The organism is Vibrio sp. R10-SG3-ISO10 (assembly GCF_059834185.1).
The window spans coordinates 1-115,343 of the sequence record NZ_JCBDHG010000015.1 but is presented as its reverse complement, the minus strand read 5'-3'; the positions used below and the strand labels follow the sequence as shown (position 1 = coordinate 115,343).

Annotated in this window: 90 protein-coding genes, 2 tRNA genes, 1 other RNA gene, 1 pseudogene and 1 other annotated feature (1 of these 95 running past the window's edge); of the genes and pseudogenes, 65 read left to right on the top strand and 29 right to left on the bottom strand. The window is 45.8% G+C overall.

All coding sequences use genetic code 11. From position 1 onward, the window contains the following. Positions 1-2,522 carry the 5' portion of a two-component sensor histidine kinase BarA gene (barA, locus tag AC6R16_RS07350; RefSeq protein ID WP_500674007.1) on the bottom strand. It extends 268 nt beyond the left edge of the window, so the window shows 2,522 of its 2,790 coding nt (coding positions 1-2,522); its start codon is at positions 2,520-2,522; its stop codon lies beyond the left edge, outside the window. A 374-nt stretch (positions 2,523-2,896) separates the two neighbouring features. On the opposite strand from barA, the gene rlmD reads away from it, so the two are divergent. The 5 genes from rlmD (at position 2,897) to eno (ending at position 10,804) form a co-directional block, all read left to right on the top strand. Next, the gene (rlmD, locus tag AC6R16_RS07345; RefSeq protein ID WP_500674006.1) at positions 2,897-4,216 is read left to right on the top strand and encodes a 23S rRNA (uracil(1939)-C(5))-methyltransferase RlmD; all 1,320 of its coding nucleotides are present in this window, start codon (positions 2,897-2,899) and stop codon (positions 4,214-4,216) included. Between the two features lie 72 nt (positions 4,217-4,288). Further along, a complete protein-coding gene (gene relA / locus AC6R16_RS07340; RefSeq protein WP_500641472.1) occupies positions 4,289-6,508 on the top strand; it encodes a GTP diphosphokinase in 2,220 nt (739 codons plus the stop codon). 320 nt (positions 6,509-6,828) lie between these two features. After that, positions 6,829-7,641, top strand: coding sequence for a nucleoside triphosphate pyrophosphohydrolase (gene mazG / locus AC6R16_RS07335; protein WP_004744748.1), 813 nt, complete (start codon positions 6,829-6,831; stop codon positions 7,639-7,641). A 146-nt stretch (positions 7,642-7,787) separates the two neighbouring features. After that, positions 7,788-9,428: a CTP synthase gene (pyrG, locus tag AC6R16_RS07330; protein ID WP_486787301.1), complete on the top strand. Its 1,641-nt coding sequence runs from the start codon at positions 7,788-7,790 to the stop codon at positions 9,426-9,428. 77 nt (positions 9,429-9,505) lie between these two features. Further along, positions 9,506-10,804: a phosphopyruvate hydratase gene (gene eno / locus AC6R16_RS07325; protein ID WP_004744746.1), complete on the top strand. Its 1,299-nt coding sequence runs from the start codon at positions 9,506-9,508 to the stop codon at positions 10,802-10,804. 429 nt (positions 10,805-11,233) lie between these two features. Here eno and AC6R16_RS07320 read toward each other — a convergent pair whose 3' ends face one another. Next, complete coding sequence (locus tag AC6R16_RS07320) at positions 11,234-12,463, bottom strand: multifunctional CCA addition/repair protein (protein WP_500674005.1); 1,230 nt, start codon at positions 12,461-12,463, stop codon at positions 11,234-11,236. 88 nt (positions 12,464-12,551) lie between these two features. On the opposite strand from AC6R16_RS07320, the gene AC6R16_RS07315 reads away from it, so the two are divergent. Both AC6R16_RS07315 and AC6R16_RS07310 read left to right on the top strand, forming a co-directional pair. Further along, a complete protein-coding gene (locus tag AC6R16_RS07315) occupies positions 12,552-14,174 on the top strand; it encodes an ExeA family protein (protein WP_500674004.1) in 1,623 nt (540 codons plus the stop codon). Beyond that, positions 14,167-14,970, top strand: a complete 804-nt coding sequence (locus tag AC6R16_RS07310; protein WP_500674003.1) for a general secretion pathway protein GspB — start codon at positions 14,167-14,169, stop codon at positions 14,968-14,970. Before AC6R16_RS07315 ends, AC6R16_RS07310 begins: the two co-directional genes overlap by 8 nt. A 65-nt stretch (positions 14,971-15,035) precedes the next feature. On the opposite strand, the gene AC6R16_RS07305 is transcribed toward AC6R16_RS07310, so the two are convergent. From AC6R16_RS07305 to AC6R16_RS07295, 3 genes are all read right to left on the bottom strand, one after another. After that, positions 15,036-15,647: a TIGR04211 family SH3 domain-containing protein gene (locus AC6R16_RS07305; protein WP_500641477.1), complete on the bottom strand. Its 612-nt coding sequence runs from the start codon at positions 15,645-15,647 to the stop codon at positions 15,036-15,038. A gap of 174 nt (positions 15,648-15,821) precedes the next feature. Then, positions 15,822-17,081: an inorganic phosphate transporter gene (locus AC6R16_RS07300; RefSeq protein ID WP_500642206.1), complete on the bottom strand. Its 1,260-nt coding sequence runs from the start codon at positions 17,079-17,081 to the stop codon at positions 15,822-15,824. A gap of 132 nt (positions 17,082-17,213) precedes the next feature. Continuing rightward, positions 17,214-17,894: a TIGR00153 family protein gene (locus AC6R16_RS07295; RefSeq protein ID WP_004744740.1), complete on the bottom strand. Its 681-nt coding sequence runs from the start codon at positions 17,892-17,894 to the stop codon at positions 17,214-17,216. Between the two features lie 206 nt (positions 17,895-18,100). On the opposite strand from AC6R16_RS07295, the gene AC6R16_RS07290 reads away from it, so the two are divergent. After that, positions 18,101-19,618: a CYTH and CHAD domain-containing protein gene (locus AC6R16_RS07290; protein ID WP_500674002.1), complete on the top strand. Its 1,518-nt coding sequence runs from the start codon at positions 18,101-18,103 to the stop codon at positions 19,616-19,618. A gap of 15 nt (positions 19,619-19,633) precedes the next feature. Here the strand turns inward: AC6R16_RS07290 and AC6R16_RS07285 are convergent, their stop codons facing one another. Next, positions 19,634-20,401, bottom strand: a complete 768-nt coding sequence (locus AC6R16_RS07285; protein ID WP_500674001.1) for a potassium channel family protein — start codon at positions 20,399-20,401, stop codon at positions 19,634-19,636. Between the two features lie 111 nt (positions 20,402-20,512). Between AC6R16_RS07285 and AC6R16_RS07280 the strand changes: the two genes are divergently transcribed. The 3 genes from AC6R16_RS07280 (at position 20,513) to hldE (ending at position 26,204) form a co-directional block, all read left to right on the top strand. Next, positions 20,513-21,769, top strand: a complete 1,257-nt coding sequence (locus AC6R16_RS07280; RefSeq protein WP_500674000.1) for a methyl-accepting chemotaxis protein — start codon at positions 20,513-20,515, stop codon at positions 21,767-21,769. 111 nt (positions 21,770-21,880) lie between these two features. Beyond that, positions 21,881-24,721, top strand: a complete 2,841-nt coding sequence (gene glnE, locus AC6R16_RS07275) for a bifunctional [glutamate--ammonia ligase]-adenylyl-L-tyrosine phosphorylase/[glutamate--ammonia-ligase] adenylyltransferase (protein WP_500673999.1) — start codon at positions 21,881-21,883, stop codon at positions 24,719-24,721. A 52-nt stretch (positions 24,722-24,773) separates the two neighbouring features. Next, a complete protein-coding gene (gene hldE / locus AC6R16_RS07270) occupies positions 24,774-26,204 on the top strand; it encodes a bifunctional D-glycero-beta-D-manno-heptose-7-phosphate kinase/D-glycero-beta-D-manno-heptose 1-phosphate adenylyltransferase HldE (protein WP_500673998.1) in 1,431 nt (476 codons plus the stop codon). A gap of 116 nt (positions 26,205-26,320) precedes the next feature. Here the strand turns inward: hldE and arcA are convergent, their stop codons facing one another. Then, the gene (arcA, locus tag AC6R16_RS07265; RefSeq protein WP_038202903.1) at positions 26,321-27,037 is read right to left on the bottom strand and encodes a two-component system response regulator ArcA; all 717 of its coding nucleotides are present in this window, start codon (positions 27,035-27,037) and stop codon (positions 26,321-26,323) included. Positions 27,038-27,363: 326 nt separating this feature from the next. On the opposite strand from arcA, the gene AC6R16_RS07260 reads away from it, so the two are divergent. Both AC6R16_RS07260 and AC6R16_RS07255 read left to right on the top strand, forming a co-directional pair. After that, positions 27,364-27,753 carry a DUF3293 domain-containing protein gene (locus tag AC6R16_RS07260; RefSeq protein WP_500673997.1) on the top strand — a complete coding sequence of 130 codons (390 nt, stop codon included), beginning with the start codon at positions 27,364-27,366 and terminating at the stop codon, positions 27,751-27,753. Between the two features lie 37 nt (positions 27,754-27,790). Continuing rightward, positions 27,791-28,276, top strand: a complete 486-nt coding sequence (locus AC6R16_RS07255) for a putative 4-hydroxy-4-methyl-2-oxoglutarate aldolase (RefSeq protein WP_004744732.1) — start codon at positions 27,791-27,793, stop codon at positions 28,274-28,276. Here the strand turns inward: AC6R16_RS07255 and AC6R16_RS07250 are convergent. After that, positions 28,273-28,734 carry a hypothetical protein gene (locus AC6R16_RS07250; protein ID WP_500641483.1) on the bottom strand — a complete coding sequence of 154 codons (462 nt, stop codon included), beginning with the start codon at positions 28,732-28,734 and terminating at the stop codon, positions 28,273-28,275. The two genes, AC6R16_RS07255 and AC6R16_RS07250, sit on opposite strands and share 4 nt — an antisense overlap. 284 nt (positions 28,735-29,018) lie before the next feature. Then, positions 29,019-29,138, top strand: a sequence feature (Thr leader region). Positions 29,139-29,168: 30 nt separating this feature from the next. On the opposite strand from AC6R16_RS07250, the gene thrA reads away from it, so the two are divergent. From thrA to thrC, 3 genes are read left to right on the top strand one after another with little or no spacing between them, the layout of a single operon-like run. Further along, positions 29,169-31,628, top strand: coding sequence for a bifunctional aspartate kinase/homoserine dehydrogenase I (gene thrA, locus AC6R16_RS07245; RefSeq protein ID WP_500673996.1), 2,460 nt, complete (start codon positions 29,169-29,171; stop codon positions 31,626-31,628). Between the two features lie 15 nt (positions 31,629-31,643). Then, the gene (gene thrB / locus AC6R16_RS07240) at positions 31,644-32,600 is read left to right on the top strand and encodes a homoserine kinase (RefSeq protein ID WP_004743205.1); all 957 of its coding nucleotides are present in this window, start codon (positions 31,644-31,646) and stop codon (positions 32,598-32,600) included. Beyond that, positions 32,597-33,880, top strand: coding sequence for a threonine synthase (gene thrC, locus AC6R16_RS07235; RefSeq protein WP_486787313.1), 1,284 nt, complete (start codon positions 32,597-32,599; stop codon positions 33,878-33,880). The genes thrB and thrC overlap by 4 nt, the downstream gene beginning before the upstream one ends. Before the next feature lie 301 nt (positions 33,881-34,181). On the opposite strand, the gene AC6R16_RS07230 is transcribed toward thrC, so the two are convergent. The 4 genes from AC6R16_RS07230 to mtnN form a co-directional block, all read right to left on the bottom strand. Beyond that, positions 34,182-34,802 carry a TRIC cation channel family protein gene (locus tag AC6R16_RS07230; RefSeq protein ID WP_239850900.1) on the bottom strand — a complete coding sequence of 207 codons (621 nt, stop codon included), beginning with the start codon at positions 34,800-34,802 and terminating at the stop codon, positions 34,182-34,184. 74 nt (positions 34,803-34,876) lie between these two features. Beyond that, positions 34,877-35,698, bottom strand: a complete 822-nt coding sequence (gene btuF / locus AC6R16_RS07225) for a vitamin B12 ABC transporter substrate-binding protein BtuF (RefSeq protein WP_500673995.1) — start codon at positions 35,696-35,698, stop codon at positions 34,877-34,879. Next, on the bottom strand, positions 35,699-36,652 hold the full coding sequence (locus AC6R16_RS07220) for a cobalamin biosynthesis family protein (protein ID WP_500673994.1): 954 nt from the start codon (positions 36,650-36,652) through the stop codon (positions 35,699-35,701). It abuts the gene before it with no gap. Positions 36,653-36,666: 14 nt separating this feature from the next. After that, entirely contained in the window at positions 36,667-37,362 is a 696-nt protein-coding gene (gene mtnN / locus AC6R16_RS07215; RefSeq protein WP_500673993.1) for a 5'-methylthioadenosine/S-adenosylhomocysteine nucleosidase, read from the bottom strand. Between the two features lie 345 nt (positions 37,363-37,707). On the opposite strand from mtnN, the gene rpsO reads away from it, so the two are divergent. The 5 genes from rpsO to AC6R16_RS07190 all read left to right on the top strand — a co-directional run bounded on the left by rpsO (position 37,708) and on the right by AC6R16_RS07190 (position 43,384). Then, on the top strand, positions 37,708-37,977 hold the full coding sequence (gene rpsO, locus AC6R16_RS07210) for a 30S ribosomal protein S15 (protein ID WP_005472830.1): 270 nt from the start codon (positions 37,708-37,710) through the stop codon (positions 37,975-37,977). A gap of 308 nt (positions 37,978-38,285) precedes the next feature. Beyond that, positions 38,286-40,418, top strand: a complete 2,133-nt coding sequence (pnp, locus tag AC6R16_RS07205) for a polyribonucleotide nucleotidyltransferase (protein ID WP_500641488.1) — start codon at positions 38,286-38,288, stop codon at positions 40,416-40,418. Between the two features lie 133 nt (positions 40,419-40,551). After that, positions 40,552-41,481 carry a lipoprotein NlpI gene (nlpI, locus tag AC6R16_RS07200; RefSeq protein ID WP_500641489.1) on the top strand — a complete coding sequence of 310 codons (930 nt, stop codon included), beginning with the start codon at positions 40,552-40,554 and terminating at the stop codon, positions 41,479-41,481. 109 nt (positions 41,482-41,590) lie between these two features. Continuing rightward, a complete protein-coding gene (locus AC6R16_RS07195; protein WP_500673992.1) occupies positions 41,591-42,001 on the top strand; it encodes a MarR family winged helix-turn-helix transcriptional regulator in 411 nt (136 codons plus the stop codon). Positions 42,002-42,046: 45 nt separating this feature from the next. Beyond that, complete coding sequence (locus AC6R16_RS07190; protein ID WP_500641491.1) at positions 42,047-43,384, top strand: MATE family efflux transporter; 1,338 nt, start codon at positions 42,047-42,049, stop codon at positions 43,382-43,384. 49 nt (positions 43,385-43,433) lie between these two features. Here AC6R16_RS07190 and AC6R16_RS07185 read toward each other — a convergent pair whose 3' ends face one another. From AC6R16_RS07185 to AC6R16_RS07175, 3 genes are all read right to left on the bottom strand, one after another. Next, positions 43,434-44,312 carry a U32 family peptidase gene (locus tag AC6R16_RS07185; RefSeq protein WP_500673991.1) on the bottom strand — a complete coding sequence of 293 codons (879 nt, stop codon included), beginning with the start codon at positions 44,310-44,312 and terminating at the stop codon, positions 43,434-43,436. A gap of 34 nt (positions 44,313-44,346) precedes the next feature. Then, entirely contained in the window at positions 44,347-45,360 is a 1,014-nt protein-coding gene (gene ubiU, locus AC6R16_RS07180; protein ID WP_500673990.1) for a ubiquinone anaerobic biosynthesis protein UbiU, read from the bottom strand. Positions 45,361-45,477: 117 nt separating this feature from the next. Next, positions 45,478-47,517, bottom strand: coding sequence for a sensor domain-containing protein (locus AC6R16_RS07175; RefSeq protein WP_500673989.1), 2,040 nt, complete (start codon positions 47,515-47,517; stop codon positions 45,478-45,480). A 196-nt stretch (positions 47,518-47,713) separates the two neighbouring features. Between AC6R16_RS07175 and ubiT the strand changes: the two genes are divergently transcribed. From ubiT to truB, 10 genes are all read left to right on the top strand, one after another. Then, complete coding sequence (ubiT, locus tag AC6R16_RS07170) at positions 47,714-48,241, top strand: ubiquinone anaerobic biosynthesis accessory factor UbiT (RefSeq protein WP_500641495.1); 528 nt, start codon at positions 47,714-47,716, stop codon at positions 48,239-48,241. Continuing rightward, the gene (locus tag AC6R16_RS07165) at positions 48,225-48,728 is read left to right on the top strand and encodes a GNAT family N-acetyltransferase (RefSeq protein WP_500673988.1); all 504 of its coding nucleotides are present in this window, start codon (positions 48,225-48,227) and stop codon (positions 48,726-48,728) included. Before ubiT ends, AC6R16_RS07165 begins: the two co-directional genes overlap by 17 nt. Before the next feature lie 223 nt (positions 48,729-48,951). Beyond that, positions 48,952-49,284, top strand: a complete 333-nt coding sequence (gene secG, locus AC6R16_RS07160; protein WP_004415521.1) for a preprotein translocase subunit SecG — start codon at positions 48,952-48,954, stop codon at positions 49,282-49,284. A gap of 31 nt (positions 49,285-49,315) precedes the next feature. Beyond that, positions 49,316-49,399: transfer RNA gene (locus AC6R16_RS07155), tRNA-Leu, on the top strand. Positions 49,400-49,455: 56 nt separating this feature from the next. Beyond that, a tRNA-Met gene (locus AC6R16_RS07150) sits at positions 49,456-49,532 on the top strand. A 222-nt stretch (positions 49,533-49,754) separates the two neighbouring features. Beyond that, positions 49,755-50,210 (top strand): ribosome maturation factor RimP, encoded by a 456-nt coding sequence (gene rimP, locus AC6R16_RS07145; RefSeq protein ID WP_004744998.1) that lies wholly within the window; start codon positions 49,755-49,757, stop codon positions 50,208-50,210. Between the two features lie 24 nt (positions 50,211-50,234). Continuing rightward, positions 50,235-51,722, top strand: coding sequence for a transcription termination factor NusA (gene nusA, locus AC6R16_RS07140; RefSeq protein ID WP_171323121.1), 1,488 nt, complete (start codon positions 50,235-50,237; stop codon positions 51,720-51,722). Between the two features lie 20 nt (positions 51,723-51,742). After that, positions 51,743-54,430, top strand: a complete 2,688-nt coding sequence (gene infB / locus AC6R16_RS07135) for a translation initiation factor IF-2 (protein WP_500673987.1) — start codon at positions 51,743-51,745, stop codon at positions 54,428-54,430. 114 nt (positions 54,431-54,544) lie between these two features. Continuing rightward, complete coding sequence (rbfA, locus tag AC6R16_RS07130; RefSeq protein ID WP_005472794.1) at positions 54,545-54,952, top strand: 30S ribosome-binding factor RbfA; 408 nt, start codon at positions 54,545-54,547, stop codon at positions 54,950-54,952. Further along, complete coding sequence (truB, locus tag AC6R16_RS07125; protein ID WP_500673986.1) at positions 54,952-55,899, top strand: tRNA pseudouridine(55) synthase TruB; 948 nt, start codon at positions 54,952-54,954, stop codon at positions 55,897-55,899. Before rbfA ends, truB begins: the two co-directional genes overlap by 1 nt. Before the next feature lie 197 nt (positions 55,900-56,096). On the opposite strand, the gene AC6R16_RS07120 is transcribed toward truB, so the two are convergent. The 5 genes from AC6R16_RS07120 to gltB (AC6R16_RS07100) all read right to left on the bottom strand — a co-directional run bounded on the left by AC6R16_RS07120 (position 56,097) and on the right by gltB (AC6R16_RS07100) (position 68,964). Beyond that, entirely contained in the window at positions 56,097-56,525 is a 429-nt protein-coding gene (locus tag AC6R16_RS07120; protein ID WP_500673985.1) for a DUF1499 domain-containing protein, read from the bottom strand. Positions 56,526-56,620: 95 nt separating this feature from the next. Continuing rightward, positions 56,621-58,033 (bottom strand): FAD-dependent oxidoreductase, encoded by a 1,413-nt coding sequence (locus AC6R16_RS07115; RefSeq protein WP_500673984.1) that lies wholly within the window; start codon positions 58,031-58,033, stop codon positions 56,621-56,623. Between the two features lie 21 nt (positions 58,034-58,054). Continuing rightward, a complete protein-coding gene (gene gltB, locus AC6R16_RS07110) occupies positions 58,055-62,518 on the bottom strand; it encodes a glutamate synthase large subunit (protein ID WP_500673983.1) in 4,464 nt (1,487 codons plus the stop codon). 429 nt (positions 62,519-62,947) lie between these two features. Further along, the gene (locus AC6R16_RS07105) at positions 62,948-64,417 is read right to left on the bottom strand and encodes a glutamate synthase subunit beta (RefSeq protein WP_486795311.1); all 1,470 of its coding nucleotides are present in this window, start codon (positions 64,415-64,417) and stop codon (positions 62,948-62,950) included. After that, positions 64,417-68,964: a glutamate synthase large subunit gene (gene gltB / locus AC6R16_RS07100; protein ID WP_500673982.1), complete on the bottom strand. Its 4,548-nt coding sequence runs from the start codon at positions 68,962-68,964 to the stop codon at positions 64,417-64,419. Before gltB (AC6R16_RS07100) ends, AC6R16_RS07105 begins: the two co-directional genes overlap by 1 nt. Positions 68,965-69,495: 531 nt before the next feature. Between gltB (AC6R16_RS07100) and mnmL the strand changes: the two genes are divergently transcribed. The 4 genes from mnmL (at position 69,496) to AC6R16_RS07080 (ending at position 75,166) form a co-directional block, all read left to right on the top strand. Then, complete coding sequence (gene mnmL, locus AC6R16_RS07095; protein ID WP_500673981.1) at positions 69,496-70,443, top strand: tRNA modification radical SAM protein MnmL/YtqA; 948 nt, start codon at positions 69,496-69,498, stop codon at positions 70,441-70,443. A gap of 65 nt (positions 70,444-70,508) precedes the next feature. Further along, the gene (locus tag AC6R16_RS07090) at positions 70,509-72,257 is read left to right on the top strand and encodes a sensor domain-containing diguanylate cyclase (RefSeq protein WP_500641504.1); all 1,749 of its coding nucleotides are present in this window, start codon (positions 70,509-70,511) and stop codon (positions 72,255-72,257) included. A 99-nt stretch (positions 72,258-72,356) separates the two neighbouring features. Next, positions 72,357-74,702, top strand: coding sequence for an aerobic respiration two-component sensor histidine kinase ArcB (arcB, locus tag AC6R16_RS07085; protein WP_500673980.1), 2,346 nt, complete (start codon positions 72,357-72,359; stop codon positions 74,700-74,702). A gap of 17 nt (positions 74,703-74,719) precedes the next feature. Further along, the gene (locus tag AC6R16_RS07080) at positions 74,720-75,166 is read left to right on the top strand and encodes a hypothetical protein (protein WP_500673979.1); all 447 of its coding nucleotides are present in this window, start codon (positions 74,720-74,722) and stop codon (positions 75,164-75,166) included. 76 nt (positions 75,167-75,242) lie between these two features. On the opposite strand, the gene tolC is transcribed toward AC6R16_RS07080, so the two are convergent. Next, positions 75,243-76,562 carry an outer membrane channel protein TolC gene (gene tolC, locus AC6R16_RS07075; RefSeq protein WP_500673978.1) on the bottom strand — a complete coding sequence of 440 codons (1,320 nt, stop codon included), beginning with the start codon at positions 76,560-76,562 and terminating at the stop codon, positions 75,243-75,245. A gap of 232 nt (positions 76,563-76,794) precedes the next feature. Between tolC and nudF the strand changes: the two genes are divergently transcribed. The 6 genes from nudF to parC all read left to right on the top strand — a co-directional run bounded on the left by nudF (position 76,795) and on the right by parC (position 83,669). Then, entirely contained in the window at positions 76,795-77,424 is a 630-nt protein-coding gene (nudF, locus tag AC6R16_RS07070; protein ID WP_500673977.1) for an ADP-ribose diphosphatase, read from the top strand. Next, entirely contained in the window at positions 77,412-77,852 is a 441-nt protein-coding gene (locus tag AC6R16_RS07065; RefSeq protein WP_004744981.1) for a DUF1249 family protein, read from the top strand. The genes nudF and AC6R16_RS07065 overlap by 13 nt, the downstream gene beginning before the upstream one ends. 11 nt (positions 77,853-77,863) lie before the next feature. After that, a complete protein-coding gene (gene cpdA, locus AC6R16_RS07060) occupies positions 77,864-78,685 on the top strand; it encodes a 3',5'-cyclic-AMP phosphodiesterase (RefSeq protein WP_500673976.1) in 822 nt (273 codons plus the stop codon). 9 nt (positions 78,686-78,694) lie between these two features. Next, positions 78,695-79,276, top strand: a complete 582-nt coding sequence (gene yqiA, locus AC6R16_RS07055; RefSeq protein WP_500673975.1) for an esterase YqiA — start codon at positions 78,695-78,697, stop codon at positions 79,274-79,276. Between the two features lie 226 nt (positions 79,277-79,502). Then, positions 79,503-81,383 carry a DNA topoisomerase IV subunit B gene (gene parE / locus AC6R16_RS07050; protein ID WP_004744978.1) on the top strand — a complete coding sequence of 627 codons (1,881 nt, stop codon included), beginning with the start codon at positions 79,503-79,505 and terminating at the stop codon, positions 81,381-81,383. 3 nt (positions 81,384-81,386) lie between these two features. After that, positions 81,387-83,669 carry a DNA topoisomerase IV subunit A gene (gene parC / locus AC6R16_RS07045; RefSeq protein WP_500673974.1) on the top strand — a complete coding sequence of 761 codons (2,283 nt, stop codon included), beginning with the start codon at positions 81,387-81,389 and terminating at the stop codon, positions 83,667-83,669. Positions 83,670-83,740: 71 nt separating this feature from the next. Here parC and degS read toward each other — a convergent pair whose 3' ends face one another. From degS to zapG, 3 genes are all read right to left on the bottom strand, one after another. Then, positions 83,741-84,805 carry an outer membrane-stress sensor serine endopeptidase DegS gene (gene degS, locus AC6R16_RS07040; protein WP_500641511.1) on the bottom strand — a complete coding sequence of 355 codons (1,065 nt, stop codon included), beginning with the start codon at positions 84,803-84,805 and terminating at the stop codon, positions 83,741-83,743. 128 nt (positions 84,806-84,933) lie between these two features. Then, positions 84,934-86,301 carry a DegQ family serine endoprotease gene (locus AC6R16_RS07035; RefSeq protein WP_500673973.1) on the bottom strand — a complete coding sequence of 456 codons (1,368 nt, stop codon included), beginning with the start codon at positions 86,299-86,301 and terminating at the stop codon, positions 84,934-84,936. 123 nt (positions 86,302-86,424) lie between these two features. Continuing rightward, a complete protein-coding gene (zapG, locus tag AC6R16_RS07030; protein WP_500673972.1) occupies positions 86,425-86,883 on the bottom strand; it encodes a Z-ring associated protein ZapG in 459 nt (152 codons plus the stop codon). A 152-nt stretch (positions 86,884-87,035) separates the two neighbouring features. Here zapG and zapE point away from each other — a divergent pair, with 152 nt between their 5' ends. The 8 genes from zapE to sspB all read left to right on the top strand — a co-directional run bounded on the left by zapE (position 87,036) and on the right by sspB (position 93,386). Next, entirely contained in the window at positions 87,036-88,142 is a 1,107-nt protein-coding gene (gene zapE / locus AC6R16_RS07025) for a cell division protein ZapE (protein ID WP_500641514.1), read from the top strand. 245 nt (positions 88,143-88,387) lie between these two features. Next, positions 88,388-88,816: a 50S ribosomal protein L13 gene (gene rplM / locus AC6R16_RS07020; RefSeq protein WP_004744972.1), complete on the top strand. Its 429-nt coding sequence runs from the start codon at positions 88,388-88,390 to the stop codon at positions 88,814-88,816. Between the two features lie 15 nt (positions 88,817-88,831). Beyond that, positions 88,832-89,224 carry a 30S ribosomal protein S9 gene (rpsI, locus tag AC6R16_RS07015; RefSeq protein ID WP_004415472.1) on the top strand — a complete coding sequence of 131 codons (393 nt, stop codon included), beginning with the start codon at positions 88,832-88,834 and terminating at the stop codon, positions 89,222-89,224. 330 nt (positions 89,225-89,554) lie between these two features. After that, entirely contained in the window at positions 89,555-90,148 is a 594-nt protein-coding gene (gene petA, locus AC6R16_RS07010; protein ID WP_004744971.1) for a ubiquinol-cytochrome c reductase iron-sulfur subunit, read from the top strand. Beyond that, positions 90,148-91,413 (top strand): cytochrome b, encoded by a 1,266-nt coding sequence (locus AC6R16_RS07005; protein WP_069667137.1) that lies wholly within the window; start codon positions 90,148-90,150, stop codon positions 91,411-91,413. The genes petA and AC6R16_RS07005 overlap by 1 nt, the downstream gene beginning before the upstream one ends. After that, complete coding sequence (locus tag AC6R16_RS07000; RefSeq protein ID WP_500641515.1) at positions 91,410-92,147, top strand: cytochrome c1; 738 nt, start codon at positions 91,410-91,412, stop codon at positions 92,145-92,147. The genes AC6R16_RS07005 and AC6R16_RS07000 overlap by 4 nt, the downstream gene beginning before the upstream one ends. A 97-nt stretch (positions 92,148-92,244) precedes the next feature. Next, on the top strand, positions 92,245-92,880 hold the full coding sequence (sspA, locus tag AC6R16_RS06995) for a stringent starvation protein SspA (protein ID WP_004744968.1): 636 nt from the start codon (positions 92,245-92,247) through the stop codon (positions 92,878-92,880). A gap of 11 nt (positions 92,881-92,891) precedes the next feature. Next, positions 92,892-93,386, top strand: coding sequence for a ClpXP protease specificity-enhancing factor (gene sspB / locus AC6R16_RS06990; RefSeq protein WP_500641516.1), 495 nt, complete (start codon positions 92,892-92,894; stop codon positions 93,384-93,386). A gap of 46 nt (positions 93,387-93,432) precedes the next feature. On the opposite strand, the gene AC6R16_RS06985 is transcribed toward sspB, so the two are convergent. The 4 genes from AC6R16_RS06985 to AC6R16_RS06970 are packed head-to-tail and all read right to left on the bottom strand — an operon-like array spanning position 93,433 to position 96,766. After that, the gene (locus tag AC6R16_RS06985) at positions 93,433-94,002 is read right to left on the bottom strand and encodes a BON domain-containing protein (RefSeq protein WP_500641517.1); all 570 of its coding nucleotides are present in this window, start codon (positions 94,000-94,002) and stop codon (positions 93,433-93,435) included. 3 nt (positions 94,003-94,005) lie between these two features. After that, positions 94,006-94,596 carry a phosphoheptose isomerase gene (locus AC6R16_RS06980; RefSeq protein WP_500673971.1) on the bottom strand — a complete coding sequence of 197 codons (591 nt, stop codon included), beginning with the start codon at positions 94,594-94,596 and terminating at the stop codon, positions 94,006-94,008. 3 nt (positions 94,597-94,599) lie between these two features. Beyond that, entirely contained in the window at positions 94,600-94,968 is a 369-nt protein-coding gene (locus AC6R16_RS06975; RefSeq protein ID WP_500642208.1) for a YraN family protein, read from the bottom strand. After that, positions 94,952-96,766, bottom strand: coding sequence for a penicillin-binding protein activator (locus AC6R16_RS06970; protein ID WP_500673970.1), 1,815 nt, complete (start codon positions 96,764-96,766; stop codon positions 94,952-94,954). Before AC6R16_RS06970 ends, AC6R16_RS06975 begins: the two co-directional genes overlap by 17 nt. Positions 96,767-96,829: 63 nt before the next feature. Here AC6R16_RS06970 and rsmI point away from each other — a divergent pair, with 63 nt between their 5' ends. The 16 genes from rsmI to lpxC all read left to right on the top strand — a co-directional run bounded on the left by rsmI (position 96,830) and on the right by lpxC (position 115,032). Continuing rightward, positions 96,830-97,693 carry a 16S rRNA (cytidine(1402)-2'-O)-methyltransferase gene (rsmI, locus tag AC6R16_RS06965; protein WP_500673969.1) on the top strand — a complete coding sequence of 288 codons (864 nt, stop codon included), beginning with the start codon at positions 96,830-96,832 and terminating at the stop codon, positions 97,691-97,693. Between the two features lie 229 nt (positions 97,694-97,922). Next, an RNA gene (gene rnpB / locus AC6R16_RS06960) (RNase P RNA component class A) lies at positions 97,923-98,353 on the top strand. Between the two features lie 183 nt (positions 98,354-98,536). Next, positions 98,537-99,487 carry a 16S rRNA (cytosine(1402)-N(4))-methyltransferase RsmH gene (gene rsmH, locus AC6R16_RS06955; RefSeq protein WP_500673968.1) on the top strand — a complete coding sequence of 317 codons (951 nt, stop codon included), beginning with the start codon at positions 98,537-98,539 and terminating at the stop codon, positions 99,485-99,487. 3 nt (positions 99,488-99,490) lie between these two features. Continuing rightward, positions 99,491-99,808, top strand: a complete 318-nt coding sequence (ftsL, locus tag AC6R16_RS06950) for a cell division protein FtsL (protein WP_004744960.1) — start codon at positions 99,491-99,493, stop codon at positions 99,806-99,808. Continuing rightward, entirely contained in the window at positions 99,805-101,529 is a 1,725-nt protein-coding gene (locus tag AC6R16_RS06945; protein ID WP_500673967.1) for a penicillin-binding transpeptidase domain-containing protein, read from the top strand. The genes ftsL and AC6R16_RS06945 overlap by 4 nt, the downstream gene beginning before the upstream one ends. An 11-nt stretch (positions 101,530-101,540) precedes the next feature. Then, positions 101,541-103,025 carry a UDP-N-acetylmuramoyl-L-alanyl-D-glutamate--2,6-diaminopimelate ligase gene (gene murE, locus AC6R16_RS06940; protein WP_500673966.1) on the top strand — a complete coding sequence of 495 codons (1,485 nt, stop codon included), beginning with the start codon at positions 101,541-101,543 and terminating at the stop codon, positions 103,023-103,025. Continuing rightward, entirely contained in the window at positions 103,022-104,380 is a 1,359-nt protein-coding gene (locus AC6R16_RS06935) for a UDP-N-acetylmuramoyl-tripeptide--D-alanyl-D-alanine ligase (RefSeq protein WP_500673965.1), read from the top strand. Before murE ends, AC6R16_RS06935 begins: the two co-directional genes overlap by 4 nt. After that, on the top strand, positions 104,377-105,459 hold the full coding sequence (gene mraY, locus AC6R16_RS06930; protein WP_069667126.1) for a phospho-N-acetylmuramoyl-pentapeptide-transferase: 1,083 nt from the start codon (positions 104,377-104,379) through the stop codon (positions 105,457-105,459). Before AC6R16_RS06935 ends, mraY begins: the two co-directional genes overlap by 4 nt. A gap of 14 nt (positions 105,460-105,473) precedes the next feature. Then, complete coding sequence (gene murD, locus AC6R16_RS06925; protein ID WP_500673964.1) at positions 105,474-106,796, top strand: UDP-N-acetylmuramoyl-L-alanine--D-glutamate ligase; 1,323 nt, start codon at positions 105,474-105,476, stop codon at positions 106,794-106,796. Positions 106,797-106,810: 14 nt separating this feature from the next. After that, the gene (ftsW, locus tag AC6R16_RS06920) at positions 106,811-108,007 is read left to right on the top strand and encodes a cell division protein FtsW (RefSeq protein ID WP_500673963.1); all 1,197 of its coding nucleotides are present in this window, start codon (positions 106,811-106,813) and stop codon (positions 108,005-108,007) included. After that, the gene (gene murG / locus AC6R16_RS06915; protein WP_500673962.1) at positions 107,994-109,055 is read left to right on the top strand and encodes an undecaprenyldiphospho-muramoylpentapeptide beta-N-acetylglucosaminyltransferase; all 1,062 of its coding nucleotides are present in this window, start codon (positions 107,994-107,996) and stop codon (positions 109,053-109,055) included. The genes ftsW and murG overlap by 14 nt, the downstream gene beginning before the upstream one ends. 11 nt (positions 109,056-109,066) lie before the next feature. Further along, the gene (murC, locus tag AC6R16_RS06910; protein ID WP_500673961.1) at positions 109,067-110,527 is read left to right on the top strand and encodes a UDP-N-acetylmuramate--L-alanine ligase; all 1,461 of its coding nucleotides are present in this window, start codon (positions 109,067-109,069) and stop codon (positions 110,525-110,527) included. A gap of 186 nt (positions 110,528-110,713) precedes the next feature. Next, complete coding sequence (locus AC6R16_RS06905) at positions 110,714-111,496, top strand: cell division protein FtsQ/DivIB (protein WP_494505395.1); 783 nt, start codon at positions 110,714-110,716, stop codon at positions 111,494-111,496. Then, a complete protein-coding gene (gene ftsA / locus AC6R16_RS06900) occupies positions 111,489-112,751 on the top strand; it encodes a cell division protein FtsA (RefSeq protein WP_069667120.1) in 1,263 nt (420 codons plus the stop codon). Before AC6R16_RS06905 ends, ftsA begins: the two co-directional genes overlap by 8 nt. Positions 112,752-112,781: 30 nt before the next feature. Then, the gene (gene ftsZ / locus AC6R16_RS06895) at positions 112,782-114,017 is read left to right on the top strand and encodes a cell division protein FtsZ (protein WP_004744949.1); all 1,236 of its coding nucleotides are present in this window, start codon (positions 112,782-112,784) and stop codon (positions 114,015-114,017) included. A 97-nt stretch (positions 114,018-114,114) separates the two neighbouring features. Further along, positions 114,115-115,032 (top strand): UDP-3-O-acyl-N-acetylglucosamine deacetylase, encoded by a 918-nt coding sequence (gene lpxC / locus AC6R16_RS06890; RefSeq protein ID WP_500641525.1) that lies wholly within the window; start codon positions 114,115-114,117, stop codon positions 115,030-115,032. 90 nt (positions 115,033-115,122) lie between these two features. On the opposite strand, the pseudogene AC6R16_RS06885 reads toward lpxC, so the two are convergent. Continuing rightward, positions 115,123-115,343 (bottom strand): annotated as a pseudogene (locus AC6R16_RS06885) (DUF721 domain-containing protein); the annotation flags it as partial.

Here is a 115,343-nt window from a genome sequence, read left to right as displayed (position 1 = left end):
AACATCTTGAGCATATCACGTGCTAAATCTTCTTTATTGGCGGACTGCTTAAGTGCGGCCTGCCAATCAATGATCATATTGCTGTGTTCAACTTGAGTTGCTTCTTCCGCATGAGCTTCGATAGTCACAGGGCTTGAAGTAATATCGAGTTTCTCTAGCTCTTGCTCGCTGGTGTGCGGGTTCCAATGCATCAAGACTTGTTGCAGCACGTGCTCTTCGATTGGTTTGGTGAGGTAATCATCCATACCTGCCTGAAGTAAGCGGTCGCGTTCGCCGCTCATCGCATGGGCGGTTACTGCTATGACCGGCGTATTCGCGTTGAGCTCAGTTTGTTTGATCTTGCCACACGCGGTCACACCGTCCATATGCGGCATTTGGATGTCCATCAAGATGATATCAAAGTGTTGAACTTCTGCTTGCTTGACGGCATCGACGCCATTAGTGCAAGTAATCACACTTTCCACTCGCTCTTGGAGTAGGGCGCTGATCAGCTTCAAGTTAGCTGGGTTATCGTCGACTGCCATCACTCGCAGTGGCAATGTTTCGCGGTTTTCTTGTGGGCTTTCAAGCAGAGGAATACTCTCTTGATTAGCCGCTAGGGTTTGCAGCAGTTTTCGACGCGATAACGGTTTGGTAATACAGTGAATGTGGTATTTCTGAATCAAATGATCTGACAGTGCAAGTGTGGTACTTGGTGTACCCACGACCACATGAGGTGCGCAGCGCATGGCTTGCTCAACCATCAACTGAACTGACGAAGTGTCGTTGTCTTTGCTTGGTGAAAGGTTGAGAAGCACATAGTCAAAGCTTTCCGCCTCTTCTGGCAAAGATGAGCGATAGGTCACTACCAAGCCTTCTTGTACCAGGGTTTGCTGAATAACAGACGCCGCTTGCATATTAGGCTCGACCAATAGCAAGGTGCGTTGGCGTAGCACTTGAGTTTCAATCAGGTCGCTGACTGGCATATCTGTAGAAGAGAGTCGTAGCGTAAACCAGAACGTCGAACCTTGGTGCAATCGGCTCGTTAGGCTGATTTCGCCCCCCATTTGGCTGACCAATTTCTGGGTGATAACAAGGCCTAGCCCTGTACCGCCATAGCGTCTTGAAATGCTGGCGTCAGCTTGGCTAAAGGCTTGGAATAGCTGCGATTGCTGGCGTTCTGAAATCCCGATACCTGTGTCGCGCACCATAAATTGCAGTTCAACCGAGTCATCTCTTTGTGAGCGTAGTTCGACGCTAATATCGATATTGCCGCGTTCAGTAAATTTAATCGAGTTACCGACAAGGTTAGTCAGAACTTGTTGAATACGTAATGGGTCGCCAACCAGTCCGGTTGGGATCTTAGGATCAACTTTCAGTGTCAGTTCGAGCCCTTTTTCATGGGCGCTGGTGGCTTGCAAGCTAACCACTTCTTCAAGCGAACCTTGGAAATCAAATGGAATATTTTCCAGAGCCAGTTTACCCGCCTCAAGCTTCGAAAAGTCGAGAATATCATTGATGATATTAAGCAGGTTATTGGCCGATTTTTCGATCGTTTGTAGGTAGTCCGTTTGGCTATTGGTCAAGGTCGTTTTCAGCATTTGACGAGTGAAACCAATCACCCCATTAAGTGGCGTGCGTAGCTCATGGGACATGTTAGCTAAGAACTCTGATTTAACCCGCGCCGCCTCTTGGGCGCGTTTTTTCGCGATATCTAGCTCGACGTTTTGAATTTCTAACTGCTCTAAGGTTTCTCGTAAATCAGAAGTCGCTTGGTCAATACTGTGCTGCATTTCCACATGGTACTCTGACAGTGACACTGCCATCGCGTTGATACCGTTTTTCAGCGAGTCTAGCTCCCCGTGCATCTTGCCTTCGATACGTACATCAAGGTGACCACGACGAATCCGGTCAACCATGTTTTTCATATGCGAAATTGGTCGTGTCACGTCGTACATCAAGCGATAAGCAAAGACGGCAGATAAACCTAAGCCAATCAACAAGACTAAAAACGCAGAGAAAATTTCTTGATACTGTTGTAAACGCAGCGAGGATAAATCGAGCTCAATAGCCACATAGCCGAGAGCTGGATTGGCGTTTGGCCCTTTCATCGTCGCGACAAGTCCAGATTCAGCAATGACAGGGGCGCGAAGAATGAGAGTGTTTTCTTGTAAATCTGAACTGACTAACAACGGAATAGGCGCATTGCGCGGAAACGTCAGTAATTCAAAGTTTGGATGGAAGTTAGAAGTAACAAACAGTTCGTGGTTGTAGTCAAACACCGCGATACTGCGAACAAATTTAGAATTCTTACGATGGGCGTAGCTGATGATGCGGCGTACCGATTCGCGGCTGTTATTCTTTAATCCATCTTCACTGGCGATCGCCAGCGGTTCGATAATACTTAATCCTGAATTGATAACCTGCTTTTCTAAGTCGTGATAGCGATTGAAAGAGAAAAAAGCACTCAGAAGCAGTCCGATAATTAACGTCGGCGCTAAGGTAAGAGTAATAACGCGGGCGCGTAAGCCATATCTTGTCATTATTGTCTAAACATCGTGGTGTGGATATGGGAAAATAACTTCCAAAATAAAAGAAGCCGTCGAATCGATAACCTTAGCTTGGGATAAGAAAGTCATAGAGATTTTCTTCCGTGAGCCCATGTTCTTACAGGCTAGTACGATAATTTTAGATGCATAACGAGGAAAAATCACAAGCCAATAGCTGGTCTATTGCGGTGATTTTGACAAAGTTAGGCGCTAAAAGGAGCGTGCTAGCAGGCTTAGGTTATTCCAAGCTAAGGTTACTAAGCATAATCAACTCAGTCGGCTCAGACAATGATTCAAGCGTAAAAGCTTGGGACACAAGCAGCAATTCGAGCAATAGGCCGTAAGGTCGTAAATAGTAGGCACAAAGCATGGCGCGTTTTTTCCAACCAAAGAAGAAAACTCAACTGAATACCAAACACCAATCGCTGACGATTGAAAAGTTGGATCATCACGGCGCAGGTATGGCCTACCAGAATAAAAAGCCCATTTTTATAGAAGGTGCTTTGCCCGGTGAACAAGTTCTTGCTCAGCTGACAGAAAGTAAGAGCAAGTTTGCCCGTGCCAAATTAATTAAGATTCAAAAAGCTAGCGAACAACGCATAGCGCCATTTTGCCAACATTACGCAGAGTGTGGCGGTTGTAATATGCAGCATTTATCTGTAGAGGCGCAGCAAGAGTACAAGCAGCAAACACTGAGTCAGTTGATGAGTAAATTTGCTGGGCAAAGCGTCGCACTAAGCGCGCCTGTTGTGGGAGATGAGCGTGGTTATCGCCGCCGTGCCCGCGTTAGCATCAAGCTGAACAAGAAAACTCGTCAGCTTGAGTTTGGCTTTCGCAAGAAACAAAGCAAAGACATCGTTACTGTGACCCATTGTCCCGTTTTAGATACCGAGCTGGATAATTTATTAGCGCCACTTTATGACCTGCTCAGTGGTTTCTCCAACCAAGAGAACCTTGGTCATGTGGAGCTAGTTAAAGGCGACAATACTAAAGTGATTGTTCTGCGCCATCTAAAAGCCCTCAAAGAGAGTGAGCAAAAACTGCTGGAGCAGTTCGCGGTAGAGAATCAGGCAAGCTTATATTTGATGCCGGAAAGCGATCAGCTTAATCGAGTGGTGGGGGAGTCGGCTCACTATCTAGAAGCGGGTGTGACAATACCGTTTGAGCCAAATAATTTTATTCAAGTTAACCAGAACGTTAATCAAGCCATGGTTGAGCAAGCGTTGATTTGGCTTGAGTTGAGTGAGCAAGACAGAGTATTAGATCTGTTTTGTGGTTTGGGTAATTTTAGTTTGCCAATGGCAAAACAAGTGGCAAGTGTTGTCGGGGTAGAAGGCGTTGATGTCATGGTTGAAAAAGCCACCAACAATGCCCAAGTTAACGGTATCAATAACACCGCTTTCTATCAGGCCAATTTGGAACAAGATGTGTCTGGTCAGCCCTGGGCAGCAGAAAAGTTTGATAAAATACTGCTTGATCCAGCAAGAGCAGGGGCAAGCGGTATCATCGAACAGATTTCCGTTTTGGGTGCGAGTCGAGTGGTATATGTGTCGTGTAATCCAGCGACGCTTGCCAGAGACTCTCAAAGCTTGCTTAACCAAGGCTACAAATTACAAAAATTAGGTATGCTCGATATGTTTCCGCATACAAGCCATTTAGAATCTATGGCGCTCTTTGCAAAGGATTAAAACGAACTTCCCTACTAGTCGGTAGTCTGAACATGGGCAGTTCGAAAATAGAAAAATAACAGGACGAAAACAATGGTTGCGGTAAGAAGCGCACATTTAAATCAAGACGAACAGTTTGAGCTAGATAAGTGGATTTCTAGCTTAGGGCAAGACCCTAAAGTGGCTAAGCGCTTAAAAGAAGTTTACCTCCAAGGGGAGGCGGTTTTACAAGATAACGATCAAGGTCAGTTACTTTTGTGGCGTGGGCGTGAAATGATCGAAATCCTTATCACTCTGTCGATGGATAAAGCGACCCTTGTCGCTGCATTGTTGTTTCCGCTGGTGTCGAGCGGCGCGTATAGCCGAGAGCAGTTCGAAGAAGATTTCGGTAAAGAGACCATTAAGCTGATTGATGGTGTTGAAGAGATGGCCGCACTTGGTCAACTGAACGTGACTCTTGAAGGCAGTGCTGCCTCGTCTCAGGTCGACAACGTACGTCGCATGCTACTTGCGATGGTGGATGATTTCCGCTGCGTCGTTATCAAACTTGCCGAGCGCATCTGTAACCTGATTGAAGTGAAGAAAGCGCCAGATGAGGTACGCCGAGCAGCTGCTCAAGAGTGTACCAACATCTATGCACCTCTAGCGAACCGCCTTGGTATCGGTCAGTTAAAGTGGGAAATCGAAGATTACGCTTTTCGTTACCAACAACCTGATACCTACAAACAGATCGCTAAGCAGCTGTCTGAGCGTCGCATTGTCCGAGAGCAGTACATCAAAGACTTTGTCGATGACCTGACATCTGAAATGAAAGGCTCTTCTATTAATGCTGAAGTAAGTGGGCGTCCTAAGCACATCTACAGCATCTGGCGCAAAATGCAAAAGAAAGGCCTCGCGTTTGATGAGCTATTCGATGTACGAGCGGTTCGCATTATCGCCGACAAACTGCAAGATTGTTACGCGGCACTCGGGACTGTGCATACCAAGTATAAGCACCTGCCGAGTGAATTTGATGACTACGTGGCTAACCCTAAACCTAACGGTTACCAGTCAATTCATACCGTGATTCTTGGCCCAGAAGGCAAGACGATTGAGATTCAGATTCGTACTAAAGACATGCACGAAGATTCTGAGTTAGGTGTTGCTGCGCACTGGAAATACAAAGAAGGTGGCGGTGGCCGCAGTGGTTACGACGAGAAAATCACTTGGCTGCGTAAGCTACTGGATTGGCAAGAAGAGATGTCTGACTCGGGTGAAATGCTTGATGAACTACGTAGTCAGGTGTTTGATGATCGTGTGTATGCCTTTACCCCGCGTGGCGATGTGGTCGACCTACCAATGGGAGCGACACCACTCGATTTTGCTTACCACATTCACTCTGAAGTCGGTCATCGCTGTATTGGTGCCAAGGTCGCTGGGCGTATTGTTCCATTTACCCACAAACTGGCAATGGGTGATCAAGTTGAGATCATCACCTCTAAAGAGCCCAATCCATCTCGTGACTGGCTAAACCCTTCGATGGGCTTTGTGACTTCAGGTCGAGCACGCGCGAAAATCAACGCGTGGTTCCGTAAACAAAGCCGCGAGAAAAACGTCGAAGCTGGGCGCGATATTCTCGAAGTAGAATTGCAGAAAATTGGTGCAACTTTAAAAGACGCCGAGCAGTATGCGTTGAAGCGCTTTAATGTCAACAGTACTGATGAGCTGTACGTTGGCATCGGAAGTGGTGATTTACGTATCAACCAAGTGATCAACCACATCAATGCCTTGGTCAATAAGCCAACTGCAGAAGAAGAAGATCAGCAAGCCCTAGAGAAGCTTCAAGAGGCAGAAAGCAAAGCTCCAGCGCAAAGCCGTCCGAAGAAAGATGCGGTTGTGGTGGAAGGGGTCGATAACTTAATGACCCACCTTGCTCGTTGTTGTCAGCCGATCCCAGGTGATGAGATCGCAGGTTACATCACGCAAGGTCGCGGTATTTCAGTACACCGAGCAGACTGTGAGCAGCTTGAAGAACTGCGCCACCACGCACCAGAGCGTATTATCGACACTGTGTGGGGCAGTGGCTTTGTTGGCTCTTACATCTTAACCGTTCGCGTTGAAGCGATGGAACGCGGTGGGCTGCTTAAAGACATCACGACTTTGTTTGCTAACGAGAAGATCAAAGTGACCAGTATGAAGAGTCGCGTTGATTATCGTACTCAAATGTCGATCATGGACTTTGACTTGGAAGTGACCAACGTTGAGATTTTGCAGCGCGTTTCTAAACGAGTGGAACAGATTAAAGATGTTATGTCGGTCAAGCGCCTAGGCTAATTTTTACGTTGTATTTGGCTTTCTAGCGGCGTTAGTTGCACTTATATCGCTCCATCACATAGGCAAGCTATGCTCAGGAGTCTCATAAGTTTACTGCCTTGCTAGAATAACCAACTACTTAGTAAAAAAACAAACATCGTCATTCCCTATAGAGAGGGACGAACGTGATAGGGAATCTCTTCAAGTGATTAGATACTCCCAACTTGTTCAGTTTCATTCGTGAGGATGACAGATAAAAATGAAAGGTGAGTGGTTTGTACTGCTCACCTTTTTATTTGAATGAAAGTTCTTTAGACAGAAGATTTAAAGGAAGAAGGAATATGAGTCACCCGATTGAACAGTTAGAACAGATTATGGCGCAGCTTCGTGACCCAGAAAGTGGTTGTCCTTGGGATCTAAAACAAAGTTTCGACACTATTGTTCCTCACACCATTGAAGAGACCTATGAAGTTGTTGATGCGATTCAAAATCGCGATTGGTCAAACCTAAAAGAAGAGCTTGGGGATCTGCTCTTTCAAGTTATCTTCTATAGTCAACTGGCTAAAGAGCAGCAGCTGTTTGATTTCTCGGAAGTGGTTGAAACCGTCAATGAGAAGCTGACTCGTCGTCATCCGCATGTTTTCTCTGATGTCGAGTTTGAGTCAGATGAGCAGATCAATGCCAACTGGGAAGCAGAAAAAGCAAAAGAAAAAGCTCAAGTAGGCAAAAAAGAACAAAGTATTCTAGACTCAATACCAAATTCTCTACCTGCGTTATCTCGTGCCACAAAGATGCAAAAGAAATGCGCTAAATATGGTTTTGATTGGGACTCGCTTGGCCCGGTAGTCGGTAAGGTTCAGGAAGAGATTGAAGAGGTAATGGAAGAGGCACTGCAAGTCGCTCCTGATGAAGAAAAAATTGAACTTGAGCTCGGAGACCTGCTGTTTGCAACGGTCAACTTATCGCGTCATTTAGGAAAAGACCCAGAGGTCGCGCTGAGTAAAGCCAACCTAAAGTTTGCTAAACGATTTAAAGGTGTCGAAGCCATGGTCGCAGAGCAAGGCAAACAGCTAACAGATTACGATTTAGATCAGTTAGATGCGTTTTGGGACAGAGTAAAAGCGCTAGAAGTAGATAAAGGTAGTGGCAACTAATCCGTTACTCGAATTTGATTTGAAGCAAAAAATAAAAAATTGCAGTGTGATAGATTTCACGTTGTGGCGGTTAAGGGCTTCTGGTATATTTATATCCCGTCCAGAAGAAATCCATTTTCCCTCATTCAACCAATTTCAGGTTAAACATGACGACAAATTACATTTTTGTTACTGGCGGGGTTGTATCCTCTCTAGGTAAAGGTATTGCAGCAGCATCGCTTGCAGCTATTTTAGAAGCTCGTGGTCTTAAAGTGACTATGATGAAGCTTGACCCTTACATCAACGTTGATCCAGGCACGATGAGCCCGACTCAACACGGTGAGGTGTTCGTCACTGAAGATGGCGCTGAAACTGACCTAGACCTTGGTCACTACGAGCGTTTCATCCGCACCAAAATGACTAAGCGTAACAACTTCACTGCAGGTCGTGTTTACTCAGACGTTCTAGCTAAAGAGCGTCGTGGTGATTACCTAGGTGCAACGATTCAGGTTATCCCTCACATCACTAACTCTATCAAAGACCGCGTAATCGCAGGTTCTGAAGGTCATGATGTTGCTATCGTTGAAGTGGGCGGTACGGTAGGTGATATCGAATCTCTGCCATTTATGGAAGCCATTCGTCAGCTAGCAGTAGAGCTAGGCCGTGAACGCGCAATGTTCATGCACCTAACACTGGTTCCTTACCTAGCAGCAGCGGGCGAAGTGAAAACTAAACCGACTCAGCACTCTGTAAAAGAACTGCTATCTATCGGTATCCAGCCAGATATTCTTGTTTGTCGCTCTGATCGCATGATCCCAGCGAATGAACGTAAGAAGATCGCTCTTTTCTGTAACGTACAAGAAAAAGCGGTTATCTCTATGAAGGACGTAGATTCAATCTACAAGATCCCTCAACTAATCAAATCTCAAGGTCTAGACGACCTAGTATGTTCTCGTTTCGGCATTACTGCTCCTGAAGCAGATCTGTCAGAATGGGAACAGGTAATCTACGAAGAAGCAAACCCAACGGGTGAAGTGACTATCGGTATGGTTGGTAAGTACATCGAACTACCAGATGCTTACAAATCAGTAAACGAAGCACTTAAGCACGCAGGTCTTAAGAACCGTCTAAGCGTTAAGATTAAGTACGTTGATTCACAAGACGTAGAAAGCAAAGGTAATGAAGCGCTAGAAGGTCTAGACGCGATCCTAGTACCAGGTGGCTTCGGTGACCGTGGTGTAGAAGGTAAGATCCTTGCGGCTAAATACGCGCGTGAAAACAAAGTACCTTACCTAGGTATTTGTCTAGGTATGCAAGTGGCACTGATCGAATACGCGCGTAACGTTGCGGGTATGGAAGGTGCACACTCAACAGAATTTAACAAAGAGACTAAATACCCTGTAGTTGGTCTGATTACTGAGTGGGTAGACGGCGATGGTAACGTTGAAGAGCGTACTGAGAAGTCTGACCTAGGCGGTACAATGCGTCTTGGTTCACAGCTATGTCACCTTGAGAAAGGGACGAAAGCGCGTGAACTATACGGTAGCGCGACAATCCACGAACGTCACCGTCACCGTTACGAAGTGAACAACAACCTACGTCCACAGATTGAAAAAGCAGGCCTGAAAGTTTCTGGTCTATCTGCTGACAAGAAACTGGTTGAAGTCATTGAGAACCCAGCTCACCCATGGTTTGTAGCGGCTCAATTCCACCCAGAGTTCACTTCAACACCTCGCGACGGTCACCCACTGTTTGCAGGTTTCGTGAAAGCGGCTGGTGAATACCAACGCGACGAATTAGAGAAGTAAAGGATACGGGCAGTAGCGTTAGTAGTGCTGCTGCCCTTAATTTTGACATTATATATTCAACGAGAAGGAAACATTCAATGTCTAAGATCGTTAAAGTTCTAGGTCGTGAAATCATCGATTCACGTGGTAACCCAACTGTAGAAGCTGAAGTACACCTAGAAGGCGGTTTCGTAGGTATGGCTGCTGCTCCATCTGGCGCATCAACTGGTTCACGTGAAGCTCTTGAGCTACGTGACGGCGACAAAGCTCGTTTCCTAGGTAAAGGTGTTCTTAAAGCTGTTGAAGCTGTAAACGGCGAAATCGCTGAAGCTCTAGTTGGTAAAGACGCTAAAGACCAAGCTGCAATCGACGCAGTAATGATCGAGCTAGACGGTACAGAAAACAAATCTAAGTTTGGTGCTAACGCAATCCTAGCTGTTTCTCTAGCTAACGCTAAAGCTGCTGCAGCGGCTAAAGGCATGCCTCTATACGAGCACATTGCAGAACTAAACGGTACTGCAGGTCAGTTCTCTATGCCTCTACCAATGATGAACATCATCAACGGTGGTGAGCACGCAGACAACAACGTTGACATCCAAGAGTTCATGATCCAACCAGTTGGTGCTAAGACTCTTAAAGAAGGTCTACGTATCGGTGCTGAAGTATTCCACAACCTAGCTAAAGTTCTTAAGTCTAAAGGCTACAGCACTGCAGTTGGTGACGAAGGTGGTTTCGCTCCTAACCTTAAGTCTAACGCTGAAGCTCTAGAAGTTATCGCAGAAGCTGTTGCTGCTGCAGGTTACGAACTAGGTAAAGACGTAACTCTAGCTATGGACTGTGCTGCATCTGAGTTCTTCGACAAAGAAGCAGGCATCTACAACATGAAGGGCGAAGGTAAAACTTTCTCTTCTGAAGAGTTCAACCACTACCTAGCTGAGCTAGCTAACCAGTTCCCAATCGTTTCTATCGAAGACGGTCTAGACGAGTCTGATTGGGCTGGCTTCAAGCACCAAACTGAACTACTAGGTGACAAGCTTCAACTAGTAGGTGACGATCTATTCGTTACTAACACTAAGATCCTTGCTGAAGGTATCGAGAAAGGCGTAGCTAACTCTATCCTTATCAAGTTCAACCAAATCGGTTCTCTAACTGAGACTCTAGCTGCAATTAAGATGGCTAAAGATGCAGGTTACACAGCAGTAATCTCTCACCGTTCTGGCGAAACTGAAGATGCAACTATCGCTGACCTAGCGGTAGGTACAGCAGCAGGTCAAATCAAGACTGGTTCTATGAGCCGTTCTGACCGTGTTGCTAAGTACAACCAGCTAATCCGTATCGAAGAAGCTCTAGGCGCTAAAGCTCCTTACAACGGTCTTAAAGAAGTTAAAGGTCAGTAATTCACTCTGAATTATTAGCTTATAGCTTTAATGAATGCCTCACTTTTTAGTGAGGCATTTTGCGTTTTAGGCTCTAAGAGCAATGAGCCGTTCTGACTGTGTTGCTGCTATACCTAAAAGAAAGCAACTAGCTAATCCGTATCGAAGAAGCTCTAGGCGCTAAAGCTCCTTACAACGGCCTAAAAGAAGTTAAAGGTCAGTAATTCATAGCAATTTGCTGAATTATTCGCTTTAAAGCTTTCGAAGCGCTCCACTTAGGTGGAGCGCTTTTTTTATGGGGCAGAGCGCTTTGCTCCGAGATCGGGCTTCGCCCTACGAGAGTCGGGAACGGACTTCGTCCTTCGAGAAGTTCTCGTGGTGAAATGGTCGAGACTTGTTGGCCGTATCTGTTCACGTTAGAGCTTAACTCTTTGAGCGTATCTCTATTCTCTATTCTCTATTCTCGCTTCTCAGCTCTCGAATCGCCTCAACCCGACGCTTTTCCATTTCTTCTTTGATTCCCGCCCCCTTAAACCCATCTTTAATAATGTCTTGCACGTTAACGGAAAGAGCGGTTTTGTAAGCCTGTTCAAAAATGGCTTTTTGCGGGTAGTCGATATCTTCAAATCCAGTGCGCCCACGGCTATCAGCCATACAACAAATCAGAATGTCTTGTAAGCTCTCCGGCTTACGCCATACATCAAACTTGTTCAGCACTTTAAGTTTTGTTTCTGGGCGAAGCTCACTAGCTCGATGAATATTGGAGTGCTGCTCACAGACCATCAATGCGAGGTCACGATATTCATTAGGAACTCTGACACGCTCGCACAGTGCTTTGATCAGTTTCAACCCAGTATGACAGTGCATTTTATGACTCGGCCATTCAGACTCTGGTGTAATGCCTTTGCCAAGATCATGAACTTGAGAGGCAAACCTTACTGGAAGAGACTCGCTAAGCAGTGCAGCTTGTTTAGCGACCATCAGCGTGTGGATACCTGTATCAATCTCGGGGTGCCACTTTTCGGGTTGCGGAACACCGAACAAAGCATCGAGCTCAGGCAAGACAACCTTGAGAGCATCACACTGCTTTAAGACGGAGAGAAATACTTGCGGGTCTTGGGTTGATAACGACTTATGCCACTCTTGCCAAACCCGTTCAGCGGTTAAGTGCTCTAGCTCACCAGAGTTGGCAATGTAGCGCATTAACTCAATAGTTTCATCGGCAACGCTAAAGCCTAAGTGGTGAAGTTTAGCGGCAAAGCGCGCGACTCGAAGTACACGGAGAGGATCTTCAGTAAACGCCTGAGAAACATGACGTAAGATCCGATCGTTGAGATCTCGCTGGCCATTAAAGGGATCGATAATATTGCCATCAGGGGCTTGCGCCATCGCATTGATGGTCAGATCGCGTCTGAGCAGATCTTCTTCTAAGGTGACATCAGCAGCAAAGTAACATTCAAACCCGGTATAGCCAGAGCCGACTTTACGTTCAGTTCTTGCAAGCGCATGTTCTTCTTTACTCTCCGGATGAAGAAATACTGGGAAGTCTTTACCAACGGCGGTATAGCCTTTTCTAAGTAGCTCTTCAGGGGTTGAACCGACAACAACCCAGTCTCTATCATAGACTTCAATATCTAGCAGTTGATCGCGAACTGCGCCGCCAACAAGGTATCTTTGCACCTAGCTCTCCCTTTTCATCAGTTTGGCATTGGCTAATCGTGCTAGCAATGGTACTTTTCTTAGCACTGAATTCCCAGAGAAGAGAGTTATGTATCAACAACATTTTGCACTGACAGAATTGCCATTTTCTATTGTGCCTAATTCTCGTTTCCTCTATCAGAGCCGACGTCATAAAGAAGCTATCTTCCAAATCCAAGCTGGGCTAGGTGAAGGAGGCGGCTTCGCTATGCTGACGGGTGAAGTGGGAACCGGTAAAACGACCATTGCAAAATCGATACTTAAAACTCTAGCAGACAACACGCGAGCAGGGCTGATCTTAAATCCGACTTTCTCAAATATTGAGTTGTTAGAAGCGGTGTGCGATGAGTTCGATATCCATTATCAGGAAAACGCTTCTCTAAAGCAGCTCAATCAGTTGATTCATCAATTTCTATTGGATAACCATGCGAATCGGGTTCAAACCCTATTGGTGATTGATGAAGCTCAGCATTTATCGGCAGATGTCCTTGAACAACTACGCTTACTGACCAACCTTGAAACGGAAAGCCAAAAGTTACTTAAGGTGCTGTTGATTGGTCAGCCCGAGTTACAGCAGAAACTACAAATGCCGCAACTAAGGCAGTTAGCGCAGCGAATTACCGGTCGATATCATTTGTTGCCCCTCAATCAAGAGGAAACCAGAGACTATATTAAGTTTCGTCTCGCTTTGGCTGGTGGTAATCCTGAATTGTTCTCTGTTCAATCGATTAAATATATAGCTCGGCAAACGCAGGGCATTCCTCGTCTTATTAACTTGGTGTGTGATGCGAGCCTTAAGCAAGCTTATAGCATTGGAGAAGCGCAGCCGACACACAATATCGTTGTGACGGCCTGCGATGATGTGATGAGCTTTCAAACTGGCTCAGTGCCGCCTGCTGCGAGTAAGGCTTCTAGCAAAAAAGTTTCCCTTTCTCCGAGCGTACTTTCTATTCTAGTCGGAACTATCTTGTCGATTAGCGCATACTACGCAACGCCGACACTTGTTACACCAGTTGTCGTTAATCAATTACAACAGCAATACCCAGCGGTTGAAAACGTACAGCAGAAAAAAAATGTCTTCCCCCAGGTTTTGAAAGAGCAACTTAATCAAGCCAACAATCAAGAAGTAGCGATTGCCGCTTTATACAAAGTGTGGGGATATCGAGCTTCAGTGTTGGACCAGTTGTGTCTTGATAATGGCGAAGCTCTGTTTCGCTGTGCGCTTGAGAGCGGCTCTCTGGAACAGCTTGCTGAGAAAAATGTGCCGGTTGTGCTGACATTGAATATTGATCAACAACCTCGTTTCGCTGTGTTGTTAGGGCTATCTGACACCCATGTTCAGCTGTTAGCTAACGATCAAGTATTCGAGTTTGAGCGTGAATGGCTAAGCAGTATATGGCGGGGCGAATATCGCGAGATATGGCAGGGCCATTGGAACCAAACCTTAAAACCGGGTATGAGCGGCGAGGCCATTGCGGTGTTAGATCAGCACCTTTCCCTAGTATTAGGGGAACAGCCTTCTGGAAAGAACCAGTTTAATGAACAGCTTAAACATAAAGTGGAGTTGTTCCAACGTTGGCAAGGGTTAACGGTGGATGGTATTGCGGGGCGTAAAACATTACGCCTTTTGGAAAAGCTTTCTCAGCCACAAGCGCCTACATTAACGTCTCGTGAGGTCAGTTCTAATGTCTAAAGTTATGCAAGCCTTAGAGCACTCTGAGCGCAGTCATCAAAATCTTTCGTCGTTTCATCAAACACCTGCTCATGCTGTCGCGCAGCAGAAAGAATCTCGCCAAGGACGCAACATCGTATTCGCGCTGCTTCCGCCTATATTGGTAGCAGGGGTAATGGCATTTCAAACCTATCAAGCAGAGAAACAGCGCTGGCTGGAGCATAATGTTGCCGAAACCGTTCTAGTTGAAGTCCCTTTTGAATACACGGCTAGTCAAGCTCCTGATTTTGGCCCTTTGGCTGTCACTTATCGTGACAACAGCAATTCGGCTCAGAGTGATTGGTTAAACCAAATTGAGCAGGATAACAGTTCGTTACCTCAAGAAGTTTTAGAGCAAGCGAGTACTGTTGATAGTCATGTTGATAGCAATGCAGCGGAGAGTCATGTCTCTGAAAGCAGTGATGACCTGCTATCTGGGCTTGATCTTTCGCAGCTGTCGCCAGAGTTAGCGCAACGGTTTGAGTCTGCGCTGAGTAGCAATCCGACACCTGAATCAAACAGACAAAACAGCGAAGCTTCGAACCTATCTCAACAGGCGCAGCGTTGGTATGGCAAGCTGCCAGCCTTAAATTTCCAAACCCACGTCTATTCGAGCAAACCAAGCAAGCGATGGGTCAAGATTAACGGTATTGAGTATAACCAAGGTGATTGGGTTAATGATAATATTGAACTGGTAGCCATTGAGCAGCAATCTTGTTTAATACGCTTTAAAGGCGAGTTAATAGAAGTGCCCGCTTTGTATGATTGGCAAGGATAGGGTTTCAAACGGATCAAAAAAGGTCACCGAGGTGACCTTTTTAGTATCTAACTTTGTAGCAGCGTTTACGCCCAACCAGACGGAGAACGCTTTCTGCGTGGAATGATATGAGGAAGAATCAAACCAAATAGTAGACCTAGACCTGCGACACCACCGCCGTACATAAAGTATTTAAGCAGTAGGTCATCTTTTTGCGTATCTAGTTTAGCGCGCAGCTTACGAACTTCTTCTTGTGATGCCGACAGCTGCTTACTCATGTCGCTGTAGCCTTGCTCTAGCTCATTTATCTGCGTGTTACGTGTTTCTAGAGAATCAATCAGGCCTGCTTTTTCTTGGTCTGCATTCGAGCGTGCATTGGCAAGCTTCTCTTTCACATCAGCCAACTCTTTTTCTAGCTTAGGTAAACGAAGGGCCATGCTCTCTTGACGAGTAACGAAGCGGCTCTCAACCCAACCTTTACGTCCTTTCGCATCTTCAATTTGTGTGTAGCCAGTATCACGATTTGTAGAAACTTGCTTCACCTTATCACCAGCGTCAACACTGCCGATGATGCGGAATTGGTTGCTAGGACCAGAGTGCATGTAGGTAAATAGCTTATCAGAAATGTAACGGTCTTGAGCCATTGCTGCCGGAACAGCAAGCATTGATGCCAGAACGAAGCAAACCAGTTTTTTCACGGTAAATCCTTTAACAGTCTAAGAGGGTCTGCAAACCCATAATCTATTTCTTTGCTAACGCCAAATAGTAAGTAGTTTCTAGGTTGACTGCAACAAAGAAGGGAGGCTGAGCCTCCCTTTATGCGGTTTTGAGTCAATAATGACAGTGAGTTAACAGATCACTGACCTTATTGATTAAATGAACATTGCTTGAATTGCGTAGAAGAACACAACAGCAAGTAGCGCACCTGCAGGTAGAGTTACAATCCATGAAGCGACAATGTTACGTACCACGCCTAGGTTTAGTGCTGCAATACCGCGGGCAAAACCCACACCAAGAACCGCACCAACTAGAGTTTGCGTGGTCGAGATAGGAAGACCAGTACCAGAAGCTAGAACCACAGTACACGCCGTGGCTAGCTGAGCTGCGAAACCGCGGCTTGGAGTTAGCTCAGTAATACCAGTACCTACGGTTGCCATTACTTTATGACCTAGAGTCGCAAGACCTACAACAATACCAAAACCACCTAGTGGTAGAATCCACCATGCGATCGTGCTTTTACCTGTGATTTCACCCATGTGTTCAACAGTTGACACCACCGCTGACAGTGGACCAATCGCATTTGCTACGTCGTTCGAACCGTGTGCAAAAGCCATTGCACACGCAGTGATAACCATAAGAACGCTGAAGATACCTTCTACACCAGCAAAGCCGTGATCATCTTCGCGGCTAGCGAATTTCTTCTGAATGTAGAAGTAACCACCTGCCATAACGAGCGCGGAAACACCTGCAGCCCACATCCAAGCTTCACCATCTGAAAGGTGAAGACCTACGTGCTTAAGACCTTTCTTGATGGTTACCAGAGCGATAACCATAGTGGTAATAAACATGTACACAGGCACAAAGCGCTTGGCATTAAATAGCGGTTTTTCGGTATCGAATATCAAACGCTGTGCGCTGACAAAGATTACGTAAGCAAAGAAGCCTGAGATAACCGGGGTAATAATCCAGCTACCGACGATACCTTGTACTGACCCCCAGTCGACAGCTTCCGTACCAACAGATACACACGCAAAACCGATGATCGCACCGATGATTGAGTGAGTCGTTGATACAGGCCACCCCATATATGAGGCAAGTAGTAGCCATGTACCAGCTGCAAGAAGAGCTGACATCATGCCGTAGACGAGGACGTCAGGCTGATGAGCAAATAGGGACGTTTCAATTACGCCTTTACGGATAGTGTCGGTTACTTCACCGCCTGCAAGATATGCACCCGCAAATTCAAAGATCATCGCGATAATGATCGCTTGTTTCACGGTTAATGCTTTTGAACCTACTGATGTACCCATCGCATTGGCAACGTCATTCGCACCAATACCAATCGCCATCAGAAAACCGAAAGCTGCTGCAATAATAATCAGGACAGTGCCGTAGTTCGCAAGGATATCCATCGTAATACCTAGTTGTTGATAACAAGCGGAGCAAAAATTCAGCACGACAAAACCCCTTCAGCGCGTCAGTATTTATCGCCTAATCGGGGTGTGAACTAGTTAGATGCTCTTCGTTATTTGGTTAACTTATGTTTATGAGCGAGACAGCATGACTTCCAGACGCGCACCAACACGTTGCGCCTGATCAGCAATACCACCTACCCACTCTAGAATTTTGTAAAGGAACATCACGTCAATCGGATTCAGATCCGCTTCAATCGCCATTAGGTCTTGGCGAAGTTGAATCTGCATCGCGTCGGTGTCGTCCTCAATCACATCCAGTTGGTGGATCATTTCAGCCACAAGTGTTACTTCACGGCCTTTAAATCCAGTTTCCAATAACTCATCAAGCTCATTGATAACTTTCTGCGCTTGCTCTGCTGCGTCTAAACAACGTTTTACATACGCAATGAAGTTTTCTTGAAGAGGTGCAGGGATAGTCAATTGACGGCCATAAACTCGGCCAGCAATGTCTTTTGCAAGGTTTGCGAGCTTGTCTTGCTGCGTAAGTAGTTCAAGCATATCGCTACGATCTACTGGCATAAACAAACCGCGAGGAAGTTTAAGACGAATTTCGCGCTTTAGTACGTCTGCTTCTTTCTCTAGGTGAGAAATCTGTGCACGAATTTCAGATGCTTTTTCCCAGTCTCCCGTTGAACTTACTTCAAAAAAGTTGACTAGGTGCGAGCAACATTCGTTTACACACACAACGTGGCGCTGCAAAGGTTTAATAGGGGACTTTGCAAATAACCCCATAATTGTATTTACTGGCATGGTCATTCAACCCAATTAATATAACCTAAAAACTAACATACACCATTTCATGGCGAAATGTTGAACGATGGCTATAAAGGCGCGCATGTTAACCCATTAAATCACTCATTAAAACTGTTTTAGATCATCATTAGCGCGATATTTCTTTCTTGCCGAGTAAGAAAATTGGCAATATCCTGTCTCTATCTGCTTTGAAAGGTATAGCTATGGAAACCGAGATAGAACTGAAGTTTTTTGTTTCTCCCGAATTTTCAGAGACTTTGCGTCAGAAAATATCAGAAACTAAGGTACTTCAGCACAGTTGTCGAGAGTTAGGGAACACCTATTTCGATACGCCTGACCAATGGTTGCGTCAACACGATATTGGCCTTCGTATTCGTCGTTTTGATGATGTCTATGTGCAAACGGTTAAAACCGCTGGACGCGTTGTTGCGGGTTTGCACCAAAGACCGGAATTCAACGCTGAACATGACAGCAACGACCCAGATCTTACCCTTCATCCACAAGATATTTGGCCAGCAGGCAAAGACATTGCGACGTTACAAGCTGAGTTAGAGCCACTGTTTGCTACTAACTTCACCCGCGAGCAATGGTTGATTGGTATGCCAGACGGCAGCCAAGTTGAAGTGGCCTTTGACCAAGGTAAAGTGGAAGCAAATGGCAAAGAAGATCCTATTTGTGAAGTGGAGCTTGAGTTGAAGTCGGGTCAAACCGATGCCTTGTTTACTTTGGCGAGAAGTTTCTCAGAGCAAGGTGGGATGCGCCTAGGTAACTTGAGTAAAGCGGCTAAGGGCTACCGTTTAGCGATGGATTATCAAGGTGACGAAGTTAAGTCTCTGCCTTTGGTTAAGACTGACAAAAGCGATACGGTTGAATCTTGTTTTATCAACTCTCTAGAGCATGCGCTATCTCATTGGCATTACCACGAGCAGATTTTTTCAGAGCGTAACTCCATTGAAGCGGTTCATGAAATCAAAAACTCGATCAGTTTTATTCGTCAAATCCTCACCGTTTATGGTGGCGTGGTACCTCGTCGAGCTAGCGCAATCTTACGTCAAGAATTGAAATGGTTAGAGCAAGATCTCGAATGGCTGCATGACTACGACTATTTAGATGATCTGTTAGATGACAAAGGCCATGCGCTGCGTAAATTGGACGCACGCAAATTCCTTGTTGGTGAGCTTAAGCTGTTACAGCAGCAGCTACCAACTCGCGAGCAGATTCTAGAGCTACTCAACTCTGCTCGCTACACTGGTCTTTTACTCGATTTGAGTCGCTGGATTCTTACTCGTGGTTGGCAGCCTTTCTTAGATGAAAAGTCACGTGAGAAGATGTCACTTAATATTGAGCATTTCTCCGTTCAGCAATTGGATCGTACTTGGGCTGAGTTGATGGAAGCGTTTCCGCCAGAAAGAAGTTTGACTAGCGCTGATTACATCGAGCAGCAATACCGCTTGATGCGTAACCTCTATACAGGGGTGAGCTTTGCGAGCCTGTTTGATTTTGATGAGCGGAATAGCTTCCGCTTGCCGTGGAGCGATTTGCTGCATGGTACTGACGATCTGCTTAAGCTAAAAACCTTAGAGCAACTGGTTGAGAAGCTGGAAGGTGAAGAGCGCGAACAATTAGAGCGTTGGTTAGCAAGACAAGAAAGTTCTATTTTACATGCGATGGAGCAGACGCGAGTCATCTGTATTGAAGCCGAGCCATACTGGCAAGATTAATTAATAACGGGAGCCTCAGGGTTCCCGTTTTTGTTTCTCTTGATGTCGTTCTAACCGATCTATCCGCTCAAGTATTTGGTTTTGTTTTTCGACTAACTCAAGCAGTAAGCGCTCTTTGTTTTCTGAACGAGTGGTTTGTACTTTCGAGGGGGAGGTTATCATTGAAGTCACTAAGCCTGAAATCATACCAAACAAGCCCACACCACAGATGATCAACCCCGCCGCTAAAATTCGTCCCGCATTGGTGACTGGGTAGTGATCCCCATAGCCGACCGTTGAAATCGTCACTAGCGCCCACCACATCGCATCACCACCATCATGAATATTGGCATCAGGTGAGTGGCCTTCAATAAACAACATCATGCTTGATCCTGCTGTCAGTAAGATCACCATAAGCAACAAGATCGAAGCCAATGTGGTTTCATGTTTGTTTTTCAGTAACTGTTTGATCACGCTACGACTTGAACGTATTACTAAGATCACTCGCAAAATTGAAAATAATCTTGCATAGCGCAAAGGCTCGATCATCGGAATACTGGCCACGAAATCTATCCAGTGGCGTTTCATAAATTGCACTCGATCTGTAGAGCGGATCAAATCTACACCGAGTTGTAGTAGGAATATGCTACAGATAATAAAGTCGAGGCCGATAAGAACTTGTCGAGTTTCAAGGTGCAGCGGAAAAAACAGTAAGCCAGAGATCACAAATAACGCCATAAAAGACAGGATTAGTGATAGCAAGCTCATCGGTTTTGTATCGTCTTTGATATTATCTCTATTCATACGAGGCTCGAAATAAATAAATTGCAGTGAAACCAGAGGATTGGGTCTCAGTTACGCTCACTCTAGTACAAAGCGCTGCAAAGATAAAATTGACGAAATGGAGAATGGACAATGACCAAGATGGCATTTAAGCCATGGGAACGAGTGATCACGGATATTCGCCTTGTTCCCAAGATGGTAATGCTGATGGTGTTCAGTACGATACTGATCATTGGCAAGCAGTTGTGGGATGCAAGCACATTTTATGATGCACTGCTTGCAGCGACACAAAATGCGCAAGTCGCACAGCAGCACTATGAAGCCTATTTAGTCCAAGTTGTGTGGCAAACCGTCATCATGATTGTGGTCTTCGTTGTTCTCCTGTTGTTTGCTGCACGTGTGATGCTGCGCCAGACTCAGTACCTAAGTGACTCGATTAAAACCATGGCCGAGAAAGATTTATCAGTGCCAATCGAAATGGAGTGTAAAGACGAGTACGGTGATGTTGCACGTGAGCTAGAAAAAACCCGAGTGCAGTTGCAAGAGATGATTAAGTTGCAGGTTGATTCTTCACAGGAGTTAGCTGGGTTGACGGAAGTGATGACGCTAAGCATGTCTGAAACCAAAGAGTCGGCACAGGAGGAGTTTAATGAGATCGATCAGCTTGCAACGGCGATGAGTGAAATGAGTTCGACAGTGCAAACTGTAGCGGATCACGCGCAGAATGCCTCTTCATTGACGGAAAACGCGTCAGGACAAGCGGCAACAGGTCAGCGTTTCGTTCAAGATACGGTGGTTAAGATTAGTGAGCTGTCACAAGACATTTCGGCTTCTGCCCAAGCGGTGAACCAAGTAGAAGAGAGCGTTGATTCTATTGGTAGTGTGGTCGGTACCATTCAAGGTATTTCCGAGCAGACTAACTTACTAGCACTAAATGCGGCGATTGAAGCTGCTCGTGCAGGTGAGGCCGGTCGTGGCTTTGCTGTGGTTGCCGATGAAGTGCGTAACCTTGCGCAGCGCACCCAACAAGCGACCGTTGAAATTCAAGAGATGATCACCCAGTTGCAATCAAGTGCCAACTCGGCGGTTGAATTGATGGAGAAGAGCGTTGTTGAAGCAGCAGAAGGGGTAGAGCTTGTTACTAATGCAGGTAGCGAGCTGGATGGTATTGTTGGTCAAGTCCACCAGATTAACGATATGAATTTCCAAATCGCAACTGCAGCCGGTCAACAAAGCAGCGTGGCAGAAGAGATGAATCAGAACCTAACTAACGTTCGTGAACTGGTTGAGGCCTCGGTTACTGTGGTTTCCGAGCTGCTTGAGACATCTGAAATAATGCAGCAAAACGCTGAAGAGTTAGACAAGAAGATCACTTCATTTAGAGTCTAGCTTCTCAACTTATTCCTTATAAACGCTCACTCGCTACTAGTGGGCGTTTTTTATTGGTATAAATAAGGGGTTACCCTTCTCTCGATTGGTATTTCTCTACAAGGAAGAATCATGCAACTGCCCGAAAGTCTTACTGCAATTTCTCACTCTGCTCTGGAATCACTTTCTACCTCTCAAGCGTTAAATAGCTGGTCAACTGAACAAAAACAACAACTTGGTTATGTGGCTGGCTTGAGTAAGTTTATTAGCCAGACTTTAAGTAGCGATGAAGAACTGCTTCAAGCTCTTCCAGCTATGTTGGCTGAGGAGTCACGTTGCGAACAGTACCGACAACGTTTATCACAGTTACTTGAATCGTGTAGTGATGAAATGCAAGGCCATCGCGTGTTAAGGCAGTTTCGCAACCGAGAGATGACTTATATTGCTTGGCGAGATTTTACTGCGTCGTGGCCACTAGAGCAGAGCTTAGAGCATTTGTCACAGCTTGCAGAAGCGATGATTTTCGAAACCTACCAATGGCAGTACAAAGCGTGTTGTGAGTTGTGGGGTACACCGACCAATGCACAAGGCGAAGCGCAACCTATGCTGATTATTGGAATGGGTAAGCTGGGTGGTGGTGAACTTAACTTCTCATCGGATATCGATCTGATCTTTACCTATCCAGAAAACGGTGAAACACAAGGTGCTCGTCGCAGTATTGCTAATGCTCAATTTTTTACTCGTTTAGGGCAACGGATCATTAAAGCACTTGATCAACAAACCTTTGATGGTTTCTGTTACCGAGTCGATATGCGTCTGCGTCCGTTTGGAGATAGCGGGCCACTGGTGATGAGTTACGCTGCATTAGAGGATTATTACCAAGAGCAAGGGCGTGATTGGGAACGTTACGCGATGATCAAAGCGCGTGTGATGGGACGAGAGATGTACCCCGAGTATCAAGAGTTGCGTCAAATGCTGCGTCCGTTCGTCTTCCGCCGCTATATCGATTTTAGTGCGATTCAATCATTGCGCCGCATGAAATCGATGATCAGTAGCGAAGTGCGTCGTCGCGGGCTAAGTAACAATATCAAGCTTGGCGCGGGTGGCATACGTGAAATTGAATTTATCGCTCAGGTGTTTCAGCTTATCCGCGGTGGCCGAGAACCAAGCTTACGCCAGCGTGGTTTGTTGCAAACACTTGATGCAATTGAAGAGCTAGAGCAGCTTAGTGCCAAAGAAACAGATCATTTACGCAATGCTTATAAGTTCTTACGTCGATTAGAAAACTTACTGCAGGCAATGGATGATAAGCAAACGCAGACCTTGCCAGAATCGGACACTGAACAGCTTCAGTTAGCGGTGGCGATGGGCTATCGCCAGTGGGCAGGTCTTATTGCTGATGTGCAACAGCATATGGCCAATGTTCATGCCGTGTTTGCCACTTTGATCGGTGAAGAAGAGGAAGAGCAGCAAGATATTGCTAAGCACTTTACCGAGCTATGGGACATGGCGGCCAAACAAGATGTGATTGAGCATATCTTAGAGCATGATATTCAAGCCGATGATCCGCAGCAAATGGCGCAAACCATTATCCAATTTAAGCAAGATTTGGCTAAGAAAACTCTCGGTCCACGTGGCCGTGAAGTGCTTAACAAGCTGATGCCGAAGATCTTCTCGGCTATCTATAGCCATCAAGATGCCAAGTTTGGCCTGCCGCGCGTGTTGCATTTACTGCATAAGATTGTCACTCGAACAACGTATTTGGAGCTACTCGATGAGCACCAGGCAGCTCTAGTCCAGCTTGTTCGTTTGTGTACCGCAAGCCCGATGATTTCAGAGCAACTGGGTCGTTATCCTATCTTGCTTGATGAGCTTATCGACCCGCAGCAGCTATACAACCCAATACCACTCGAAAGTTATCGCACTGAACTGCGCGACTTCCTTGCTCGTATCCCAGAAGATGATATGGAGCAGCAGATGGAGGAGCTGCGCCAGTTTAAGCAGATCTGTATCTTAAGAATTGCTGCCGCAGATATTGCGGGTGTTTTACCTGTAATGAAAGTAAGTGATCACTTAACTTATCTCGCAGAAGCGATCGTTGAGTCGGTAGTGAGCCAAGCTTGGCTCCAGATGACTGAGAAATATGGTGAGCCGACTCATATCAAAGAGCGCGAGGGTAAAGGCTTTGCAGTAGTGGGCTACGGTAAAGTGGGGGGCTGGGAGCTTGGCTATAACTCGGACTTAGATATCGTCTTTATACATGACTGCCCGGTACATGTTTATACCGATGGTAAAAAAGAGATTGATGGTCGCCAGTTCTACTTACGCTTAGCGCAACGCATAATTCATATCTTCTCTACGCGAACCGCGTCAGGGATATTGTATGAAGTCGACACGCGTTTACGTCCGTCAGGTGCTTCTGGCTTGTTGGTAAGCCCTACTGATGCATTTGATGAGTATCAGCGTGATGAGGCTTGGACTTGGGAGCATCAGGCGCTTGTTCGGGCGCGGATGATTTATGGTGATGCCCCGCTGCAGCATGCTTTTGCGCAAACCCGCCACGATATTCTCTGTTTGGAGCGTGATGAAGCTAAACTGGTTAAAGATGTCTCTGAAATGCGAGTCAAAATGCGTGATCACTTGGGAGGTAAGAAAGCAGGGCGCTTTATGCTTAAACAAGATCCGGGCGGTATCACTGACGTTGAATTTTTAGCTCAATATCTTGTCTTACGCTACAGCCATCAAAAGCCTAAGCTTACTCGTTGGAGTGACAATGTGCGTATATTTGAAAGCATGATGGCACAAGGCATTATGGATGAAGGAGCCGCCATTGCGCTCACTCATGCCTACACGACAATGCGAGATCAGATCCACCATCGCAACTTATTAAACCTTGATGCCGATGTGGCAGATGAAAAATTAGTCAAAGAGCGTGAGCTTGTGACTAGGCTATGGCACGAGTGGTTAGAATAACGTCGAGCCTTTATGTTAAACTCTTGCCCGAATTAGAATTTGGAGAACCACAATGAAGCCAATCCTACCGAACTACAGTGATTCTGGCGTGCTTATTATCGGCGACGTGATGTTAGATCGCTATTGGTATGGGCCGACGGGGCGTATTTCACCAGAAGCACCAGTACCTGTAGTAAAAGTAGAAAACAATGAAGAGCGTCCTGGTGGTGCTGCTAACGTTGCGATGAATATCGCCTCTCTTGGTGGTCATGCTCATATTGTTGGTTTAACAGGGATTGATGAACCCGCCAAAGTGCTTAACGAGACGCTTTCTGCTCTAAAAGTGAAGTGTGACTTTGTTGGACTGCCAAACTACCCAACAATTACTAAGCTGCGTGTATTAAGCCGCGGTCAGCAACTGATTCGTTTGGACTTTGAAGACAAATTTGAAAACGTTGATGCTGAGCTGATTCTAGATCGCATGGAACAAGCGTTACCAAAAGTGAAGTCAGTGGTGTTGTCTGATTACGCTAAAGGTGCACTAGAGCATGTTCAGCAGTTCATCCAAAAAGCACGCGCCGCTAAAGTACCGGTATTCATCGACCCTAAAGGTGCGGACTTTGAACGTTACCGTGGTGCGACGTTACTGACCCCAAACATGGCAGAATTTGAGCATGTGGTTGGTAAAGTAAAAACGGATGAAGAGCTAGTCGAGAAAGGCTTGGCATTGATCGAAGAATTTGACTTCGAAGCGCTACTGGTGACTCGAAGTGAACATGGCATGACACTTCTACGCCGTGGGCAAGAACCTTTCCACCTTCCTACTCAAGCGAAAGAAGTCTATGACGTCACGGGGGCGGGTGATACGGTTATTTCTGTACTGGCAGCCTCTGTCGCAGCAGGCAAGCCTCTCGATGAAGCTTGTGCACTTGCGAATGCAGCCGCGGGTGTCGTTGTTGGTAAACTAGGTACATCAACAGTTTCAACCATTGAGCTTGCTGAAGCGGTACATGGTAGCCAAGATACTGACTTTGGTGTGATTGCAGAGCAGGCGCTGATTGAAGCGGTTAAGAAAGCACAGTCAAAAGGCGAGAAGGTTGTCATGACTAATGGCTGTTTTGATATTCTTCACGCAGGCCATGTTTCTTACCTAAACCACGCTGCTGAGCTAGGCGATCGCTTGATTGTTGCTGTTAATACAGACGAATCAGTGAAACGCCTTAAAGGCCCAGGTCGCCCTGTGAACCCTACTGATCGTCGTATGGCGGTATTAGCAGGTCTTGGTGCGGTTGATTGGGTGGTACCTTTCAGTGAAGATACGCCACAGCGCTTGATCTCTGAAGTTTTACCTGACTTGCTAGTAAAAGGCGGAGACTACAAACCTGAAGAGATTGCTGGTGGTAAAGAAGTGATCGCTAATGGCGGTAAAGTTGAAGTACTTAACTTTGAAGACGGCTGTTCAACGACTGAGATCATTGATGCCATCAAAGGTGGCCGCGGCTAACCTAGGTCAACGACCCTAAAAACGGATGAAAAAATGCTCGCTAAATAGCGAGCATTTTTATATCTAATACATACAAAAATGGAGCCGATTGGCTCCATTTTTTGATAAAGAGTTGATTACTCTTCTAGATCACCACAAAAGCGGTAGCCTTCACCGTGAATCGTTGCAATGATTTCTGGTGTACCAGAAACTGATTCAAAGTGCTTACGAATACGACGAATCGTTACGTCAACAGTACGGTCGTGTGGCTTAAGTTCGCGACCTGTCATTTTCTTCAACAGGTCTGCACGTGTCTGAATCTTGCCAGGGTTTTCACAGAAGTGAAGTAGAGCACGGAACTCAGAACGTGGTAGCTTGTAGCCATCGCCGCTTGGGCTAACCAGTGAGCGACTGTTGATATCAAGTACCCAACCATTGAACTCATATTTCTCTACGCTGCGCTTCTCTTCGCTAACTGCGCTTGAATTCATCGAGCGATTCAGTAGGTTGCGAGCACGGATAGTCAGTTCACGTGGGTTAAACGGTTTAGTGATGTAATCGTCAGCACCAATTTCTAGACCAAGAATCTTATCAACTTCATTGTCACGGCCTGTTAAGAACATCAGTGCAACGTTAGCTTGCTCACGCAGTTCGCGAGCGAGCAGTAGACCATTCTTGCCTGGTAGGTTGATGTCCATAATGACCAAGTTTACTTGGTTATCAGACAGCACCTGGTGCATCTCTTCACCGTCACTGGCCTCAAAAACAGCGTATCCCTCTGCTTCAAAAATACTCTTTAGAGTGTTACGAGTTACTTGCTCATCTTCAACAATAAGAATGTGCGGGGTTTGCATTGGCGGTACCTAAACTTGTGAAAAATTTGTGCTAATAGATTAAATTCTAGGCAAAAACATAACATACAGGTAATGTGATGTTGATAATAAACCAAAGACTGTAAAAATACACTCTCTTTGATCGCCCGCCATCCTTGGTGTTGCCTTTCTACGCTTAAGAGGTCCCTTTTCCTCTGCATTCTATTAGTCTTTGAGGCGGATTCTATAATGTTAACAGCATGCTAACAACGTAGAAATGTTAATTCCAATCACTTTGTTGATTTATATCAAGAGTTAGAATGTAACAAATATTAATAGTATCTATTAAATGTATAAGTTGTGGTTTTATGGCAATTGATTCTGACCTCTGGCAAGCCTACTGCGATCCTTACTTTCGATTTGAGCGACAGATAATGTGCAGCCAGTTTGCTATTATTACAGCTTGGAACCCGAAAAGTGTTTGGCTGTCAAAAAGTGATAATGACAGAAATAATCAACACTTAGCTCAGGAAGTGAGCCATACTTGTTGGTGTAGTGTTCAAGTGGGCAATGAAGATTTTTCTTGGGTAGAAGAGAGTTTTGCGGTTCAAATTAGCCAACATGAGGCGCTAGAGTTAGGGCGAAAATACCAACAAAACGCCATCTATTATGTCGAAGGAGAAAGACTGATTCTTCTCTCCTGCTTAGAAGAACAAAGCAAGGTTGCGCTAGGCAATTGGCGCAGCCGCTGTCGATAGGATTCGATTTTTAATTTTGGAAGTTCATGGAGGAAAAATGAAAGATATAACCCCTGATATTTGTGATAAGCATGAAGATAAAGTTACTTTGCTAGAGTTACCTCTGCACAGCTTTGGTCAGAAGTTTGCCTTTTATGGCGAGATTGTCACGGTGCGCTGCTATCACGATAACTCAAAAGTAAGAGAAATGCTGAGCCAAGATGGGACTGGAAAAGTACTTGTTGTTGATGGGCATGGATCTTGTCAGAAAGCGTTGCTAGGCGATCAACTGGCTATCTTGGCTATTGATAACAACTGGGAAGGTGTGATCGTCAATGGTGCAGTTCGAGATGTCGGCATGATGGCCGAAATGGAGCTGGGTATTAAAGCCTTGGGGACTTGCCCATTTAAGACAGAGAAACGTGGAGCTGGCGAAGTGAATGTCACACTGACAATACACAATCAAATGATTCAACCGGGTGATTATATCTATGCGGATTGGAATGGCGTTTTGATGTCAACTGAACTGCTAGATTGGAGTTAGAATCTAAAGCCCAGTCCTACTTCAACTCCTTTTTGCCACTCTTGATAGTCGAGAGTGGCATGCACATCCAAGTTATCAGTTAACTTCATACGGCTTGATACTTCTGCCGCAATACTGGATTCTCTTCCTTCTGATAAGGTCTCATCACTGTAGGAATGTAAGGTACTTTGTACTGAGACTCTTGGTGTCAATTGATAGCTCACACCACTTAAAAAACCAGTCTCGTTAATCTTATCGCTGTTGTTAAGTCGCGCCCCGACATAAAGGTCGACTTTGTCGAACAGGTTGTAAGAGTAGCCACCATCAATTTTCCAAGAATCAAAATCATACTGATCGTTTTCAGTTGATAAAAAGATCTTATGTGGCGAAGTGGACTGCTGAGAAGGTAAGGGAGGCAGTTCTGTTGCAAACAACGGGCAGGCGCATAGTAGCGCTGATAGGCTTAGTATTATTTTCATATGCCACTCCTTTGCTATTGTCTGCTTTCCACTGCAAAACTAATTAAAGCATAAAACGAACGAACTAGTAGCAAGTTTTATATAGCAATTAGTTATTATGATATGTGCTAATGGTTTCATTGGTTGTTGAAATTAATGATTAACATGATGAGAGGTTGTGAATGCGAGTGAGCCTGAGTGTGAACAAAAAATAGTAACTTTTCGTTGACGAGAGCGGGAAAAATAAGGTAAACGTATAGGTAAGCAAACACACATCGTATAGATAATTAAGAATATGCAGCACCAAAGCCTAGTAATGACCACAACCATTATTATTACCGACATCGCTATTGTTGGGGCAGGCTGCTAAGCGAAAGAAATTTTAAAAAAAGGCCTGTATCCCACCAGATACAGGCCTTTTTTTATGCCAATTTATGACCTATTTGGAGGAAGGGATGCGAGTTTTAAAGTTTGGAGGTTCATCATTAGCAGATGCTGATCGTTTTTTAAGAGCGGCAGATATCATTGCTAATAATGCCCAGCAAGAAGAAGTGGCGGTTGTGCTTTCAGCACCGGGTAAAACCACCAACAAGTTAGTTTCTGTGATTGAAGGTGCGTTGAAAAATGGTGAGGCTGAGCTACAAATTGCCGAGCTAGAAGATTCTTTCCGCGACCTTTTCCAAGATATCAAACAAGTGCTGCCAAATATTGATGGTAGTGGTTACGACAACCAAGTTAAAACTTCTCTCACCCAGCTACGCCAATTCGTTCATGGCATCAACCTTTTAGGTATGTGCCCAGACAACGTTAATGCTCGCATTATCAGCAAAGGTGAGCGCGTTTCAATCCAGCTAATGAAAGCTGTTTTAGAAGCGAAAGGTCAAGCGGCAAGTCTGATAGACCCTGTTCAGTACTTATTTGCTCGTGGCGAACACTTAGAAGCTATGGTTGATGTTGAAGTTTCAACTCAGAACTTCCGCCAAAACCCTCTTCCTCAAGGACACGTCAACATCATGCCTGGGTTTACTGCGGGCAATGAAGATGGAGAGTTGGTCACGCTAGGTCGAAATGGCTCAGATTACTCAGCGGCAGTATTGGCTGCGTGTCTGCGCGCCGATTGCTGCGAGATTTGGACCGACGTAGATGGTGTCTACAACTGTGACCCTCGCCTAGTCGATGATGCGCGTCTACTTAAATCGCTCAGTTACCAAGAAGCAATGGAACTCTCTTACTTTGGTGCTTCCGTTCTGCACCCTAAAACCATTGCTCCTATCGCTCAGTTCCACATTCCTTGTTTGATTAAAAACAGCTTTAACCCACAAGGAGCGGGTACTTTAATCGGTCAAGATACAGGTGAAGATAATCTAGCAATTAAAGGCATCACGACGCTTAGCGACTTAACAATGGTTAACGTGTCTGGCCCGGGTATGAAAGGCATGGTTGGCATGGCGAGCCGAGTGTTCGGTGCAATGTCTTCGGCAGGTGTCTCTATCGTGCTGATTACTCAGTCTTCTTCTGAATACAGCATCAGTTTCTGTATTGAAGCGCAAGACAAAGAAATTGCTGAGCAAGCACTGAGTGAGACTTTCGAGCTTGAGCTTAAAGACGGTTTACTAGAACCTGTCGAATTTATCAGTGACGTGGCTATCGTAACGCTAGTGGGTGACGGTATGCGCACATCTCGCGGTGTGGCTTCACAATTCTTCTCTTCGTTAGCTGAAGTGAACGTCAACATTGTCGCTATCGCACAAGGTTCTTCGGAGCGCGCTATTTCAGCGGTGATTCCGGAAGATAAGATCTCTGAAGCGATCAAAGCGTGTCATGAGAATCTATTTAACTCGAAACACTTCCTCGATGTGTTTGTGGTTGGTGTCGGTGGTGTCGGTGGTGAGCTGGTGGATCAGATTCAGCGCCAGCAAGCTAAATTGGCAGAAAAAGGTATTGTCCTTCGAGTATGTGGCCTAGCAAACAGCAAAGGGCTATTGCTAGATAGTGAAGGCCTTCCACTCGATCATTGGCGCGATCGTATGAAAGATGCTTCTGAAGAGTTTACTTTGGCTCGTCTGATCTCTCTTGTTCAGCGTAACCACATTATCAACCCTGTGCTGGTGGATTGTACTTCGAGTGAATCTATCGCCAATCAATATGCCGATTTCTTGGCTGCTGGCTTCCACGTTGTCACACCAAACAAGAAAGCTAATACGTCAAGCATGGCTTACTACCATCAGCTTCGCGATGTTGCTCGTAGTTCACGCCGTAAACTAATGTACGAAACAACGGTCGGTGCGGGTCTGCCAGTTATCGAAAACCTACAGAACCTTATTTCTGCGGGTGATGAACTTGAACGTTTTAGCGGCATTTTATCTGGTTCACTCTCTTATATCTTCGGTAAGCTTGATGAAGGTATGACGCTTAGCCAAGCCACCAACATTGCCAAAGACAATGGCTTTACAGAGCCTGACCCACGTGATGACCTTTCAGGTATGGATGTCGCGCGTAAGCTACTTATTCTTGCGCGTGAAGCGGGGATGAACCTTGAACTTGAAGATGTGATCGTCGATCAAGCACTGCCACCTGGTTTTGATGATTCAGGCAGCGTAGAAGAGTTTATGGCTCGCCTTCCAGAAGCGGACGCTTACTTTAAACAGCAATCCGCTCAAGCCGCTGAAGAGGGCAAAGTACTGCGTTATGTGGGTGAAATTGCAGATGGCCAATGCCGCGTAAGCATCGCCGCTGTAGATGAAAACGATCCAATGTTTAAGATTAAAGATGGTGAGAACGCACTGGCATTCTACAGCCGCTACTACCAACCAATTCCGCTTGTATTACGCGGTTATGGTGCGGGTACTGAAGTAACAGCGGCCGGCGTTTTCTCAGATGTGATGCGTACATTAGGTTGGAAGCTAGGAGTTTAGGATATGAGCCGTGGTATGGATGTAGCAGTTTACGCTCCAGCATCAATTGGTAATGTTAGTGTCGGTTTCGATGTGTTGGGGGCGGCCGTGTCCCCTATTGATGGCACTCTGCTAGGTGATCGAGTTTTAGTTAAATCAGGTAGCGAGCCATTTAGTTTGAAAACAGCAGGTAACTTTGTTTCTAAGCTGCCTGCTGATCCAAAAGAAAATATTGTTTATGACTGCTGGCGAGTATTTGCCAGAGAGCTAGACAAAAAAGGTGAAGCGCTGCTGGCGTTGGAAATGACGTTAGAAAAGAACATGCCAATCGGCTCTGGATTAGGCTCTAGTGCATGTTCGATTGTTGCCGCGCTTGATGCGCTAAACCGTTTTCATGGTGAGCCGTTAAATGAGACTGAACTGCTCGCACTCATGGGTGAAATGGAAGGCCAAATTTCTGGTGGCATCCACTATGATAACGTTGCGCCATGCTACTTAGGTGGCGTGCAGCTTATGCTAGAAGAGCTTGGGATTATTAGCCAGGAAGTGCCATGCTTTGACGATTGGTATTGGGTAATGGCTTATCCAGGGATCAAGGTTTCAACCGCTGAAGCGCGTGAGATCTTACCTTCTCAATATCGCCGTCAAGATATCATTGCTCACGGTCGTCATCTTGCCGGCTTTATCCATGCGTGTCATTCAAATCAACCTGAATTGGCAGCGAAGATGATCAAAGACGTGATCGCTGAACCGTATCGTGAGAAACTGCTACCAGGCTTTGCTGATGCACGTAAATATGCAGCTACAGCCGGTGCTTTAGCTACTGGTATTTCTGGTAGTGGCCCAACACTATTTAGTATTTGTAAAGATAAAGATGTCGCTGAGCGAGTTGCTCGCTGGCTTGAACAGAACTACGTACAAAATGAAGAAGGATTCGTCCATGTTTGTCGCCTCAACAAGCAAGGTTCGAACGTAACAGGAAGTGAGCTATGAAGCTGTACAACATAAAAGAAAATGATGAACAAGTATCCTTTGGCCAAGCCGTTCGCCAAGGGTTAGGTCGTAACCAAGGCCTTTTTTTTCCACAAGAGTTGCCTAAGTTCGATGATATCGATGCCCTGTTAGCAGAAGATTTTGTTTCACGTAGTACAAAGATTCTTTCTGCGTTAATTGGTGATGAACTTGCGGAAGAGAAAGTGAACTCGCTAGTGGATGCTGCTTTCCAATTCCCAGCTCCAATTAACAAAGTTAAAGAGGGCGTATACGCGCTAGAGTTATTCCATGGTCCGACATTAGCGTTTAAAGACTTTGGTGGTCGTTTTATGGCGCAGTCACTCGCGGCTGTTTCTGATGGCGGTAAAATCACCATCCTAACCGCAACTTCGGGTGATACGGGTGCAGCAGTTGCTCATGCCTTCTATGGAATGGAAGACATCAATGTCGTTATCCTATATCCAAAAGGTAAGATCAGTCCGCTACAAGAAAAGCTGTTCTGTACGCTTGGTAAGAACATTCACACAGTAGCCATTGATGGCGACTTTGACGCTTGTCAGGCTTTGGTTAAGCAAGCATTTGATGATGCGGCACTGCGTGAAGAGATTGGCCTTAACTCAGCGAACTCCATCAACATCTCACGTCTAATGGCGCAAATCTGTTACTACTTTGAAGCGGCTTCACAGCTAAGCAAAGAGCAGCGTGAGAATCTTGTTGTTTCTGTACCAAGTGGCAACTTCGGTAACTTGACTGCAGGTCTATTGGCTAAAGCACTAGGTTTGCCAATCAAACGTTTCATTGCAGCGACTAACGCTAATGATACTGTGCCGCGCTACCTAGAAACAGGTAAGTGGGATCCTAAGCCAACAGTGGCGACAACTTCGAATGCTATGGATGTTAGTCAACCAAACAACTGGCCACGTATCGAAGAGCTATGCCGCGTAAAAGAGTGGGGCTTAGAGACGCTTGGTAAAGGTGCGGTCACTGATGCGCAGAGTGCTGAATCTGTCAAAGAACTGCATGAACAAGGCTACCTGTGTGAGCCGCACGGTGCGATCGCTTACCGCGTTTTAGATGAGCAACTTCAAGAAGGCGAGACGGGTCTGTTCCTGTGTACCGCTCACCCAGCTAAATTCAAAGAAGTGGTCGATGATATTCTCGGTTCAGATATCGAATTACCAGGACCACTCGCTAAGCACGCAGCAATGGAACTTCTATCTGAAGACCTAGCGAACGACTTTGACTTGCTAAAGCAAGTACTGCGTCGAGTGCAGAAATAATCTTAAACAATGGAAGATTAGAAAGGTCGCTTAGGCGACCTTTCTTTTTTTGAACGCTTTGCATTGAGATCGGGCTGCGCCCGCGAGAATCGGGAACGGACTTCGTCCTTTGAGAGTTTTTCGTTCCCACATCCCGAGCATAGCGAAGCGATCCTAAATAAAAAGGATTGACACTTAGTGCCAACCATTTCGAAATTTTCTCGCTTCTCGCTTCTCGCTTCTCGCTTCTCGCTTCTCGCTTCTCGCTTCTCGCTTCTCGCTTCTCGCTTCTCGCTTCTCGCTTCTCGCTTCTCGCTTCTCGCTATCGATTCAAAGCAAACGTCGGCAGTGACAAGTGCCAGCGAATGGCGCCAAGTCTAATGAGCAGAGTCGAGGCTACACCTGCGAGAAATGCGCTGTCGCTACTGTGACCCATGGCTAAGGCGGTAGTGTGGAATGCGCCACCAATGATACAAGCAGTTGCGTACACTTCACTCCTAAGAACCATAGGTACTTCTCGGGCGAGTACATCACGGATAATACCGCCACCGCAGCCTGTTATTACACCCATAATGATCGCTACAAGGGCAGAGTCTTGATAAGCCATGGTCTTTTCAACACCAATGCCGACAAATACCGCGAGACCAATTGCGTCACAGACAGGCAAAATCCACCATGCGAGACGCTTAGGTCTTCTGACGATGAGCATGGTAAGTAAGCAAGTAATTAGGATAGTCCACAAATAATTGGTATCGGTGATCCAAAATACCGGTGTCGCGCCTAAAGCCATATCACGTATGGTGCCTCCGCCAATCGCGGTGACACTACCTAGTACGGCTACACCAAAAGGGTCCATTTTTAATCGACCCGCTAATAGAACACCTGAAATTGCAAAAATAGCCGTACCGAACAAGTCGACGACATAAAGCAGCATGGAATCCATGACACTAAAATCTCTTACTTAAAAAAGGGAACCGAAAACGAACATGGATTGTACGAGATCTCATCGTTTAACCGTTAGCGATTTCGCCTAACTGTTTCGAAATGCTCACAAACTTGCTCGATAGCCTTGAGCGTTCTTGGCGTTGGGCGATTTATCCAGTCTGAATTTAATGACCAAATATAGTTGTTCTTGACTGCAGAAAGTTGCTCACTCCACTGCGCCCAAATATTGCCATTGGCGATAGCATGCTGAGAGGTAAACATCACTTCTGGATTTTGCAAGATGACTTGTTCTTTACCCACTTGCGGATAAGGCGCTGCGCTGTGCTCAAAGATATTTTCACCACCACAGAATGAAAAGACTTCGCTTGGCCACTTTCCTTGCGCCAAAGTGATAATAGGTTGTTCACTCAGTTGATAGAAGTAACGAACTTTGGATTCCGTATTGTAGCGGCTTTTTAGTTCTACTAATTGATTTCTAAAGCCTTGCGCGTTGTTTTTACCGATATTCGGATCTTCAGCGTATTCGCTTAGCTGTTCAATGTTAGCGGCAATATCTTCAAGTGAATGGGTTTGAGAGTAGTAAATATTGAGGCCAAATTGCTTAAGCTTGTCGAGTTCCCCGTTAGGATTACCTGAAGGCCACGCGATAATCAGATCTGGCTGAAGGGCGATAATACGTTCGATCTTTATCCCTTGATAGTTAGCGACTTTTTCTATTTTTTGCGCTTGTTCTGGGTAATCACTTCGTTCACTGACGGCGACGAGTTTGTCACCAAGCCCTGCGGCAAACGCAAGTTCAGTAGCATGTGGAGCTAAGCTGATAACGCGCTCGGCAGGAGCCGAAACAGCAAAGTGAGAAACAAAAGCCGTCAGGAGCAATATAGTGAAGCGCATTTAAATTCCTTGATAGATTAAGCCCGTAATAAGACTTTGGATGACAATCCAAGCGAACATTCGCCACGCAAGAGTTTTTTGTACCTGAGCAATATGAATGGCTGATGGTGCTATGCGACCACCAAGTTTAGCGCGTACCGCTTTGTGACCATCATAAATCGCCGGGCCACCGAGTGAGAGTTCAAGCTTAGCGCCTACGGAAACCAACAACCACGCGGGTCCGGGAAGAGGCCATGATTTGGCTTGTTGTCGAAGTAGTTGAGCGGTTGCTTGTGCTCTATGACCTAGGGTGATCATGATGGCAAACAGCCTCAGTGGGATAAAGTCTAACACTGCCACCGCACGAATAGCGGGAATACCAAATGGTGAAAAGCGTTGTCTGCTTGGTGACCATGCCCGAGCCAACTCTACACTCATGCGATACATGAAAGCTCCGATACCTCCGCCAATGGCATACCAGAAAAGCACGCCGACGACATTTCGGCCGTAAGACATGATCAGAGTTTCTGCCCCCGCTTTACCTAGCCCTAATATTGATAAAGGCGCGGTCGAGCGATTGATGATCGGTTTGATGAGCATTTTGGCATGCTCTTTATCTTCGCGTGCCATTGCTGCGACAAATTGGGCGGTAAATTTGTCAGTATTACGCCAATCAATCGCGAGCAGCAAAAAGGCCAATTCGAACAACTCTGGTTGCCAAACTAGCGGTTTTAGCGCAATCAAGACAGCGAGCATTGGAAATAGCATTAACAACCAAGCTAGAGTGCCAGAGATGATGCTTTGTGAATAATTGGAATTAACGTTGACTTTGTCCGCTAACTGCTCAGCAAACTTATGCCACAAGATGGCGGGATGCGCCTCACGTGGGAAGGGTAGGATTAGATGAAATAACAACGCGCCCCATAATACGAGGAGCGCGCCATTAGAATAAAATTGATTGAAAATATCTTCCATGATATCGCTTCAGCTTACTTCATCAGGTCAACCATTTTTATCACCATCTCAGATGAACTCTTAGCGGCTAGCGGTAGGAACTCATCAAAGCTCATGCCTGCTTCTTTGTCGGCTACGTCAGAGATTGCACGCACAACAACAAATGGGACTTTGAACTGATGACAGGTTTGAGCGATAGCCGAAGCTTCCATTTCAACAGCGATAACTGAAGGGAAGTGTGTGCGAATAAATGTTTGACGCTCTGCGGTGCACACGAACGTATCGCCAGTACAAATAAGCCCGCGAACCGCGTGTTTATCGCCCATTTGTGCCAGTGCTTTTTCAGCTACATCCATCAGTTTTTCATCAGCCAAGAAAGCCGCTGGTTGCTGTGCCATTTGCCCCATTTCGTAGCCAAATGCTGTGACGTCTGCATCGTGGTGACGAACTTCGGTTGAAATAACTACATCACCAAGGTTTAGGCTAGAGTCAAAGCCACCTGCAGAACCTGTGTTAATCACAACATCAGGCTGGTACTCGTCAAGTAGGATAGTCGTCCCAATTGCAGCAGCAACTTTACCTATGCCTGATTGAAGCAGTACTACCTCTACACCATTAAGCTGACCTGCGTAGAAAGTACAACCTGCTTTAGAGACTTCTTGGCAGTTTTCAATAGCTTGCTTAAGAATAGAGACTTCTTGCTCCATTGCACCGATGATGCCGATTTTCATAAGGAATCCTGTTAATTCAAATAGGTAGATTTGGATAGGCTAAGTGTAACAGAAAAGGGCAACAACGGAACGGACTTCGTCCTTCGGGAACGCTTCGCTTGAGAATCGAGATCGGACTTCGCCCTTCGAGAGGTGCGTACTTGGAGGTAGGTAGATGAGCCTTTGGTTTAGAAAGTGTTGATAGGAAACTCTCTCGATTCTCGCCTCTCTATTCTAGACTCTCGCTTCCTTTCAAATACCTATTGCTTAACCTGTGTTCATCCCCTATAATTCGCGCTCCTCGTGTCGGCTGAATCAGAGATCGGCTGGCACAAATATTAACCTACTCTTATTTAGGAGAGAATTATGTCTCTGAATGCAGAAACTAAAGCAGCAATCGTTGCAGAATACGCTCAAACTGAAGGCGATACTGGTTCACCAGAAGTTCAAGTAGCTCTACTTACAGCTTCTATCAACCACCTACAAGGTCACTTCAAAGCGCACAAAGGCGATCACCACAGCCGTCGTGGTCTTCTACGTATGGTTTCTCGCCGTCGTAAGCTTCTTGACTACCTGAAAGGCAAAAACCTTTCTCGTTACCAAGATCTAATCAAGCGTCTAGGCCTACGTCGCTAATCAGCGGCTGCATAGAACAGTTTGTCGAAAAAGGGGCTTTTAGCCCCTTTTTTGTTACCTAAATTTAGCCAAACCGAATTTATCCCGCTATACTACGGCGGCTGATATTTATTGGCATTTTCTATTTGCTCATTGCATTACAATTACATCGTATGCAGTTATAGAATTTAGTTTCTAGCTTCTCGTTTGATTCTGGTCGTAAGTGGTCGATTGGGAGCTAAAAACTAAACTCTAGACTGTTTAAACATGTAATGCCTTGGGCTAACTCCAATGCTCTTATTAAATAGGGCTACCCAAAAGGAATAACAATGTTCGAAAAACCAGTTGTTAAAACGTTTCAGTACGGTAACCACACGGTTACTCTAGAAACTGGCGTTATTGCACGTCAAGCTACTGCAGCAGTAATGGTCACTATGGACGATACGTCAGTATTCGTTTCTGTAGTTGGTAAAAAAGAAGCAGTAGAAGGCCAAGACTTCTTCCCTCTAACAGTAAACTACCAAGAGCGTACTTACGCTGCAGGTAAAATCCCTGGTGGTTTCTTCAAGCGTGAAGGTCGTCCTTCTGAAGGCGAAACGCTAACGGCTCGTCTAATCGACCGTCCAATCCGTCCTCTTTTCCCAGATGCATTCAAAAATGAAGTACAGGTTATCGCAACTGTAGTATCTGTGAACCCAGACGTTCAGCCAGATATCGTAACTATGATCGGTACTTCAGCAGCACTTGCTATCTCTGGTATCCCGTTCAACGGTCCTATCGGTGCAGCACGTGTTGGTCACATCGATGGTCAACTAGTTCTTAACCCAAGCAACACTGAGCTAGAAACGTCTAAGCTTGACCTAGTGGTAGCAGGTACTGAAGGCGCTGTTCTAATGGTTGAGTCAGAAGCTGACAACCTAACTGAAGAAGAGATGCTATCTGCGGTAGTTTACGGTCACGATCAACAGCAAGTTGTTATCAACGCGATTAACGAATTCGCGGCTGAAGTAGCGACTCCAGCATGGGATTGGGTTGCTCCAGAAGAGAACACTACGCTTGTAAACAAGATTGCTGAGCTAGCAGAGGCGAAACTTGTAGAAGCTTACCAAATCACTGAAAAGATGGCGCGTTACGACCGTATCCACGCTATTGCTGGTGAAGTAAACGAAGTTCTACTTGCTGAAGATCCTGAAGCAAACACCAAAGAAATTCACACTATCTTCCACGATCTAGAGAAGACAGTGGTACGTCGCAGCATCATCGCGGGTAACCCACGTATCGATGGTCGTGAGAAAGACATGGTTCGTGCACTAGATGTACGTACTGGCGTTCTTCCACGTACTCACGGTTCTTCACTATTCACACGTGGTGAGACTCAGGCGCTTGTAACTGCGACTCTAGGTACGCAGCGCGATGCTCAAATCATCGACGAGCTAACTGGTGAGCGTAAAGATCACTTCCTACTGCACTACAACTTCCCTCCATACTGTGTGGGCGAAACTGGTTTCGTAGGTTCTCCTAAGCGTCGTGAAATCGGCCACGGTAAACTTGCTAAGCGTGGTATTGCTGCAGTAATGCCATCTGTAGACGAGTTCCCATACACAGTACGTGTAGTATCAGAAATCACTGAATCTAACGGTTCTTCTTCAATGGCTTCTGTATGTGGTACGTCTCTAGCACTTATGGATGCTGGTGTGCCAATCAAATCTTCTGTTGCAGGTATTGCAATGGGTCTTGTGAAAGAAGGCGACGACTTCGTTGTTCTTTCTGACATCCTTGGTGACGAAGACCACCTAGGTGATATGGACTTTAAAGTAGCAGGTACTAACACTGGTATTACTGCACTTCAGATGGATATCAAGATCGAAGGTATCACTAAAGAGATCATGCAAATTGCTCTTAACCAAGCGCAAGGTGCACGTAAGCACATCCTATCTGTAATGGATGAAGCTATTTCTGGTGCTCGTGAAGATATCTCTGAATTCGCTCCTCGCATTCACACAATGAAGATCAGCGCTGAGAAGATCAAAGATGTTATCGGTAAAGGTGGTGCAGTTATCCGTGCTCTAACTGAAGAGACTGGTACAACTATCGAAATCGAAGACGACGGTACAATCAAGATTGCTGCAACTGAAGGTACAGCTGCGAAAGAAGCAATCCGTCGTATCGAAGAGATCACAGCAGAAGTTGAAGTTGGTCGCATCTACACAGGTAAAGTAGCGCGTCTAGCAGACTTCGGTGCATTCGTAACTATCCTGCCAGGTAAAGATGGTCTAGTACACATCTCGCAAATCGCTGACAAGCGTGTTGAGAAAGTGTCTGACTACCTAGCTGAAGGTCAAGAAGTTCAAGTAAAAGTTCTTGAAATTGACCGTCAAGGCCGTGTACGTCTAAGCATGAAAGAAGCAGTTGAAAAGACTGAAGAAGCGGCTACTGAAGAGAAGCCAGCAACTGACGCATAATGCGATTTAAGTGAATAGGCCGGATTTGTGAATTAGCCTATTTTACTAAAAGCATGTTATAAAGGGAGCACTAGGCTCCCTTTTTTTATGCGGAAGACACTAGGTTGAGGCTTAGCAACAGGAGTATTTATTTGTGAAATGGTTTCAAACCGCAACGCTTAGCCTTGCATTATTAGTGACAGCAGGCTGTGCATCAACATCGAACCACCAAGCTGAGTGGGTGCTGCCTCCAATGGTAGAAGCACTTCAGCCTAGCTTGCAGCAAGAAGTTCAGATCGCACGTTTAAGCCAACTACTTGGCAGAACGGATTTACCTAACGAAACACGCGCTAAAATACTCTACGAACGCGGCAACTACTACGACAGTGTCGGGTTACGCAATCTAGCCAGATTAGATTACGAACAGTCTCTTGCTATCTATCCGGCTCAAGCAGATCTGTTCAACTTGCTTGGTGTTTACTTCACTGAAAAAAGAAACTTCGATGCTGCCTACGATGCTTTTGATTCAGCTTTAGAGCTAGCACCAGACAATAGCTACGCGGCGCGCAACAGAGCGATTGCACTCTATTATGGTGGCCGTTTTGATCTCGCTTTAGAAGAGATGCAGCAGCATTACAATCAAGATTCTAGTGACCCATTCAGTGCATTGTGGCTCTACATTATTAAGTCAGAGATTACACCGGAAATCGCTAGGCAAGAACTTGAGCAGAGCTACCAAAATCGCAACGACAAGTGGGGCTGGATTATGGTCGCGATTACCTTGGGTGAAATTTCTGAAAAGCAAGCATTCAAAGCAATTGTAGAGAGCACACGCGATAAAGTTGTTCTTGCCCAGCACTTAACAGAAGCGTACTTCTATCTAGGTAAGCGCTACCAACAAAGTGACTCAGAGCAGGATATTGCCAAAGCGATTTCGTTCTACCGTCTTGCGATCTCATTCAATGTTTTTGAGTATGTAGAGCATAGATACGCAATATTAGAATTGACTAATATTTATGAAGATCTGCAAGCGCAAGTCATCGCTAGAGCGAAAGCACAGCAGGCGGCAAATCCAACGCAGTAGAGCCATTGGCTCTTAGAACAGAAAAACGCTGAACTCAGCGCTTTTTTATTGCGTCTTAGCCAATCTGTCGTTAACATTGTTAGCTTGGCTAACTAAATAAATTTCCCCCATGAGTTTAGAAACTAGCTTAATAGAATTAGAGCGCTTTTGCTCCAAAGCATGGCGCGTCTATGCGAAAGAAGATCCTTTGTCGCTATTGAGTTTTAATGAGTTCGACTATTTGCGTGTCGTTCAGACCTATCCTGAAGGGGTCCGAATTACAGATTTAGCTGATGAAATGAAAGTGACCAAGCCTTCTGCTTCAAATATGGTCGTGCGGCTAGAGAAAAAAGGGCTCGTTAAACGAATCATGTGCAATGAAGATGCTCGTTCAAAGAAAGTCGTCTTAACTGAAAACGCGATTAAAGCGATGTCGCTGGAAAAGGTCGTCTATAAAGAAGTTGCAGAAACGATGAACGCAAAGTTATCTGATCAAGAAGCGGCACAGCTAGTTAGCTTATTAAACAAAACATTGTTGTAACACATTTAACTATTTAGTTAGCCTTGCTAACTAGAGCAGAGAAGCATGCAAACATCCATTTATAAACAATTTTGGAAATACACAATCCCAACCGTGGCGGCAATGTTGGTCAACGGTTTGTACCAAGTGGTGGATGGGATCTTTATTGGTCGCTATGTTGCTGCAGATGGCCTTGCCGGCATTAACGTAGCTTGGCCTGTGATTGGTTCAATTCTAGGTATTGGCATGTTGGTGGGTGTCGGGACTGGCGCTTTGGTATCAATCCGTCAAGGTGAGGGAGACAATCAAGGTGCGAAAAAAATACTTGCGACTGGATTATTACTCCTGCTCGTTTTAGCTCCTATTGTTTCAGGCATATTGTACTTCTTTTCAGAGTACTTCTTACGCTGGCAGGGTGCTGACGGAAAAGTTTATGAACTTGGATTGCAATATTTGGATGTGTTAATCGGCGCTTGTATCTTTACTTTAGGCTCCATTGCGATGCCATTTTTGTTGCGTAATGATGACAACCCAAATTTAGCGACGATTTTGATGGTCATCGGTGCTGTCATTAATATTGCTCTTGATTACCTAATGATTGCCGTGTGGGATTGGGAGCTCGCGGGAGCGGCGTTGGCGACCGCTATTGCTCAGGCTGTGGTGACATTACTCGGTCTCGCCTACTTTTTCTCATCTAGAGCCAACTTAAGGCTTAAGTGGAGTGACGTTCGTTTGAGCTTACCCGTCATTCCACAAATATTTGCCATCGGTACGTCAAGCTTCTTTATGTATGCCTATGGTGCGGTGATGGTCGCGCTGCACAATAACTTGTTCGCCCAATATGGCGATGTGATGATGATTGGAGCCTATGCAATTCTTGGCTATATAGTGACCGTTTATTATCTTACTGTTGAAGGTGTGGCAAACGGTATGCAGCCATTGGTTAGCTATAACCATGGTGCGCGAAACAAAGATAACATCCGAGCACTACTTAAAATTGCCATGACAACAGCTATCGTGATTGGCGTTGCTTTTGTCGCAGTGATTAACTTATTTCCTAGAGAATTTGTTTCGGTGTTTAACTCAACCGATGAGAAACTAATAGAGAACACAATATTAGGCTTTAGACTGCATTTATTTGCTCTTTTCTTGGACGGTTTCCTAGTGGTTGCAGGGGCTTATTATCAGGCAATTAACAACGGCACTAAGGCGATGTTTGTTAATGTTGGTAATATTTTAGTTCAATTGCCTTTCTTATACTTAATGCCGAAATTGCTTGGTGTCTCGGGAGTTTGGCTTGCTTTCCCACTTTCAAATATTGCACTGAGTGCGGTAGTCATAGTGATTTTGATGAGAGACCTGCGTCGTTATCGGACTCACCAGACGGAACAAGCGATTGCTTAATAGAAAAAGGGCTCTGTTGAGCCCTTTTTGTATCTATGACGTTCGAGACTTAGAGTGTTTTAACTTCCAAACCGGCTAATTGGTGCCAGTAGCCATTACATTGCCTACTGTCTATTTGACTAGGACTGCCACCTTGCTCATTCGCTCGGAATTTATCTACTTGTGAGAAAGTATCAAGACCAAGTGGGCTTAAGCGAACCACGTCGACTAACCCTTGCATACTTGGTAAGTCATTGATGAGGTTGTAACAGTAGCCTGACTGAGTCTGGATACCATTGAGATTAAACACCTCTTGCCCTTCTTGGCTGCTTACCTGAATGCCCGTTGGATATTTGATACAGCAAGTCTCGCAATCATCCTTGGCTTTATTCTCTGCACGGGCAGTGAAGCAGCGTGCCGAGTAGGCTAGGGGAAGGTAACCGTGACTGAATACCTCGACTTCAAATTTGCCTTTAATACCGATCTCATCACATTGGTTAAGTACATTACCTAGCCACTCACGAGATAGCTCTACTGGCATGCACCAACGAGTCATGCCTTGTTTTAAGAACAAGTTCAAGGTGTGTGCATTGTAGGTATTAACGGCGGGGCCGACGACGAAAGGCACGTTACGCTCAGAGGCAAGTTGAATCGCAGAGACATCGTTGGCTTCAATGGCGAAGTCACCATTGTCGATGTACTTTTTCATCACGTTGACTTCGCTTGGTGCTTCGAGCAGTGCCATTGTCGACAACACGACTTGTTTACCAGTATTACTGAGTTCCTTCGCTATCTCAAACCAGTGTGCTGGTTTCATTTCACGGCGTTTTGAACAGACACTTTCACCCAGATAGATAATATCTGCAGAGCTGGTTTTCGCTTGCTCATAAAACGCTTCGACATCTTGCTTTGGCCAGAAGTAGAGTAGCGGGCCGAGTGCGTATTTCATGTTGTTTTCCATTGTTCTCTCTACAAGTAAAGCTCTACTGCCATTTACGGTGGTATGCGCCAAGTGTGGTTTGCGTCCCTTCTGATACATTAGCGAGTGTTGCATTCCAGCTTGGCTCTACTTGATAGCCTTCTGGGTTCGCCAAGTAACGATCGATTGCGGCTCGCCAAGTGCGGGTCACTTGCTCAACGTAAGCTGGGCTGCGTTGGCGACCTTCAATCTTGACCGAAGCAACATTCGCTGCAAAGAGCTCAGGTAGCATAGATAATGTATTTAAACTGGTTGGTTCTTCCAGGGCGTGATACGCCTTAGTTTGCTCGTTCAAGTCCGCTGTGAATCGACCTTTACACAAAGTAGGGTAGCCTGCATTTTCACCTTCACTGTAACGATCAATCAGGATGTCATTAAGACGAGATTCTAGGCCATTGTCAGTTTCTTGCCAGCGAACATATTTGGCTGGGGAGCAGGCACCGACGGTATTTGGCGATTCACCTGTCATGTATGACGATAGATAGCAGCGGCCTTCAGACATAATGCACAGGCTACCAAAAGCAAATACTTCTAGCTCAACGTCACTGGTGATGTTGCGTGATAGCTGCTTTACCTGATGAATGGAAAGAACACGTGGCAGCACAACACGCTTTACATTGAAGTTCTGCTTGTAGAAATCAATGGCGGCGACATTGGTTGCTGAGGCTTGTACTGATAAATGAAGTTCAAGTTGCGGGTATTTTCGTGCGGCATATTCAAGTACGGCAATATCGGCCACGATCAGAGCATCTACACCACTTTGCGCGGCTCGATCGACCGCATCGGTCCAGCGTTCAAACCCATTTGGATGAGCAAAGGTGTTTAGGGCAACATGAATTTTTTTGTTATTGTCGTGAACGTATTGAACGGCCTTTTCGAGTTTCTTACCCGTGAAGTTCAAACCTGCAAAGTGGCGGGCATTGGTGTCATCTTTAAATCCGATGTACACCGCATCAGCACCACAATCAATCGCCGTTTTTAAGGCAGGTAAGTTACCTGCTGGGCATAGGAGTTCCATTGCTCGCACCATGACTGTCTGTTCTAAATTTGCTGAGCATTTTATGAAGAAATATGAACGGCAAATTTGATGTACAGCAGGTTTGCGTGACTTTCTGGCTTAATTACTCAAATAGGGTTAGTTTTTGTGGCGGCGATTTTGCGCAAATAGCTCTTCAACCTCTTGTCTAGGCTGAGGACGGTAGAAATGGAAACCCTGAATAGAGTTACAGTTTAGGTTAGACAGCAGAGTGGCTTGCTGCTGAGTTTCGACACCTTCAGCGACCACAGTGAGATCGAGTGATTTACCAAGATTGATAATGTTCTCGATGACTGTGATTTGTTTAGGAAGCGTATCAATATCAGAGATAAACGCGCGGTCTATTTTCAGCTCATCGATAGGGAAACGTGCTAAGTAAGATAGCGAAGAGTAGCCTGTGCCGAAGTCATCAATTGACAGCGCAAAGCCGAGCTTCTTAATCGCATTAAGCATTTGCACAGTGTGTTCGCTGTCACTCATGACTGCACTTTCTGTCAGTTCGAAAGTGATACAACTTGGGTCAAGCTCAGTGGTGCGCAGCAGCTTTTCCATATAGTCGATAAGCTTTGGATTACCGAATTGTTCTGGAGACAAGTTGATCGCCACGCGTCCAGGTAAAATGCCCTGCAGCTTCCAGCGCTTAACCGTGCTAAACACATCACGCATTACTACGCGACCTAAGTGCTCAATCAAGCCTGCTCGTTCTGCGACTGGAATGAAAGCGCCAGGGCTGATATAGCCTTCGACTGGGTGCTTCCAACGGATTAGGGCTTCTGCGCCGTTGATACTGAAATCGCGAGCATTAACCTTTGGCTGATACCAAACCTCAAGCCCATTTTGCTGCAGTGCTTTTTGCAGTTCGATTTCAAGCCACAAACGCATGCGAGCTTCTTTATTCATCTGATCATTAAACTTGATCAGACGGTTACGGCCGCGATCTTTTGCTTCATACATGGCCGTGTCGGCATTTTGCAGCAAAATACGTGCGTCATTACCATCTCCTGGGTAAGCCACACTACCAATCGAACAGGCTAAACGCTTGCTAAAATGGTGTAGATCAAAGGGCTGGTTAATCAGGGAGATAATTCGTTCCGACAGCATTTCTGCCATGCGATTATTTTCAGGTTCAGGCAAGATAATGCCAAACTCGTCCCCACCTAAGTGCCCTAACACCGCTTGTTGTGGTAACAAACGCTTCAAGCGAGAAGAGACTTCTTTAATCACCTTGTCACCGATATGATGACCCAGCGAGTCATTGATGTTCTTGAAGTTATCAATGTCGAGGTAAAGCATGATCAAAGGCGTTTCGTTGTGGATCAGTTGTTCTAAGCGTTTGGTAAAGCCAAAACGATTGTATAAACCCGTCAGCGAATCGAGGTGGATATCTTCCTGTTTATTGGTTGTAAGCGCAGTAGGCGCAGCTTCCGCATCATGAATCAGTATCAGTTGCGAATCGCTACCCAGAATCATCGCTGCATCTGCTTGAAGTTGTACTTTACGTTCAAATCCGCAGCGAGGGCTCGTCAAACAGGTCAGTGGCGTTTCCCCAAGCATAGTGGCTAACGATTCTGAAAAAACGGTTTTGGTTTTCTCATCAACAAATAAGCGCGAAAGGCTTTCGCCTAGCACATCTTGAATTGAGTCAAAGCCTAACAAGCGTAGGGCGGCTGGGTTAGCTGACAGAATACAATCATCTTCTACAAGAAAGATACCTTCAGGTAGAAGCGTCGTGAGCGTGGAAAATTTGCCTTCCGATTCCTCAAGAGAACGAATCAGAATTTGTTTTTCGGAGGTATCAAGAGCGTGGAAAATAACATGCTCTATCTTGCCTTCGTTTTCGATAGGAGAGATATTGAAATGCAGGCTCGTCTCTAGGTCGAGATCGCCCATGGTCATTTCCGCTTCAATGGACTCGCCTTTGAAAGCTCTATCGTAGTATGGCTTTAGATGATCATAGAACTGCTGTCCCATTATCTGATTATCACACATACCAATAAGTTCAGTCGGAGTTAGCCCTGCGATATCGCAATAGCGGCCATTAACCATTGCATAGTTATGCTGGTTATCCAAAATGGCGAAAAAAAACGGACTATTAGCCGTGATTTTTGTAAACCAGTGCTGTAATTGTTGCGATAGCATCAAGTTTTTCCGACTCTCCAAAGAGCAATTTATCCACTAGTGGAGCGAATGTGAGTGATGTTATAACTATAACTGTCATTGCCTAGAGTTTAAAGAGTTAAGGCTTAGCGCAGATTCTTTGATAAATAACAGGAATCTCTAGTTAAACATACTCTATGATGAGTAATTCTAGCTAACAAAGTAACGGATATCTCGCGTGATTAACAAGATTCGCACTCAACTAGTTCAAAATGCCGCATCAATTTTGCGATCTCCAGTCCACTTCTTGCCTCAAACTGTACAAAAAAGAGCCTTGCTTGAAGGCCTTAAAACTGTTTTTAAAGAAGCACTTGAGGATGGTGACTTTGAATTTCTTGAAGATAAGTGGTTAAAAGTTGAGGTAAAAGATCTGCGTTTGAGTTGGCTGATAAGCTATCAGGATGAGCAAATTGTGGTTGCAGATAAACCAGTACGAGAAGATGTCTTGTTTAGCGGCAATCTTAATGACCTGGTGCTGATTGCTGGACGCAAAGAAGATCCAGACACTTTATTCTTTCAGCGCCGTTTGACCATCGAAGGGGATACCGAACTAGGCCTTGAAGTGAAGAACTTGATGGACAGTGTCGATCTGGAGTCTTTGCCAAAACCTCTTCAAACCTTGTTAAATCAACTAGCCGATTTTGTGCAAAAAGGATTACAATCGCCTGCAACACATAATGAGGTTGTAAATGCTTATTCGAACTGAAGCACCGGCAGACATACTTGCCATAGATCGATTACTTAAATCAACGTTTGAGACTGAAGCGGAAGCTGACTTGGTCATGAAGCTAAGAGAAAACGGACGTCGCACCTTATCTCTTGTTGCCTGCAATGACGAAGGAGAGGTAGTCGGTTACGTACTGTTTAGCCCAGTGATATTAGACGGTAGTGACTATAATTGGCAGGGACTTGCTCCGTTAGCTGTCGATGAAAAGTATCGCCGACAAGGTCTTGCGGCTGACATGGTAAAGGAAGGTTTGGCTTCTTTGCGCGAATTTGGCTACCCAGCCTGTGTTGTGTTGGGCGATCCAGCTTATTATGGCCGTTTTGGTTTTGTGGATAGTGCAAATCAGCAAATGCACTGTCAATGGGAAGTCCCACAAGGGGCATTTCAAGTCCTAGCACTAGAAGAAAGTGAGTTTGACGGACGCTCTGGTTTGATTGAGTACAGTCCTGAATTTTCAGAGCTTTAATTTCAATGCTGTGATTCTAAAGAGCTAAAACTGTGGTTTTGTCCTTTTTTTGACCGCTTAGCTCTCAAGGCGTACTTTTTTGAAAAAATCTACTTGTCAGCGTTATCGGCTTTCGCTAGTATTGCTCGGCCTTCGGTAAGGAGGTCGCTAGCCTTGTTCAAAAACATCATTAAAGAGTTTTCGAGCGGCGCTGGCTCAACAATTTGGAACATAGGTGGAAATCATGTTTACAGTTCTACTTGTGATTTACCTGTTGGCAGCGGTTGGTGTAATCGGCCTAGTGCTGATTCAACAAGGTAAAGGCGCAGATATGGGAGCCTCATTCGGTGCAGGCGCATCAAACACAGTGTTTGGCGCAAGCGGCTCAGGTAACTTCCTAACCCGAATGACTGCAATTTTTGCAACAGTATTTTTCATCCTTAGCTTAGTGCTTGGTAATATGTCTACACATAAAACTGAGTCACAATGGGTAGACCCGACTCAAGGTCAGGTTATCCAACAAGCTGACGATGCGAGCGAAATTCCAGCCCCTCAAGGCGACGAAATTCCTCAATAAGCTATTTTCTAGCTGATAAATAGAATTAGCTGCCGAGATGGTGAAATTGGTAGACACGCTAGCATGAGGTGCTAGTGCCTTAGGTGTGAGGGTTCGAGTCCCTCTCTCGGCACCATTGATTTACAAACTTGTAAAACACCTTGGAGAGCGTATAATGCTCGACAAGTCGGACGCGGGGTGGAGCAGCTTGGTAGCTCGTCGGGCTCATAACCCGAAGGTCGTCGGTTCAAATCCGGCCCCCGCAACCAAATCCCTTTTCTTTTATAGAAAGTGGATTGGGACAAGTTTGCGCAATAGCGATATTGCGAGTTAAGTGGCATCGATATCACTTAACGTATCAGGGTCCAGCAACAAAAAACCCCGACTTTTCGGGGTTTTTTGTTATCTAAATTTTCTCATTGAGAATTTAGAGCTTTGCTTGGAATTTAAATTGGGCTCTGAGCCCTTTTTTTGTTTCTGGAGTGGTTTAAATGACTGGTTTAGAAAGACAACTTACTGAAATGCTTGAAGCTCCTGTAGCGGCATCAGGTTATGAGTTAGTTGGATTAGAATTTGTTCGCGCAGGTGAACACTCAACATTACGTATTTTCATCGATCACGAGAACGGTATTAATGTTGAAGATTGTGCTGAAGTTAGCCGTCAGGTTAGCGCGGTAATGGACGTTGAAGATCCAATCACAGTGGCTTACAACCTTGAAGTGTCTTCACCAGGTTTAGAAAGACCACTATTCAAAGCTGCACACTATGAACAGTTTATTGGTCACGAGGTAAGCATCGTTTTGAAGATGGCTGTAGGCAACCGTCGTAAGTGGAAAGGTGTAATCCACTCTGTCGATGGTGAAACTATCTCAGTTACTGTTGAAGGTAACGAAGAAGAGTTTGCCCTAAGCAACATCTCAAAAGCTAACCTGATCCCTAAATTTTAATTAAAGTCTTAGAGGCTATTTAAAATGAGTAAAGAAATTTTAGCGGTAGTAGAAGCGGTATCGAACGAGAAAGCGGTACCTCGTGAGCGTATCTTTGAAGCCCTAGAAATTGCTCTGGCTACTTCTACTAAGAAGAAGCACGAAATGGAAATTGATGTTCGTGTTGAAATTGACCGTAAAACGGGCGAGTTTGAAACATTCCGCCGTTGGTTGATTGTTGAAGAAGTTGAGAGCCCAACCAAAGAAATCTCTCTAGAAGCAGCGAAATTCGAAAACGAAGAGCTTGAACTAGGTGATTACGTTGAAGACGACATCGAGTCAGTAACGTTTGACCGTATTACGACTCAAACGGCTAAGCAAGTTATCGTACAGAAAGTACGTGAAGCTGAGCGCGCGCAAATCGTAGAGCAGTTCATCGACAACGAAGGTGAGCTAGTGACTGGTGTGGTTAAGAAAGTTAACCGCGAAACTGTGGTACTAGACCTAGGTAACAATGCAGAAGCGGTTATCCTACGTGACGACCAACTTCCTCGTGAAAACTTCCGTCCAGGCGACCGTGTTCGTGGCCTACTTTACAAAGTGGCGCCAGAAGCTCGTGGCTTCCAGCTATTCGTGACTCGCTCTAAGCCTGAAATGCTAGCAGAGCTATTCCGTGTAGAAGTACCTGAAATCGCTGAAGAGATCATCGAACTTAAAGGTGCAGCACGCGATCCTGGTTCTCGCGCGAAAATTGCGGTTAAAACTAACGACAAGCGTATTGACCCAGTTGGTGCGTGTGTTGGTATGCGTGGTGCACGTGTACAAGCTGTTTCTGGCGAACTTGGTGGTGAGCGTATCGATATCGTTCTTTGGGACGATAACCCAGCGCAATTTGTTATCAACGCAATGGCACCTGCTGATGTTGCTTCTATCATCGTTGATGAAGATGCAAACGCAATGGACATCGCTGTTGAAGCAGACAACCTAGCACAAGCTATCGGCCGTAATGGTCAAAACGTACGTCTTGCATCTCAACTAACGGGTTGGGAACTAAACGTAATGACAGTTGAAGATCTTCACAAGAAACATGCTGAAGAGTCTCAAGCTGCAATCGAAAGCTTCATGAAGCACCTAGATATCGAAGAAGACTTTGCTCAACTGCTTGTTGAAGAAGGTTTCTCTACTCTAGAAGAAGTGGCTTACGTACCTGTAAACGAGCTTCTTGAAGTTGACGGTCTAGATGAAGATCTAGTCGAAGAACTACGTAATCGTGCTAAGAATGCACTAACGACTCTTGCTCTTGCTCAAGAAGAATCTTTCGAAGGTGTAGAGCCTGCTGAAGACCTACTTGGCTTAGAAGGTCTGGAGCGTGAGATGGCATTTAAACTGGCAGCTAAAGGTGTTGCAACACTAGAAGACTTAGCTGATCAGGGTATCGATGATATCGAAGGTATTGAAGGTCTAACCGAAGAACGTGCGGGTGAGCTAATCATGGCTGCTCGTAACATTTGTTGGTTCGGCGACGACGAATAATTTCAGCAAGGAGGAAGCGGATGACACAAATTACTGTTAAGGCACTGAGTGAAGAAATTGGTACACCAGTGGACCGCTTGATTGAACAACTTGCTGACGCTGGCATGAAGAAAGCGAGTAGTGATCAAGTTACTGATGAAGAAAAGCAGAAACTTTTGACTCACCTTAAGAAAGAGCACGGCGACACTTCAGGTGACGCGGAGCCAACTCGCTTAACATTACAGCGTAAAACTCGCAGCACACTAAGCGTTAATGCTGGTGGTGGCAAGAGTAAGGATGTTCAAGTAGAAGTGCGTAAGAAGCGTACTTATGTGAAGCGCAGCATTATCGAAGACGACGCGAAACGTGAGGCTGAGGAAGCAGCAAAGCGTGAAGCTGAAGAGCTTGCGAAGCGTGAGGCTGAAGAGCAAGCGAAACGTGAAGCTGCAGAGAAAGCAAAACGCGAGGCCGAAGAGAAAGCGAAGCAAGAAGCGGATGCAAAACGCGACGCTGAAGAAAAGGCTAAACGCGCCCAAGCTGATAAGGCTAATAAAGACATGAATGCAAAAAATGCGGAAGCTAATACGCAAGCGAAGAAAGAAGCTGACGAGCTGAAGCGTCGTCAGGAAGAAGAAGCCCAACGTAAAGCGGAACAAGAAGCGGCTAAGCTTGTTGAAGAAGCTCGTAAACTTGCTGAAGAAAATGAAGCTCGTTGGACTGAAGAAGAGAAGAAGAAGAAAGAGCTTGAAAACTCTGACTACCACGTAACCACTTCTACTTACGCTCGTGAAGCTGAAGATGCGGCTGACCGTAAAGAAGAAGGTGGCCGTCGTAAGAAGAAGAAAAAAGCTTCTAACAACGATGACCAAAATCGTGGCGGTCGTAACCAGCGTGGCGGCAGAAACCGCAACAAAGGTAAGCTAGCTAAACCAACTTCAATGCAGCAAGGTTTCGATAAGACAGCAACGGTTGCTAAAGCTGATGTTGTAATCGGTGAAACTATCGTAGTTTCTGAACTGGCAAGCAAAATGTCAGTGAAAGGCACGGAAGTTATCAAAGTAATGATGAAGATGGGCGCAATGGCGACTATCAACCAGGTTATCGACCAAGAAACAGCACAGCTTGTTGCTGAAGAAATGGGCCACAAGGTAATCCTGCGTAAAGAGAACGAGCTAGAAGAAGCGGTACTATCAGATCGTGATAATAATGCTGAATCAGTTCCTCGTGCTCCTGTTGTTACTATCATGGGTCACGTTGACCACGGTAAAACGTCTACGCTTGACTACATCCGTAAAGCACACGTTGCGTCGGGTGAAGCAGGTGGTATTACACAGCACATCGGTGCTTACCACGTTGAAACTGACAACGGCATGATCACTTTCCTTGATACTCCTGGACACGCGGCGTTTACTGCAATGCGTGCTCGTGGTGCTCAAGCGACAGATATCGTTGTTCTAGTTGTAGCGGCAGACGATGGTGTAATGCCACAAACAATCGAAGCGATCCAGCATGCGAAAGCGGCAGGTGTTCCTCTGATTGTTGCTGTGAACAAGATCGACAAAGAAGATGCAAACCCAGATAACGTTAAGAACGAGCTAGCTCAGTACGACGTTATTCCTGAAGAGTGGGGCGGTGAGAACATGTTCGTTCACATCTCTGCGAAACAGGGTACAAACATCGACGGTCTTCTAGAAACTATCCTTCTGCAATCTGAAGTTCTTGAACTAACTGCAGTTGAAGAAGGCATGGCGTCTGGTGTGGTTGTTGAATCTCGTCTAGATAAAGGTCGTGGTCCAGTTGCAACTGTACTTGTTCAGTCTGGTACGCTAAACAAAGGCGATATCGTTCTTTGTGGTCAAGAGTACGGCCGTGTTCGTGCTATGCGCGATGAGAACGGTAAAGAAGTAACGACTGCTGGTCCTTCTATCCCAGTAGAGATCCTAGGTCTTTCTGGTGTACCTGCTTCTGGTGATGAAGCAACAGTAGTACGTGATGAGCGTAAAGCGCGTGAAGTAGCGAACTACCGTCAAGGTAAATTCCGTGAAGTGAAACTGGCTCGTCAGCAGAAAGCGAAACTAGAGAACATGTTCTCTAACATGGCTGCTGGTGAAGTTGCTGAACTGAACGTTGTTCTTAAAGCTGACGTACAGGGCTCTGTGGAAGCAATCTCTGACTCACTAATCAAGCTTTCAACTGATGAAGTGAAAGTGAACATCGTAGGTTCTGGTGTTGGTGGTATTACTGAAACTGATGCCGTACTAGCAGCAGCTTCTAACGCTATCATCCTTGGCTTCAACGTACGTGCTGATGCAACAGCTCGCCGTACTGTTGAAAACGAAAACCTAGACCTTCGTTACTACTCAATCATTTACCAATTGATTGATGAAGTGAAACAAGCAATGGGCGGTATGCTTGCTCCAGAATTCAAGCAAGAGATCATTGGTCTTGCTGAAGTTCGTGACGTATTTAAGTCACCGAAACTGGGCGCAATCGCAGGTTGTATGGTTACTGAAGGTATCATCAAGCGTAACAACCCTATCCGCGTACTACGTGATAACGTTGTTATCTACGAAGGTGAACTAGAGTCACTACGTCGCTTTAAAGATGACGTACAAGAAGTTAAGAACGGCTACGAATGTGGTATCGGCGTTAAGAACTACAACGATGTTCGCGTTGGTGACCAAATCGAAGTCTTCGAAATCGTTGAAGTTAAACGTACTCTAGACTAATTGACTAACATTGCTGGCTTACTTATTGATAGATAAGCAGTAATTGGTTGTTGAATACGCCATGGGGGGCTGGAATTTATCCATCCCCCCATTCTTTCTAATAAGAGAAAAGATATGTCAAAAGAATTTAGCCGCACGCAGCGTGTTGCACAGCAGCTGCAAAAAGAACTCGCAATGATCCTTCAACGCGAAGTTCGAGATTCTCGCCTAGGCATGGTGACGATTTCTGATGTGGAAGTGTCACGTGATTTAGCATACGCGAAAGTTTTCGTTACTTTCCTATGTGTTGGTGAGCAAACTCCAGAGTCTTGCCTAGAAGCACTACGTGAGCATGAAGTTCATATCCGTATGATGCTAGGCAAACGCATTCGCCTACGTCTAACACCTGAAGTGCGTTTCCACTACGACAATACACTTGTCGAGGGTATGCGTATGTCAAACCTAGTGTCAGAAGTAGTTAACGAAGATAAGCGTAAACAGCATGACGCTGGCCGTGAAGAAGATCAGGCAGGTGAAGAGTAATGGCTCGTCGTCGTAAAGGTCGTCCAATTAATGGTGTTGTCCTTTTAGACAAGCCAACAGGCATTTCATCTAATGATGCACTGCAGAAAGTAAAACGCATTTACTTTGCAGAGAAAGCAGGTCATACCGGTGCTCTGGATCCCCTAGCGACAGGTATGCTGCCAATCTGTCTTGGTGAAGCAACCAAGTTCTCTCAGTTCTTGTTGGATTCTGATAAACGCTACCGAGTGATCGCCAAGTTAGGTGAGCGCACGGATACCTCGGATTCTGATGGTGAAGTGGTTGAGACTCGTCCGGTAGACGTTTCTCTAGAAAAACTAGAAGCATGCATCGATAAGTTCCGTGGTGAGTCAGACCAAGTGCCTTCGATGTTTTCGGCATTGAAATACCAAGGTAAGCCTTTGTATGAATATGCGCGCAAAGGTATTGAAGTGCCGCGTGAATCACGCAAAATTACGGTTTATGAAATCGTCCTGCATCGCTTTGAAGGTGATGAAGTCGAGATGGAAGTCCACTGTTCAAAAGGGACTTACATCCGCACTATCGTCGATGATCTCGGTGAAATGCTCGGCTGTGGTGCTCACGTCACTATGCTACGTCGTACAGGGGTTGCTAAATATCCATACGAGAAAATGGTTACTCTAGAGCAACTTAACGAGCTGTTAGAGCAAGCAGATCGTGATGAAATCGCACCAAAAGAGCTACTTGATCCTCTGTTGTTACCAATGGATACCGCGGTAGAAGATTTACCAGAAGTGAATCTAAACGCTGAGTTAACTAACTTGGTTCAACACGGTATGCCAGTACAGGTATTAGGTGCACCAGAAGGAACGCCTCTGCGTATGACTTCAGGTGAAGAGAAGCTCTTTATCGGTGTTGCTGAAGTCAATGCTGATGGCAAGGTTGCTCCTAAGCGCTTAGTGGTTTTCCGCGAAGAAGCTGAGTAACAGACTATCGTTACTGAATACATTAAACCGAAGCTCAATGCTTCGGTTTTTTTATACCAGTGTAGAGTAATGTCCGCGTATACATGGCCGCAATAGCAACAAAGTTCATCTCATCCAGTTGTTACCCTGTTGTAAGGTTTACCAAGGCGTCGAAATCTCAAGCCTTGGCAAAGGAGTCTGGATACTAGTGTAAGAGGCTACTTAACCAGCTTAGCCTCAGTCAGTGCTGCTCTCAGTGCGTCAGCGCGTTTACGGTTAACTCCGAAATCAGAGTGACCAGTGCGGGATTCAGAGCGAACAATCAGGTTACTCCCTTCTATTCTTAATTCCAAATCATCGACGAAACGCATGATCTTACTGGTAAATTCTACTCGTAAATAATCAGTGTTTTTTTCTGCAGTTTTGGTTCTTGGTTGTTCTAGTACCACAGCTTCGATCTGATCTAAGGTTACGCCATCATTGAGTTCAAACGGCGCGAGGTTATGCTCTGGTCGAGTATCTTGTGTTGAAACGCAGTTAGGTTTGTCACCGCAAGGTGAAGCTGTGCGATCTGACATATCTTGTACTCCTTGGCTACAAGCGGTTAAACCCAATAGGGTGATTGAAAGGAGAGCGGCGTTCTTCATTTTGAATACCTTGTCTTACTCTAATTGAATTCAATTATATGTTTTAAATGAAAAAAGGATCCAATTAATGGATCCTTTTGTGAGTTGAGTTAAGGCTATATCTCAAGGTAATCAAGTATACCTTCAGCAGCTTTACGCCCTTCATCAATCGCAGTAACAACAAGATCAGAACCGCGAACGGCATCTCCTCCGGCAAAGATCTTTTTGTTGCTCGTCTGGAACATAAACTCTTGATCAGATGGTGCTTTGATACGTCCCCATTGATCGAGTTCTACGCCATATGGTTCAAGCCAACTCATCTGGTGGGGTTGGAATCCAAATGCCATGATAACGGCATCGGCTTCCAATACATGTTCACTGCCTTCTACAGGTTCTGGGCGACGGCGCCCCGCTTCATCTGGTTCACCCAATGCCGTTTTGACCACTTTGACACCGCTGACTTTGCCTGAGCTGTCGACCTCAAGTCCTAGTGGCTGAAGGTTAAACATAAAGTTAACCCCTTCTTCTTTGGCATTTTTTACCTCACGACGAGAGCCCGGCATGTTGGCTTCATCACGGCGGTAAGCACAAATGACGTTATCAGCACCTTGGCGAATCGATGTACGTACACAGTCCATTGCGGTATCACCACCACCAAGGACGACGACTTTTTGCCCTGCCATATCAATAAACGGCTGGTCATCTTCTAAGCTCATTACCTTATAGGTATTTGACACTAAGAAAGGTAGAGCGTCATACACACCCGGAGCATCCTCGTTATCTAGACCCGCACGCATATTCTTGTAAGTGCCGACGCCAAGGAAGACTGCGTCATACTCATCGACAAGCTCCTGCATTTGGATGTCTTTCCCCACCTCAATGTTGAGCTGAAACTCGACGCCCATTTCGCTAAAGACTCGACGACGATTCTCCATGACCCCTTTTTCCAACTTAAACGATGGAATACCGAAAGTGAGTAGACCGCCGATTTCAGGGTAGCGATCGAAAACAACAGGCTTGACGCCGTTACGAACTAAGATATCTGCCGCTGCAAGGCCAGCAGGCCCTGCACCGATAATAGCAACCTTCTTATCTGTCCACTCGACTTTGGACATGTCTGGTTTCCAGCCCATCTCAAACGCTTTATCGGTAATGTACTTTTCAATATTACCAATTGTCACGGCACCAAAGTCGTCGCTTAAGGTACAAGAACCTTCACACAGCCTATCTTGAGGACATACTCGACCACACACTTCAGGCAAGCTGTTAGTTTGGTGAGAGAGCTCAACCGCTTCTAATATGCGTCCTTCATTGGCGAGCTTTAGCCATTGCGGGATATAGTTGTGAACCGGACATTTCCATTCACAGTAAGGGTTACCACAGTCTAAGCAGCGATCTGCTTGCGCAGTGGCTTGCTGCTTAGTAAAGGGTTCATAAATTTCGACGAACTCAATCTTACGAGTTTTAATCGGCTTTTTCGCAGGATCTACGCGTTGTACGTCGATAAATTGGTATACGTTCTGACTCATGATTCAAACATCCTCCATGAATTATTGGACTTGAACGCGCAGTTCTGCGGCACTGCGGCTTTGATGGCCTAGCAGGGTGTTTAAGTCTGCTGCTTGAGGTTTCACTAAGTAGAACTTTGGAATCCATTCATCAAAGTTCGCTAAGATGTTTTCTGCGTGAGCAGATCCTGTCTCTTCTAAGTGTTCTGCAATTAAGCCACGTAAATGTTCCTGATGAATATAGAGCTCAGAAAGGGCAACTGCCTCTACCGATTCTTGGTTCACGCGACCTTGGAAGTCGTCGTTTTCATCCAAGACGTAAGCGAAGCCGCCTGTCATACCAGCACCAAAGTTCACGCCAGTCGCACCAAGAATGGCAACAATACCGCCTGTCATGTATTCGCAAGCATTATCGCCAGCGCCTTCAATCACAGAGATGGTGCCAGAATTACGCACCCCGAAGCGCTCACCTGCAGTACCTGCCGCAAATAGCTTGCCGCCTGTTGCGCCATACAAACAGGTGTTGCCTATGATGGTCGCCTCATTACATCTAAAGGCGGTACCTTGGTGCGGCTTGATAACAATCTTACCGCCAGCCATGCCTTTACCGACATAGTCATTAGCATCACCCGTCAGGTACAGTTCAACACCGCCCGCATTCCAGACGCCAAATGACTGACCAGCAGTACCATCCAGATGGAGTTTAATCGGTGTTGCAGCCATACCTTGGTTACCGTAGCGTTTGGCTATTTCACCAGAAAGACGAGCGCCAATTGAACGGTCAGTGTTAATGACGTTATAGAAGAGGTCAGCACCTTGCTTAGCCTCTACAGCCGCTAAGGTATCTTCAACGATCTTTTGATTGAGTTCTGCCTTGTCAAATGGAGCGTTTGGCTCGGTCCAATAAAGCGGATGGTTTTGTGGTGACACTGGTGCTTCAAGAATACTAGATAGATCGAGCTTGCTCTGTTTGGCTGTCATACCTTCTACTGCTTCCAGTAGATCGGTACGACCAATGAGATCTGTTAGCTTTTCAACACCAAGTTCAGCTAACAGCTCGCGCACTTCATCAGCAAGACCGACAAAGTAGTTCATCACCATCTCAGGTAGGCCTTTGAAGTATTCTTTACGTAAGGTGTCATCTTGCGTAGCAACACCTGTCGCACAGTTGTTTAGGTGACAAATACGTAGGAACTTACAACCCATCGCGACCATTGGGGCGGTACCAAAACCGAAGCTTTCTGCACCAAGAATTGCCGCTTTGACCACGTCTAAGCCAGTTTTCAAGCCACCATCAACTTGGAGGCGAATCTTGTGGCGAAGACCATTGGCAACTAGAGCCTGCTGAGTTTCGGCAAGGCCGAGTTCCCAAGGGCTACCTGCATATTTTACTGAGGTGAGTGGGCTTGCTGCCGTACCGCCGTCATAACCAGAAATGGTAATCAGATCGGCGTAAGCCTTGGCAACCCCTGTTGCGATAGTGCCGACACCAGGTTCAGAAACCAACTTCACCGATACCAGAGCATTCGGATTGACCTGCTTAAGGTCGAAAATAAGCTGAGCCAAATCCTCAATCGAATAGATATCGTGATGAGGAGGAGGGGAGATAAGGGTTACCCCTTGCACTGAATAGCGCAGTTTAGCGATTTCAGCCGTGACCTTATGCCCCGGTAACTGACCGCCTTCACCAGGCTTCGCCCCTTGTGCAACCTTGATTTGCAAGACATCAGCATTAGTTAAGTAGTGCGGTGTTACACCAAAACGTCCTGAGGCAATCTGCTTGATACGAGAGTTACGTTCAGTACCAAAACGGCGTGGATCTTCACCACCCTCACCGGAGTTTGAGTAGCCACCCAGTCGGTTCATGGCGGCTGCCAGAGCTTCATGAGCCTCAGGGCTTAAAGCGCCGATAGACATCGCTGCGGAATCAAATCGTTTGAACAGTTCAGTGCTTGGTTCGATTTGTTCCAGTGGTAGCGGTGAGTCTGATTTCTTCAGTTGCATTAAGTCACGTAGCATAGCGACAGGGCGATCATTGACCTGTTTGGCAAAACTCTTATAGTCCGAAGAGTCGCCGGACTTAACTGCGGTTTGCAATGTTCCTACAACATCGGGGTTGTAGGCGTGGTATTCACCACCGTGGACATATTTGAGCAGTCCACCATGTTCGATAGGTTTGCGTTTCGCCCAAGCTTTGCGAGAAAGGTTGTATAGGTCTTGCTCAAAGTCTTCAAAGTTTGCACCTTGAATACGCGTTGTAACACCATTAAAGCACAGCTCGACAACTTCCTGACTTAGGCCGACAGCTTCAAATAATTGCGAACAACGGTATGAAGCGACCGTTGAAATGCCCATCTTAGACATAATCTTGTACAGGCCTTTGTTGATGCCGTACTGGTAGTTCTGCATCACTTCGCGATAGCTCTTATCGATCGCACCATCATCAATCACTTTGCCTAAGGCTTCATAGGCCAGGTACGGGTAGACCGCGGTTGCGCCAAAGCCAAGTAGAACCGCAAATTGATGCGGATCACGCACCGTTCCTGTTTCAGCAATGATGTTAGCGTCACAGCGCAAGTTAGCTTCTATTAGGCGGCTTTGCACTGCGCCTACTACCATCGCAGCTGGGATAGGTAACATGCCTTTGCGTAATGCTCGGTCAGAAAGAACCACGAGCACAGAGCCATCTTTTACCACCTGCTCGGCTTGTTCACAAAGATCTAAGATGGCTTTTTCGAGATCTTTCTCTTGAGGATCGTAGTTAATATCCAGTACTGAGTTGCCATAGTGTTGATCGTTTAGCTCGAGCAACTGCTTCATATCTGAGTAAAGCAGAACAGGCGAATCAAAGGTGACTCGATGGGCGTGACCATCGGTTTCACAGAAGACATTCATCTCCTGACCAATACTGGTTGCAAGCGACATAACGTGTTTTTCACGCAATGGATCGATCGGTGGGTTGGTTACTTGAGCGAATTTCTGACGGAAATAGTCAGTGACAAGGCGTTCTTTGGAAGAGAGCACTGCCATTGGCGTGTCATCACCCATTGAGCCAACGGCTTCTTGCCCCATATCACCCAGAACACGAAGGACCTGATCGACTTCCTCGTTGCTCATCGCAAACTGTTTTTGGTAGGTCTTAAGTTGGTCATCGTCAAAGCTACGTTCACCTACTTGATCTTCGGCTAACTGCGAGAATGGTGTAAGTTTATGAACATTGCTATCCATCCACTCTTTATATGGATGGCGACCTTTAAGATCATTATCAATTTCGCTTGATTGCCATAGCTTGCCTTGGCGAGTATCCACCACTAACAGTTCACCGGGGCCTACACGGCCTTTTTCCGCGACTTCATCCGGTGCGTAATCCCAAATACCGACTTCTGATGCGAGAGTGATCAGCTTGTCTTTAGTGATCACATAACGAGCAGGGCGCAGGCCATTTCTATCTAAGTTACATGCCGCATATCGACCATCGGAAAGTACGATACCAGCCGGGCCGTCCCACGGTTCCATATGTTTCGAGTTGAAGTCGTAGAAGGCGCGTAGATCTGGGTCCATATCCGGGTGGTTTTGCCACGCAGGTGGAACAAGCATTCGCATAGCGCGGAAGATATCCATGCCCCCGGCTAAGAACAGATCGAGCATGTTATCTAAGCTTGATGAATCTGATCCCGTTTCATTGACGAAAGGTGCCGCCGTTTGCAGGTCGGGTAGGAGCGGCGAAGCAAATTTATAAGCACGCGCTCGCGCCCACTGCCTATTGCCTTGAATCGTATTGATTTCACCGTTGTGGGCGAGATACCTGAATGGCTGTGCTAGTGGCCAACGCGGTTGAGTGTTAGTCGAAAAACGCTGGTGGAACAAGCAGATAGCTGATTCCATGCGTAGGTCGGCGAGGTCTAAGTAGAACCTAGGTAAGTCTGCTGGCATACACAGACCTTTGTACACCATGACTTGAGTCGACAAGCTACAAATATAAAACTCGTTATCGTCAACGATCTGTTTTTCAATTCGGCGGCGAGCGATATACAGGCGTCGTTCAATGTCGCGCTCACGCCATCCGGCAGGTGCTGAGATAAAAACTTGCTGAATATTGGGCAGTGAATCAGCCGCAATTGGGCCTAACACTGCCGAGTTGGTCGGCACTTCTCGCCAACCTGAGACGGTCAATGTCTCTTTTGCAAGCTCTTGATTAATAATGTCTTTAGCTTGTTGAGCTTTTAGAGGGTCTTGATTGAAAAAAATCATACCTACGGCATATTGTTTGCCGAGGTTGAAACCATTTTCTTCAGCGATAAGACGAAGATATGAGTCGGGCTTTTGTAATAAAAGACCACAGCCATCACCCGTTTTACCGTCTGCGGCGATACCACCACGGTGGGTCATGCGGTCAAGTGCTGAAATTGCGGTGCGTACCAGTTTATGGCTTGGCTCACCTTCCATATGTGCAATCAAGCCAAATCCACAGTTGTCTTTTTCAAGACGAGGATCATATAAAGCCATTGCAATTCTCCCTTTGCTTCTCTGTCATCCCGACAGAACTACCAACATCAAAAGGGTTGGTATGTATGACTAACTATGCGTTCTAATTGTTATATATCGGATAGATATGCAGTAAATATTCTTAAAATATTTAACAAAATTGGACGAATTCATTTTCATCGACTTCACAACGTATAGGTTATTGTAAAAAAGGTCAAGTTCTTGGTGGAATATCACGTCAATATGCGATTTACCACTGAATGCGCTGTAATAACCTATATAATTCAGAAGCTTAAGGTTTTTGTTGTTACAATTTTGCAACAAAGGGTGTTTTGGGAAAATAAAAAAGACCAGCACAATGTACTGGTCAATCGGAAAAGTTTGGAAGGAATGATTGTTTATGCTTAACCACCTAGAATCTACTAAATGAGTTTCTTAGGTGGTTAATCATTATGCTGAGAGCATCAGTGAGTCTGCTTTTGCTTCAAGATTCGAATTGCCCATTAGGTAATCATCAATCGCAATTGCACATTCACGTCCCTCATTGATACAACGTACCACTAGAGACTGGCCAGTACGCATATCACCGGCTGCAAAGACACCTTTTTGGTTGGTTGCAAAGCCTTCAGTTGCGACGTTACCGCGCTCATCAAGTTTGATATCAAGTTGAGCAAGTACACCTGTTGGTTCTGGATGTAAGAAGCCCATGGCTAGGAAGGCCATATCACATGGGATAACACGCTCCGAGTTTGCTACTTCTTCAAAAGTAGGGCGCTCGCCTGGCGCTGCATCTTTCCATACGATATCAGCGATGCGTAAACCTGTTACCTGACCTTGATCGTTACCGATGAACTCTTTAGTCAGAATGTTCCAGTGACGATCACAACCTTCTTCGTGAGAAGTGGTTGTTTTCATGATCATTGGGTATTGAGGCCAAGGCATGTTCGCTGGGCGTTTTTCTGGTGGGATCGGCATGATCTCAACCTGAGTAACGCTCGCCGCTTTATGGCGATTAGAGGTACCAACACAGTCAGAACCGGTATCACCACCACCGATAACCACAACATGTTTGTCTTTGGCATGAATTTCTTCACCTTTAAGATCCATGTCGTTGGCACGGCGGTTGTTTTGGCCTAGGAATTCCATTGCGAAATGAACGCCTTTCAGCTCACGCCCAGGAACTGGGAGATCGCGTGGAACCGTTGAACCACCTGTTAGTAGCACGACATCATATTCTTGGCGCAATTGCTGAGCATTTACGTCAACACCGATGTGTTGGTTTACTTTGAATTCAACGCCCGCTTCAGCCATTAGATTGATCTTACGATCAATCACATCCATGCCCAATTTGAAATCAGGAATACCGAAGCGTAGTAGACCACCGACTTTCTCGTCACGCTCAAATACTGTCACTGAGTGACCCGCACTATTGAGCTGCTCAGCAGCCGCAAGACCAGCTGGCCCAGAACCGATGATTGCAATAGTTTTACCTGTACGAGAACGAGGCGTTTTAGGTTTTGCGTACCCTTCACGGTACGCAGTTTCGACAATGGTTTTCTCGATGTTACAGATAGTGATTGGATCTTGGTTGATACCCAGTACACATGCACTTTCACACGGAGAAGGGCACACACGACCTGTAAACTCAGGGAAGTTATTGGTAGAACTTAGAATATTCCACGCTTCTTCCCAGCTATCACGATAAACGGCATCGTTAAATTCTGGAATGATGTTGCCAATCGGACACCCGCTGTGACAGAAAGGAACACCACAGTCCATACAACGAGAAGCCTGAGTATTGATCTTATCGCCAAACTCTTCGTTTAAAACGAACTCTTTGTTGTCTTCAATCCGAACCGATGGGTCGAGCTTCTTTGGAAGCTCGCGACCATGTTCTAAAAATCCAGTAGGCTTACCCATTATACTGCCTCCGCCTGTTCCGTTTGTGCTTGCTCTGCTTCAGCCTTACGCTTTTGAAGTACCGCTTTGTAGTCACGCGGCATGACCTTAACCATAGAGGCTAGGCTTGCTTCAAAGTTGTTTAGGAAAGACTGAGCAACTTCACTTCCTGTGAACTCAACATGCTTAGTAAGCATCTCTTTCAGTAATGCGCGATCTTCGGCTTCGATTGGATCGAGGTCGACAAGTTCTGGGTTGAGCTTAGTTTCAAAGTCTTCAGACTTGTCCCAAACGTAAGCGACACCGCCACTCATACCTGCTGCAAAGTTACGACCTGTTGAGCCAAGGATAACGGCGACACCACCTGTCATGTATTCACAGCCGTGGTCACCGACACCTTCAACAACCACTTTTGCACCCGAGTTACGAACACAGAAACGTTCACCCGCCATACCGCGAATGTAAGACTCGCCTGATGTTGCACCGTAGAAACAAACGTTACCCACTACGATGTTGTCTTCAGCAACGATGGTTGACTTCGCGTCAGGGTAAAGCACAAGCGTACCGCCAGATAAACCTTTACCCCAGTAGTCGTTCGCATCACCTTCCACTTCGAACTTCACGCCCTTAGCTAGGAATGCACCGAATGACTGACCTGCAGAACCTGTGAACTTGACGTTCATCGGTTGTGGTAGACCTGTGTCTTTGTAAACCTTAGAGATTTCGTTCGACAGCATGGTACCTGCAGAGCGATCCGTATTGATGATAGGGAACTCAGCGTTAACTGCTTCGCCTTTTTCAAGGGCTGGGATAGCCGCTTGAATCAACTTACGGTCTAGAACTTCTTCTAGGTTGTGGTTTTGCTCTGTTTGGTTGTAGATGCCATCGCCTTCACGTGCTTGCTCAATGTGAAGCACAGGAGATAGGTCTAGGTTCTTGTATTTCCAATGTTTGATGTCTTCGCGAACTTTCAGTTTGTGCGACTGACCAACCATCTCATCGATAGTGCGGTAGCCAAGTTCAGCCATAACTTCACGTAGACCTTCAGCCATGTATTGGAAGAATGTCACTACGTCTTCTACGCGGCCATCAAAGCGCTCACGTAGAGTCTTGTTCTGGGTTGCGATACCAACAGGACAGGTGTTCTTGTGACACTTACGCATCATGATACAACCTTCAACAACCAATGCTGCTGTTGCCACGCCCCACTCTTCAGCACCTAGTAGTGTTGCGACTGCAAGGTCACGAGGTGTTTTCATCTGACCATCAGACTGAACCACGATACGGTTACGTAGACCGTTCTTGATGAGAGTTTGGTGCGTTTCTGCTAGACCAAGCTCCCAAGGCAGACCTGTGTGACGGATAGACGACATTGGTGATGCACCTGTACCACCATCGAAACCTGCGATAAGGACAACGTCAGCTTTCGCTTTCGCTACACCTGATGCGATGGTACCAACGCCAGCTTCAGATACTAGTTTCACGTTGACGCGACCAGCACGGTTTGCGTTCTTCAAGTCGTAGATTAGCTGAGCCAAATCTTCGATTGAGTAGATATCGTGGTGTGGTGGTGGCGAGATTAGACCTACGCCCGGAGTTGAGTGACGTGTTGCACCGATCCAGTCATCAACCTTATCACCTGGTAGCTGACCACCTTCACCAGGTTTCGCGCCTTGAGCCATCTTGATCTGTAGCTCATCTGCGTTAGTGAGGTAGTAAGAAGTTACACCGAAGCGGCCTGAAGCAACCTGTTTGATTGCTGAGCGTTCCCAATCACCGTTCTCTTTGCGCTCGAAACGTGTTGGGTCTTCACCACCTTCACCTGAGTTTGATTTCGCGCCAATGCGGTTCATCGCAACAGCTAGCGTTGAGTGTGCTTCGTACGAGATAGAGCCGAATGACATCGCACCTGTTGCGAAACGCTTAAGGATGTTTTCGATTGGCTCGACTTCTTCAAGTGGGATTGAACCTGCTGGGTTTTTAACAAAGTCTAGCTGGCTACGCAGTGTTGCTGCGTTATCGCCTTGATCGTCTACCGCTTTCGCGTATTTCTTGAACTGAGAGTAGTCTTTGTTGCGCGTTGATTCTTGTAGCAGTGAGATAGTCTCAGGGTTAAACAGGTGTTTTTCACCACGCTGTTTCCACTGATAAACACCACCCACATCAAGCACTTGTACTGGGATTTCACGTGTAGGGAAACCAATGCGGTGACGCACTAGTACTTCTTTTGCGATATCGTCAATCGTTAGACCTTGAATGCGTGAAACCGTACCTGTGAAGTATTTATCGACAACGGACTTGCTGATACCTAGTGCTTCGAAGATCTGTGCACCGTGGTAAGACTGCAGCGTCGAGATACCCATCTTCGAGAAGATCTTCAGTAGACCACCGTTGATAGACTTACGGTAGTTCTCAAATAGGTCACGAATCTTGGTTTCAGGATCAAGCTTCTTAGTGCGCTGTAGCTCAACCATAGTTTCGATAACTAGGTATGGGTTAACTGCGTTAGCGCCATAACCAACGAGCGTTGCGAAGTGGTGCGTTTCACGTGCATCTCCTGTCTCAACTACGATGTCACACTTGGCACGTAGACCTTTACGGATCAGGTGGTGGTGAACAGCGCCAACCGCCAGCATAGCTGGAATTGCGGCGTGGTTAGAGTTAACGGCACGGTCAGTCAGAAGGATGATTGAGTAACCATCGATGACGGCATCTTCCGCATACTGACAGATACGCTTAAGTGCGCGCTCTAGCTTGCCTTCGTCTTCGCTTGCTTGGAAAACAATGTCTAGTGTCTTGGCTTGAAGGTGCTCGTTATCGATCGCACGTAGTTTCTCAAGTTCAGAGTTAGAGAGAACTGGAGACTCGAGCTCTACTTTTTGACAGTGCTCTGGTGACTCAGCAAGCAGGTTCTGATCTTTACCTAGGTAAGTGTTCAGAGACATAACCATACGCTCACGAATCGGGTCGATTGGCGGGTTAGTTACCTGAGCAAATAGCTGTTTAAAGTAGTTTGATAGATGTTGTGACTGGTGCGAAAGAATCGCTAGTGGCCAGTCGGCACCCATTGCAGAAAGTGGCTCTTTGCCATCTTTCGCCATCGGTACGATGATTTCGTTAACTTCTTCAGAACTTACGCCAAATGCTTGTTGCTTGTGCAGTAGCTTCTCTGGTGATGGTTGGTTGAATTCGTTGCTTGCATCAGGCAGCTTCTTCAAGCTCAGTAGGTTTTCTTCAACCCACTTTTCGTAAGGCTGTGCCGACGCAATACCATCTTTCACTTCTTCATCAGAAATGATGCGACCTTGTTCTAGGTCAGCAACGAAGATACGACCTGGCTGAAGACGACCACGGAACTCAACGTTTTCTGGCTCAATTTTAACCACGCCAGACTCAGAAGCCATTACTAGGAAGTCATCTTTAGTCACTGTGTAGCGAGATGGGCGCAGACCGTTACGATCAAGGGTTGCACCGACTTGCACACCATCGGTGAAACAGACTGAAGCTGGGCCATCCCAAGGTTCCATCACATTGGCGTGGTATTGGTAGAACGCGCGACGTGTTGGATCCATGTTTTTGTTTTCTTGCCATGCTTCAGGGATCATCATCATCAGCGCATGTGGCAGGCTGCGACCAGATAGAACTAGGAGCTCAAGTGCCATATCGAAGTTAGATGAGTCCGAGCTACCTTCCTGACAGATAGGCAGTAGCATGTCGATCTCGGCCTGAGTGAACAGGTCAGATTCAATGATTGCTTCACGAGCTTTCATCCAGTTCAGGTTACCGCGAACTGTATTGATTTCACCGTTGTGAGCAATGTAACGGAAAGGCTGTGCTAGACGCCATTTCGGGAATGTATTGGTAGAGAAACGAGAGTGAACCAGTGCCAGCGCACTGACCATCGTTGGGTTCTGTAGATCTAGGAAGTACTGAGGGACTTGTTCCGTAGTTAGCTGACCCTTGTACACTACTGTCTTGTAAGACATAGAGTTGATGTAGAAATCATCACCAATGTTAGAAACGCTTTCTAGACATACGCGAACTGTGTAGTTTCGCAGTACGTAAAGCTTACGTTCTAGTTCTTCAGGCGTGATTCCTGGGCCGCCTGAGACAAATACATGCTCAAATTGAGGCTCAGTGCTTAGAGGATCTGCGCCGATCATTGAGTTGTCAGTAGGTAGAACACGGTAGCCAATAACGTCTAGCTCAAGGCGCTTTGCATTACGTTCTAAAATATCGCGACATTGCGCGCGTTTGTGTTCATCTTTAGGGAAAAGTACAACACCGACACCGTATTTCTCAAAAGAGGGGAGCTTGATACCAAGCTTTACCGCTTCTTCTAACAGAAATTCATGGGGCTTTTGCAATAAGATACCTGCACCGTCACCACTACATGGGTCGCAACCTTGACCACCGCGGTGTTCCATACGGGCTAGCATATCAAGTGCCTGAGTAACTACTTCGTGTGATTTACGGTTTTTAAGGTGAGCAACAAAACCGATACCACAAGCGTCATGCTCCAGTTCGGGAGTATATAGACCTTGGGCATTTTGCTCTCTATCTACCATAGATACATCCTTCCAGTTCAGTAGGCGCAAATGTGCTAGTCGAAACTAGTTCTACGTCCTGTCCTTTATAGTTTTGATTCGAAGTCAGCCTAGGTTGGCGACTTTGATTCCTTTCCGTATCTCGCAGAAAAATATTGCGAGAAAAACAATCCTTGGTGGAATCCCGTTTTTTAGTATCACAATCTAGTGATTTATATAGGTGGGAGTGGGATAACACCGACGTTTCACCGAGTTTTTATGTAAGTAAAATCACAAAAAACAGCGAAATCTGTAAGTATCCTACAATTTAGTAAGGATGAAATGCAATCAAAACTCGATGCTGTTGCCCACTTTTTTTGGGTTATAAATGAATATTATGTTTAACTTTTGCGTAACAATCTGTCTGAGGCACGTTATTTTTGCATGTTTATTGATATTGGTTAATGCTTCGCCTGTTTGAAATCGCTACCTTTCCCCCTCCATTTTTTTCAGATTTGTAATTTAATTACATTGATCTTAATGAGATTTATTTCGATCTAGTAAGGGGTAGTCATGCAGCTTCATGAGTTGGTCAATACCATCGGACAAGACCTTCAGCGTCGTTACGGTGAAAAAGTCCATAAGCTAACGTTACATGGTGGATTTAGCTGCCCAAATAGAGACGGGACGATTGGTCGTGGCGGTTGTACTTTTTGCAATGTTGCTTCTTTTGCTGACGAAGAGGCGCAGATCAAAAGCATTCATGAACAACTGACCGATAGAGCGGGAGAAATTGTTCGAGCCAAGCGTTATCTCGCCTACTTCCAAGCCTACACCAGTACCTACGCTGAAGTTCAGGTGCTCAAGAACATGTATGAAGAAGCACTTAAAGCGGCTGATATCGTCGGACTTTGTGTAGGGACTCGACCTGACTGTGTGCCAGATGCCGTCTTAGATTTGCTATCAAGTTACGTAGAGCAAGGTTATGAAATCTGGCTTGAGCTCGGGCTGCAAACTGCCAACAACCAGACCTTAAAACGTATTAATCGTGGTCATGACTTTGAGTGTTATGCGGAGATTACTGAGCGCGCTCGTGCACTGGGGATCAAGGTCTGTACTCATCTTATTGTAGGACTGCCGAAAGAAGGCCGTGAAGACAATATCGAAACGTTGAACAAGGTGCTTGAAGTGGGGACTGATGGAATTAAGCTTCATGGGCTACACATCGTTGAAGGTAGCACCATGGCAAAAGCTTGGAAAGCGGGTAAATTGGAGGCACCGTCACTCGAAGAGTATGTCTCTATCGCGAGTAAAATGATCCGCATGACTCCCCCAGAGGTGGTTTATCATCGAGTATCTTCGGCAGCACGAAGGCCGACGTTACTAGCACCACTTTGGTGTGAGAACCGTTGGCTTGCAATGACAGAAATTGGCCGTGCACTTAATCGTGATGGCGCACAAGGTTCGTTAATAGATCAGTCATTTACATATACAAAACCAATATTAAAGGCTGATTATTAAGCAATAAGCTGATATCTTTTATACACTTACACAAAAGCGTAGCAAAGATAGGTATGAGAAGCTGAATGGAGCAAGTATTAGTTTGGTTATGGGATACTTCCCATGGGCATGGATTTGATCTTGTTATCATTCTGCTCTCTATTATTGCGGTCGTGCTTTTTTATACCCGCACTCAAACGCATATACTCCAGCTTTTAAAAGCCAACCCTACCGCGTTAATTATTGTCGACAGTAAAACTGGTGAACTCAAGTTAGCCAACATAGCGGCAAATCAAGTTTTGGGTGTACGTAAAGTCGGTAAGAGCTATATGTTGCCAGAAATGGTGACTCCACAATTTGTCCTCTCGATTTTTTCTTCTACTCCGGACAATGCTTTCAAAGAACAGAAGCTTAGTTGGCCGATTTCACAAAGTCGCGTGATTAAGTTAAAAGTCAGCGGTCAAAAAAACACTTACCGCCAACGAACAGTGTGGCTGCTTTACTTTACTCCTTATCAAGTGACTGACCTTGAATTGAAACGAGAAGTTGATTCTCTTTCAATGATCAAAAGTGCGTTTGATAATCTGTCTGAACTGGTGTTTATAAAAAACAATCAGGGTGAAATTATTTCAAGTAATCGCGCCTTTCAACGTTTCTGGAACAACAGAGAAGAGGAAGGCGCAGCCGATATTCAAAGCGTGATTAAGGGCAGGGCGAGTAAACGCCGTTGGACAACAAACCCTGATGGAAGAAGCTGTCTGTTGGAAAGCTACCAAAGGGTGTTGATCTCTTCAGACGGTGAAAAGGTTGGTACTTTGGGGATTAGCCATGATGTTACCGATTGGCACGACATGCAGCAGAATCTGCGTGACGAGATGGAAAAGCGCAAAGATACCGAAGTTGCTCTGGCGCAAAGAGATACCATATTGCAGAACATACTAGAATCGAGCCCAGACTCAATCGGTATCTTTAATGAAAACATGGTTTACCAAGCGTGTAACCCACCTTTTGTTAAGGCATTAGGCATCTCTGATGTCGATGAATTAATTGGAAAACGTCTGCAAGATGTTATTCCTGATGAGACTTATGCTCGATTATCTGAATCGGACAAGAAAGTACTCTATGAAGGCAAATCTCTGCGTTATATCGATCGCGTAATCAGTAGCAATGGGGAGTGTATTTGGTATGACGTTGTCAAATCGCCCTTTAGAGATCCCGCATCTGGAACCAATGGTGTACTGGTAATGGCGCGTGATGTTTCAGAACGATATCTTGCAGAGCAGAAACTTGAAGAAGCAAACCAAGAGCTAGAAAGGCTTAGCTTTATTGATGGACTGACTCAGATCTCCAATCGACGCCGATTTGATGAGCAATTGGAAACTCTTTGGTATTTGCATGTCCGTGAACAGCAGCCTCTAACCGTTATGCTGTGTGATATAGATTACTTTAAAGGTTACAACGACCAATATGGACATCAGCGAGGCGATGATGCTTTGATTAAAGTCGCGGAAGTATTCCGCAACGTGTTAACCCGTTCTAGTGATTGTGTTGCGCGTTATGGCGGTGAAGAATTTGGTTTTATACTCCCCAACACAACAATTGAAGGTGCTTTGATTATTGCGGACAAAATCCATGAGGAAGTGCAAAATCTAGCGCTTGAACATGAATCTTCAACCGTCTCTGACTTAGTTACTGTCAGCATTGGTTTGGTGTCCATCATTCCACAACGTTTGGATCACAGTGATTCTATTGTTGCTTTAGCTGACAGTGCTTTGTACCAAGCTAAAGCGGATGGTCGCAATCAAACCTGTGTGCATCACACATCAGAGAATTAAGCTTTTCTTATCTAAGGATTCTTTTAGCTGTCGTTTATGAAAACAGGTAATATTTAGGGGCTGTTGATCCTACTTATATGTTTTCGTGCGGAGCTCTCAATGAAGCCGATTAAAAATCTTGCCCAATACTATGTTGATCTACTGGTTAAGTTGGGCATCCTCCGTTTCTCTATTCTTCTTGCTCTGGCCTTAGTTGCTCTGGCCGTTGTGGTTCAGGTTGGTATAACCCTTGTTTTAAGCGGCCACGTAGATGATATTGATATTGTTCGTTCTGTTTTCTTCGGTCTACTAATTACTCCTTGGGCGGTCTATTTCTTATCTGTAGTGGTTGATCAGTTGGAAGAGTCGCGCCAGCGGCTTTCTAAATTGGTGTCTAAGCTGAAAGACATGCGCTCACGTGACCAAGAGCTCAACAATAAGCTGCAGCAAAACATCACTAAGCTCAATCAGGAAATTGAAGAAAGGATCAAGGCGGAAGAAGCTCGTGAAGAAGCGATGAAAGATCTTGAGAATGAGGTCTATCAGCGTGAAAAAACTCAAGTCGAGCTTGCAGAAAGAACCGCACTTCTACGCTCATTCATCGATGCTTCACCAGACCTTATCTATTACCGCAACGCGGACGGTGTGTTTTCTGGGTGTAACCGCGCAATGGAAGAGTTAACCGGCAAGAAAGAGAGCCAGCTGGTGGGCTTAACACCTTGGGATGTTTACAGCAAAGAGGTCGCGCAGCAAATTGTCGATACAGACCAAAAGGTATTCTCCGACAACCAAGCTCTGACGTATGAACAGTGGCTTGAATATCCAGATGGTCGCCGCAATTACTTCGAGCTACGTAAGGTGCCGTTTTACAGCAAAGATGGTCGACACTTAGGGCTGGTTGGTTTTGGTCGCGATATTACCGAGCGTAAGCGTCATGAGGAATCGCTCGAAAAAGCGAGTCGTGATAAAACCACCTTTATTTCTACAATCAGCCACGAACTAAGGACACCACTCAACGGTATTGTAGGTTTAAGCCGTATGCTACTGGATACTCAGTTGACTGCAGAGCAGCGCAATCATATGCAGACGATTAATGTCAGTGCGATTACTCTGGGCAATATCTTCAATGACATTATCGATATGGATAAATTCGACCGCCGTAAGCTAGAGCTTTTCCCTGCGGCGCTGAATTTCGAAGAGTTTGTCGCTGAAATGGAGAGTATTTCCGCACTTATGGCGTCGCAAAAAGGGCTGAGATTTGATCTTGAGCGCTTAAGCGAACTGCCGACCGCGATTGAAGTTGATGCGACCCGCTTGCGTCAGGTTCTGTGGAATTTGATTAGCAATGCGATGAAGTTCACTAAGGAAGGTGGTGTGGTGATGACGGTCAGCTCTGAAGTTGATGAAGAGTACGCACATATCACAATGGAAATCGAGGACAGTGGAATTGGTATCCCAGACGCTGAACTGGATAAGATCTTCGCGATGTATTATCAGGTGAAATCAGGTAAAGATAATCTTCATGCAGTAGGAACGGGTATTGGCTTAGCGGTTTCGAAACAGCTGATCAATATGATGGATGGTGACATTACCGTTTCAAGTGAAGAAGGTTTTGGCAGTACCTTCACTGTTACAATTCGAGTCCCGTTGGCAGAAGGCGAACAACCTACAGCGGAGGTCGTCAATCAGTCGCAAGAGCTGAATATCTTTATGGTTGAAGATATTGAACTCAATATTACCGTTGCTCGCTCATTACTTGAGAGTATGGGGCATGAAGTTTCCGTTGCGATGAATGGCGCCGAAGCGATGGAGATGTTCGACCCTGAAATTTATGACCTAGTGTTCCTCGATATTCAGCTACCAGACATGACAGGTTTCGATATTGCCGAGTACTTCAGACGTACTTATTCTGATTTACCACCATTGGTTGCTCTCACAGCTAACGTGCTGAAAAATAAACGAGAGTATCTTGATAAAGGAATGGATGATGCCATCAGTAAGCCACTTTCAGTGACTGCGGTTCAAGATGTGTTAGCCAAGTTTACTCAGCATGAAGTGGCTGATACCGCCACCGATGTTGTCATAGAAGAGCCGGTTGTCGAAGGAGGGGAGATATACTCACGTATACTCGACCTTGATATGCTTGAGTCTTATGTCAGCATTGTGGGTTCTCAGCCAGTACTCGATAGTATTACTATGTTTGAAGAGATGATGCCTGACTACCTGCAAGTTCTCGACTCAAATATGATCGCTAAGCATCAAGAAGGTATTGTGTCTGAAGCGCACAAGATTAAAGGAGCGGCAGGTTCTATTGGATTAAAGCACATTCAGAGCGTCGCCCAGAAAGCTCAATCGCCAGATTTACCAGCCTGGTGGGAAAATATTGATGATTGGGTTGAAGAAATGAAGAATGAATATAAAAATGATATTCAAATACTTAAAGAATGGTTAGGACAGCAGTCGTAACGTCAAAGGTGAAAGAGATGAAAAAATTAGCATTGGTATCATTAAGTGCCGCTCTACTAGCAGGTTGTGCAACAGAGCCAGTTGGTTGGCAACAAGATAATCAAGTTGTCATTTCTGAGGCTACTGTTTCGCTAAAAAGTAACCTTTGGCTGAATAAAATGCCAACCATCGGTGAGGTTCAAGACAATACCCTACATGGAGCTTTGTACCTTGAGTCAGATAAAACTCTCCCGGCGGAGCTTGATGTAGAAAGTATTTCTATTCAGCAGGGCGAAGAAACTTGGCAGATTGATGGTGACTTGCTTGAGCTGCGTACACACAATCAAAATCAGTGGGAAGTGGCGTTTGTATGGCAGTTCCCTATTGATGCTGCAAAGCCAGTGAATGTGGCGTTAATGCTCAACAATAACGGTCAAGTGGAATGGTTGGTAGAGAAGAACGTCAAGATTGATACGGTTTATTAGCGATTAACCTGTCCGCAGATAAATAAAAAGGCTTGCTCCAAATCGGAACAAGCCTTTTTTCATCCAATCAGCTAGATTAGTTGCTTGCTGTCTTTAGACCCGCATTCACATCTAGTACATCTTGCTCGCTCAGAGTACCGACAGCTTGACGTAGCTGCAGTACGCTTAGGATGTAATCGTAGCGAGCGTTCGATAGGTTCTTGTTCGCATCGTATAGACGACGAGTTGAGTCTAGAACGTCAACGATAGTACGAGTACCTACATCGAAACCAGCTTCCGTAGCTTCAAGAGCTGACTGCGCAGAAACTACAGTTTGCTCGTAAGCGCGAAGTGCACCGATTGAAGCACTGATGTTGTTGTTGAATGCGCGAACATCTTTAACAACGCTGCGGTAAGTTTTTTCTAGGTCTTGGCTTGCTGAGACATAGTTAAACTCAGCTTGCTTGGTTAGCGAGGTTGTTGCACCACCAGTGTATAGCGGAACATTTAGGTTCAGGCCAACATTGAGGTTGTCTGAATCAAAGTCGTTCGCAGCACTAGTGCTGTCGTTTTGCTCAGCAAGTGTGTAGCCACCATCAAGAGTTAATGTTGGTAAGTGACCAGAGCTCTGCAACGTGATTTTGTCTTTGGCGATATCTTGAGTGATTCGTGCAGAAAGTAAACTTAGGTTCTTTTCTTGAGCTTCGTTCACTAGCTCATCAATAGCAGCAGACGTTTTTTGTGCTGAGAAACGTGCAGTATCTAGAATATCTAGGTTAGAGTGCTCTTGACCTGTGATTTCGCGTAGACCTTCGTAGCTATTGACTAGGCTGTTTTGCGCTAGAACTTCATCGGCTAACACTGAATCATATTGAGCTTGCGCGTCATGTACGTCGGTAATTGCAGAAAGACCCACTTCGAAGCGCTGCTTAGTTTGCTCTAGCTGGCGACCTACGGCTGCTTTTTCTGCTTGAACGAATACAAGGTTATCTTGCGCTCGCAGCACGTCAAAGTATGCTGTCGAGACACGCAGAATTAGCGCTTGCTGCGCAGCTGCATAAGAAGCATCGCTCTGACGAGCACTCTTTTCCGCTGTATCTAGCGTTACCCAACTGGAGCGATTGTATAGCTCTTGAGTAAAGCCGACCCCAGCGTTCCAAGTATTGTAGTCGTTATCTGCACTATTTCGTTCACCGCGGTTGATGTCATAAGCTGCGGTTAAATTAATTTGTGGCAATAGAGCTGCACGACTAGAAGTCACTGCTTCAAAGGCTTCATCACGCTTTGCCGCAGCGCTAAGTAGCGTTGGATCGTTCTCTTTTGCTTGGTTATAAATGTCCGTGAGAGTATCGGCGATAGCGTTTGTGCTCAAGCTACCGAGTGCTGCACTGATAAATAGTGGAAGCAGTTTTTTCATAGTTCCTATTCCTGCCAAATGCGAAAAATATTTGTCTTCAAGAGTTTAACTCAATTGATTGCGAATCACTCAAAAACTTTGCAAAGTTTTACACTTAATTGTCCACCCGTGCAATAAAAATAATTCATCAATTTAACTTAAACTATAAAAATTGTATAAAAAGTTGAGCCATGTCCTTGGAAGTTAAGCTTTTGTCTGCGTAAACTATAAGATTCACTCAGAGAGGTGCCAAATGCAACAGTCTGACAACCAACATCAGCAGTTTACTCCCCAAGATGTGGAAATAATCTCAAAAGAAACACTGTTTCAGGGTTTTTTTAGAATGATTAAGTATCGCTTCAAACATAAATTGTTTGAAGGCGGCTGGAGTGAGCCGATTGAGCGCGAAATGTTTGAGCGTGGACATGCGGCGGCAATGCTACCGTATGACCCTGTAAGAGATCAGGTTGTTATTATTGAGCAAATTCGTGTTGGTGCGTTAGAGCAACGTAGTCCATGGCAGTTAGAAATCATCGCTGGCATGATAGACAAAGGCGAAGAAGCTAAAGATGTCGTCAGGCGAGAAGCTGAAGAAGAAGCGGGAATTGAAGTTGGGGCGCTGGAAAAAGTGACCTCTTACTACCCATCTTCAGGTGGCTGCTCTGAAAAATTAGATGTTTTTGTTGGTCAAGTGGATGCGAGTACAGCGTATGGCGTTCATGGTTTAGACTATGAAGGGGAAGATATTCGTGTACATGTCGTTTCCCGCCAACAAGCGTATCAATGGGTAGTAGAAGGAAAGTTTGAAAATGGGGCCTCTATCATTGCATTGCAGTGGCTAGAGCTAAACCATCGCAGACTACAGGAACAATGGCACAAGTAGCATTAAAGAAACCGTATCATGTTGATCTTGCTGATTTGATGCGGACATACGAAACAAATTACGCCAAGCTTAACGCTCTGTTGCCTAATCAACCGAGTGTCGGTGATGTGCGCTGCTACCAAGCTGCTTATTTGACCTATCAGATTCAAGTGGTAGAAGTCACAAAGTACACAACTTTGGTCGATATTTGTCAAAGTGATGACGTTCCAGTATTTCCATTACCGACAATGTCTGTCAGGCTCTACCACGATGCTCGTGTAGCTGAAGTCTCTGCTTGCGACCATTTGAAACGTGTCAATGCCCGATATGATTACCCAAACGATAAGATGCTACAACAAGATGAGAAGGTGCAACTTAACCGCTTTTTAGGCGATTGGCTTTCGTTTTGTTTAAAGCAGGGTATTAGCCGCACTCCATTGAATATTTAGGTTTTTTTGTTTTGAAAGTAACGTCAAGTTCATCAAATAGCGACAGTATTAAGCTACTCCAGATTACTGACACTCATTTGTTTGAGCCAGTTGATGGTAGTTTGCTCAGCGTAAATACATTAGACAGCTTTCATGCTGTGGTTGCGGCGATCGTTGAAGAAAATCAAAGCTTTGATGCCGTCATCTCAACCGGAGATATTTCTCAAGATCACACCGCCGAGTCTTACCAGCGTTTTGAGCGCGGAATCGCTCCGCTGAAAAATACCTGTTTCTGGCTACCAGGTAATCATGACTTTAAGCCGAGCATGAGTTCCGTGTTGCCATCGACTCAAATTAAGCAAGTAGAGCATGTTTTGCTTGGCGAACATTGGCAAATGGTACTGCTAGACTCTCAAGTGGTTGGTGTGCCGCATGGACGCTTAAGTGATCAGCAGTTAGCTCTACTTGAAGATAAACTTTCTCAATACCCTGAAAGAAATACCTTAGTGCTGCTTCATCACCACCCAATCTTGGTAGGCAGCCGATGGTTAGATCAGCATACGCTAAAAGATGCGCATCATTTCTGGGAGGTGGTTGAAAAGTACAGCAATGTTAAGGCGGTACTGTGTGGCCACGTTCATCAAGATATGAATGTGTTGCATCAGGGAGTACGTGTTATGGCGACCCCTTCTACCTGTGTGCAGTTTAAGCCAAATAGTGATGATTTTGCTCTTGATACCCTTTCCCCTGGCTGGAGAGAGTTAGAACTGCATAGTGATGGTCAGTTAACCACGCAAGTTAAACGTCTACCTTATGGCTGTTTTCAACCGGATTTCAATTCAGCAGGCTATTAAGGAAACATAATGAAACCGTCATTACTTCTTTATATTCATGGTTTTAACAGCTCACCTTTATCGCATAAAGCCAATGTGATGAAGGAGTATTGTCAAGTGAATCGACCTGATATTAAATTAGTGACGCCAGGTTTACCTTGCTTTCCACAGCAAGCCGCCCAGCACCTACTTGATATTGTTAATCAGTATAAAGATGACTATACCATTGGCTTGGTTGGCAGTTCTTTAGGTGGTTACATGTCAATGTGGCTCAATGCTCAGTTTGGCTTCAAAGCCGTGGTGGTTAACCCTGCTGTGAAGCCTTATGACCTGCTTGCGGACTATTTAGGTGAGCAAGAAAACCCATACACCAAAGAGCGCTATGTACTCGAGGCGAAACACATCGAGGAACTAAAAACACTCGATACGCCTAAAATAACAACGCCAACCGACTTCTGGTTGTTGCAGCAAACCGAAGACGAAGTGTTAGATTATAAGCAAGCGGTTGAGCACTTTTCCGGATCAAAGCAGAGCGTTGAACAAGGCGGTGATCATAGCTTTGTTGATTTCGAACGCTATCCTGCTCAAATCATAGAATTCTTACAACTCTGACCCTCATTGAGGGAAGAGTCATAATTTTGCTTGTTACTTAGTTATCTCTCTTGACATAATTGGGTCTGTTCCAGACTATGTCTCACCAGTACTTGTGTGGGTTTGACGCCATTAGATAGTTGCCGCATGGACGACTGCCAGCAGTCATTGCTTTCTTATGTGAGCTAACGCCTTAAACTTCACCCAACAAGTAACCCTTTTATTCTTTATAACGATATTCCGTATTATGACTGAACAATATAATGCTGGAGCCATTGAGGTTCTTAATGGTTTGGAGCCAGTACGTCGCCGACCAGGGATGTATACGGATACAGCGCGCCCAAACCATTTGGGCCAAGAAGTCATCGATAACAGTGTCGATGAAGCGCTCGCCGGACACGCTTCAAAGGTTCAAGTAATTTTGCATGCTGACCAATCACTCGAAGTGATCGATGATGGTCGTGGTATGCCTGTAGACATCCACCCAGAAGAGAAAGTCTCTGGTGTGGAGCTTATTTTATGTAAGCTTCACGCAGGTGGTAAGTTCTCGAATAAAAACTATCAATTCTCTGGTGGTCTACACGGGGTAGGTATCTCCGTGGTGAACGCCTTGTCTAAGCGTGTGGAAGTGACGGTGCGCCGTGATGGTCAGGTGTATGAAATTGCATTTGAACACGGTGACAAAGTGTCTGACTTAACGGTTACCGGGACATGCGGCCGCCGTAATAAAGGTACCAGTGTACATTTCTGGCCTGAGGCGAAGTACTTTGACTCGGCAAACTTCTCGGTTACTCGTTTAGTTAATAACTTACGCGCGAAAGCTGTCCTTTGTCCGGGCTTAGAAATCACCTTTACTGATAAGGTCAATGGCAATGACTACAAATGGCTGTATGAAGACGGTTTAAAAGATTACCTAGCGGAAGGTGTTAAAGGTTATACCGTTTTACCAGAAGAACCATTTACGGGTGAATTCTCAGCGGAAACCGAAGCGGCTAACTGGGCGGTAATCTGGCAGCCAGAAGGCGGTGAGATGATCACCGAAAGCTATGTTAACCTGATCCCAACCGCGCAAGGCGGTACCCATGTAAATGGTCTACGTCAGGGCTTACTTGATGCAATGCGTGAATTCTGTGAGTTCCGCAACCTGTTGCCACGCGGTGTTAAGCTCACCGGTGACGATGTCTTCGACCGCTGTTCTTACGTTTTATCGGTTAAGATGCAAGATCCGCAGTTTGCCGGTCAGACGAAAGAGCGTTTGTCTTCTCGCCAAACCGCAGCCTTTGTTTCTGGCGTGGTTAAAGATGCCTTCAGCCTCTGGTTGAATGAAAAACCGCAATTGGCTGAGCAGTTGGCTGAAGTGTGTATTGCCAACGCCCACCGCCGAATGCGTGCCAGCAAGAAGGTGGTGCGTAAAAAAGTGGCTTCAGGCCCAGCTCTACCAGGCAAACTGACGGACTGTTCGGTTCAAGATTTAAACCGTACTGAAATCTTCTTCGTCGAGGGTGACTCGGCAGGTGGCTCAGCCAAGCAAGCACGTGACCGTGAGTTCCAAGCGGTAATGCCATTGCGCGGTAAGATTCTCAATACATGGGAAGTCTCTCCTGATCAGGTACTCGCCTCTCAAGAAGTCCACGATATCTCAGTGGCGCTAGGTATTGACCCAGATAGCGAGAACCTTGAAGGCCTTCGCTACGGTAAGATCTGTATCCTTGCCGATGCGGACTCGGATGGTCTGCATATCGCAACGCTACTTTGTGCGCTATTTACGCGTCACTTCCGATCTCTGGTTGAAGCAGGTCATATCTATGTAGCCATGCCTCCACTCTATCGTATCGACTGTGGTAAGGAAGTATTCTATGCCCTTGATGACGATGAAAAAGAAGGCATTCTAGAGCGCTTGTCGAAGAAGAAAGCAAAAATCAACGTGCAACGATTTAAAGGTTTGGGTGAGATGAACCCACTGCAACTTCGTGAAACGACGATGGATCCAAATACTCGTCGCTTAGTTCAGCTAACCATTGATGACAACCAAGCCACCATGGAAATGATGGATATGCTGCTTGGTAAGAAGCGTGCTGATGATCGTCGCTCTTGGTTACAAAACAACGGCGACATGGCAGAGGTTTAACGAATGTCTACAGAAATTACATTTGATGGCGTTGAACAGTTGCCAATGCGCAAGTTCACCGAAGACGCTTATCTCAACTATTCGATGTACGTCATTATGGACCGTGCGTTGCCATATATTGGTGACGGCTTAAAACCGGTTCAGCGTCGTATTATCTACGCAATGTCGGAGCTTGGTCTTTCGGCAGCGGCAAAATACAAAAAATCGGCACGTACAGTTGGTGACGTGTTAGGTAAGTACCACCCACACGGGGACTCGGCTTGTTACGAAGCCATGGTATTGATGGCCCAGCCATTCTCTTACCGTTATCCACTCGTAGATGGCCAAGGTAACTGGGGTGCGCCTGATGATCCTAAATCATTTGCGGCAATGCGTTATACCGAAGCAAAACTCTCTAAGTTTGCCGAAGTTCTGCTTGGCGAACTAGGTCAAGGCACGGTTGAATGGCAGCCTAACTTTGACGGCACGATGAAAGAGCCGCAAATGTTGCCTGCGCGTTTACCTCACATCTTACTTAATGGTGTGACAGGTATCGCGGTAGGTATGGCAACGGACATTCCGCCACACAACGTACGTGAAGTGGCTGAAGCGACGATTCATCTTATCGACAATCCAAAGTCTGAACTTGCGGATGTAATGAACTTTGTTCAAGGGCCAGATTACCCAACAGAAGCAGAGATCATTTCACCTAAAGCAGATTTAGAGAAGATTTATCGTACTGGTCGTGGCAGCATCAAAATGCGTGCGGTATGGCACAAAGAAGGTTCAGAGATCGTCATTACCGCTCTGCCACACCAAGTGTCTGGCGCTAAGCTACTAGAGCAAATCGCTAACCAAATGCGCGCTAAAAAACTGCCTATGGTTGACGATCTGCGTGATGAATCCGATCACGAGAACCCAACTCGTATCGTGGTAGTGCCGCGTTCAAACCGCGTTGACTGTGACCAGTTGATGAATCACCTATTTGCCTCGACCGATCTTGAAAAGAATTTCCGTGTAAACCTAAACATGATTGGTTTGGACAACCGTCCTCAGGTGAAAGGACTCGTTCAAATTCTATCTGAATGGATCGAATTCCGTCGTGCGACAGTACGTCGTCGTTTGCAACACCGTTTAGATAAGGTCATGGCTCGCTTGCACATCTTGGAAGGTTTGTTGGTTGCATACCTTAACCTTGATGAGGTGATTGAGATCATTCGTACTGAAGACGAGCCTAAAGCTGTGCTTATGGAACGTTTTGGTATTACCGATATTCAAGCAGATGCGATTCTCGATACCAAACTTCGCCACTTAGCGAAATTGGAAGAGATGAAGATTCGCGGTGAGCAAGATGATTTAGAAAAAGAGCGTGAAAAACTAGAGCAACTATTAGGCTCTGAGCGTCGTCTTAACACTCTTCTGAAGAAAGAAATCAAAGCTGACGCAGACAAGTATGGTGATGACCGCCGTTCGCCAATGGTTGAGCGCGCAGAAGCTAAGGCGCTAACAGAGCGTGATTTAGTTCCTAGCGAACCAATTACGGTTGTGCTTTCTGAGAAAGGTTGGATTCGTCATGCTAAAGGGCATGATGTTGATGCTGATGGTTTGAACTATAAGTCGGGCGATAAATACCTTGCCCATGCTCGTGGTAAGAGTAATCAGCAAGCTGTGTTCCTTGGTAGTGATGGTCGAAGCTACTCTTTAGAGTCTCACTCATTGCCATCTGCGCGTAGCCAAGGTGAGCCAATTACAGGTCGCTTGAATATTAGCGCAGGGACCAATATCCGTCATGTTGTTATGGGTGAAGAAGAGCAACTGTGGCTAGTCGGTTCTGACGCGGGTTATGGTTTCGTTTGTAAGGGAAGTGACTTACTGTCGAAAAACCGCAGTGGTAAAGCTTTGGTGACACTGCCGCAGAATTCTGAAGTGCTTTCACCACAAACGGTGGGCAACTTAGACGCTGACGAAATCTTAGCGATTACTAACCAAGGTCGTATGTTGCTGTTCCCGATTAAGGATCTGCCGCAGCTTGGTAAAGGTAAAGGCAATAAGATTATTAACATTCCAGCTGCGAAAGCGAAAGAGCGCGAAGAACTTGTTTCTCACCTCATTGCTCTGCCTCAAGGGAGCTCGGTCACTCTGTATGCGGGTAAACGTAAGCTTGGATTAAAACCGGCTGACCTAGAGAATTTCCGCGGAGAGCGTGGACGTCGAGGTGGCTTGTTGCCTAGAGGTCTTCAGCGCGTAACTCGTATTGAGGTTGAGTCTGGTTCAACCCCACAGCCTGAAAACGAAGCGTCTGAATAGAACAAAAAAACCCATGCTTAGCATGGGTTTTTATTTTTCATCGTATTTGTTAGGTCAACACACTCTAAAGCTTATTCGCGCGTATCTTCTTCAATGGTGACTTTAAGAGTTTTCTCAACTCCTTTACGCAGTACTAGCACATCAACAATGGTACCTGGTCGTAACTCGGTGACTATGTCCATCACGCTTTGACGTCCATTGATCTTCTGACCATCAATTTTCAAGATAATATCTTGAGCTTCAAATCCCGCATCTGCGGCAGGGCCGTTAGGGTCGATACCTAATACTACGATGCCGCCTAGATGTTCGTTACCTAATAGTCGCGAGGTAACGGAGTTAATATCTTGACCATCGATTCCGATATAGCCGCGAATCACACGACCATCCGCAATGATTTTCTGCATAATTTTATTGGCCAGTGCATACGGAATAGCAAATGAAATACCATAAGTTTCCAGCTCAGTAGCTTGTTGGAATGAGGCGGTGTTGATTCCGACTAGCTCACCACGAGTATTGACCAAGGCACCACCAGAGTTACCTTCATTGATTGCGGCGTCCGTCTGGATAAACGCTTGGTGACCATCGGCGCTGATAGAAGAGCGGCCAGTGGCGGAGATAATGCCAAAAGTGGTGGTTTGACCAAGATTGTACGGGTTACCAATTGCCAGAACAATATCGCCGACTTTCGGTGAGTATTCCGGATTGAGCGGAATGACAGGTAAGTTATCGCCTTCAACTCTAAGGATGGCGATATCAGTTCTACGGTCTTTACCGACTAGTTGAGCGGCAGCGACTCGACCATCTTGCAGCGCGACAATAATCTGATCAGCCTGTGCGACGACATGATAGTTGGTAATAATATAACCTTTACTACTGACAATGACTCCTGATCCCAACCCTTGGGTAAGCAGCTTTGAGCGATCACTCTCTTGGTACTTACGGCTATAAATATTAACCACGGCGGGAGCCGCTTTACGTACAGCTTGATTAAATGACACCTGAACCTGAGAGTAGTCAGTTGTAGCGGATTGATTGGTTTGAGGAAGGATGTTGGACCGCAGAGACGGTACAGCGATTAATAACAGAGCAGCAGTTGCTAAGCCTAAGCCAATAGAACGCAACAAAAATTGCAGCATGCTTTCCTCGTCAAGGTCATAAAGTGGATAAGTTGGTGAAGAATAGCACTAGATGAGAAAATAATAAAAGGACAGTGAGTGTTCCCACTGTCCTTTCAAAGCGATATCGCGTTTTTTATAAATGGCGTTTATCGAATTACAAGGTAAATACTGCGTTCACCACGCTGGATATTAAGCGCAAGTACACCAGACTGCTTCTCTACCACTTTTCTAAACTCAGCGAGATTCTTAACTCGTTGGCGGTTTACGCCGATAATGATGTCATCTTTTTGTAGTTGATAAGCTTCGGCGTTAGAGCCTTTTTCTACCGATGTTACTTTCACACCTTGGACAGAGTCGCTCGCATTGGTGTTGGTCAGCTGAGCACCAGACAAACCTTCATGTAACTTGTCAGCGGTAGTCTTCATGTTAGTTTGCTCACCTAAGGTGACATCGAACGATTTCTTCTTGCCGTCACGCACAACGCCGAGTGAGATCTCTTTACCTGCACCTAAGGTGGCGACTTTTGCTCTCAGTTCGCTAAATGAATTAATCGCTTTACCGTTGACAGAAACGATAACATCGCCTGCTTCAAGCCCTGCTTTATCTGCAGCACTGTCAGGCACGACTTGGCTAACAAATGCGCCTTTGCTTGATTCGTATCCTAAAGCCTCTGCTAATTCAGAGGTGATTTCGCCACCTTGTACGCCTAACATGCCGCGTTTAACTTCACCAAACTCTAAGATTTGTGCGGTTAGGTTGGTCATCATGTTGGATGGAATCGCAAAGCCGATACCGACGTTACCGCCGTTGGGGCCTAAGATGGCGGTGTTAATACCAATCAGTTCACCGTTAAGATTAACTAGAGCTCCCCCCGAGTTACCGCTGTTGATAGCTGCGTCGGTTTGGATAAAGTTCTCAAAATTCTCTAGGTTAAGACCACTACGACCTAGTGCTGAAACAATACCTGAGGTCACTGTTTGCCCTAGACCAAATGGGTTACCAATTGCCACGGTGAAATCACCGACACGCAGTTTGTCTGAATCAGCGATCTTAATTTCGGTCAGGTTTTTCGCTTCTTCCAACTTGAGTAATGCGACATCTGACATCTGGTCGCCACCTACCAACTCAGCATCGTATTCACGACCATCACGCAGTTTAACGCGGATTTTTTCTGCGCCGTTGATTACGTGATAGTTAGTGACAATGTGGCCTTTCTTAGCGTCAATGATTACACCGGAGCCTAGGCCGCGGAATGGACGCTCTTGGAGTTGTTCGGTCGGGAAATCAGGTCCAAAGAAAAAGCGGAACTGATCAGGAATCTGTTGTTTGGAGACTTGTGTGCCTTCGACTGAAATGCTAACGACCGCAGGGGTCACTTTTTCAAGCATTGGAGCCAAGCTTGGTAACTGTTCGCCATCAACCGTAAAAGGCAAAGCGGCTGTAGCCTGCATTGGTGTGATGATTGAACTTAGGCTTAATGACAGGACGGTTAAAGCAAGCAAAGGTTTTTTCATCGGATACTCCTAGTTGGTTAAGGACCTAATACTGACATTTGTACGAAAAATCAGATTTCAATGGTCACTTGTAGGAGTTATGACTTAAAAACCTTTGCAAAGTTCATCAAAGATAGATTTCAGTTATGACGCTTTAGCTGAAACAACGTCTTGAGAATCTAAAATTTCTTTCTTCTGTTCTTTTAGTAAACCGGTTGAACCTGACGCATAATCTTTAGGCGCTTCGCTTAGCGGCTGAATACTAACATCATTGCCTTCATCCGATTCTGCATCAGACTGCTGGGCAATTTTTTTCACGAACGGGTTATCTTGTTCGGGAATGTTTGGTAAAAGCTCTGAAGATGTCTTTGCCATATGTTGATATAGCTTAGTGTACTCTTTACCTAGTGAATCCAACATTTCCGCTGTTTGAGCAAAGTGATCTGCAAGATCTTGTTTTTGCTGCTCTAATTCAAATTTTGCGTTGTCGAGATCTTTTTGAACGCTCTTTTGCTTCTTGTATCCTGGTGTTGTCAGGCGAGAAATCGCAACACCTAAAATCGTACCAACAAGCAAACCTACGAGGGCATAAATCCAAGGCATAATTGCTCCTTATCATTGTTATTTAACATGTTTTTTACTGGTTAGTTACACATGTTCAATTGACATGGTACTATGAGAACTTAAGCCAATAAAGAAAAATGCATGTGCTCTACATAGCAGTTTGACAGTCTTCTTGAGTAGGTAAAGAAGCAATGACACCACTAGAAATCTATAACAACGATATAAAACAACATGGTTTTCAAAAGGATGCTGCACAGCTTCAAGCGGTCACGGCCTTGGATAATCTTTACCATGAATTCATCGAGTACGTTAACACGCCGGTTGAAAAGCCGAGTGGATGGAAAGCTTGGTTTAGTAAAAAAGAGCCTGAGTTGCCTCAAGCGCCGCAAGGCCTTTATTTCTGGGGAGGAGTAGGGCGCGGTAAGACCTATTTGGTTGATACATTTTTTGAGGCTCTACCCACAGACAAGAAAATGCGTGTCCATTTTCATCGCTTTATGTATCGCGTCCACGATGAGTTAAATGCCTTAGGTGATGTGAATGACCCACTGGAGTTGGTTGCTGACAAATTTAAATCTGAAGCTGAAATTATCTGCTTCGATGAATTTTTTGTTTCAGACATCACTGATGCGATGATTCTTGGCACTCTATTTCAAGCGCTGTTCAAGCGTGGTGTTATCTTAGTCGCGACTTCGAATATTCCGCCGCAAGATTTGTATCGTAATGGGTTGCAGCGTGTCCGTTTTCTGCCAGCGATTGAACTGATCCAGAAAAACTGTCGGGTGTTGAATGTCGATAGCGGGATTGACTATCGCTTGCGTACTTTAGAACAAGCAGAGATCTATCACTCACCACTTGATGCACAAGCAGACAAAAATCTTCGTCACTATTATGAACAACTTGTTGGGGAAGGAAAGAAAGGGGCTCAGAGCATCGAAATTAATCATCGAGATATCAATGTCATTCAAGCTTCTGAAGATGTGTTGCATGCGAGCTTTGAACAGTTGTGCCAATCTGCGCGAAGTCAAAATGACTATATTGAGATTTCACGCATCTATCACACCGTATTGTTAGCGGATGTGCAGAAGATGGATCGCACTATAGATGATGCTGCGAGGCGTTTTATTGCTCTGGTTGATGAGTTCTATGAGCGTCATGTCAAACTGATTATATCTGCGGAAGTGCCATTGGAGGCGCTTTACGCGGGTGGTCAGTTAGAGTTTGAGTTTAAACGTTGTCAGTCGCGTTTGATTGAAATGCAAAGCCATGATTACTTGGCGAAAGAGCATTTAGCATAGCTGGTGGAAGCGAACTGTGCTCAATTGAAAAAAAATGAAATTTTCACGCGAAAAGAGGTGATTTTTTCTACTGACTTCTCTATAATCCTGCGACCCACCGTTACTGCAGACCTTATTATCGAAGGTATTTCGACATAACGGGTCGAGAGTGCCAATCACTCGAAGGGGTGTTAACTGGACTCTTAGTCAGTGGGAGCGAAAGCTCCTTAAGTGTAAATTTAATTATTGAACGGGTTATTATTAGCATGAAAACTTTCGTTGCTAAACCAGAAACTGTAAAACGCGACTGGTACGTTGTAGACGCTGAAGGTAAAACTCTTGGCCGTCTAGCAAGTGAAATTGCATCTCGCCTACGTGGCAAACACAAAGCTGAATACACTCCACACTGTGACACTGGTGATTACATCATCGTTGTTAACGCGGAGAAAGTTACTGTAACTGGTAACAAGGCTAAAGGTAAGATTTACTACCGTCACACTGAATTCCCTGGCGGCCTAAAATCAATCAGCTTCGAGAAGCTAATTGATCGCAAGCCAGAGATGGCTCTTGAGCTAGCAGTTAAAGGTATGCTACCACGTGGTCCTCTTGGCCGTGCTATGTACCGTAAGCTGAAAGTTTACGCTGGCGCTGAGCACAACCATGTTGCTCAACAACCTCAAGTACTAGACATCTAATCGGGGATTTCGAAAATGGCAGATAATCAATACTACGGTACTGGCCGTCGCAAAAGCTCAGCTGCACGTGTTTTTGTTAAACCAGGCAGCGGCAACATCGTAATCAACAAGCGTAGCCTTGATGAGTACTTCGGTCGTCCAACTTCTCGCATGGTTGTTAAACAGCCTCTAGAGCTAGTTGAACTAACTGAGAAACTAGACCTATACGTTACTGTTAAAGGTGGCGGTATTTCTGGTCAAGCAGGTGCTATCCGTCACGGTATCACTCGCGCTCTAATGGAATACGATGAGTCTCTACGTCCTACTCTACGTGCTGCGGGTTACGTTACTCGTGACGCTCGTTGCGTTGAACGTAAGAAAGTTGGTCTACGTAAAGCACGTCGTCGTCCACAGTTCTCTAAGCGTTAATCTTTTTTCGAAAAGATTCGCTTCCAATGTTTACATTGGAACGTGGTACCAAAAGCCTGGCTTCTTGCCAGGCTTTTTTGTTTTTGTCTGTTAAAAAAATCCTTTCCTAGCGTCACTTATCATTTGATTTCTCTTACTTATCCTTCTTTTGTGACCTCACTGGCGATTCGCCTCACAAATGTTACAAAAAGGTAGCTTTATCTTGTCAAAAAGTAGGGTTTTATTTATCATTTGCCATCAAATAAATACAACTAAATTCGTATTTTGTTAGCCATGCTCTTTAAGCGGAATAACAATAAATCCACAAGGAGCAAATGGGAGAATGTTTGGATGAGCAATGCGCCTTTAAATAACGGTCGCAGACGTTTCTTAACCGCTACAACAGCCGTTGTGGGTGGTTTGGGAGCTGCTGCTGTCGCCGTTCCTTTTATTAAATCTTGGAACCCAAGTGAAAAAGCCAAAGCTGCAGGTGCCCCTGTTGAAGTTGATATCGGTAAACTTGAAGAAGGGCAAATGGTACGTGTTGAATGGCGTGGTAAACCTGTATGGGTTGTCCGTCGTGCACAGTCTGTAGTCGAAGGATTAAAAGCTATCGATGGTCAGCTACGCGACCCGTCTTCAGCAGAAGAACAACAACCAACTTATGCTCAGAATGCTTATCGCTCAATTAAGCCAGAGTATTTTGTTGCGGTAGGTATCTGTACACACCTTGGTTGTTCTCCAACGTATTTGCCTGACAGTTTTAATGAGCAAGTTCAGGGTGTTAAATCAGGTTTCTTCTGTCCGTGTCACGGTTCTAAGTTCGACATGGCAGGTCGTGTTTTCCAAGGCGTACCAGCGCCATTAAACCTAGTTGTTCCAAAACACCAATACTTAAGTGATACCAAGATTATTATCGGTGTTGACGAAGAAGGGGAGGCATAATGCAAGCTCTACTTGATTGGGTAGAAAAACGCATACCCGCAATGAATGCGTACAAGAAGCACCTTTCTGAGTACCCGATGCCAAAGAACTTTAACTTCTGGTATCTATTTGGCTCGCTAGCGATGCTTGTCTTGGTTAACCAAATCCTAACGGGTATCTGGTTAACAATGAACTACGTGCCTTCTGGCGACGGAGCCTTCGCCTCAATCGAATACATCATGCGTGATGTTGAATACGGTTGGTTGCTGCGTTATATGCACTCTACAGGTGCGTCAGCCTTCTTCGTTGTTGTTTACCTGCACATGTTCCGCGGTCTTATCTACGGTTCATACCAGAAGCCTCGTGAACTACTGTGGATCTTCGGTATGCTTATCTTCTTAGTGTTGATGGCAGAAGCATTCATGGGCTACTTGCTACCTTGGGGACAGATGTCTTACTGGGGTGCTCAGGTAATCATTTCCCTCTTTGGTGCCATTCCTGTTATTGGTGATGACCTAACGCTATGGATTCGTGGTGACTACGTTATCTCTGGTGCTACGCTAAACCGCTTCTTTGCACTACACGTAATTGCACTTCCTATCGTCCTATTGCTACTGATCGTTCTTCACGTACTAGCACTGCACGAAGTAGGTTCAAATAACCCTGATGGTATCGAAACTAAGCTGCCAAAAGGTACAATGGGCGACGACTACAAAACTCAGTTCCCATTCCACAAGGATTACACTAAGAAATACGACATCATCGATTCTATTCCTTTCCATCCGTACGGGACTGTGAAAGATATGGTAGGTGTTGCTGGTTTCCTATTCTTCTTCTGTTATGTGCTGTTCTTTAACCCTGAGATGGGCGGTTACTTCCTTGAGCCACCTAACTTTGAAGCAGCAAACCCACTGAAAACACCTGAGCACATTGCTCCTGTATGGTACTTCACTCCGTTCTACGCGATTCTACGTGCGGTTCCAGACAAGCTACTAGGTGTTATCGCGATGGGTGCATCGATTGCGGTTCTTTTTGTACTACCTTGGTTAGACCGTTGTCGTGTACGTTCTTACCGCTACCGCAGTAAGTTCCATTTATTCAATATCATCCAGTTCACGATCAGCTTTATCGCTTTGGGTATTCTTGGTGCGCTACCAGCAACGCCAACATACACGCTATTAGCTCAGATCTTCAGCTTAGCTTACTTCATGTTCTTCGTACTGCTGTACTTCTACAGTAAGAACGAAGCGACTAAGCCACTACCAGAAAGGGTGACATTCAAATGAAAAAATGGATTGTAATTTTATTTGCAATGCTGCCTTCATTGGCGATGGCAGCGGGTGCGAACGTACCACTTGATAAAGCAAACAATGATCTGAGTGACCAAGCTTCACTGCAAAATGGCGCGAAACTGTTTATGAACTACTGTTTCGGTTGTCACTCAGCTCAATATCAACGTTATGAGCGTGTAGCGCGTGACATTGGTATCCCAGTTGAACTGCTTAAAGAAAACCTAATCTTTGACCCAGAAGCAAAAGTGGGTGACTTGATGGAAAACTCGATTCCTGAGAAGTCAGCAGCGAAATGGTTTGGTGCTCCACCGCCAGATCTAACACTGGTTGCTCGTGTTCGTGGTACCGATTGGCTATACACTTACCTACGTTCATTCTATGAGGACCCAAGCCGTCCGTTTGGCGTTAACAACATTGTTTTCCCAAGTGTTGGTATGCCGCACGTACTAGAAGAGCTGCAAGGCATTCCTAAGCCAGTTTTTGAAACTCATGTCGTAGATGGCAAAGAGGTTACAAAAGTGGTTGGCGTTGAATCCGATGGTACAGGCGAACTGAACAGTGAAGAGTATGACCAAGCGGTACGTGACCTAGTAAACTTCTTGGAGTACTCAGGTGACCCAGTGAAGCTAGAGCGTCACGCACTAGGTTGGTGGGTAATGGCTTTCCTAGTCATCTTCACGATTGTCGTAGTGCTACTGAAGAAAGAGTATTGGCGTGATGTGCACTAATTGTGCTATCATACCGTGCTAATTCCCAATTTTTGAACTTAACAATGGAGGCTTAGCCTCCATTGTTTTTATATTTGTAAGTGTGCTGGAGGGCTCCATGGCTGTAGCTGCCAATAAACGTTCTGTGATGACTCTATTTTCAAGTGCATCTGATATGTATAGCCATCAGGTACGTATTGTTCTAGCAGAGAAAGGTGTAAGTGTTGAAGTAGAACTTGTAGATGAAGCAAATCTACCTGCAGAGCTTATTGAACTTAACCCGTACAAGACAGTACCAACGTTAGTAGACCGTGAACTAGCGCTTTACGATTCAAAGATCATTATGGAATACCTAGATGAGCGATTCCCTCATCCACCATTGATGCCGGTGTACCCAGTAGCTCGTGGTAATAGTCGTCTAATGATCTTCCGTATTGAGAAAAACTGGTACACGCTTGCTGAGAAAATCGTAAAAGGCAACGCAGAAGAAGCAGAAGCAGCACGTAACAAACTACGTAATGACCTGCTAACTCTAGGCCCTGTTTTTGCTGAGTACGAATACTTCATGAGTGAAGAGTTCAGCCTAATCGACTGTTACTTAGCACCGTTACTATGGCGTCTACCTCAACTTGGTATCGAGTTAGTAGGCCCTGGTTCTAAAGAACTAAAAGTTTACATGAACCGCGTGTTTGAGCGTGATTCATTCCTAGCTTCTCTAACTGAAGCTGAACGTGAAATGCGTCTAGCTCGTTAATTGGCGAGAAGATGGATATAGCAAACATGACACCACGCCGACCATACATGCTTCGTGCATTCTATGATTGGCTGGTGGATAACGATTTAACTCCACACTTGGTCGTGGCAGCAGAGTTACCTGGTGTACGTGTACCTTTGGAGTTTGTTCAAGACGGTCAGATTATCCTTAATATCGCTCCAAGAGCGGTGGGTAATTTAGAGTTAGGCAACGAAGCGATTACCTTCAATGCTCGCTTTAGTGGTCGCCCTCACTCGGTGATTGTTCCTTTGTATGCCGTACAAGCTATCTACGCACGTGAAAACGGCGCTGGTACTATGTTTGAGCCTGAAGAGGCTTACATGGCTGAGTACGAGGAAGAAAGCATTGAAGAGGTGACTGATGAACCTCAACCATTGTCAGTAGCAACAGAAGTAGAACCAGAACCGGAAACTGCAGATGTTGGTGTTGATGAGGATGAGCCGCCAAGGCCAAAAGGTCGACCAAGCCTTAGAGTCGTTAAGTAATAAAAAAGCAGCGCCGAGCGCTGCTTTTTTTGTGCCTGCAGATGGTTTAGCTTCCTTGATGGAATGCTTTTACCACCTGTTTTACACCAGATATGTTACGTGCAACATCGGTCGCGATGTTGGCGTGCTCATCCGATACATATCCAAGAAGGAAGACTTCTTTATCTTCGGTGATGACCTTGATTTTGGTTCCACTCAACTCAGAGTTGGCGATTAAAGCCGATTTAACCTTAGTGGTAATCCAACTATCATGGCTGATCTCACCAACAGAGAGTGGTGCTTTAACGCGCAGCTGGTTGTAAATGTTCTCGACACCTTTTATGTCACGCGCACGGCTTTCAATTTCGCGCTTTAGCTGTTCGGTGTTCGCTTGCCCCATTAGGACAACGTTACCATTGTAAGAGCTCGCAGTAATACGTGCGTTGCCTCTGAAAGGCGCTTTGTTACCGATACCTGCAATTTCAAACTCAATGTTGTTGTCGTTCCAGATTTCTTGCGTTGTTCTTGGATCTATCACAATACTTGCAGTTGTTGCTGCCCCGGCGACAAATAAACCAGCGCAGCCGGTAATACTCAGGGCAAACAATGACAGCAATAGTCCTTTAAATATTTTCATAACTTACTCTTCGTGAGCTGGGAACAGTACTTGGTCGATAAGATCGCACAAGCAGTGTAGGGTCACCATATGAACTTCGTGAATTCTTGCTGTTCTGTGAGATGGGATACGGATCTCAACGTCATTCTCACCTAACAAACCCGCCATCTCGCCACCGTCTTTACCCGTTAAGGCAATAATGGTCATATCTCGAGTTACCGCGGCTTCCATCGCTTTGATGATATTTTTACTGTTACCACTGGTTGAGATAGCAAGTAAGATATCACCCGTTTGACCAAAAGCGCGTACCTGTTTGGAGAATATTTCTTCGTAGTGGTAGTCATTCGCCACTGCGGTTAAGGTGGTGTTATCCGCAGTCAGAGCCATAGCAGGTAAACTTGGTCGCTCGGTTTCAAAACGGTTGAGAAGACAAGAAACAAACTGTTGTGCGTTTGAAGAAGAACCACCGTTGCCGCAGCAAAGAATTTTGTTGCCGTTGAGTAGGCTCGCTACCATAGCTTGCGCTGAGTGAGTAATGGCGTCAGGAAGCGCTTCGGCTGCTGCGATTTGAATTTGAATACTTTCAGTAAAGCTGTCTTTAATGCTGTCTAGCATCGATTATCCTTGAGTAATTGCGTTTTTTATCCACTCGATTTGCTCGCCTTGCTGATGGATAGCCACTAAGTCAAAGCGAAAATCGGTTGAATAGACAGATAAGCCATTTTTGCTCAGCCACAGTGTTGCTGTTTTGATGAGCTTTTTCATTTTGCTAGCGGTGACTGTTTCCGCTGCATGGCCATAAGCTTGGCTTTTACGGTAGCGAACTTCAACGAAAACAATCGTCTCGCCATCTTTCATAATCAGGTCGAGTTCGCCTCCTTTGATAAGGAAGTTTCTCTCAATTGGCGATAAGCCGCAACTGATAAGATGCTTTTCAGCTGCAGCTTCGTAATGTTGTCCTTGCGCGCGCTTACTGAGTAGCACTATGCTCCGCCCAGCTTATTTCACGTTGGACAATACAATCATCATTGATGCTTAATACGCCCGTGTTGCCATCAACGGTATAGTCATGCACAACTTTCATTTGTGGCAGGTGCTCCATTAAGCGGTATGCATCCATTCCTAGTGCTTGAAGGCGTTTTTCTGCGTTGGAATCTTTTGGCCAAAGTTGATCCATTTGAGCTTTCAATGCTGCATCAGGCTGAATCAATAACGGGATATCGCTATACATTACACCAGAGAGATCTTCGTATTGCTGACGGCCGCTATTACTACGCGAATTAGAGTAGAGTTTAGGTGGAGTCGTATCTGGGTTAATTGCCACTTCGATAAAAGGCTTTATCAAAGTTAATTCCGAGCCACTTGCAACGATATATACCGCATCGATATCACGGCGGCTGCGCGGTTGACTCTCTAGAGGGATATTAAGCAGGGATTCCATTTGAGCGATATGCTGCTGGCTACTTTGCAGACCAAACACTTTGTTAATATCGCGTTGTAGCTGACGTTTATCACCAAAGAGATTGATGGCAACTTTGTTGTCGCTATGTTTTTGCCATTCTTGCTCAAATGCTTCAACGACTCTTGAGCCTAAACGACCTTGAGGTGCAAGAATGAGTGGATATTGATAGCCTTGTTTTGCAAGGTGCTTAGCTGCTTGTGCCACTTCTTGTTCTGGTGATAAGGCCAAATAGCAGGTGTTGTTACCAGCTTCAACTTCATCAGGAATGTTAAGTGCCAGCGTCGGTAGCGGGTTGGTGAAACTAGCTTGTGCTTGCTGTAGCTTTTCAATGTTGTCCTTGAGTAGTGGCCCAACAACTGAATCAATCTGCTTCTCAACCAAAGTTGCTTCAAGCTCTTCGATAGAAGTAGCGTTGGTGTCAATCACCGTCAGCGTTGCGTTTTCATCCCGCTCTCCGTCGTTCATCATTTCAAGGATAAATCCGTCGCGGATCAACTGAGCTTGCTTGGCAAATTTGCCAGAGAGTGGCAGTAGCAAGGCAGTGTTTACTGGTTTAGTGATTTCGAGCGCGAGAATATCAGTCACTGCTTGCGGTGTGTAGGTAGCGCCAGGGTGAGTTGGGTTGTCTAGCAGCCATTGTTCAAGGCCAGATTTTAGCTGTGGTAGATTGTTCGCCAAAGTCTTAGTTAGACCCGTTAATTCAAGCCAACCGGAGATTACCGGGTCAGACTCTTGGCGCTTCAGGGTTTCGATTTGCGAAGCGGAGTACTGAGTAAGGTTGTTCCAAATTCCTTGTGCAACAAAAGCTTGCTCACTTTCTGGAAGATATTGGCTACTCAACGAGAGCTCGCGTGTCGCGTTGAAGAAGTCACCCTGCTTGGTAAACAGTGAGGAGCGCAACTGGTGGTAGTTAAGCCATTGATCTTCGCCTAGCTGCCATGATGGTTTAAAGTTAAGTATTTGTAACGCTTCCGCATGGTTCCCTTGAGTGACTAGCAGTTCAGCACGGGCGAGTTGCCACTCAGCTTGTTGCATGTCGTTTAAAGACTGGCGAGCCAAACGCTTGATTAAAAGTTCAGATTGAACAAGGTCACCTGAGTCAATGGAGGCTTTTAGTGCCATGATTAACCAGTCATTTTGTAAGCTACCCTGGCTGCTGTCGGCGCGCATTAAGTAGGTTTGCACCGATTGATTCGGATCTAGGGTAATATCGACACTTCGCGGCGTCTTAGGAGCAGAAGAACACGCTGCCAATGTGACAGCAAGTGCTACAGGAGTCAGTAAGCGTGTTACACTTAGACGCTTGTGGTTATTCATGGCCATGAGTTCTTTATTAATTCCGTATAAGATTGTGTCTATATTAATCGTTGAAGTGATGGTAAACAAATGACAGATAACAAAACCTTACCAACTGAGGTTCCAACTCTCTATATCGTGCCTACGCCGATTGGTAATTTAGGCGATATAACTCAACGAGCGATTGAAGTTTTATCCAATGTAGACCTCGTTGCTGCTGAAGATACTCGTCATACTGGTAAACTATTGTCTCACTTCAGTATTCAAACTAAAACTTTTGCCCTTCATGATCATAATGAACAGCAAAAAGCGCAAGTGTTAGTCGATAAATTGTTAGCTGGGCACTCGATCGCATTAGTTTCTGATGCAGGTACACCATTAATTAGTGATCCAGGTTACCATCTTGTGACTCAATGTCGTCAGGCGGGAGTCAAAGTTGTTCCGTTACCAGGAGCTTGCGCGGTCATCACCGCATTAAGTGCGTCAGGTCTACCATCTGACCGCTTTAGCTTTGAAGGTTTCTTACCGGCTAAAAGTAAAGGCCGTAAGGATAAGTTTCTTGAGATCGCTAAAGTTGAGCGTACTTGTGTGTTCTATGAGTCTCCACACCGTATTTTAGACTCACTCGACGACATGCTTGAAATCTTGGGCCCAGACAGAGAAGTGGTATTAGCGCGAGAGCTGACTAAAACCTTCGAAACTATCCAAGGTATGCCGCTAGGTGAACTGGTTGAATGGGTCAAAGCGGACTCTAACCAGCAACGAGGTGAAATGGCGCTGCTGATCCATGGCTACTGCGCATCAGAAGATGACTCTATCCCTGAAGAAGTTAAGCGCACGGTGACCATTTTGACCAAAGAGTTGCCATTAAAGAAAGCGGCAGCGATGGCGGCAGAAATTTACAACCTAAAAAAGAATGCGCTGTATAAGTGGGGATTGGAGAACCTAGACTAAGGTTCGAGAAATTAGAGTCGAGAATCGAGAAGATGTGTTCTCGGCTCTAATATCTACTTCTCGACTCTCGAAGGACGAAGTCCGTTCCAGATTCTCACAGGGCGAAGCCCGATCCCGCTTTCTATAGCGCTAGCGTTCTCGTCTACTTTCTGACCACTTAACCCTCCGTTTGCAGCAAATCTGTGATCTCGCTAGACACTGCTCTCTGAACTCTATACAATCCGCCCTCGGAGTCGACTGGGTAGTCGCTGCTTTGTTGATGTCCTTCGGGAGACTGACGTTGAGGTCCTTTTAGGAGACTGACGTTGACGTCCTTCGGGAGACTGACAAAGGGGAGGAAAGTCCGGGCTTCATAGAGCAAGGTGCCAGGTAACGCCTGGGGGGCGCAAGCCCACGACAAGTGCAGCAGAGAGAAGACCGCCGATGGCCCGTAAGGGAACAGGTAAGGGTGAAAGGGTGCGGTAAGAGCGCACCGGACGACTAGCAATAGTTCGTAGCAGGGTAAACTCCACCTGAAGCAAGACCAAATAGGCCTCCACATTGCGTTGCTCGCGTAAGGAGGCGGGTAGGTTGCTCGAGCCAGTGAGTGATTGCTGGCCTAGACGAATGGCTACCGCCGCGCAAGCGGAACAGAACCCGGCTTATGTGTCGGCTCCACCTATTCGAGACCCATCGTAACTTTGTTATGATGGGTTTTTTGCTTTTTATTGACCAAATTTATTTTCTAACTATTAAACTTAGCGCAAAATCACGTGTTCTCACTCGCTAGTGGTGGCGATAAGCCATTAAATCAGTACACTGGAGAATCTGAATTCGTCAATGCGTCAGCCACATGAGATAACTATGACCGAAGCATTTAAACACATATCTGTACTCCTTCATGAATCGATCGATGGTTTAGCAATAAAACCAGACGGTATTTACATTGACGGTACATTCGGTCGCGGAGGTCACAGCCGTACAATTCTCTCAAAGCTCGGTGAAAACGGTCGCCTATACAGTATTGATCGCGACCCACAAGCTATCGCCGAAGCGAACAAGATTGACGATCCGCGTTTTACTATTATTCATGGTCCATTTTCGGGTATGGCTGAATATGCCGTTGAGTACGATCTGGTCGGTAAAGTTGATGGTGTATTGCTTGATCTTGGTGTGTCGTCACCCCAGTTGGACGACGCAGAGCGTGGCTTTAGTTTTATGAAAGACGGGCCGCTAGATATGCGCATGGACCCGACCTCAGGCATTCCAGTTTCTCAATGGCTATTGGAAGCTGACCTTGATGACATTACTTGGGTGATTCGTGAGTTTGGTGAAGATAAACATGCTCGCCGCATTGCTAAAGCGATTGTTGCTTACCGTGAAAACGAAGAGAACGAACCGTTAACTCGCACAGGTCAACTGGCTAAACTAATTTCTGAAGCTGCACCAAAGAGCTTTAAAGAGAAGAAACACCCAGCAACTCGTGCATTCCAAGCGTTCCGAATCTACATCAATAGTGAGTTAGAAGAGATTGATACGGCACTTAAAGGTGCTGCAAGTATATTGGCTCCTCAAGGTCGCCTATCAGTAATTAGCTTCCACTCGTTAGAAGATCGTATGGTTAAGCGCTTTATTCGCAAAGAGAGTAAAGGGCCTGAAGTACCTCATGGCATTCCTATGACGGAAGATCAAATTAAAGCGTTAGGCAGTGCCAACCTGAAACCTGTAGGCAAAGCGATTAAGCCTTCTAAACAAGAAGTGGAAATGAATGCTCGCTCACGTAGTTCAGTGCTTCGCTTGGCTGAAAAGCTATAAACCATGAGTAAGCCTGCTCCTAATCTCGCAAAACTGATAGCACTCGATCTTTTGAGTGTTGGTCGAGTGCCACTGATTTTATTGGTACTGATTTTTAGTAGCGCGATGGGGGTGGTTTTTACTACCCATCACACTCGTCAGGCAATTACCGAAAAGGATCAGGCACTGGTTGAGCGTGAAAGATTGGACAATGAGTGGCGTAATCTGCTTATCGAAGAAACAGCCTTAGCGGAGCATAGCCGCGTACAAGCTGTTGCTAAGAAGGAGCTAGAAATGAAGCGCCCAGATTCAGACAAAGAAGTCATTATCAACCTTCCATGAGCAAAAAAGTTAAACCTGTCGAGTCTAAAACCGAGCAGCCGCCAGCGACGTTAATCCGTTGGCGCTTCTACTTGGTGCTATTTTTCGTATTCTGTGCTTTCGCGGCGCTTGCTGGCCGTATTGCTTACATCCAAATAGTTGAACCAGACAACTTAATCAAGCAGGGTGATCTGCGCTCAATCCGAGCAAAGACACTCCATTCGGCACGAGGCATCATTTCAGATCGCAATGGCGAGCCTTTGGCAGTAAGTGTTCCGGTTGAAGCCGTTTGGGCTGATCCGGTTGCCATTTTTAAAGCTGGCGGGTTAGTAGATGTCGACCGCTGGCATGCTCTCGCAGATGTTCTTGGTCTAAAGCGCCAAGGCTTAATCGACAAAATAAACCGTAACAAGAGCAAGCGATTTATCTATCTGCAGCGTCAAGTAAGCCCTGCTATGGCGCACTACATTCGTGAGTTAAAGCTATCTGGCGTAGGTCTGAAAGCCGAATCGAGACGCTACTATCCAGCAGGTGAAGTTAGTGCTCACTTAGTTGGTGTGACAGGGATTGATGGCCATGGCCTTGAAGGCGTTGAGCGCAGTTACGATAAGTGGCTCACGGGCGAAGCGGGTAAGCGAATTATACGTAAAGATCGCTATGGTCGCGTGGTGGAGAACATCTCTCTTGAAGAACGTGAAGAAGGCAAGCCGTTAGAGTTGACCATTGATCAGCGTATTCAGGCGATTGCTTACCGTGCGATAAAGCAAGCGGTGGCTGACTATCGAGCGACGTCTGGCTCTGCGGTAATTCTTGATGTAAAAACAGGTGCAGTGTTGGCGATGGTCAATGCTCCTTCATATAACCCAAACAACCGCGCAGACCTTCAGTCAGCAAAAATGCGTAACCGAGTGATTACCGATGCGTTTGAGCCGGGTTCAACGGTGAAACCTTTTGTTGTTTTAGCTGCGTTAGAAAATGGCGTTGCTGATGATGATACGGTGATTGATACTGGCAACGGTATTATGCAAATTGGCGGAAGCCGTGTACGTGACACGTCCAAAGTCGGCAAAGCTGACCTAACCACCATTTTAAAGAGGTCGAGTAACATTGGTGTGGCGAAACTTGCCTTAGAGATGCCGCTTGAAGCTTTGTTAGGTATGTATAGCTCTGTCGGCTTTGGTGAAGTTTCTGGTCTGAACTTGGTCGGTGAAACGCAAGGTATTTTCCCTAATCGTCGCCGCTGGTCGAAGTTTGAAATTGCGACACTGTCGTTCGGCTACGGGTTGACCATTACTCCTCTTCAGCTTGCTCACGCCTATGCGACGTTAGGTAACCTTGGTGAGTATCAGCCAATTCATATCATCGAAAACAATCAGCAAGATTTATCTAAGCAGGTTATAGACCACGACAACGCGCAAAAAGTACTCAACATGCTTGAGACAGTAACGCAGCCGGGTGGTACTGCGACTAAGGCTGCGGTACCTGGCTACCGCGTTGCGGCGAAAACAGGTACTTCACGTAAAGCAATTGCTGGTGGCTATGGTGACGAGTACTTCGCCTATACCGCTGGTGTCGCTCCAGCGAGTGACCCGAGGGTAGCGCTAGTGGTGGTAGTCAATGAACCACAAGGTGATAACTACTATGGTGGTTCAGTGGCAGGCCCTGTCTTTGCTGAAATTTTGAAGGGCACGTTGCAAATTCTCAACGTGGCCCCTGATGAGAATAGATTTAAACAAGATTAAGTGAGTTTACTATGTCGAAGGAACTGACCTTAGCCGTGTTACTTTCTCCGTGGGTGGATATTTCTAACCGCCCAGGGGCAAGTGTGATTGTTCAGAGCCTAGAACTTGATAGCCGAAATGTCTCGCAAGGTTCAACCTTTGTGGCGGTAAAAGGGCATGCAGTCGATGGACGACGTTTTATTCCAATCGCTATCGAGCAAGGCGCAAATGCAATTATTGCTGAGGCGTGTGAGTCTCACCCACATGGTCAGGTTGAACTGCAAGGTGATGTTCCTGTGATCTATCTTGGCAACTTAGGGCAGCATTTATCTGCGCTTGCCAAGCGTCTGTATCCGTTGACTAACAATAAGCTCATTGGTGTCACTGGCACCAATGGTAAAACCACCATTACTCAGTTAATTGCTCAGTGGCTTGATCTTGTAGAGAAAAAAGCGGCAGTGATGGGAACCACAGGCAACGGTTTTCTTGCCGATCTTCAAGTGGCGAAAAACACCACAGGTAGCGCGATTGAGATTCTTCAAACCTTACATGCGTTGGAGCAACAAGGCGCTGACTATACCGCTTTAGAAGTCTCTTCCCATGGTTTGGTCCAAGGGCGTGTTAGAGCCGTGGAGTTTGAGGTTGGTGCTTTTTCCAACTTAAGCCGTGATCACTTAGATTATCACGGTACGATGGAAGAGTACGCAGAAGCTAAGTTCTCGCTATTTAGCCAACATATCTGCAATAAAGCGGTGATCAATATTGATGATCCGGTTGGGGCAGAGTGGTTCAATCGCCTAGATAACGCCATTGCTGTTACCCTAAAGCCGAGTGAGCACTCACGTGCAGTGTGGGCAGAGCAGGTGAGTTACTCTGAATCGGGCATTACCTTCGATTTTGCAGGCGTATTTGGCCCGGGTACGATTAGCGTCCCTTTAATTGGTGAATTCAATGCCAATAATGTCTTACTCGCTATGGTGACTTTGCTTTGTCTTGGTATTGATAAGCAAGATTTGATTGCAACGGCAAGTTCGCTAAAACCTGTAATTGGTCGTATGGAACTGTTTGCTGCCAAAGAAAAAGCCAAGGTTGTCGTTGACTACGCTCACACACCAGATGCACTAGAAAAAGCCCTGCAAGCACTCCGAGTTCACTGCCAAGGTAAGCTTTGGGCTATTTTTGGTTGTGGCGGTGATCGCGATACAGGTAAGCGTCCGATGATGGCGGGTATAGGTGAGCGCTTGGCGGATCATATCATTCTTACCGATGACAACCCTCGCAGTGAATCACCGCAACAGATCGTCCAAGATATGCTCGCAGGCATGGCCAATCCTGACAGCGCAATCGTACAGCACAGCCGTTTTGATGCGTTGAAACATGCTTTAGAGAATAGTCAGTCAGATGACATCATTTTACTTGCGGGTAAAGGTCATGAAGATTATCAAGTGATGGCTAATGAGACGGTTCACTACTCGGATCGTGAGTCAGCGCAGCAACTGTTGGAGAACAATGCATGATTTCTTTGATGTTAAGCCAGATTGCTGAATCGCTAGACGCTGAACTGATCGGTAATGATTTAGTGATAAATTCAGTATCAACCGATACGCGCGCCATTGAAACTGGCGCATTGTTTATTGCTTTAGTTGGCGAGCGATTTGATGCGCACGATTTTGCCGCTCAGGCCGTTGAGTCAGGAGCAGGAGCTCTATTGGTGAGCCGCATTGTTGAAGCTGATGTCCCTCAATTACTCGTTAAAGATACTAAGCTTGCTCTTGGTCAACTTGGTTCTCTGGTGCACCACACTTGCTCAACGCCTACCGTGGCTATTACGGGGAGCTGCGGTAAGACCACAGTAAAAGAAATGGTTGCCAGTATTATGGAGCAGAAAGGCCGCGTGTTATTCACGGCTGGAAACTTCAATAACGACATTGGTGTTCCGCTGACCTTGCTACGTTCAACGCCAGATGATGACTTTGCTGTGATTGAGATGGGGGCAAATCATATTGGTGAAATTGCCTACACCACTCAACTGGTTCAGCCTGATGTCGCACTGGTCAATAATGTCGCCGCTGCTCACCTAGAAGGCTTTGGCTCGATGGATGGGGTAAAGCAAGCTAAAGGTGAAATCTACCAAGGCTTAAAAGCGGGTTCTGTTGCGATTGTTAACCTTGATAGTCACGGTGGTGACTATTGGCAAGCTGTATTAGCAGACAAAACTATTAAGACTTTCTCGGTAAATGACGCTTCTGCGGACTACTTTGCTAGCAACATCTTACTCAATGAAATGGGTGAAGCGAAGTTTACGCTTGTGGCACCGATTGGCAGTGTTGAAGTTAAGTTGGGCATCATTGGTCAGCACAATGTGTCGAATGCGCTATCTGCAACCGCACTAGCGTTAGAACTTGGTGCATCGCTTGAATTGGTTAAGACCGGATTGGCTCAACTCGGCAAAGTAAAAGGCCGTGTCGAGTTGGTTGAGTTAAGTGAGACGGTCAAGCTTATCGATGATAGCTACAATGCCAGCGTACCTGCTATGAAAGCGGCTGCTGATCTCCTTTCTGGCTTTAGCGGAGAACGCTGGTTAATTTTGGGTAATATGGCCGAGTTAGGTGATGAAAGTCTTGCACTTCATCGTCAAGTCGGGGAACATGCTGCCCCATTCAAATTTGAACACGTGCTTACTTATGGCGCTGATGCAAAAGCGATCAGTGAAGAGTGTGGTGGGATTCATTTTGAAGATCACCAAAGCATGATTGATTATATAAAACAGCAGATTGAACAGAGTCAACAAGCTCAAACACTGTTAGTCAAAGGGGCTAATAGTGCAGGAATGAGCAAAATTGCTACTGCTGTCAAGGAGATGTATACATGATTATTTGGCTTGCTGAGCTGCTACAGCCATATTTTTCATTCTTCCGATTATTCGAGTACCTGTCCTTCCGTGCGATTGTCAGTGTGTTAACCGCACTCGGCATTTCACTCTGGATGGGCCCGATTATGATCAGACGTTTGCAACTGCTGCAAATTGGTCAGGTTGTGCGTAACGAAGGACCAGAGTCTCACTTTAGTAAACGTGGTACGCCGACCATGGGCGGTATCATGATTTTGACCGCCATCGTGACCACGGTACTGCTTTGGGCTGATTTGTCGAACCCTTATGTTTGGGCTGTGCTTGCGGTACTGCTTGGCTATGGGGCGATTGGTTTCGTTGATGATTATCGCAAAGTGGTGCGCAAGAATACCGATGGATTGATTGCCCGTTGGAAGTACTTTTGGCAATCGGCGATTGCACTAGTGGTAGCCTTTGCTCTATACGCTCACGGTAAAGATACCGCAGCGACTCAGTTAGTGGTGCCTTTCTTTAAAGAAGTGATGCCTCAACTTGGACTGATGTACATCGTTCTTACTTATTTTGTTATCGTGGGTACCAGTAACGCAGTGAACTTAACCGATGGTCTCGACGGGCTCGCGATTATGCCGACCGTACTGGTTTCTGCTGGTTTCGCCGCTATTGCTTGGGCGACAGGTAACGTGAACTTTGCTAACTATCTGCATATTCCACACATTCCGCAAGCCTCTGAATTGGTGGTCGTTTGTACCGCAATTGTTGGCGCCGGATTAGGATTCTTATGGTTTAACACCTACCCAGCTCAAGTGTTTATGGGCGATGTAGGTTCACTAGCCTTAGGCGGTGCACTAGGTACTATTGCGGTGCTAGTTCGCCAAGAGTTTGTCTTGGTGATTATGGGCGGTGTTTTCGTTATGGAGACTCTGTCTGTGATTCTTCAGGTTGGTTCATACAAACTACGTGGTCAACGTATCTTCCGTATGGCTCCGATCCATCACCACTATGAGCTAAAAGGCTGGCCGGAACCACGAGTGATTGTACGTTTTTGGATCATCTCTATTGTTCTCGTTCTTATTGGTCTAGCGACTCTTAAAGTTCGATAAGGAAATCATACACAATGACCATTGACCGCTGGCAAGGTATTGAGAAAGTGGTGGTTGTAGGGCTCGGTATTACCGGGCTCTCTGTCGTTAAACACTTGCAAGAATTACCTAAAGCACTTGATATTCGCGTTATCGATACCCGAGACAATCCGCCGGGCAGTGACGCTCTGCCTGAAGGTGTTGAACTGCACTCAGGGGGCTGGAATCAAGCGTGGTTGATGGCCGCAGATTTAGTCGTGACTAATCCAGGTATAGCGCTTGCGCTGCCAGAGATTGAGCAAGTCATTAATGCCAAGATTCCTGTCGTTGGTGATATCGAACTGTTTGCTTGGCAAGTCAACAAGCCAGTCATCGCGATTACTGGATCAAATGGTAAAAGCACTGTGACTGACTGGACTGGTCAAGTTGCTCAAGCGACAGGTTTAAAGGTTGGGGTTGGCGGCAACATTGGTGTGCCTGCTTTAGATTTGCTAAGGCAAGACGCTGACCTTTATGTATTGGAGCTTTCGAGCTTCCAACTTGAAACCACCTCATCTCTCGCTCCAAAAGCGGTGGCTTTCCTTAATCTTTCCGAAGATCACATGGATCGCTACCAAGGGATGGAGGATTACCGTCAAGCTAAGCTGCGTATTTTCAATCATGCTAGCGCTTGTATTGTGAATGCTGATGACCGAGCAACCTACCCTGAACAGGCCAATAATTTAGTCGAGTTTAGTCTTAACCAAGTGACGCGCTTCTCGCTACTTGAACACGACAAGACAGAATATCTAGCCATTGATGGCAAGCCTATTTGTGCGAGCAGTGATCTTTCCTTAGTTGGTCGACATAACGTCGCCAACGCTTTAGTCGTTTTAGCTCTGCTGACCGAAGCGGGAGTCGATGTGGCGAAAGGGCTATCCGCACTTAAGTCTTACAACGGTTTGACACACAGATGCCAGGTTGTTGCCGATAATCAAGGTGTTAAGTGGGTCAATGATTCTAAGGCGACCAATGTTGCTAGCACTATGGCAGCGTTAGCAGGATTAGAGCTTGAAGGTAAACTCTACTTGCTGGTTGGTGGTGTCGGTAAAGGTGCTGATTTCTCTGAACTTGCACCAATTTTGCAGTCGCTCAACGTACAGCTGTGCTGCTTTGGTGAAGATGGTGATCAGTTTATGCCGCTACATAGTAGTGCGAAACGTTTTGATACCATGCACGAAATCATTAAATGGGTTGCCACTCAAGTTTCATCCGGTGATATGGTGCTATTATCACCTGCTTGTGCGAGCTTTGATCAGTTTAATAACTTTATGGCTCGCGGCGATGCCTTTACCGAGCTTGCAAAAGCTTACGCTTAAATTCACCGAGATATATGCAGATTCAAAACGTCTTTGGCAGTATTAAACGTTGGGTGACTTCAGCTTCACCCGAGGCTTTGTATGACCGTCAATTGGTATGGATTTCATTAGGCCTAATGCTAACAGGCTTAGTGATGGTGACTTCTGCTTCTTTCCCAATTAGCTCACGCCTAACGGATCAACCGTTCCACTTTATGTTCCGCCACGCCATCTTTCTGGTTCTGGCATTGTCGACGTCTGCGGTAATCCTACAAGTTCCCACTAAGCGGTGGGCGCAATACAGCACTTGGTTGTTGCTGCTATCGATATTTCTGCTCTTCGTAGTGCTGGTGGCGGGTAAGTCAGTAAATGGGGCATCACGTTGGATACCCCTTGGCTTGTTTAACTTACAACCCGCTGAAGTGGCCAAGCTATCGCTGTTTATCTTTATGTCCGGTTATCTGGTACGTAAAAATGAAGAAGTGAGGTCGAGCTTTTTTGGTGGTTTTATTAAACCTATTATTGTTTTTGCCACCTTAGCCAGTTTACTGCTGTTACAACCAGACTTAGGTACAGTGGTCGTGATGTTGGTGACTTTATTCGGCATGCTGTTTATTGCTGGCGCTAAACTCACTCAGTTCCTGGCCTTGATGGTGGTGGGACTGCTCTCGGTTGCCACTCTGATTTACATCGAGCCTTATCGTATGCGCCGCGTCACCTCATTCCTCGACCCGTGGGAAGATCCGTTTGGTAGTGGCTACCAGCTAACCCAGTCGTTAATGGCGTTTGGTCGTGGTGAGTGGTTTGGTCAAGGTCTAGGTAACTCAATCCAAAAACTAGAGTACCTTCCTGAAGCACATACTGACTTTGTATTCGCTGTTTTAGCCGAAGAGTTGGGCTATGTGGGTGTGTTTTTAGTCTTGATGCTGATTTTTAGCTTGGTGCTGAAAGCGATATTTATTGGTCGCAAAGCTTTTGACAACAATCAGTTGTTTGGCGGTTACTTGGCATTTGGTATAGGTATTTGGTTCGCTTTTCAAACCTTAGTGAATGTTGGCGCTGCGGCAGGTATGGTGCCAACCAAAGGTTTAACACTACCACTAATCAGTTATGGTGGTTCGAGTTTGATCATTATGTCAGTCGCTGTATCGATATTGCTGCGCATTGATTATGAATGCCGTTTAGCTAGCGCAGAAACACAACAAAACACAGATAACGATGAAAAAGAATAAACGATTAATGGTGATGGCTGGTGGAACTGGCGGTCACGTATTCCCAGGCCTTGCCGTTGCTAAACAACTTCAATCTCAAGGGTGGGAGATCCGCTGGTTAGGCACCGCAGATAGAATGGAAGCCGACCTAGTGCCCAAACATGGCATTGAGATCGACTTTATCAAGGTAAAAGGTCTACGAGGTCAAGGTATTGCTCGCTTGATTAAAGCCCCCTTTCAGATCCTAAATGCAATTATGCAAGCTCGGGCGCATATGAAGCGTTGGAAGCCAGATGCTGTGCTAGGAATGGGCGGCTACGTCAGCGGGCCTGGTGGAATTGCGGCTTGGCTACAAGGTATTCCTGTGGTGTTACATGAGCAGAATGCCGTCGCGGGTTTAACTAACCAGTGGTTGTCTAAGATAGCTAAAAAGGTTTTTCAAGCTTTCCCAGGCGCATTTCCAAAAGCAGAGGTTGTTGGTAACCCAGTGAGGGAAGATGTGGTTGCGATTCGCGAGCCTGAGCAACGCATGGCTGAGCGTGATGGCAAAGTACGTATTCTAGTCATGGGGGGGAGCCAAGGCGCGCAAATACTTAACCGCACCTTACCTGATGTAATGGCTAAGCTAGGCGATGAATTTGAGATTCGCCACCAAGCAGGTAAGAACAACCGCGATGAAGTGACCCAAGCATATCAAACAAATAATGTACAAAATGCACAAGTAACCGAGTTTATTGACGATGTCGCCAAGGCGTATGACTGGGCAGATTTACTGGTTTGCCGCTCTGGGGCGTTAACGGTATCGGAGGTCTCTGCAGCCGGGGTAGGAGCAATCTTTATCCCATTTATGCATAAAGACCGACAACAAGCTTTAAATGCTGACCACTTGGTAGAATGTGGCGCAGCAAAAATGATTGAGCAGCCTGAACTGACGGTTGACAAGCTGGTGTCAGAGATTGAGGCACTAGATCGAAGTAAACTAATGGCTATGGCGAGCGAGGCTCGTAGGGCTGCCAAGTTAGATGCAGATAAAGTGGTGGCTGAAGCCATTGTTGCACTGACGAAATAACGAGAAGATTCATGACAATTCAACATACTCAAGATTTAGCTCAAATTCGCGCTATGGTGCCAGAGATGCGCCGCGTGAAATGTATTCACTTTATCGGCATTGGTGGTGCAGGGATGAGTGGCATTGCAGAAGTGCTGCTTAACGAAGGCTACCAAATCTCAGGTTCAGATATTGCTGAAAACCCGGTGACAGAGCGTTTAACGCAAAAAGGTGCCACCGTCTATATCGGCCATGCAGAAGAGAACGTTGCTAAAGCAAGCGTTGTTGTCGTCTCAACAGCGATAAACGAAGAGAACCCAGAGATTATTGCCGCGCGAGCAGCGCGTATTCCGGTGGTTCGCCGTGCGGAGATGTTGGCAGAGCTGATGCGATTCCGCCACGGTATTGCAGTGGCGGGTACACATGGTAAAACAACTACTACAGCGCTAGTCACGCAGATCTACTATGAAGCAGGCCTTGATCCAACTTTTGTTAACGGTGGTTTGGTTAAGAGTGCGGGTACTAATGCGCGCTTAGGTTCTAGCCGTATATTGATAGCGGAAGCAGACGAGAGCGATGCATCCTTCTTACACCTTCAACCTATGGTGAGCATCGTAACTAATATCGAAGCGGATCATATGGACACCTATGGTGGGGATTTCGAGACCTTAAAGCAAACTTTCATCGATTTCTTACATAATCTGCCATTTTACGGTCAAGCGATTGTTTGTATTGACGATCCTGTTGTACGAGAATTAGTGCCGAAGATCAGTCGCCAAGTGATTACCTATGGTTTCTCGGAAGACGCGGATGTTCGCATTGATAATTACCGTCAAGAAGGTCAGCAAGGTAAGTTCACGGTAATCCGTCAAGGCAAAGCTGACCTCGATATTACGCTCAATATTCCAGGTCGCCATAATGCCTTGAATGCTTCAGCTGCTATTGCGGTTGCAACGGAAGATGACATTGCCGACGAAGCGATCTTGAATGCGATGGCTGGCACACAAGGCACAGGCCGTCGATTCGATCATCTGGGCGAGTTTGACACTGGTAATGGTCAGGCGATGTTGGTTGATGACTATGGGCACCACCCAACAGAAGTCGATGTGACTATTCAAGCTGCACGCAATGGTTGGAAAGAGAAGCGTCTAGTGATGATCTTCCAACCTCACCGCTATAGCCGAACACGTGATCTCTATGATGATTTCGCTAATGTCCTAGAACAAGTTGATGTTTTGATCATGCTGGATGTTTACTCTGCGGGTGAAAAACCAATTGCAGGCGCGGATGGTCGAGCGCTATGTCGCACAATTCGCAGTCGCGGTAAGCTTGACCCAATTTTTGTCCCAGAAAGCAAGGCGTTACCTTCAGTTCTCGCTAATGTTTTACAAGATGGTGACTTAGTACTAACTCAGGGCGCGGGTGATGTCGGTAAAGTAGCTAAACAGCTTGCTGCTTTTGAGTTAAATATCGATAAGATGACTCAGGCCTAGTTTAAAACATCGAATTTTGGGTATTTGCGTCACTTATTGCATTTTAAGTAGCGATTTATCACTTTCAGTGTTTGATACTTTCTAGGACGCCAGTATAATCCGAAGGTTAAAGTAAGTGCTTTTGCCTCTATTATACGAATTGGGATAGGGAAAGAATAAGCGAGCTAATGGCAAGGACTATGGACTTTGATTAAAAGTGCTTTTAATGAAGGCCGTCGTTTAACCGCTATGCCACTGGTAAAAGAACATGCCTTCGGTGGCAGTTTTTTGCTGGTGGTCTTGTTGTTAATTGGCTCTCTCCTCTACTCAACGATTACTTGGATGTGGGACGACCAGCGTCTACCCCTTTCAAAAATCGTGCTTCAGGGCGAATTACACTATGTATCTGCTTTAGATGTTCAACGAGCTTTTGCTCGGCTTGAGCATGTCGGTACATTCATGTCTCAGGATGTGGATGTGTTGCAGAACATGGCGGAGTCGATCCCTTGGGTTTCTCATGCCTCTATTCGTAAGCAGTGGCCAGACACGGTTAAAGTTTTTCTGACAGAGCACCATGCGGAGGCGATCTGGAATGGTAATGCTTTGCTCAATGATTACGGTCAGATTTTTGATGGTGATATTGGCAAATTGGAAGAAGAGCGGGTCAAGCTATACGGGCCACAAGGCACCAGTGAAGAAGTTCTTCAGGTATGGCGAGACATAAGCCCGAGATTTGAAGCACTTAACCTAATGATCACATCGCTAGTTTTAAATGATCGTCGAGCTTGGCAAATCATCCTCGATAATGGAATTCGTTTAGAGCTAGGTAAAGAGTCGTTAGAAGAGCGAATAGAGCGCTTTATCTCGCTTTATAAGAATTTGGGTAGTGACACTCAGCGAGTGAGCTACATAGACCTCAGGTATGATACGGGAGCGTCAATAGGATGGTTCCCAGAACAAGAGTTAGCACAAGAGACTACAGATGACTAAGACCGCTGATGACAACATTATTGTTGGTCTTGATATAGGCACTGCTACCGTATCGGCTCTCGTAGGCGAAGTATTGCCTGATGGTCAAATTAACATTATTGGCGCAGGCAGTAGTCCGTCTCGCGGGATGGATAAGGGCGGCGTTAACGACCTTGAATCGGTGGTAAAATCGGTTCAGCGTGCCGTTGACCAAGCTGAATTGATGGCCGAGTGCCAAATTAGCAATGTTTTTATTTCGCTTTCAGGGCGCCACATTGCGAGCCGTATTGAAAAAGGCATGGGAACTATCTCTGATGAAGAGGTTTCTCAGGAAGATATGGATCGTGCAATCCATACGGCAAAATCGATCAAAATTGGTGACGAACAGCGCATTCTGCATGTAATTCCTCAAGAATTTACGATTGATTACCAAGAAGGGATTAAAAATCCGCTAGGTTTATCAGGAGTGCGCATGGAAGTCAGCGTACACCTAATTTCTTGTCACAATGATATGGCAAGAAACATTATTAAGGCGGTTGAGCGCTGCGGGCTTAAAGTTGAACACCTTGTTTATTCCGGTTTAGCAGCAAGTAATGCTGTGATTACCGAAGATGAGCGTGAGCTCGGTGTATGTGTGGTAGATATTGGCGCTGGTACTATGGATGTTTCCATTTGGACTGGCGGCGCACTACGTCATACTGAAGTGTTCTCTTATGCCGGTAACGCAGTGACAAGCGATATCGCTTTTGCTTTCGGTACACCAGTGAGTGATGCGGAAGAGATAAAAGTAAAATATGGCTGTGCTCTTAGTGAGCTAGTCAGTAAAGATGACACGGTTAACGTTCCAAGCGTTGGCGGGCGCCCATCACGCAGTTTGCAAAGACAGACACTGTCTGAAGTGATTGAGCCTCGTTATACTGAGCTTATGGGGCTGGTTAATCAAACCATCGATACAGTTCAAGAAAAGCTGCGCGAAGAAGGGATTAAACATCACCTAGCAGCAGGTGTGGTGCTCACTGGTGGAGCAGCACAGATAGAAGGACTGGTCGAGTGTGCGGAACGTGTATTCCGCAACCAAGTCAGAGTCGGCAAACCTCTAGAGGTAAGCGGCTTAACGGATTATGTAAAAGAGCCGTATCATTCTACGGCAGTTGGTTTACTTCATTATGCGAGAGACAGTCAAATTAACGACGATACTGAGTACAACGAGCCAGCGCGTTCGTCAGTAACGGGGTTGTTTGGTCGTTTGCGTAATTGGATACAAAAAGAGTTTTAACCTGAGCGGCAGGAAAAACGGAGATAACACATGTTTGAACCGATGATGGAAATGTCTGACGACGCAGTTATTAAGGTCGTTGGGGTTGGTGGCGGTGGCGGTAACGCCGTTGAACACATGGTACGTGAATCCATCGAAGGTGTTGAGTTCATTAGTATTAATACTGATGCTCAGGCGCTTCGTAAAACCAGTGTGAATAGTGTTATTCAGATTGGTGGTGATATGACCAAAGGTCTTGGTGCTGGTGCGAATCCTCAAGTAGGACGTGACGCAGCTCTCGAAGATCGCGATCGCATTAAAGAAGAGCTAAACGGTGCCGATATGGTATTTATCGCAGCTGGTATGGGCGGTGGTACTGGTACAGGCGCAGCTCCTGTTATTGCAGAAGTGGCAAAAGAGTTAGGTATCCTAACGGTTGCAGTAGTAACTAAGCCATTTAGCTTCGAAGGCAAAAAGCGTTTAGCTTTTGCTGAGCAAGGTATCGAAGAGCTTTCTAAGCACGTGGACTCGTTAATTACGATTCCTAACGAGAAGCTTCTTAAGGTACTTGGCCGTGGTATTACACTACTTGAAGCCTTTGCTAGCGCGAACGATGTATTAAAGAATGCAGTACAAGGTATTGCGGAACTGATTACTCGTCCAGGCATGATTAACGTCGACTTTGCTGACGTAAGAACAGTGATGTCAGAAATGGGTCATGCCATGATGGGTAGCGGTGTTGCTAAAGGCGAAGATCGCGCTGAAGAAGCGGCAGAAATGGCAATTTCTAGCCCACTTCTAGAAGACATTGATCTTGCTGGAGCACGCGGTGTGTTGGTCAACATCACGGCAGGTCTAGACATGCGTCTAGATGAGTTCGAGACCGTAGGTAACACAGTTAAAGCGTTTGCTTCAGATAATGCAACCGTTGTAATCGGTACTTCGTTAGATCCTGATATGGCTGATGAAATCCGTGTGACAGTTGTTGCTACTGGTATTGGCAATGAGAAGAAACCTGATATTACGTTAGTTGCGGGTGGCAAAGCGAAAGTCGCTCCTGTTGCTCAACCGCAGACTCAACCACAAACAGCGCCTGCTCAGCAGACTGTCAATAAAGTGGAAGAAAAAGCGGCACCAACTTTGCAGGAAAAACCTCAGGTAACTCCTCAGCCAACGACATCAACACCGTCTGGTTCGGGTGCGGGTCAAAGTGCAGCAGCGCCTAAGGCAGATAAAGAAAGCGGCTATCTTGATATCCCTGCGTTCTTACGTCGTCAAGCTGACTAAAATAACTACAATTTGACACTGTTCAATTTTGTGGTAGCATGCACGGTCAATGTCACAATTGACCGTGATTTGTAGCATTTTTACTGAGGCAAAGTAGATGATCAGACAACGTACTCTGAAAGAAATAGTGAAAACAACTGGTGTGGGGCTCCACTCTGGTCGTAAAGTCACGCTTACTCTGCGCCCTGCTGCTGCAAATACTGGCATCGTTTATCGCCGTACCGATGTGAATCCTCCAGTTGATTTTCCTGCGGATCCTGCTTCTGTTCGCGATACTATGCTATGTACAGCACTGGTTAATGACGAAGGTGTACGTATCTCTACTGTTGAGCACTTAAACGCAGCTCTAGCGGGAATGGGAATCGATAACATCGTCGTAGAAGTTGACGCACCAGAAATTCCAATCATGGATGGCAGCGCTAGCCCATTCGTATTCTTGCTTCAGCAAGCAGGCATCGAAGAGCAAAATGCACCAAAACGCTTTATTCGAATCAAAAAGCCAGTGCGCTTTGAAGATGACGATAAATGGGCAGAATTTGTGCCATTCGACGGCTTCCGTATGGATTTCGAAATTGAATTCAACCACCCAGCGATTGAATCTGATGAACAGCATTTACTGTTTGATTTCTCATCGCAAGGTTTTGTTAAAGACATCTCTCGTGCACGTACTTTCGGCTTCATGCGCGATATTGAGTACTTACAGTCACAAAACCTATGTCTAGGTGGTAGCTTCGATTGTGCAATCGTACTGGATGAATACCGTATTCTTAACGAAGAAGGCCTGCGCTTTGACAATGAGTTTGTTACTCACAAAGTGTTGGATGCAATCGGTGACCTTTACATGTGTGGCCACCCAATCATTGGTGAATTCCGTGCATTTAAATCAGGTCACGGCTTGAACAACCAATTACTTCGTTCAGTGCTTGCAGACCAAGAAGCATGGGAATGGGTAACCTTCGAGGAAGAAGCAACCTCTCCAGTTGCATTTGCAGAACCAAACATGGTTATGGCATAACAAAATTGATTAAAAAAGCCAGACGAAAGTCTGGCTTTTTTGTTTTCTGGTCTTTCCTAAATAGCTTTAGGTTTTGGCAGCCTGCCTCGGCTACTCTTGATCTTTTTTAGCCAATTTTGCCAAGCTCTCTAATCTCGCTTTGACTTTAGGCGAGGCGCCTGTTGCGATCATTTCTAGATACTGCGCTGCCGTGCCGGATATTGGGTCACGAGGTTTCGGCTTATCTTCACTGCGGTTCTTACTTCGATACAGTTCAGGGTTGATCTGAACACTCACCGCAATCAAGCGAGCAAACCCTTTTGATCGTAGCT

Bases quoted from the DNA above. Each gene is read 5' to 3' on its own strand.
- rlmD (WP_500674006.1), top strand. From the start codon at position 2,897: ATGGCGCGTTTTTTCCAACCAAAGAAGAAAACTCAACTGAATACCAAA.
- relA (WP_500641472.1), top strand. From the start codon at position 4,289: ATGGTTGCGGTAAGAAGCGCACATTTAAATCAAGACGAACAGTTTGAG.
- mazG (WP_004744748.1), top strand. From the start codon at position 6,829: ATGAGTCACCCGATTGAACAGTTAGAACAGATTATGGCGCAGCTTCGT.
- pyrG (WP_486787301.1), top strand. From the start codon at position 7,788: ATGACGACAAATTACATTTTTGTTACTGGCGGGGTTGTATCCTCTCTA.
- eno (WP_004744746.1), top strand. From the start codon at position 9,506: ATGTCTAAGATCGTTAAAGTTCTAGGTCGTGAAATCATCGATTCACGT.
- AC6R16_RS07315 (WP_500674004.1), top strand. From the start codon at position 12,552: ATGTATCAACAACATTTTGCACTGACAGAATTGCCATTTTCTATTGTG.
- AC6R16_RS07310 (WP_500674003.1), top strand. From the start codon at position 14,167: ATGTCTAAAGTTATGCAAGCCTTAGAGCACTCTGAGCGCAGTCATCAA.
- AC6R16_RS07300 (WP_500642206.1), bottom strand. From the start codon at position 17,081: ATGGATATCCTTGCGAACTACGGCACTGTCCTGATTATTATTGCAGCA.
- AC6R16_RS07295 (WP_004744740.1), bottom strand. From the start codon at position 17,894: ATGCCAGTAAATACAATTATGGGGTTATTTGCAAAGTCCCCTATTAAA.
- AC6R16_RS07290 (WP_500674002.1), top strand. From the start codon at position 18,101: ATGGAAACCGAGATAGAACTGAAGTTTTTTGTTTCTCCCGAATTTTCA.
- AC6R16_RS07285 (WP_500674001.1), bottom strand. From the start codon at position 20,401: ATGAATAGAGATAATATCAAAGACGATACAAAACCGATGAGCTTGCTA.
- AC6R16_RS07280 (WP_500674000.1), top strand. From the start codon at position 20,513: ATGACCAAGATGGCATTTAAGCCATGGGAACGAGTGATCACGGATATT.
- glnE (WP_500673999.1), top strand. From the start codon at position 21,881: ATGCAACTGCCCGAAAGTCTTACTGCAATTTCTCACTCTGCTCTGGAA.
- hldE (WP_500673998.1), top strand. From the start codon at position 24,774: ATGAAGCCAATCCTACCGAACTACAGTGATTCTGGCGTGCTTATTATC.
- arcA (WP_038202903.1), bottom strand. From the start codon at position 27,037: ATGCAAACCCCGCACATTCTTATTGTTGAAGATGAGCAAGTAACTCGT.
- AC6R16_RS07260 (WP_500673997.1), top strand. From the start codon at position 27,364: ATGGCAATTGATTCTGACCTCTGGCAAGCCTACTGCGATCCTTACTTT.
- AC6R16_RS07255 (WP_004744732.1), top strand. From the start codon at position 27,791: ATGAAAGATATAACCCCTGATATTTGTGATAAGCATGAAGATAAAGTT.
- AC6R16_RS07250 (WP_500641483.1), bottom strand. From the start codon at position 28,734: ATGAAAATAATACTAAGCCTATCAGCGCTACTATGCGCCTGCCCGTTG.
- thrA (WP_500673996.1), top strand. From the start codon at position 29,169: ATGCGAGTTTTAAAGTTTGGAGGTTCATCATTAGCAGATGCTGATCGT.
- thrB (WP_004743205.1), top strand. From the start codon at position 31,644: ATGGATGTAGCAGTTTACGCTCCAGCATCAATTGGTAATGTTAGTGTC.
- thrC (WP_486787313.1), top strand. From the start codon at position 32,597: ATGAAGCTGTACAACATAAAAGAAAATGATGAACAAGTATCCTTTGGC.
- AC6R16_RS07230 (WP_239850900.1), bottom strand. From the start codon at position 34,802: ATGGATTCCATGCTGCTTTATGTCGTCGACTTGTTCGGTACGGCTATT.
- btuF (WP_500673995.1), bottom strand. From the start codon at position 35,698: ATGCGCTTCACTATATTGCTCCTGACGGCTTTTGTTTCTCACTTTGCT.
- AC6R16_RS07220 (WP_500673994.1), bottom strand. From the start codon at position 36,652: ATGGAAGATATTTTCAATCAATTTTATTCTAATGGCGCGCTCCTCGTA.
- mtnN (WP_500673993.1), bottom strand. From the start codon at position 37,362: ATGAAAATCGGCATCATCGGTGCAATGGAGCAAGAAGTCTCTATTCTT.
- rpsO (WP_005472830.1), top strand. From the start codon at position 37,708: ATGTCTCTGAATGCAGAAACTAAAGCAGCAATCGTTGCAGAATACGCT.
- pnp (WP_500641488.1), top strand. From the start codon at position 38,286: ATGTTCGAAAAACCAGTTGTTAAAACGTTTCAGTACGGTAACCACACG.
- AC6R16_RS07195 (WP_500673992.1), top strand. From the start codon at position 41,591: ATGAGTTTAGAAACTAGCTTAATAGAATTAGAGCGCTTTTGCTCCAAA.
- AC6R16_RS07190 (WP_500641491.1), top strand. From the start codon at position 42,047: ATGCAAACATCCATTTATAAACAATTTTGGAAATACACAATCCCAACC.
- AC6R16_RS07185 (WP_500673991.1), bottom strand. From the start codon at position 44,312: ATGAAATACGCACTCGGCCCGCTACTCTACTTCTGGCCAAAGCAAGAT.
- ubiU (WP_500673990.1), bottom strand. From the start codon at position 45,360: ATGGAACTCCTATGCCCAGCAGGTAACTTACCTGCCTTAAAAACGGCG.
- AC6R16_RS07175 (WP_500673989.1), bottom strand. From the start codon at position 47,517: ATGCTATCGCAACAATTACAGCACTGGTTTACAAAAATCACGGCTAAT.
- AC6R16_RS07165 (WP_500673988.1), top strand. From the start codon at position 48,225: ATGCTTATTCGAACTGAAGCACCGGCAGACATACTTGCCATAGATCGA.
- secG (WP_004415521.1), top strand. From the start codon at position 48,952: ATGTTTACAGTTCTACTTGTGATTTACCTGTTGGCAGCGGTTGGTGTA.
- rimP (WP_004744998.1), top strand. From the start codon at position 49,755: ATGACTGGTTTAGAAAGACAACTTACTGAAATGCTTGAAGCTCCTGTA.
- nusA (WP_171323121.1), top strand. From the start codon at position 50,235: ATGAGTAAAGAAATTTTAGCGGTAGTAGAAGCGGTATCGAACGAGAAA.
- infB (WP_500673987.1), top strand. From the start codon at position 51,743: ATGACACAAATTACTGTTAAGGCACTGAGTGAAGAAATTGGTACACCA.
- rbfA (WP_005472794.1), top strand. From the start codon at position 54,545: ATGTCAAAAGAATTTAGCCGCACGCAGCGTGTTGCACAGCAGCTGCAA.
- truB (WP_500673986.1), top strand. From the start codon at position 54,952: ATGGCTCGTCGTCGTAAAGGTCGTCCAATTAATGGTGTTGTCCTTTTA.
- AC6R16_RS07120 (WP_500673985.1), bottom strand. From the start codon at position 56,525: ATGAAGAACGCCGCTCTCCTTTCAATCACCCTATTGGGTTTAACCGCT.
- AC6R16_RS07115 (WP_500673984.1), bottom strand. From the start codon at position 58,033: ATGAGTCAGAACGTATACCAATTTATCGACGTACAACGCGTAGATCCT.
- gltB (WP_500673983.1), bottom strand. From the start codon at position 62,518: ATGGCTTTATATGATCCTCGTCTTGAAAAAGACAACTGTGGATTTGGC.
- AC6R16_RS07105 (WP_486795311.1), bottom strand. From the start codon at position 64,417: ATGGGTAAGCCTACTGGATTTTTAGAACATGGTCGCGAGCTTCCAAAG.
- gltB (WP_500673982.1), bottom strand. From the start codon at position 68,964: ATGGTAGATAGAGAGCAAAATGCCCAAGGTCTATATACTCCCGAACTG.
- mnmL (WP_500673981.1), top strand. From the start codon at position 69,496: ATGCAGCTTCATGAGTTGGTCAATACCATCGGACAAGACCTTCAGCGT.
- AC6R16_RS07090 (WP_500641504.1), top strand. From the start codon at position 70,509: ATGGAGCAAGTATTAGTTTGGTTATGGGATACTTCCCATGGGCATGGA.
- arcB (WP_500673980.1), top strand. From the start codon at position 72,357: ATGAAGCCGATTAAAAATCTTGCCCAATACTATGTTGATCTACTGGTT.
- AC6R16_RS07080 (WP_500673979.1), top strand. From the start codon at position 74,720: ATGAAAAAATTAGCATTGGTATCATTAAGTGCCGCTCTACTAGCAGGT.
- tolC (WP_500673978.1), bottom strand. From the start codon at position 76,562: ATGAAAAAACTGCTTCCACTATTTATCAGTGCAGCACTCGGTAGCTTG.
- nudF (WP_500673977.1), top strand. From the start codon at position 76,795: ATGCAACAGTCTGACAACCAACATCAGCAGTTTACTCCCCAAGATGTG.
- AC6R16_RS07065 (WP_004744981.1), top strand. From the start codon at position 77,412: ATGGCACAAGTAGCATTAAAGAAACCGTATCATGTTGATCTTGCTGAT.
- yqiA (WP_500673975.1), top strand. From the start codon at position 78,695: ATGAAACCGTCATTACTTCTTTATATTCATGGTTTTAACAGCTCACCT.
- parE (WP_004744978.1), top strand. From the start codon at position 79,503: ATGACTGAACAATATAATGCTGGAGCCATTGAGGTTCTTAATGGTTTG.
- parC (WP_500673974.1), top strand. From the start codon at position 81,387: ATGTCTACAGAAATTACATTTGATGGCGTTGAACAGTTGCCAATGCGC.
- degS (WP_500641511.1), bottom strand. From the start codon at position 84,805: ATGCTGCAATTTTTGTTGCGTTCTATTGGCTTAGGCTTAGCAACTGCT.
- AC6R16_RS07035 (WP_500673973.1), bottom strand. From the start codon at position 86,301: ATGAAAAAACCTTTGCTTGCTTTAACCGTCCTGTCATTAAGCCTAAGT.
- zapG (WP_500673972.1), bottom strand. From the start codon at position 86,883: ATGCCTTGGATTTATGCCCTCGTAGGTTTGCTTGTTGGTACGATTTTA.
- zapE (WP_500641514.1), top strand. From the start codon at position 87,036: ATGACACCACTAGAAATCTATAACAACGATATAAAACAACATGGTTTT.
- rplM (WP_004744972.1), top strand. From the start codon at position 88,388: ATGAAAACTTTCGTTGCTAAACCAGAAACTGTAAAACGCGACTGGTAC.
- rpsI (WP_004415472.1), top strand. From the start codon at position 88,832: ATGGCAGATAATCAATACTACGGTACTGGCCGTCGCAAAAGCTCAGCT.
- petA (WP_004744971.1), top strand. From the start codon at position 89,555: ATGAGCAATGCGCCTTTAAATAACGGTCGCAGACGTTTCTTAACCGCT.
- AC6R16_RS07005 (WP_069667137.1), top strand. From the start codon at position 90,148: ATGCAAGCTCTACTTGATTGGGTAGAAAAACGCATACCCGCAATGAAT.
- AC6R16_RS07000 (WP_500641515.1), top strand. From the start codon at position 91,410: ATGAAAAAATGGATTGTAATTTTATTTGCAATGCTGCCTTCATTGGCG.
- sspA (WP_004744968.1), top strand. From the start codon at position 92,245: ATGGCTGTAGCTGCCAATAAACGTTCTGTGATGACTCTATTTTCAAGT.
- sspB (WP_500641516.1), top strand. From the start codon at position 92,892: ATGGATATAGCAAACATGACACCACGCCGACCATACATGCTTCGTGCA.
- AC6R16_RS06985 (WP_500641517.1), bottom strand. From the start codon at position 94,002: ATGAAAATATTTAAAGGACTATTGCTGTCATTGTTTGCCCTGAGTATT.
- AC6R16_RS06980 (WP_500673971.1), bottom strand. From the start codon at position 94,596: ATGCTAGACAGCATTAAAGACAGCTTTACTGAAAGTATTCAAATTCAA.
- AC6R16_RS06970 (WP_500673970.1), bottom strand. From the start codon at position 96,766: ATGGCCATGAATAACCACAAGCGTCTAAGTGTAACACGCTTACTGACT.
- rsmI (WP_500673969.1), top strand. From the start codon at position 96,830: ATGACAGATAACAAAACCTTACCAACTGAGGTTCCAACTCTCTATATC.
- rsmH (WP_500673968.1), top strand. From the start codon at position 98,537: ATGACCGAAGCATTTAAACACATATCTGTACTCCTTCATGAATCGATC.
- ftsL (WP_004744960.1), top strand. From the start codon at position 99,491: ATGAGTAAGCCTGCTCCTAATCTCGCAAAACTGATAGCACTCGATCTT.
- AC6R16_RS06945 (WP_500673967.1), top strand. From the start codon at position 99,805: ATGAGCAAAAAAGTTAAACCTGTCGAGTCTAAAACCGAGCAGCCGCCA.
- murE (WP_500673966.1), top strand. From the start codon at position 101,541: ATGTCGAAGGAACTGACCTTAGCCGTGTTACTTTCTCCGTGGGTGGAT.
- AC6R16_RS06935 (WP_500673965.1), top strand. From the start codon at position 103,022: ATGATTTCTTTGATGTTAAGCCAGATTGCTGAATCGCTAGACGCTGAA.
- mraY (WP_069667126.1), top strand. From the start codon at position 104,377: ATGATTATTTGGCTTGCTGAGCTGCTACAGCCATATTTTTCATTCTTC.
- murD (WP_500673964.1), top strand. From the start codon at position 105,474: ATGACCATTGACCGCTGGCAAGGTATTGAGAAAGTGGTGGTTGTAGGG.
- ftsW (WP_500673963.1), top strand. From the start codon at position 106,811: ATGCAGATTCAAAACGTCTTTGGCAGTATTAAACGTTGGGTGACTTCA.
- murG (WP_500673962.1), top strand. From the start codon at position 107,994: ATGAAAAAGAATAAACGATTAATGGTGATGGCTGGTGGAACTGGCGGT.
- murC (WP_500673961.1), top strand. From the start codon at position 109,067: ATGACAATTCAACATACTCAAGATTTAGCTCAAATTCGCGCTATGGTG.
- ftsA (WP_069667120.1), top strand. From the start codon at position 111,489: ATGACTAAGACCGCTGATGACAACATTATTGTTGGTCTTGATATAGGC.
- ftsZ (WP_004744949.1), top strand. From the start codon at position 112,782: ATGTTTGAACCGATGATGGAAATGTCTGACGACGCAGTTATTAAGGTC.
- lpxC (WP_500641525.1), top strand. From the start codon at position 114,115: ATGATCAGACAACGTACTCTGAAAGAAATAGTGAAAACAACTGGTGTG.